The organism is Bacillus sp. LUNF1 (assembly GCF_011008975.1).
In the GTDB taxonomy this organism is placed as follows: Bacteria; Bacillota; Bacilli; order Bacillales; family Bacillaceae; genus Bacillus; species Bacillus velezensis.
In genome coordinates, this window is record NZ_CP048876.1 from 2,814,636 (window position 1) to 2,929,008 (window position 114,373).

A 114,373-nucleotide genomic window follows, 5' to 3' on the forward strand; every position below is an offset into this window, starting at 1 on the left:
ATTTCACTGATTGCGGTTACATAACCGATATGCTTATAGAGGAATATAACAAATTCTTATAAGCTTATTTAAGTTTAAGCCTATTCTTATTATAAACAATAATCTGATTAATTTGTAGACTTTTAACTAAAAATGTTTTAAAAGCCCTATATATCAAGGTTTTGCGTTGATAAATTTAATCGCTTGCTTTCAGGCGCTTTGTAAAACCATGTATTCTCATGTTTTCAATTGGGGGAGTTTTGGAGGTGACTTTAAAAGGACAGGCGCGACAACTTCACCGCAAATTCCCCCTCCTTCTTTACCGGAGAAGAGGGTTATTTTGTTTACTCGACTGAATCAATGTTCGGATCAGCTTCAGAAATCCCTGTCTTGGTTTTAGTTGGCTCAAATTTTCTATATATCTTTGTTGTTACTTCGTATTTCGCTTTTGTGTATATAACGATCCATTTGTATTTTTCTGCGGACTTCACATAACCTGTTACCATGCTTATAAATGCAGCAGCCGCAGCCCCGCCTAAAAAGAGAAAAAACGAAAATACATGACAAAAAAAGATGCAGCCCTAAAAAGGCCACATCTTTTAAGTCATGTTTGCAGTCGTGCAGCTAGTTGTATTACCTCATTATCAGTTTTGGCTGCATTATGATGAAGATGAGTCGTGTTTCCTACAAAAGCAATTACACCGAACGTAATAGCGAAAGCAGAGACAGAGAAACAAATTGCTTTTGCGGGTGCTAAACTTACGATTTTCGTCAAGTGAATTTATGCTATAAAGAGAAACTAGAAGTCTATTTTTCGCCTTAAAAAGAAGTACAGAAATTATCTTCTGTACTCCTTCAAAATCTAAATAAGAAATCAATCTTGAGATAAATAAATCCAATTTATATCGTCAAATTCTTTGATAACATAATCTGATCCTATACTACGTAAAATTCTATTAAAGAAAATGATGTCATCTTCATCATCGTAATTATATAAATCCTTTTGAACATATTCTTTAATAATAAAATTCGTTAAATTTGTATGATTAACAAATTCAGAAAAGTAAGATCTTATAAAAATTGAATTATCTTCATTTAATTTTTCATCATTAACAATTGAAATCTTAAAAACATTTAAAATCGCATTAATATCTTCTTCGTCCATATAACACAATGGTTCTAATTTTTTGTCTTCTTCTGTAAATGGCTTTCGAGTATCTTCAATTATTACGTAAGATAAAATGTTACCATCTTTCAGCACACGAAAAACTTCTAAATCACGTAATTTTAAAGCTCTATTAAGTGATAGCATTATTTCCCCCTAATCAAATATTAAAACCCAAATACTAACCTTAGATTCTTTAGTAATCTACCTCCTGTTACACCTATTTAAAGCTGCTATTGTTATCACATATGCAGAGTTCAATAATATATCAATCCAACTATATTTAGAAATTTTTTCGTTCTTTATCTAATTTTTCCTATTTCTTTAACGCTGATTTTCATCTTTGTCTTTGACCCATGAATGCCGTCAGCAGTAAGGCCGTACATGGACTGGAATCGTTTGACTGCATTTGCGCTGTTTTCGGGCCGTAAATATCATCATCAAACCGTTCATCAATTGAAACTGACTCATTTACTGATGTAAGTGAATTTAAATAAATTGCAGAAAAACCCTCCTCATCTCGAGAAGGGCTCGATTTCTACTTCTTTTTTCTAAAACAGTCCGAAGAAACAAACTGATGCCGCTCAACTTTAAATCGAAGGGCTTCATCGGGTTCTCCAACTATTTGCCCCTATGCTTTTCTTTTGCTTTTTGTTTTCTGATTAAATATTTTTGTTCCTTTATTTTTTCTCTTTGTTTTCTATTCAGTTGTTTTTTCTTTTCTTTTCTTGCTTCAAGCTCCTGTTTTATCGCTTTTTGTGCCTTAGTTGATATCCCGATATTTTTCATCTCTTTAGAAGCTTGCCGTTGCAATCTTTTTGGGTTTAATTTCTTAGATTTTGCTTTAACACAAACCCCTTCTTGTTCAGTGCGGGAGAGAGTCTGTAAAAGTTGATTATTAACAAAATGCATTATTTCTGAATCCTTTGGCTCTTGTCCAAACAAATGACGAATTGCTCTTAATTTCCCATCATTCACAACTTCAATGACTCCTACCCAAAACTGACCATCATAGTAAACCGTTAATTTCATAACGATTCCCTCCTCCTAAATTTACTGAAGAATGATGGACATCCCGAGGAGGGGAAGGTTACTGACATTTTAAATCATGCATCCGGACTACCAACCGAATTGTGTTTTTTCATTCTCATTATAAATTTAACAAACTTTCAAATTGAAGGAAAGGGTCTCCGCTTATTTTGACAACACTTCAAGTTTTGCTTTGGTATCAGCGCATAAATTCCATCAGCTTTTAATCCATTCATCAATTGGAATTAATGCAATCGCTGTTTTCGCTCCATGTGCGCCGTCAATCCCGAAGTTCTTTGTTACATGGTAAGCCACTTCATTCATCGGAATAATGCAAATGGCATTTGTCTGAACTACAAAATGCGCAAGTGCAAACTCTAATTTTCTCCACAAAAAAAAGCAGCTTTACGCCGCTTTTTTACTTTACGAAGTGAATATTTTAACGATTTGCATGGCCAAGTAGGCGATTCCGGCGCCGATTAACGGGCCGACGGCGACGCCTCCGAAAAGCGCGACGGCAAGTATCGTGCCGATGACCAGCGCCGTTGTAATATGAGGGTCGTTTTCCAATAAGGTGAGACCGTTTTTGGCGATTAAGGCAACCGCGATCCCGGCACCGAGAGCGATCCACGCATAATATGATTTCATCGCTTCTCCGAGCTGTTTAAAACCGATATCACCTGTGGCAATCGGCACTAAAACGGCGATTGTAATGACGGTGACCCCCCAGTTGATGCCTTTTGACTGAATAACCGGAAATAGTTTCTGATCAAGACCGACAGCTTTTATCACAATGAGAAAGCCGACGGCAAAAAGCAATGACTGATTTTTGGCTACCAATGCGATGGCCAGCAATAATAGTAAAAATAAATTCGCTTGTGTAAACATCCTGAAAGCACCTTCTTTCATCATATCTGTATTCATATCCTTTTTTTTGACGAATAAACTAATGTAATAGGACGTGCCGACCGAGAGGAGGATCGATGTGAACCCGCACTATGCAACTGTTTTTTTCCGCGCGCTGTTTGTACTCGCTGCGGCCGGCGGCGCTTTGGCGGCCGGTTACGCCTCATTTCCGTTAACTTATCCGTTTCTGATCGCCCTTATTCTGTCATCAGCGATCATTCCCGTAGTTGACTGGCTGGACAAACTGACGGGGATGCCCCGGTCAGTCAATACAGTCATTGTCCTGGTCTTCTTTTTGCTTATTCTTCTTGGCGCGGCGACATTTCTCGTTGCGGAAATCATTTCGGGAACCGCCTATCTGGCCAAAACGCTCCCTCCTCATATCAGCGCCTTTATGACGTATTGTGAAGAGCTGTTCACTTCCCGCATTCAGCCATTGTACCACGAGCTGACCGTCTTATTTAACGGACTGGAAACCAATCAGCAGGCATCCATCGTGACGCATATTCAGACCCTCGGTGATACAGCCGCTAAAAATGCGGGGCTGATGCTTTCACATCTTTTGGAGCTGGTGCCGAAATGGATTGCCTTCCTTCCCAATACAGCTGCCGTCTTCATTTTCGCAATGCTGGCGACTTTTTTTATGACAAAGGACTGGCATAAGCTGAAAGCGCTGCTTTATTCCATTCTTCCGGAACGGGTTTCGGCAAACGCCAAGGCCGTATCGGGAGAGCTGAAAAAAGCGATGGCAGGTTTCATTAAGGCGCAGGCCGTGCTCATACTTTTCACGATGATCATTGTCTTTATCGGACTTTTTCTTTTAGGGATTGAGCATGCGGCAACCATCGCCTTTTTTATCGGCTTGGTGGACCTTCTCCCGTATCTCGGCGCCGGGTCGGTCTTTGTTCCCTGGATTATGTATTTGGCCATTGCCGGTCAGCTTCCTCAAGCGATCGGTCTCGGTGTTTTATATATTGTGGTTCTCATTCAGCGCCAGCTGACGGAGCCGAAAATTTTAAGCAGGTCAATCGGACTTGATCCGCTTGCGACCTTAATCGCCCTGTTTGCCGGCTTTAAACTGTTCGGAATTTTAGGACTGGCTGCGGGGCCCGCGCTGCTTGTTTTCATTCAGGCCTTTATCACAACGGGCGCTTTAAAAGAAATATGGGCCTATATTACTGTTCAATCTAAATAAAAACAGCAGCCCTGTAAGAAGGCTGCCGTTTTTATTTGATAATGATCCGCTTGTTTTTTGACATTCCTCTCAGCCATTTGAACAAAAGCGGCTTCATGCGGTTCCGAGTGAACGGAATCAGAAGACAGGCCCCTGCAATATCGGACAGAAAACCCGGAAGCATCAAAAGCAGGCCTCCGAAAAAGACGCATATTCCATCAAGAAGCGCTTCCCCCGGCATTTTGCCGTGCTGCAGGTCGCGCATCACCCGATGATACACATCGGTTCCCTGTCTTTTTGCCACCAAGGCCCCTAACACGCCTGTCAAAATGATGAGAAGGAAGGTCGGAAAAATACCGAGCCATTTTCCCGCCAGCAGAAACAAGCCGATTTCAATTGCCGGACACACGATAAACAGTAAGAATAACACTCTCATTTTTCTGCCCTCCTGCCCTTCTAAAAGCGCGTCACCGCCCGCATGGGAATAGGAAAATCAGCCTAAAGACAAAAGAGAAGGGAAAACCCCCCCCTCTCTTTTTTAAAGCTGTTTAAAGAACGCTTGCGCGGCCTTCATACACAGCGCCGCGGGCAGCGTCAACTGTGATAACCTGTCCTTCTGTTAAAACTGAAGTTGCGTTCTCCAGACCGACGATAACCGGAATGCCCAAGCTTAAACCGACAACGGCTGCATGGCTTGTCAAACCGCCTTCTTCAGTGATGAGCGCTGATGCTTTTTCAAGTGAAGCGATCATGTCGCGGTCAGTGCTTGAAGCAACCAATACTGCGCCGTCTGTCATTTTTTGTTCAGCTTCTTTCGCATTTTTTGCAACAACGACCGGCCCGAATGCAGATTTGCGTCCGATGCCTTGTCCTTTTGCGATAATGCTGCCGACAGTGTGGACTTTCATCAGATTCGTCGTGCCTGATTCACCGACAGAACCTGCTGTAATGACAATCAGATCACCGCGTTTCACGATGCCGCTGTCAAGTGATTTTTGAACCGCGTCTTCAAGCATTTCATCGGTTGAAGTCGCGTTTTGGCCGCTTGCCGGGAATACACCGAATACAAGGCCGAGTTTGCGTGATACAGACTCATTGACCGTAACCGCTACAATCGGAGCCTGCGGACGGTATTTGGCGATCATACGCGCCGTATGCCCGCTTTCTGTAGGGGTAACGATAGCTGCCGCACTCAGATTGATCGCCGTGTGCGCAACTGATTGGCCGATCGCATCGGTAATCGTCATGCCGACCTGATCTCTGCGTTTAGACAGAATTTCTTTGTAGTTCAGAGATTCTTCCGTGCGTGTGGCGATGTTAAACATTGTTTGAACCGCTTCAACAGGATATTGTCCCGCAGCCGTCTCACCGGAAAGCATGATAGCGTCTGTGCCGTCGAAAATGGCGTTGGCAACGTCACTTGCTTCAGCGCGTGTCGGGCGAGGGTTGCGCTGCATGCTGTCAAGCATTTGTGTCGCAGTAATAACCGGTTTGCCGAGCGCGTTGCATTTTTTGATCATTTCTTTTTGCACGAGCGGCACTTCTTCGGCCGGAATCTCTACGCCGAGGTCTCCGCGCGCTACCATTAAGCCGTCAGATACTTCCAGGATCGCATCCAGGTTGTCCACGCCTTCCTGGTTCTCGATCTTAGGAATGATTTGAATGTCAGACGCGTTATGCTCTTCAAGCAGTTCGCGGATTTCCAGGACATCCGTAGAACGGCGTACAAATGACGCAGCGATAAAATCAACGCCTTGCTCGATACCGAATACGATGTCTTTGGCGTCTTTTTCAGTAATTCCGGGAAGGTTGACGCTGACGCCGGGAACGTTTACGCCTTTTTTATTTTTCAGCGTGCCGCTGTTTAAGATTTTTGTTTTGATTTCGTGTTTTTCCGGATTTGATTCCAGCACTTCCAATCCGATTAAACCGTCATCCAACAGGATGATAGACCCTGCTGACACGTCGTCTGCCAGGCCTTCATAAGAAACTGAGAATTTTTCAAGCGTTCCCAGCACCTGTTTCGTAGAAACGATAATTTCATTTCCCGCCTGAAGCTCAAGCGCGCCGTTTTCCATATCGTGCGTACGGATTTCCGGACCTTTCGTATCGAGGAGAATCCCCACGTTTTTGCCGAGCTTTTTGCTTGCTTCTCTGATGTTTTTGATTCTTGCGCCGTGCTCTTCGAAATCACCGTGTGAAAAATTCAGACGAGCAACGTTCATACCCGCTTCCATCAATTTTGTCAGCATTTCTACACTTTCACTGGCCGGACCGATTGTACAAACGATTTTTGTTTTTTTCAACTCGTTCACTTCCTTCTGAAATCTTCAGCTTCTTCCGCCTTAAATAGACAGTTCTTTTGAAAGCTGATACATGTTTGGTTCAACAGTATGTTTTGATTCTAAAATTTCTATAATATCATGGTCTACAAGCTTGTTGTTTTGTATACCTACGCAGCGTCCGCCTTTTCCTTTAAGCAGAAGCTCAACCGCGTAAGCGCCGAGGCGGCTTGCAAGAACCCGGTCAGAAGCGCTTGGAGATCCGCCGCGCTGGATGTGCCCTAAAACGGATACCCGTGTTTCAAGGTTCGTTTCTTCTTCGATGCGTTTTCCGAATTCAACTCCGCTGCCTACCCCTTCTGCAACGATGATGATACTGTGTTTTTTGCCGCGGTCGTGCCCTCTCTTCAAACGGCCGATAATTTCCTGCATATCGTAGTCCGCTTCAGGAATTAAAATTGATTCCGCTCCGCCTGCAAGACCTGCCCATAAAGCAATGTCGCCCGCATGGCGCCCCATCACTTCAATAACGTATGTACGCTCATGAGACGTAGCGGTGTCACGGATTTTATCAATCGCATCAATTACGGTGTTTAGCGCCGTATCAAATCCGATCGTAAAATCAGTTCCCGGGATGTCATTATCTATCGTACCCGGTACACCTACACACGGAAACCCGTGTTCCGTTAATTTTTTCGCACCCATGTATGAACCGTCTCCGCCGATGACGACAAGACCTTCAATGCCGAGTTTCTTTAAATTTTCGATTCCTTTTTCACGGCCTTCAACTGTTTTGAATTCAGGACATCTGGCCGTATACAGCTTTGTTCCGCCGCGGTGGATGATGTCACCGACCGAACCAAGCTCCAGTTTCTCTATTTTTCCGCTGATTAATCCTGAATAACCGTTATAAATTCCGTACACTTCGACGTCGTGGTAGATAGCTTTCCGCACAACCGCGCGCACCGCAGCGTTCATACCCGGGGAATCCCCGCCGCTCGTTAAAACTCCTATACGCTTCATTTCCTATTCACCTCAGCAACATATATATGTTAAACATATCATGATCATTGCCCTAAAACAATGAAAAGGGACGCCTGAGCTCCCATGAAACCTTACCTATTATACAATTAAATAAATTGTTTTTAAATAAAATTTAAGGAATATCACAAAAATCACAAAAAATAAACGTGAGCCATAGGCTTCACGTCTATTCAGTTTACCCCGATATATTGATCCTCAACCGAAACTTTCCCGATTGCTTTATATTTTTCATAGCGCTGTGAGATCAATTCTTCGGCGTTCAATTGAAGAAGAGATTTTAACGTTTCTTTAAGAATACCGTCAATATAGCCCGCCTGCTGCTTGATATCATGGTGAGCTCCGCCCTTCACTTCTTTAATCATATCATCAATAATTCCTAATTCTAATAAATCGGGCGCAGTAATCTTCATGGATTCGGCCGCTTTTTTCGCAAGGCTGGAGTCTTTCCACAAAATGGACGCGGCTCCTTCAGGAGAAATAACGGAATACGTCGAGTTCTCAAGCATCAGCATGCGGTTGCCCACACCTAATGCAAGCGCGCCTCCGCTGCCGCCTTCCCCGATGACGATACAAACGACAGGCACAGTCAGGCCGGCCATCTCGAACAGGTTCTTGGCGATGGCTTCACTTTGTCCCCGTTCCTCCGCTGCTTTACCCGGGTACGCTCCCTTCGTGTCGATGAAGCAGATAATCGGGCGGTTGAACTTATCCGCCTGCTTCATGAGACGAAGCGCTTTGCGGTAGCCCTCAGGGTGAGGCATCCCGAAATTGCGGACAAGGTTTTCTTTCGTGTCTTTTCCGCGCTGATGACCGATGACGGTGACCGGCATGCCGTGATATTTGGCGACTCCGCCGACAATCGCCGCATCGTCTCCGTATGTTCTGTCTCCGTGGCACTCAAAAAAGTCGGTAAACAGGTATTGAATGTAATCAAGCGTCGTCGGCCGGTCGGGAAGGCGTGCGATCTGCACTCTGTCCCACGGCTTCAGGTTTTTATAAATCTCATCCTGGAGCTTGCTGAGCCGGTCTTCAAGCCTTGCGATTTCAGCGCTTAAATCCATCTCCGAATCTTGGGTGAATTTTTTCAGTTCGGCGATTTTCGTCTGCAGTTCAATCACTGGTTTTTCAAATTCTAATCTTGCAGCCACTCATGCTCACCTCCTGTTTGGTGCATGTCCAGCAGAAATGCGAGTTTGTCTTTCATGTCGTTTCGGTGAATCACCGCATCAAGCTGGCCGTGCTTTAATAAAAATTCCGCCGTCTGGAAATCTTCCGGCAGTTTTTCCCCAATCGTCTGTTCAATAATACGTCTTCCGGCAAATCCGATCAAGGCGCCCGGTTCAGCGAAATTATAATCACCGAGAGACGCGAAACTGGCCGATACGCCGCCTGTCGTCGGATGGGTCATGACAGAAATAATCAGTCCCTGCTCCTCACTGAACAGTTTTAATGCAGAGCTTGTCTTGGCCATTTGCATAAGGCTTAAGACCCCCTCCTGCATACGTGCGCCGCCGGAAGCGGTAAAGATGATAAATGGGACTTTTTCCTCTTTTGCTTTTTCAATTGCAAGCGTGATTTTTTCGCCGACAACCGAACCCATGCTGCCCATTCGGAATGTTGAATCCATGATCGCGATCACGGCAGGGAATCCGCTGATGGTTCCTTTTCCGGTAACCACCGCTTCATTCAGCGATGTTTTCTCACGGTCTTTTTCGATTTTTTCTAAGTATTCCGGGAAACCGAGCGGGTTTTCAGATATCATTCCCTGGTTGAATTCTTCGAATGAATCTTCATCCAGGAGGCTTTCAATGCGCTGCTTTGCATTCATGGGGAAATGGTGCCCGCAGTTCATGCAGACGCGCAGGTTTTTATCTAACTCTTTTGTGAGCATGATTTTTTTACATTTGGAGCACTTTGTCATAATGCCTTCCGGAACATCATGTTTTGCCTGCTCAGACGGCACGGAAGCATATTTTTTCTTTTTTGTGAATATATCCTTTAACAAATGATTACCTCCCTTTTGTGAAGGGTTCTCTTCACTGCATGTCTTCCGATTAGATAGACTTAATAATAACTTTACCGAAACTATTGTACTTTTTTTGTCAAACGGTGTCATCCTCCATTCGACATTTTTTGCTGCAAAACAGACGGAAACGGACGGATTTCATACCGTAAAAAGCGTTGTTCAGCCTTATCTGTCAGCGTTTTCAAAAGAAATAAGGATTCTGCTGAATTTTTTTTAAGACCTGCCCTTAAAAAAATGCCAGCAGTCCGTATATTGAACAGCAGCGCGTTGTTTTTTTCCAACGCGCTGCCATTTCATTTTTGTGTTATTATTCGCCGATAACCGTGAGCTGTCTTGTTTTTTCAGCCACTTCCTCAGGATCGACCGTAATTCTGGCGACGCCCGTTTCCATCGCTGCTTTCGCAACAGCTTTCGCAACGGCAGGAGCCACACGTTTGTCAAATGGAGCCGGGATGACATAATCAGCGCTTAATTCTTCCTCTGAAACGAGGGAAGCAATCGCTTCAACCGCAGCAATTTTCATTTCTTCGTTGATGTGAGTCGCGCGAACGTCAAGCGCCCCGCGGAAAATTCCAGGGAATGCCAGCACGTTGTTAACCTGGTTCGGGAAATCAGAACGGCCTGTTCCGATTACGCTTGCGCCGGCTGCGCGCGCGTCTTCAGGCATGATTTCCGGATTCGGGTTGGCCATTGCGAAGATAATCGGATCTTTCGCCATGCTTTCCACCATTTCTTTCGTCAGCGCGCCTTCGACTGATACGCCGATAAAGACGTCTGCATCTTTAATGACATCCTGCAGCGAACCGTCGTTGCGGTCTTGGTTTGTAAACTTGGCCACTTCGTTTTTCACTGCGTTCATGCCGGCCGGACGCCCTTCGTAAATCGCCCCTTTAGAGTCGCACATCACGATGTCGCGTACGCCGAAATGGTAAAGAAGCTTGATGATCGCGATGCCTGCCGCTCCCGCTCCGTTTGCCACAACTTTAATGGATGACATGGATTTTCCTGATAATTTCAGCGCATTTACAAGTCCGGCAACGGTTACGATGGCAGTGCCGTGCTGATCATCGTGGAAAACCGGAATGTTTGTTTCTTTTTTCAGGCGCTCTTCGATAATGAAGCAGTTCGGCGCCGCAATATCTTCAAGGTTGACACCGCCGAATGTCGGTGCAAGCAGCTTCACAGTGTCAATGATTTTGTCCACATCGTTTGTGTCAAGCGCGATCGGGAATGCATCCACGCCCGCGAAACTTTTGAACAGCACCGCTTTCCCTTCCATGACCGGAAGTGAAGCTTCAGGCCCGATATTACCGAGACCGAGAACGGCTGATCCGTCTGTTACGACTGCTACCATGTTCCCCTTCATTGTATAATCATATACTTTGTTTTTATCGTCATAAATCTCTTTACAAGGCTCAGCTACTCCGGGAGAATAGGCAAGGCTTAAGTCGTCCGCGTTTCTGACTTCTACCTTTGCTTTTGATTCCAGCTTTCCTTGGTTTACTTTGTGTAAATGTAACGCTTCTTCTCTTAATGACATTCTAAACACTCCTTTTAAGTACTTTGTTACATATTCTGCCGCATAGACTGGTACAATCGCTGGAGGTGAAAAATTTCAGAATCTTTAAATAAGATAGCACAATTGTTTCAATTGTATAACAAAATGATTATTGTTACCACTATTTTAACACGACGTTTTCGCGGCCCAGCAGCTCTTTTAAGCGGTATAACGCCTGATGGTCCGCCTGAATATGAAAAGTATCCGGCAGCCTGATCGTCTGCTTGTCTTTTTCATAATAAAGATAAACGCCGGTTTCCCCTTTATGCTCCAGTAAAATACGCTTCATCTTTTCCAAAAACTCCTGATTGTGCCGGCTGCCTTCGATTTTGATGTAAACAGACGGCGCTCTGTCTGCCTCCGTCTGCTCAAGAAGAGAGGCGGATGACATGATGAATTGTGTCTTCTCCTGACGCTCTTCCATTTTTCCGGCGGCGAATAAAAGCGCGCCTTCTTTTAACAGCGGAGACAGCCTTCTATATTGGTCAGGAAACACGACGGCTTCCATTTCTCCCGTTTCATCGCTTAATGTGAGAAACGCCATATGCTGACCTGTCTTTGTCCGAATCGTTTTGATGCCCGCGAGCAAAGCGCCGATTGACAGCTGTCCCTTCGGCATCTGCCGCGCTGCTGTGATCGCTTGCGCCCCCCTTTTTTTCAGGAGATCCCTGAAAGCAGATAAAGGATGGCTTGAGAAATAAACACCGAGAGCTTCTTTTTCGAACCGAAGCTTGTCCACGAGCGGAAATTCCTCAGCCTCTACATATTTTGGCTTAATGGAGAACGATTCTTCCAAAAACAATCCCATTTGGTCATCGTCTGCACGAAAAAGTTCAGCGTGCTCTAAAGCCACATCAACGGAGGCCAGCAAGGCGGCGCGATTTTGATTGAATTCGTCCATGGCGCCAGAAAATATAAGGGCTTCGATGGTTTTCCGATTCACGCTTTTTGCGGGTACGCGAAAGCAGAAATCGAAAAGATCCTCGAACGGTTTATGTGTTCTTGCTTTATAAATATCTTTCACTGCCGAGACGCCTACGTTTTTAACGGCCCGCAAACTGTATCTGACGGCTCCGTTTTCCGGCGCAAACGGAAAACCGCTTTTGTTTATTGACGGCGGAAGGACTTGAATCCCGCTCCCCTTCGCTTCATGCAGATATTGCGATATTTTGTCCTCATTGCCGATGACGCTCGTCAACAGCCCGCACATAAAATATAACGGATAATGCGCTTTTAAATAGGCGAGCTGATAGCCGATCATGCTGTATGCGACAGCATGGCTTCTGTTGAATCCGTAGTTAGCGAATTTTACAATCAGATCGTAGACCTCGTTTGCAGTGACTACAGAATACTCCTTTTTTATGCACCCTTCAACAAAATGGCTTCGCTCTCTGTCCAGAATGTCCTTTTGCTTTTTGCTGACAGCCCGTCTGAGCAGATCCGCTTCACCTAATGAAAACCCTGCCATGCGCGAGGCGATCATCATTATCTGTTCTTGATAGACGATGACGCCGTAAGTGTCACTGAGAATATTTCTTACATCCTCGTGCGGCACTTCCACACGCGCCCGCCCGTGTTTCCGGTCGATAAATAACGGAATATTTTCCATCGGTCCCGGCCTGTAAAGCGCGTTAACCGCGACAATGTCTTCCAGTCTTGACGGCTTCAGGCGCTTCAATACGTTTCTCATTCCTGATGATTCCAGCTGGAAAATACCCGTCGTATCACCGTTTGACAATAGTGAGAACGTTTTTTCATCCTGATAAGAAATCTCGGAAAAATCAATTTTCGTATTCGTCTCTTTTTCAATCATCGTTTTAATGGATTCAATAAGCGTCAAGTTGCGCAAACCTAAAAAGTCCATTTTTAAAAGACCGAGATCTTCCAAGTGATCCATCGCATACTGCGTTAAATACACGCCGTCATGCCCTTCTTGAAGAGGGACAACTTCCGAAAGCGGCTCTTTACTGAGAACGACCCCGGCCGCGTGTGTTGACGTGTGCCGCGGAAGACCTTCAATTTTCCTTGCGATCTGAAACACTTTATGAAGAACGGCGGATTCGGACAGCCGCCTGTTCAGCTGAGCGGACTGCCGCCTCGCCTCCTCAAGCGTCATTCCCGGTTTTGACGGAATCAGGCGGGCAAGCTGGTCGGCTTCTTTCGGGCTGATTCCGAACACTCTCCCGGTATCCCTTAACGCCGCCTTTGCGGCCAATGTCCCGAAGGTGATAATCTGGGCGACGTGCATGGCCCCGTACTTATTTTGTACATACTGAATGACCTCATCCCTTCTCGTATCAGGGAAATCGATATCAATATCCGGCATGCTGATCCGCTCGGGATTAAGAAACCTCTCAAACAGCAGAGAATGTTTAAGCGGATCCACGTCGGTAATGAAAAGGGAGTAAGCGACAAGCGAGCCTGCCGCGGACCCCCTTCCCGGGCCTGTCACAATGCCCTTTTCATGCGCGTACTTCATAAAGTCCCATACGATGAGAAAATAATCACTGAATTTCATGCGCCTGATGATGTCCAGCTCATATTCAAGCCGGCGGACAGCGCGCTCATCAGGAGTGCCGAAACGGAGGCGCAGCCCCTCATGACAGATCTCCGCCAAATAGTCATCGGCTGATTTGCCGTCCGGTGCCGGAAAAGACGGAAGCTGTGTCTGTCCGAGGCTGACATCGACCCGGCATTGCCGGGCGATACGCGCGGCTGCTTCAATCGCTTCCGGATGCCGCGTGTAAAGCTCTGCCATTTCTTCAGGCGTCCTCAAGTATAAGTCCGGCAGATCCCCGCTCTGATCCTCCCACTTCTCTCCGGCTTTAATAGCGCACAGACAGCGGTACGCATCTTGATCTTCTTTCTTGATATAACGGACATCCCCCGCAGCGCAGACAGCGATTTCCGTTTCGGCTGACAGACGGAGAATCTCTTCTGATAACGTCTCATGTCCTTTAAACGGCTGGTATCCTAAATAAAAACGGCCGTCTCCGAACAGCTCCCGGAATCCTTCGGCAGCCCGGACCGCTTCTTCAAACTTCCCGGTTTGAAGCAGGCTTTCAATGTAGCCGTTTTCACCGGGCGTAATGGCGATCAGCCCCTCACGATAGCTCTTCATCCATTTTCGCTTCATGCCGCCCTTTGCCATGGATTGCAGCGCACTTGAGATTTTCACCAGGTTCTGATAGCCGGTGTTTGTCTCTGCTAAAAGAATGAGCGGGTGTGCTTCAAGCTCCGTATCGTCCGTGTATATAGAAGCCGTCAGACCGATAATCGGCTTAATTCCGTTTGATTTGCATGCTTTATAAAACTCAATGGCGCCGTACATCACATTTTCGTCCGTCAGCGCCAATGATGAATATCCGAGTTCCTTCGCTTGAGTAACAAGCTCTTTTACAGAAGCGGCGCTGTTTAACAGGCTGTAGCCGCTATGTACTTGCAGGTGAACAAAAGACAATGCCGCCACTCCTTTCCCATACGTTCATTTTGCCTTTCTACATTATAAGACGGGTTTTCTTAAGAAACAAATGTTCTTTTTTTGACTCATCATCATACTTGTCCGTTTCGCTCAATATGATAGAAAAGTGAGGTGGTGTATATATGGATCAGGAAGCCGGATTTATGGCGAATTTCATCAGCAGTTATTTTATCGCCCTCGGTGTGTTGCTCGGCGGCGCGCTGATCGGCGGACTCGGAGCTTATTTATCAGGTGAGCCTCCGCTGACAGCGATCACAAAATTGGCGAACAGGCTGAAGATCTGGGCGCTTGTCGCGGCCATCGGGGGAACATTTGACGCGGTATACAGTTTCGAGCGGGGGCTGTTTGAAGGCAACACGCGCGACATCTTCAAACAGCTTCTTTTAATTATTTCAGCAATGGGCGGCGCGCAGACCGGCTGGCTGATTATTTCATGGCTGACCCAGGAGAATATGTCATCATGAGAATTCCCGAGTATTATAAAAAACCGGGATGGCAGCGTTTTTTTGCGGGAATGATGTGCGGAGCCATCGTCAGCTGGCTGTTCTTTCTGTTTACATACGGAACGTTTCAGGAAGAACAGGTGACGTTAATTGAAAAGCAGCGTGAGCACGCGCGGGATTTAAAAAACCAAATCTCGATCTATCAGAAGGATCTTCATAAATTAAATGAGGATAATAAGCAAAGACTTCTCATCCAAAGTGTTGATGTGAAGCTGATCAATGGGGAAAAATACAGAATCGCTCAGCCTGACAAGATGAAATTTGAGGAACAAGTGAAAGATAATATTTCTGAAGTCATCACAAAGGATATTGAAAGTGTGTATAAAACAAAGGAACTTTTAAAACGGACGATCGAAAACAAGATATACACCATAAATGAGAAGGAATTTAAGGCTGAAGTAAAGGAACTGACGATTTATACGAGATTGTCTGTCGAAATTCATATTTCTTTTGCGACGTAATTATGTCATTTTTAAAAAATTTCCATAGACCTGTCGCTTTTTTCTCCGCTTTTTTATAAACTGTAGATGAGACATTTTCAAGATTCTGAAGGGAGGAAGGGAAAATGGAGGTTTTTAGTGAACGCCGCTTGGCAAAAGATCATGCAGCCCGAATCAGACAAGGCTATTCCGCATATGCAGAAACAGACACACTCGCTTCCCTCATAAAAAAAGAACTCCAAATCTGTAATCTCCGCGTCTACGAAGACCTGACTGATTTCGGCTGCTGGTTCATCCCCGTGACAGATGAACACTAAGAAAGAGGGTCTCCCCTCTACTTGTGTTCGTTACATACCTCTTCCAGATCAGCAAGAATCTGATCGGTTTCATCCCAGCTGAAGATGGATGCGCCGGCCGCAAGCGGATGTCCGCCGCCATTGTATTTCCGGGCAATTCCGTTGATGACCGGACCTTTTGAACGGAACCGGACTCTGATTTGATCGTCTTCTTCTACGAAAAACACCCAAGCGCGGATACCCGAAATATTTCCGAGTGTTCCGACAAGCTGCGACGCTTCAGAAGCGGTGGTTCCATATGTCTCCAAAATGTCTTTTTTAATGAAAACGGAAGCGACGCCGTTTTCAGACAGTGACACATTTTGATAAATAAAGCCGTTAAGCTTCACCACATTTAATTTTGTTTCATACAATTGATTGAACAGCTCTGACGATGAAAATGGGAACTCAATGAGCTCTCCCGCGTATTTTAATGTCTTTTTTGTGGTGTTCGGGAATAAGAAACGCCCCGTATCACCGACGATACCCGCGTAGATCAGCTCAGCTGCTTTCGTATTCAGTTTCCAGCCGTGCTGCTTTCCTTCCAGGTACAGTTCATAGATCATTTCGCTTACGGAGCTTGCATTCGTATCGACCCATAACAGATCGCCATACGGATCTTCATTTGGATGGTGGTCTATTTTCATGAGCTTTGCGCCGGAATGGTAGCGCTGATCGTCGACCCTGCCTTGGTTTGCGGTGTCGCACACGATGACAAGAGCATCTTTATAGGTTTCGTCATCCACCTCATCGAGGGAATATAAAAAAGACAAGGACGGCTCAGGCTGTCCGACGGCAAAAATATTTTTTTCGGGATACGTTTCCCGCAGGATTTCCGTAAGGCCGCACTGTGAACCGTAGGCATCCGGGTCAGGCCTCACATGTCTATGTAAGATAATGGTGTCATATAATGATATGGTTCTGATCAGTTCGGATTTCATCGTTTTCTCCTTTTTGTTTTTATTCATTTAATCATACTCTTTATCCATGGAAAAGGAAAATCTTTCAGCAACGGTATAAACGGTTTTGCAAACTCATATAATGGAGGATTTCATTTATGCTGGTTTTTGTTTTTCTCATCGGGCTTTCTGCCTGCTTTTACGTGTATTACAAAGTAAAAGGAATCCAGACGAAACGGGCGCTGGAGAAGGAATGTTTTTCGGCTAAATCAAGTATGGCATTAGGCGCGCTGGTGCTTTTGTACGGAGTAAACCAAATGATTCTGTTTCACTCTGTCCTGACCCTGGTCATCGGCGGCGTCTTCATTTTAATCGGAGCAGGCAGCGCATGGGCCGGGTATAAAGCCTATAAGCACTATGAGCCCATCCATGCAAAGGAAGCGGAGAGAGACCACGCATAATGAATGCCAAGGGACCCGGGTGCGTCCCTTAACTTCTCTCCATCAGCTGCACCATGAGCATCGCTTTTGAAACGATGCCGCTTTGGCTTGACACTTCCACTTCCATTTTCCCGAATTTCCGGCCCGCCTCTAAAATGCGCGGTTTCACTTCAATGACCGACTCCATCTGTACGGGCTTCAGGAAGAAAATCGTAATGCTTTCAATGACCAGCTCGCCGCGTTTGCGGGAGCGTAAAAATCGGCTGGCGGCCTGGGTTAAAATCGTCGTAAACACCCCGTAAGAAATCGTGCCGAGCTGATTGGTCATTTGCGGCGTGACTTCATATTGATAAACGGCCGGCGTTTTGTCATCTTCCTCTTCTTTAAATCCCCTTGAAACAATATCATCCAGCTTTTCCCCGACCTGAGGCTGCTTTTGAACCATTTGAAGCGCTTTTAAGACATCCTGGCGGCTGATCATTCCGATCATTTTGTGATGCCCGTCTGTCACCGGAAGCACTTCAATTCCTTCCCAAACCATCATTTGAGCCGCTGAGGCGACAGATGTTTTCCCGATCACCGTGACAGGGTTTTTGGTCATTACTTTTTCAATCGGAACTGACCGGTCATGCCCCGCGATATCTTTCGATGTGAGGATTCCGTGGATTTTCATCTGCTGATCGATAACCGGGAAGCGGCCGTGTCCGGTTTCATAGTTTTTTTCGTACCATTTCTCCAGCTTATCCTTAGGGGACAGCGTCACTGTCCGATCTGCGGGCGTCAAAATGTCTTCCACGAGCACAATCTCTTTTTTTATGAGCTGATCATAGATCGCCCGGTTGATCATCGCGGCTACCGTAAAGGTATCGTAGCTCGTGGAGAGAATCGGAAGCTCAAGCATATCGGCCAGCTCGATAATGCTGTCGTCGGTATTAAACCCTCCTGTTACCAAAACAGCCGCGCCCGCTTCAAGCGCCTGGCGGTGGGCGTTGATTCGGTTCCCGACGATTAACAGGTTCCCCGCCGCCGTATAACGCATCATCGCGTCAAGCTCCATCGCGCCGATCACAAACTTATTCAACGTTTTATGCAGACCGGCTTTTCCGCCGAGCACCTGGCCGTCTATCACATTGACGACCTCGGCGTATGTCAGCTTTTCAATATTTTCTTTTTTCTTCTGTTCAATCCGGATGGTCCCCACACGTTCAATAGTGGAAACGAATCCTTTGTTTTCGGCTTCCTTAATGGCTCTGTAAGCCGTTCCTTCACTGACTTTCATTTCTTTCGCAATTCTTCTGACCGAAATTTTTTCACCGACAGGAAGCGAATCTATGTATGATAGGATTTGTTCATGCTTTGTTGCCAAGCGTTTCACCTCTAAGGACAGTCTTCTGCTTTTATTATAAGGGTACGGGGGATTCATTCGCAATGAGACGCCCGAAAAAAGGCGGCATCACAAAAAGACCTTCTGAATGCTTGATTCAGAAGGTCTTTGACACATATGTCAGGCAAGCTCAATGGTCTCGCCGGCCGCCATGACTTTGCCGACGCCTCCGGGCAGACTTTCGGCGAAAGCGTCAGGGTCCTGTTCAATGACGGGAAATGTATTGTAATGAACGGGAACGACCTGTTTCGCTCTCAGCCACTCAGCCGCGAGTTTCGCATCTTCAGGGCCCATGGTGAAGTTATCACCGATCGGCAGAAACGCCAGGTCAATGTGGTTCAGTTCCCCGATCAGTTTCATATCTGAGAACAACGCCGTGTCCCCGGCGTGGAAAATCGTCTTGCCGTCAATCGTCAATAAAATCCCGGCCGGCATCCCCGTGTACGTAATAGTTTTGTTTTCTTCATCAGTGACCGCCGATCCGTGGAATGCCTGTGTCAGTTTCACTTTGCCGAAATCAAATTGGCGCGCCCCGCCGATATGCATCGGGTGGACCTTTAAACCTTTAAAGCCGAGATAAACGGCCAGCTCATTCGGCGCAATGACGAGCGCATCGTTTTGTTTGGCGATCTGCTCTGTATCTCCGACATGGTCATTGTGTCCGTGAGTAAGCAGGATGACATCCGCTTTCACTTCTTCCGGTTTCAAATTTGTCAGACTGTTTCCGGTCAGAAACGGATCAAAAATAATGTTATGGGTTTTCGTTTCCACTTGAATGACAGAATGTCCGTGATAAGTCACTTTCATTGTTTTCACCTCATAAAAAATTAATATTTATCAAGTTCCCTTTTTGACAAACGAAAAAACTTACAGGGATTGATGCCTGTTAATCACATTCAGCCCGCCTGTTGCTTCAATGACCGTTCCGGTTACAAGATCGGAATCTTCTTCACATAAAAAGGCGATGATTCTCGCAATATCCTCTCCGGTTCCGGACCTGCCGATCGGCGTCTTTTCTTTGCCGATTTTCCGTCTTGCTTCCTCTATAGACGCTTCTTTCATATCTCCTACAATATCACCCGGACAGACCATATTGGCCGTAATGCCTGATTCAGCTTCTTCAATCGCAATGGTTTTCGTTAACGAAGCCAATCCGACTTTAGCCGCTCCGAAAGCGGAACGGTGAAGCCAGCCGGGGGCATGGTCCGCTCCTTGAAAACCGTATGTAATAATCCGGCCGAACCGCTGCTGTCTCATGACCGGGATAACCGCTTTAAACAGATGGAAAACGGCGCTTAAATTCCCTTCAAGCATGTCATACCATTCGTCATCGGAATAATCGGCAAGCTTTTTGCGCTCAAATATGTACGGCCCGGCATTGTTAATCAGTATGTCAATCCTTCCAAACCGCTGAAGGGCTGCATCGGCGATCCGCATGAGATCTTCTTTCCGGGTTACATCGCCCTTAACGAATTGCAATCTGTCATGGCACCCGGGATAATCCGCCTTCAGACAGGCGACCGCTTCTTCGTCTTGTCTGTAATTCACTGTGACAGAAAAGCCTTTTTCCAGAAGCATTTCAGTCACTTTTCGGCCCAATCCCTTTGTACCGGCAGTGATTAGAGCATGTCGCACATTGAATACCCTCCCCAGGCAACGTAGCCGCTTCAATAAAATCAAGACGTTTCTCCCTCTACTTTACTATAAACAAACGGCAATATCACTTTTTTGCACTTCGTCCGCACGAAAAAAAAGCCGTCTTTACAGACAGCTTAATTTTCTGAAGGAGCAGAGGCTTCCTCCATGCCGACATAACCGCTTTCGTATGCCTCTGAAATGAGCCTGGCCGTTTCTTCACTTTCTTTTTCATCATAGATGTAACGGTCTTGTTCTTTGCGCATTCCTTCTACCTCCCATCTTTATAGATGTAGGGTGTCTGATATGACGGGAAAATATGAAGGGAATTTCAGCAAATTAAATGCCGGCGCAGGCTTTTGCTTTTACGAGCGCCTGTTCTACCTGCTGAAAACCCGTTCCGCCGGCGCTCATTCTTTTTTCAACCGCATGATGCGGATCGAGCACGGTATAGATGTCTTCTTCAAAGAGACTGCTGGCTTGAAGGAATTCTTCAAATGCCATATCACTTAAATAGATTCCTTTTTCAATGCAGCTGTACACAAGCTTGCCGACCACTTCATGCGCTTCTCTGAACGGCATGCCTTTTTTAGCTAAATAATCGGCAAGTTCCGTCGCGTTTGAAAAATCTTGTTTTGTCGCTTGTTTCATGATGTCTTTGTTTACTTTCATCGTTTCAATCATGCCCGTGAAAATCTGAAGGCTTCCTTCAACGGTTTTCACCGTATCAAACATGCCTTCTTTATCTTCCTGCAGGTCTTTGTTGTAAGCGAGCGGGAGCCCTTTCATAATCGTGAAAAGCCCCATCATATCACCGTATACGCGTCCGGTTTTACCGCGGATCAGCTCCGCCATGTCGGGGTTTTTCTTCTGCGGCATCATGCTGCTTCCCGTCGCATACGTATCATCCAGTTCAATGAATCTGAATTCCTGCGAGCACCATAGAATGATTTCTTCTGATAAACGCGAAAGGTGCATCATCAGCATGCTGCTGCCGCTTAAAAACTCGAGAATAAAATCTCTGTCACTGACTCCGTCAAGACTATTCTCATAAATGGAGTCAAAACCGAGCAGCTCCGCCGAATAGTTACGGTCTATCGGAAACGTGGTTCCGGCAAGCGCCCCGCATCCGAGCGGCGATATGTTAATCCGCTTCATAGCATCGCGAAAACGCTCTTTATCCCGTTCAAGCATCCAAAAATAAGCAAGCAGATGGTGGGCGAAAGAAATCGGCTGAGCCCGCTGTAAATGGGTGTACCCCGGCAGAATGGTCTCGACATTGGCCTCCGCTTTTTCGATCAGCGCTTTTTGGAACTGTTCAATCAGCACGATGATATGTGAGACATGATCTTTCAAATACAAATGCATGTCGGTCGCCACCTGGTCATTCCGGCTTCTGCCGGTATGAAGCTTGCCGCCCAGCGGTCCGATTTCTTCGATCAGCATTTTTTCAATATTCAAATGGATATCTTCATAATCAACAGAGAATTCAAGTGTTCCTTCCTCTGCTTTTTGCAGGAGGGTCTGCAGCCCCTGTCGGATGGCGCCTTCTTCTTCTTCCGTCAGAATGCCGCATTTTTTCAGCATTGCCGCATGAGCGAGAGACCCTGTAATATCCTCTTTGACTAAGTTTTGGTCGAATGTGATGGATGCGCCGAACTCATCGACCCACTTTTCCGGTGTTTTTTGAAAACGGCCTCCCCAAAGCTTCTTCATGCTTCAATCTGCTCCTTCTTTTTCACAATGCTGTTTACTTTTGTCGGCAGCCCCCAAAGCTCAATGAAACCGATTGCCGCGTGATGGTCAAAAGCATCGTCTTTTGTATATGTCGCAAGTTTTTCATCATAGAGTGAATATTCCGACTTACGTCCTTCTACAATGGCATGGCCTTTAAACAGCTTGACGCGCACGACGCCGGTGACGTGTTTTTGAGTTTCTTTCAGGAATGCAAGCAGCGCGTCTTTTAACGGCGAGAACCATAAACCGTTATAGATGATTTCAGACAGTTTTTGTTCAATTGCCGGTTTGAAATGGGCCACTTCTTTCACTAAAGTCAGATCCTCAAGCTCTTTGTGAGCCGTAATCAAAGTCATCGCGCCCGGGCACTCGTAAACTTCACGGGACTTAATGCCGACCAGGCGGTTCTCCACATGGTCAATCCGGCCGATGCCGTGTTTTCCGGCAGTCTCGTTCAGCTTGAGAATTAAATCAGCGAGCGGGTAGGTTACGCCGTCGATTGAAACCGGAACACCGGCTTCAAATGCGATTTCGATGATTTCCGGAACGTCCGGCGTGTTTTCAAGAGATGCTGTCAGGTCATATGCCCCTTCAGGCGGCGCCGCCCACGGGTCTTCTAATATACCGCATTCGTTGGCGCGTCCCCATAGGTTCTGGTCGATGGAATACGGGCTGTCAAGATTGATCGGAATCGGAATGCCGCGGCTTGCAGCATATTCAATTTCTTCTTCACGCGACCATTGCCACTCACGGACCGGAGCAATGACCTCCAGATCAGGATTTAATGATTTAATGGATACTTCAAAACGAACCTGATCGTTCCCTTTTCCCGTGCAGCCATGCGCTACGGCCACCGCTTTTTCCTTTTCCGCGACTTCAACGAGTTTTTTCGCGATTAATGGACGGGATAATGCAGATACGAGCGGATACTTGCCTTCATACATTGTATGGGCCTGCATAGAAATGAGCGCGTACTCCCGGGCGAATTCTTCTTTCGCATCAATCACATAGGAATTTACGGCACCTACTTCCAGCGCTTTTTGCTGAACGAATGCCAAATCCTTTCCTTCCCCTACGTCTAAGCAGCAGGCAACAACATCGTATCCCTGTTCTTGCAGCCATTTTATCGCTACAGAAGTATCAAGACCTCCTGAGTATGCCAATACAACCTTTTTTTGTTCTGCCATGTTAAAAGCTCCCTTTTGTATAAAAATTAGTTTTAATTAATAAAAATGCATTTTGTATGTATACACTGTAACAAGTAAATTCTGTTTTTTCAAGCCTTTTATAAAAAAAACCCCACCCAATTTTTTGAGCGGAGCAGAGCCTTTTTATACATTTATAAATCTTTTCGAATTTCCCGGAGCACATGAGGCAGTTCAGGTATAATCAGTTTACTCATCGCAAGCTTTACGGCGCCTGTGGAGCCGGGCGTGCAGAAGACTGCGGTATTTTGGATCACACCCGCTGCCGCTCTGGACAAAATGGCGGCGGAACCGATGTCCTCCGTATAGCTCAGCATGCGGAACAGCTCGCCGAATCCCGGGAGTTCTTTTGAAAACAGCGGCGTGACCGCTTCAATTGTGACATCCCTTTCGGCAATGCCCGTCCCTCCGTTTAACAGCACCGCATCTGTATATTCATCCATACAGCCGGATAAAACGGCTTTCTGCAATTCATCTTTTTCATCTTTAACAATGTCATAAGCGACCGTTTCAAATCCCGCTTCCCTGAGGAAGTCCATCATGACGCGCCCGCTTTTGTCGGTTTCTTTCGTTCTCGTGTCGCTGACTGTAATCACCTTGCAGCGCACGGCTGACGGGGCTTCTTGTTTATGTTCATGCACACTCATTGCTTCACCTCATCGTTTATGTATTAAACATATCGTAACGTTTGATTCTGGGGCATTCAATAAAAAAGCACACCCTAAAGGATGTGCTTTTTTCGATCATTACTGTGCAAGGCGGACAACGTCGCGTGCGATCATGACCTCTTCGTCAGTCGGAATGATCATGACTTTGACAGGAGAGTGAGGGTAGCTGATAAACGCTTCCTCGCCGCGCACGTTGTTCAGCGCAGGATCCCAATATACACCCATGAATTCTAAGCCGCGAAGCACGCGTTCTCTGACTTCAACGCTGTTTTCACCGATACCCGCAGTGAAAATAATCGCGTCAACGCCGCTCATTCTCGCAGCGTAAGAACCGATGTATTTATGGATTCTGCTTGCGAACACTTCAAGAGCCGTTTCCGCTCTTTCGTTTCCTTCTTTTGAAGCTTCCACGATATCGCGGAGGTCGCTGGAGAAACCGGATACGCCAAGCAGTCCGCTCTTTTTATTTAACGTATTTAATACTTCATCTGCCGTCTGATCCGTTTTTTCCATAATGTACGGAATCAATGCAGGGTCGATGTTTCCTGAACGTGTTCCCATCGCAACACCCGCAAGCGGTGTGAAGCCCATTGACGTATCAATGGATTTTCCGCCTTCTACGGCCGCGATACTTGCGCCGTTACCGAGGTGGCAGGAAATCAGACGCAAATCTTCAAGCGGGCGGCCGAGAAGCTCAGCTGCGCGCTGTGTCACGTATTTATGAGAAGTGCCGTGGAAACCGTATTTGCGGATGCCGTATTTCTCGTAGTATTCGTACGGTAGGCTGTACAGGTAAGATTGCTCAGGCATCGTTTGGTGGAACGCCGTATCAAACACTGCAACCGCAGGCACATTCGGAAGCACTTCTTTAAAGGCTTTAATGCCGACGATGTTAGCCGGGTTATGAAGCGGCGCAAGTTCTGAAATCTCTTCAATCTCACGGATTGTTTCATCCGTAAGCAAAACAGAATCGCTGAATTTTTCTCCGCCGTGAACCACACGGTGGCCGATTCCGTCAATTTCATTTAAATCCTTTATAATACCGAATTCAGTCAGCTTGTGAAGCAGCATCTTCACCGCAACCGCATGATCCGGAATATCTGTCACTTCTGTATTTTTTTCGCCGTTAACAGAGATTGTGAAAACGCTGTCGGCGATACCGATCCGTTCTACTAAACCTTTTGTTAGCACCTTTTCTGAAGGCATTTCGAATAACTGAAATTTTAAAGATGAGCTTCCTGCGTTAATTGCAATAATTTTAGACATAAATGACGCTCCTATCAAAATTCTTCTTCGTTTGTTCGTTCTTTTTTCCCAGACCATAACTGCAGTCCAAAAAATATCTGACTTTTCCATTTAAACATTGTCAACTCAGCATTTCAAGTCAACATCCATATTGGCACCGCTTACAATATGAAGTCGATATTTTCTGATAAATTTTATTTGTGCCAAATGGACGGCACGGCCTTACGGAATGTTATTTTCTTTCCTTAATTTGTGTTATCCTCCTGATTTCCATTCATTTTAAAAAGCAAAAGCAGCGCGGGATTTTGCATCTCGCACTGCTTTTTCGCCACTATTTTTCTGTTTGAATCCATTGATCCAATTTTGCCATCATCTCCCGCATCGCCTGCTGGTACGCAAAAGAAGGAAGATTCGCCAAAAGCGCTTGTTTCGGCGGCTTTGCGTCTTCGCCTTTTTTCTGCAAGATTAAAATGCTCTTTGCCTGCGCTTCGTCTTTAAACATAGTAGCCGGCAGCTGAAGAAGGGCGTTGATATACACTTTTTCCGCAAAAAACCGCTTCAGTTTATCGCTTTGCGCGCTGTCAAACAGATGGTTCGGAATCATAAAAAATAAGTATCCGCCCGGTTTTGTATGTTTGACGCTCTGCTCAATAAATAAGTGGTGGGCAAATGAGTGGCCTTCATCCGCTTTCAGCTCAAACGCTTCAGCGCCTTCGTCATTCGGATAGTAGCCGACCGGCAAATCGCAGATGACCGCATCGGCCGGTTCGATAAATAACGGCTGAAGACTGTCCTGGCAGAACAGCTCCATTTCTTTTTCCTGCAGATTCGCCTGAGCATAAGCGATCTTCAGAAGGACATCGTCGATTTCAATGCCGAAGCTTTTTCCCGCTTTGTCAGAAAGCTGGTTTGCCGCGGTCAGCAGAAGATTTCCGGTGCCGCAGGCGGGGTCCAGCAATGTCAGGCCTTTTCGGCCGCCCGTAAATTTATTCACGAGGTAACTGATGAAAAGGCCGATCGTATCAGGCGTCATCTGTCTGTTCGGATGGGACTTATCTTTGAGCCCTTTTAAAATGGCGAGCTGGAACGCCTTGCGGATCCATTCATGCTCCCATTTTCTGAAGTCTGCTTTCGCGAGCAGGCTGTTAAGCTCGCCGGTTTTCTTTTCCTGAAGCGGAAGCTGGTCGGCCTTTTCAAGAAAATACATCTCTCCCGCTTCCGCAAGCCCCTCAATATAAGAAATCTGAAGGCCTTCTGCTATCACTTGGGCGGCTTCATCTAAAAGTTCATAAATCTGACCGACATGGTCATGTTGCATGCTGTTTCCTCCTTGCCATGAAAAGAGCTCCGCGGCAGCACCCGGAGCTCTTTTTCTCTCTTTACTTGATTAACGCTTTTGCAGCTTCGATAGGCTTTTCATAATTCGGGTGGTTTGTCGCTTCGCTTACGTATTCCGCGTAAACGACTTTTCCGTCCTGATCAAGGACGAATACGGAACGCGCCAAAAGACGAAGTTCTTTGATGTGAACACCGAATGCTTCACCAAATGACATCTCTTTATGATCCGATAATGTTTCAACTTTATCAATTCCGTTCGCTCCGCACCAGCGCGCTTGTGCAAACGGAAGGTCGGCGCTGATAGTATAAACGTTCACATCACCGAGTTTTGCGGCTTCTTCGTTGAAGCGGCGTGTCTGCGCGTCACATACGCCTGTGTCAATGGAAGGAATAACGGATATGATCGTTACTTTCCCTTTCATATCTGCTAATGTCTTCTCTTCTAATCCGTTTGTCAAAACCGTGAAGTCAGGAGCTTGGTCACCCGGTTTCACTTCTTGTCCGATCAGCGTCACGGCTCCGCCTTTAAATGTAATTTCAGCCATTCTGATTCCTCCCTTTATCTATGTATAGCTCTATCATAGTCGAGTTTTATGCAAACTGCAAAGGTTATGCCGCATCGTAAAAAAAGCTAACTGCGGGCGGCAGTTAACTTTTCTGTTATAAATCGATATCCGTTCTTTTTTGGTTCCGGCCTTTTTCATTCTTTTTAAACATATGCTGGATGCGTTCAATCGTTTGAGGCGCGGAGTCTAACAGTTTATCAATCAGATGGGTGTTTTCGTCTAAATGAAGCATACGCACCCCGTTTGTTCCGACAATCAGAAACGCAATCGGCGTAATGGATACTCCGCCGCCGCTTCCGCCGCCGAACGGGAGCTTCTGCTCTTTTCTTTCATCATCATCGGTTCTTTTTTCAGCCGGCTTTCCTCCAAACTCGCTTCCGCCCGCCGCAAATCCGAATCCGACCTTTGAAACCGTTAAGATTACGCTGCCGTCAGGCGTTTCAACAGGATCGCCGATGATTGTATTCACGTCAATCATTTCTTTTAAATTTTCCATAGCGGTTTTCATTAAACCTTGAATGGGATGGTCTGCCATATGCGCTCCTCCTTAAACTGATGAATCATTCTTTGAAGCAACCGGAACCGGCTGTTTCTTTCGTATGATAGAAAGTCCGTTCCGCCCGTATTTGAGCAATTTGAAAGCTGCACCTATAAGATGTCCAAAACGAAAAAAGAATATACACTGCAAATGCGTCTTGGATGCAGGCACTTGAAAAGACGGAATGACTTCGCACACCGGTTTATGTATGAAACGCAGATGATCATACAGCATCGCCGTAAGGCCTCCCTTTACGGCCCACAACCCGCCGGCGGCGATTCCCGTAACGGCGGCGTCCTTTATTCCGATAACCGTCACCCATTCGAACTTCGTAACACGGACTCCCGCAAGAAATGAGGCGCCGATTTGACGCATCTGAAAGACTTGGTGCAGAATCATTTCTATTCTGTGAATGCTCTGTTTGACATCTTCATATGTGATTTTTTTCTTCTCTTTTTTCTGACCTTTCATTTCTGATTTTGTGTCCTGTTTGACATCAATTGACGCGTCTTCGCTGTTTACCTTAATGACGGGCAGCGTTTTTTTAATACGGATCAGCCCGTATAAGGCCGAGAGTTTAAACGTCAGTTTGTCGTTATCTTTATCATGAAGATATTCGAGCGTCAGATGAATTTTCATCCTCATGAGCAGCCAGGCCAAAATGAGAATGAGAATAACAGCTGCTGCGGCATATCCCATAAGCTTCACTTCCTTAGCAGCATTATCGCCAAAACCAAAAAAAATAAACCCGGACGTTTATTCCGGGTTTACTGCTTTTATTTGCGGTACAGCGCTTCGTGAATCACCGTTGTGTCGGCGATCAGATCATGAATGCCCTGCTTTTTGGGCGTAAACGCAATGACGATATAGAGAATCCAGATTTTATCGATATAACGCCCCACCGCTTCTCTGAAAATGACGGTGCTCCAAGTCAGCGGCTTTCCGGGCGTCAAAGAAGTGACCTTTAACCCGAAGACCATCTTGCCGAGTGTCTGATGAAACCATTTCGTCATGAACACAAAATAGGCGAGGTAGACGATCAGGGTTGTGACGGAATAAGCTGAGATTGTAAACATTCCGCTTGTTGCCGGGAGCTTCATCAGCGTGAAAATCGGTGAAACGATGAGATGGTTTAGCCCCCAGACCACCAGCCAATCAAGAAGAAACGCCCAAAACCTGATCCAAAAGCCCGCATATGCCTGCTCGGGCGCCCTCTGTTGTTCAGCTTCCTCTTCTTTGCCGTGAAAGCCTTCGTAAGTCGCGTCCATTCTTTCTTCCCCCCTACTTTGCATAGAGATACATCATCCGCGGCGAACCGGATTGCGAAATGAGTTCTTTCATATTCAGAAAATCAATTTCGCTTTTAAACATTTTCGCTGCGCTCATGGAAAAGAGCGAGCCTAATCCGAATCCTTCCTCGTATGTGATGACTGAAGCGTTTTTCATATTTTTATGGTCCTTTTTCATCGCACTGATCGTATCATCGTAAAAACCGAGCTCATCAACGAGGCCGATTTTTTTCGCTTGTCTGCCGTCGTAGACACGGCCGTCGGCAATTTTTTTCACATCCGCTTTTGACATGTGCCGGCCTTTTGAAATGACATTGACAAATCCTTCATAAGAATCGTTGACCATTGTCTGCATGATCTTTCTTTCTTCCTTCGTCATGTCGCGGGTCGGGGACATGATGTCTTTATGCGCGCCGCTTTTAATGGTTTCAAACTTGATGCCGAGTTCATCGGCGAGCTTGGAATAATTGACGCTTTCCATGATGACGCCCAGTGAACCCGTGAGCGTTTCCGGTGAAGCATAGATTTTATCGGCGGCCGTTGAAATATAGTAGCCTCCCGAAGCCGCCATGGAGCCCATGGATACATAAATCGGTTTCTTCGTTTCTTTCTTTAGTTCTTCCAGTTTTTTATGTATTTCCGCGCTTTCGTACACGCCTCCGCCAGGGGAATTGATTTTCAGTACAATTCCTTTGACGCTTTTATCTTCTTTCGCACGCTCAACCTGTTTTAAAAATGATCTGTGATCATACCCGCCTGAGCTGAGCAGGCCAGCGGACCCGCCGTTATCCTCAATCGTGCCGTCCACTTCAAGCACGGCGATTTTACTGCCGGGGCTGCCCTTATCCAGTGTCACTTCTTCTGTGTCATCTGTCAGTGATGCAAAGTCAGACCCTGTATCTCCGATATTCTTCAGCACCCCGACGGTCACACTTGCAATGACTGATACGCCGAAAATGCCGAGCGCGATGACGAGCGCAATCCATCTTTTTGCATTCATTTGTTCTCCTCCTTTTCTGTCAATATTCGTACGTTCCCCCGTAAAAAAAGATTCATTTTTTTCATGAAGCGCTTTCCCTTAACGGATAAACAGGAAACATGTTACACTATTGCCACAGGTATTTTAACACAATACCTGCTGGGAGAAAAACGTAAATATGACAGCAAAGGGGAATGGGGATATGACCGATCTTCGCCGCAATGTTTATTTTTTCCACAAACAAAACAACGAAACAAAAGAACAAGTCAGCTCTTTGAAGCAGCTTGCTGAATCGCACGGTTTTACAGTTGCGGCTCAACCGGAGGATGCCGGAATTATCGCCAGCATCGGCAGCGACGGCTCATTTCTGCAAGCCGTCAGAAAAACCGGATTCCGTGATGACTGCCTGTATGTCGGCATCGCTAAAAAAGGGAAAGCCCATTTGTACTGTGATTTTCACAGCGATGAGCCTGAAAAAATGGCGGCCAGCATGACCGCGGAACAGCTTGAGGTCAGAAAATACCCGCTCATTCACGTCACGGTGGACGGCAGCAATCATTTTCACTGTTTAAACGAGGTTTCCATCCGTTCAAGCATTATTAAAACGTTTGTGATGGATGTGTTAATTGATGATCTTCATTTTGAGACATTCAGAGGAGACGGGATGATCATTTCCACCCCGACGGGCAGCACCGCCTACAATAAATCTGTTTCAGGCGCCGTTGTTGATCCTTTGATTTCCTGCATGCAGGTATCCGAACTGGCGTCGTTGAACAACAACACATACCGTACACTCGGATCTTCGTTTATTTTAAGCTCAGACCGGAAGCTGACACTGCAGGTGGTGCAAGACGGCAATGAGCATCCGATTATCGGGCTTGATAATGAAGCGCTCAGCACGCGGAATGTCAAAAAGGTTGAGATTAGACTATCCGATAAAAAAATCAAAACGGTGAAACTGAAAGACAACTCTTTCTGGGAAAAAGTAAAACGATCATTTTTATCATAAAAAAAGAGGACGGGCATCACTGCCTGTCCTCTTTTTCATATACGATACGGCCGCCGACGACAGTTTTGACAGCTTCCAATTCATGAAGCTTTTTCGGGTCCGTCCTGAACGGATCACCGCTGAGTACGGTAAAGTCGGCATCATAGCCGGGGGCGATCCGTCCGCGGCTATGTTCTTTATGGATGATGGCCGCGCTTCCCTCCGTGTAAAGCTGAATGGCTTCGTACACGGTCAGGCACTCTTTTTCATAATAGGCCGGACCTTCCGGGTGCTGCTTGCTCGTACGGAGCACAGCCGATTGAATGCCCAGAAGCGGATCGGCCGGTTCTATCGGGGCATCTGAACCTCCGGCGCACAACAGCCCTTTTGACAGCAGTGTTTTCCAGGCGAAAGCCGTTTTCATCCGCTCTTCTCCGAGCCTGTCAATCACCCACGGAAAATCACTGGCCACAAAATGCGGCTGAAGATCAAGTCCGATCGGCAGCCGGGCGGCTCTTTCAATCAATCCGTCATCTAATACTTGCGCATGAATGAGCCTGTCTAGCTGTCCGGGCTTTGCCGGGTATCTTTCGATAACATCCAGCACCTTTTCAAATGCAAGGTCGCCAATCGCGTGCACGGCGATCTCCATCCCTTTCTCTCTCGCTTTATAAACAAGAGCGGCAAGGGTTTCGTCATCATGCACCTGAACGCCGGAAACTGACGGATCATCGTGATAAGGCTTTTTCAATAGAGCGGTTCTGCCGCCGAGCGCGCCGTCAGCAAAAATTTTCATCGCTCCGTATTCCAGATAAGGTCCGGTCGATTTATCCAGAGCGCTCCAGCTGTCGACGGCTTCGTGATGAACGAGCAGATGGGCGCGAAAAGGATAAAGGCCGCTGCCGGTTAATGACTCGTACGCGGCAACGGGAACGGACGCGTCGCCGTAGTATGCCAGATCTTCTGAATGCCCGCCGGTCAGGCCTTTTGACCAGCAGTCCGTAATCGCCGTTTGAAGCGCGCGTTTGACATAGTGAAGTGAGACGGGCGGCAGGGCCTGTGTCACAAGCTCTTGGGCTTTATCCAGCAGAAGGCCTGTCGGACCGGTGCCATCCCGGACGATAATCCCGCCGTTTGGATCAGGTGTTTCGTTTGTAATTCCCGCCGCGCGCAATGCGGCCGAATTAACCGCCGCGGCGTGCCGGCATACCCGCTTCAGCAGGACGGGGCGGTCGGGAAAGAGCGGGTCAAGGTCATGCTTCGTGACGTAAACCGGCCGTTCAAACAGATTTTCATCCCAGCCTTCGCCGATCAGCCATTCGCCATCTTCCAATTCACGCTCTGCTTCTTTTGCGGCCCGCAGTATCGCTTCTTTTAACGTCAGCTGCGACAAATCGAGGCGAAGCTGTTTTTCCCCGTGTCCGATTAAATGCATATGACTGTCCGTAAACCCCGGGAACATGACAGCTCCATGTAAATCGATTTCCTCCGTATCAGGCGAACCGTATGTTCCTTGGAGCTCCCGGAAGCTGCCCGTCTGCCTGACGACGCCTTCTTCGGTATAAACGGCTTCAGTGACATGATTCTTGTCCAGCATTGTATAGATGGTGCCGCCGTGCCAAATCGCTTTCATCCCCGCTCACCCTTTATCCTGTATTATGCTTTTTTATCAGCCTTCAGCCGTTCTTCACGCTGTCTCAGCTCCACACGTCTGATTTTTGCGGACGCCGTTTTCGGCAGGCTTTCGACAAACTCAATTTCTCTCGGATATTTGTAAGGCGCCGTAATCGTTTTTACGTGGTTTTGCAGTTCTTTGACAAGTTCGTCACTGCGCTTTTCATCGTCTTGTAAAACGACATAAGCTTTTACGATTGAACCTCTGATTTCATCCGGGCTCGCCACGACGGCACATTCTTTCACTTCCGGATGCTTCACGAGCGCGTCCTCTACTTCAAAAGGCCCGATTGTATATCCGGAGCTGACGATGATGTCATCATTGCGGCTCTCAAACCAAAAGTAGCCGTCCTCGTCTTTTTTCGCGCGGTCTCCTGTAAGAAAGTAATCTCCGCGAATCTGCTTTTTCGTTCTTTCAGGATCTTTATAATATTCCTTGAATAAAGCCGGTGTGCTCAAATGCACGGCGATATCGCCCGTTTCGCCAGTTTCGCATATTTCGCCTTTATCGTTTATAATCTCCACTTGATTTCCAGGGGTCGGTTTGCCCATGCTTCCCGGCTTAATATCCATGTCCTTCAGGACGCCGACTAACAGGGTGCTCTCCGTTTGGCCGTATCCGTCTCTCACTTTAATGCCGAAATGCTTCCGGAATACGTCAATGACTTCCCGGTTTAATGGCTCACCCGCAGAAACTGCGCTGTGAAGGGCAGAAAGATCATATTTGTCCAACTCCTCCACTTTTGCCATCAGGCGGTATTCTGTCGGAGTACAGCAGAAGACATTTACTTGATGGCGCTCCAGCAGCTCTAAATACGTCTTGGCGTTGAATCTGCCGTGATAAATGACTCCTGTCGCGCCGCTTCCCAGAATTGCGAGCAGCGGGCTCCACACCCATTTCTGCCAGCCGGGCGCCGCGGTGGCCCACACTGTATCGTCTTCAGAAATATCCAGCCATGCACCGGCTGATGTTTTTAAATGGGCAAAGGCCCAGCCGTGTGTATGTACAACGCCTTTAGGCTGGCCGGTCGTGCCTGAAGTATAGGACAAAAACGCCATGTCTTCTCTTGTTGTATCAGCTGTTTGAAAACTGTCCCCGTCCGCTTCAATCGTTAGGAGGTTTTTCCAGCCGACATTATTTTCACCGATTGACAATGTCACCAGCTGCTCGGTATTCACCTCGTCAAACGCGTTTATAAATGAAGGATAAACGATAGCGCCTTTCACTTCGGCGTGTTTGATCCGATATTCAAGGTCTTTGGCGCGCAGCATTTCCGAGCAAGGAATGACGACCATCCCCGCTTTTAAGATCGCTAAATAAACGGCATACGCTTCAAGCACTCTCGGAACCATGACAATCAGCTTATCGCCTTTTTCAAATCCGAGACCTTTCAGGCGGGCTCCGATTTTATTCGTTTCTTCCATCAATTTTTCATACGTCCAGACTTTCTTGCCGCCTGTTTGATCTTCCCATATAAGCGCGTTCTTCTCTTTAGAACGGCTGAACTTTTCGATTTCATTTACAAGGTTATAGTTCTTTGGGGCGATTAAATCTTCTCGTTTTAACACGAACAACTCCTCACTTTCTTTCCCCATTATACATAAACATAGGCCATTACAATAAAAATATGCATAAATTGCTTCCCGCCTTCTATCTATACTCATGAAAAAAGAGCGGGGAATTCCCCGCTCTCTTAGCCATTATGTGAAGTTGTGATTAAAACTGCTGCTGGCTGCTTCCGCCCATGCTTTGCTGAGCAAAAGAGACAAGACGTTTTGTGATTTCTCCACCGACAGAACCGTTAGCGCGAGAAGTTGTTTCCGGTCCAAGGTTTACACCGAATTCAGAAGCGATTTCATACTTCATTTGGTCGATAGCTTGAGCAGCGCCTGGCACTAAAAGCTGGTTGCTGTTTCCGCTGTTTGATTGTTGTGACATGTGTATCACCTCCTTGTGAGTATAGAATGTGATAAAACACATGTCTTCATTCAAAAAAACTTTGGTAATTGTATACAGTTTTAAAACAGGCCGGCAAACTTATCGTGAGCTTCCTGCTCTGAGTAAACAGTGATGGTTTCGATGCCGGCAGCGGCCTCTGCAATCAGCGGTTCAAAATCAACGAAGCTTTCGAAGTGCTCGATTTTTTCTTTTTTCGGGCGTGTTTTCGGACTTGGCGGCGTAAAGATGGTGCAGCAGTCCTCAAACGGCTGAATGCTTGTTTCATAAGTGCCGATTTCTTTTGATTTCTCGATGATTTCTGTTTTGTCCATTCCGATTAAAGGGCGCAAAACCGGCGTTGCCGTCACGGCATTGATCGCATACATGCTTTCAAGCGTCTGGCTCGCTACCTGCCCGAGGCTTTCTCCCGTAATGATCGCGAGCGCTTTTCGTTCTTCTCTGATTCTGTCCGCGATTTGCAGCATAAGACGCCGCGTCGCCGTCATCGTATAGTTTTCCGGGATTTGTTTTTGGATGAGTTCCTGCGTCTTTGTAAACGGCACGATATGGAGTGTCATACTGCCGCCGAACTTTGCGAGGCATCCCGCGAGATCCATGACTTTCTGCTTTGCCCGTTCACTCGTATACGGCGGACTGAAGAAATGTACGGCTTCAACAGATAATCCCCGTTTCATCGCGTAAAAACCGGCGACCGGACTGTCAAAACCGCCGGAAAGCATCAGCATCGCTTTACCCGCGGAACCGACAGGAAGGCCTCCGGCGCCTTTTTCGTTACGAATAGTCAGGAATGTCGCTTCCTCCCTGATTTCAATCCGAAGCGGAATATCGGGATGTTTCACATCGACGGTTAATCCATCCGTGTTTTTCAAAATATGGCCGCCGATTTCAGCGTTCATCGCATTCGTATCTAATTCAAACTGCTTGTAAGCCCGTTTGGTCTCGACCTTAAACGTATTCCCCGGTTTATATTCGCCTTCTATCGCGGCTAAAGCCGTTTTTTTAATGTCTTCCAGCTTGCTTTCGCATTTAATTGCGAGACTAAAGCTTTGAATGCCGAATATATTCTTTAATAAGGAACAAATTTCCTCCGGGTTTTCTCCATTAAGTGTAATTGACATCCGGTCCCGGTTTGAAAAGTATTTTACTTTTTTATAATCCTTTAATACCAGGCGGATATTCTGTTTTAATCTTTCAATAAAACTGCGTCTGTTTTTTCCTTTTGTGGATATTTCACCAAAACGGATTAAAATATGATCGTAATTCATATGCTACCTCATCATTTTTTTTAGTTTTTGAACAGCCGGCGCCAGCGCGGCCATAAACGGCTCCGTGATGTCAGCCGTATGGCTGAAGTTCAGGCTGACTCTGATGCTGCTTGATGCAATCTGTTCGCCTTTATTCATTTGCAGAAGAACACGGCTCGGTTTGTGCTCTCTTGCCGAACATGCCGCGGTTGTGGAGACATATATTCCTTTTTCCTCAAGCATGTGCAGCAGCACTTCCGCCTTCACGCCCGGAACGGAAAAATTAATGATATGCGGCGCGCTGTTTTCGGCGGGAGTGTTGATGACGACCCCGTCCGTCCCGCTCAGCCTTTCCATGAGCGCATTCTTGGCAGCCTCCATGGAAGAAAGCCGCTCGTTCATGTCACGCGCGGAAAGATTGATCGCTTTCGCAAGGGAAACGGCGCCTGCCGTGTGTTCTGTTCCGGCGCGGACGCCTTTTTGCTGCGAGCCGCCCGTTATAAGCGGAATGAGCCGCGTTCCTTTTTTGACGATAAGCGCTCCGGTCCCTTTTAAGCCGTGAAACTTATGCCCTGAAACGGTGCAAAGGTCAATGCCCGCTTCTTCTATAGACAGAGGAACTTTATGAATACCCTGCACATGATCAACATGAAACAGAATATTCCGGTGCTGCTTCAAAAACCCGCCGATTTCCTTTACGGGCTGAATGGAGCCGACTTCGTTATTGACATGCATGACGCTGACGATTATCGTATCCGGCCTGATAGCCGATTTGACGTCTTTCAAAGAAACGAAGCCGTTTTGATCGGCCGGAAGATATGTGACTTCAAAGCCGAACAGCTCTGTCAGCTGATCAAGCGTCTCCGTCACAGAAGGATGCTCAATCGCCGAAGCAATGATATGTCTTCCTTTACTCATGTTTGCCCAGGCTGCTCCCTTTAACGCCGCGTTATTCGCTTCAGTCGCGCCTGATGTAAATACAATATCATAATTTTTTAAACGCAAGGTTTTTTTTATTTGCTGAGCGGCCGCTTCAAGGAGCTGTTCCGTCTCAGTTCCTAACTGGTGCAGAGACGAAGGGTTGCCGAAATAACGGCTGCTCGTCTGTTTATACACTTCCAAAACCTCTTCATACGGCTCGGTCGTTGAGCTGTTGTCTAAATATATCATTTTTTTTACTCCTTTAATGAAAACGGTACATCGTATGATATTTATGCTACCATAACAAAAGTAAATATAAATTCGCAATAAATCGAGTATTGACTTCTCTGTACATTGCCATATAATAAGTAATGTTCGTTTTGTTATATTATCTGACAATTAATTGACAGAATATTTCAACATAGTATTTAGGAGGATTTTTATGAAACACTCACTACCTGTCAAAGATACCGTTATTATCGGTTTCATGCTTTTCGCACTTTTTTTCGGGGCAGGAAATATGATATATCCGCCGGAGCTCGGGCAAGCGGCGGGGCATAATGTCTGGAAAGCGATGGGCGGTTTCTTACTGACCGGCGTAGGTCTGCCGCTTTTGGGTATTATCGCCATCGCATTAACGGGCAAAGACGCGAAAGGGCTTGCCGATAAAGCTCATCCGGTATTCGGGACTATTTTCACCGTTGTGCTTTATTTATCAATCGGGCCGCTTTTCGCGATTCCGAGAACCGGAACCGTTTCATATGAAATCGGTGCAGTTCCGTTTTTAAGCGGCATTCCGGAAAGATTATCTTTATTTGTTTTCACGTTGATCTTTTTTGCTATTACGTATTATTTAGCTCTTAATCCTTCCAAAATCGTTGACAGAGTCGGAAAGATTTTGACTCCTATTAAATTCGGTATTATTCTAATCATCGTCGTAAAAGCCATTGTCACTCCGATGGGCGGACTGGGCGCCGTACATCAGGCATATTCCGGAACGCCGGTGTTCAAAGGATTTTTGGAAGGCTATAAAACAATGGACGCGCTCGCCTCAATCGTCTTCGGCGTCGTTGTCGTCAACGCTGTTAAAAGCAGGGGCGTCACCCAGCGTAAAGCGCTCGCGGCCGCTTGTATTAAAGCGGGTCTGATTGCAGCGGCAGGTTTGACATTCATTTATTTATCTTTGGCCTATTTGGGAGCGACAAGCACGGACGCTGTAGGTCCGATCGGCGAAGGCGCAAAGATTTTATCAGCTTCATCAGATTACCTGTTCGGTTCACTGGGAAACATCGTTCTCGGCTCTGCCATCACCGTTGCGTGTTTAACGACAAGCATCGGGCTTGTCACATCTTGCGGCGAATATTTTTCAAAATTGATTCCTGCTTTATCATACAAAATGGTGGTTACGATTGTCACGCTGTTCAGTCTGGCGATTTCAAATTTCGGACTTGCTGAGATTATTGCATTTTCAGTTCCTATTTTATCAGCGATTTACCCGCTGGCGATTGTCATTATCGTCCTTTCCTTTATTGATAAAATCTTTAAGGAAAGACGGGAAGTCTATATCGCCTGCCTGATCGGAACGGGGCTGTTCAGTATCTTGGACGGTTTGAAGGCAGCAGGCATTCCGCTCGGATCATTAGATTCATTCTTAAACGCAAATCTTCCGCTTTACAGCATGGGAATCGGCTGGGTGCTTCCGGGCATTGCCGGAGCGATCATCGGCTGCATCATCACGTTTTTTACCAGCCCGCCCATCGAATTAAATAAAGCAAAATCGTAACATTCAGCGCTTGCGGCTTGACGTTTATCAGCCGCAGGCGCTTTTTATATTCCGTGAGAAACTAAAAAACTGCACCTCTGATTTCCATCAGGGTGCAGTTTTTGCTTATGCGTCTATGAAGCAGATTGATCAGCTTTAATTTTTTTCACGGCGCCGGGAGCTGCTTTTTCAACAGCATCTGCCGCCATCTCATAAGCTTCATTATAGCTGAAAGCGTAAAACAGCCGTTCCGCTTCTTTCAGCTGTTCGGATAAAATATGATTCTGGCTTCGGAAGCGGTTGCCGTACTGGATGATCCGCTCAATCAGCTTCACCTGAATCACAAGATCTTCCGCCTCTTCGCTGACTTCCTCAACCGCCTTTTCGGCTTCGGTCAGATGTTTGGCGGCTTCCTCCATATTCAGCGGCAGCACTTCCAATTGGCTGACGGTTTCTTCTATATGATGATTTGCCGTTTCGAGCTTGTCCTTGACTTGTTCAGGAATACCCGGCACGTTGCTTTTTTGCAGCATTCGGGCCGTGTCAGAAATGGTTTTCCGAAGATGCATCAGCGTTTCCCGCGCCTGCAGTTCTTCTTTTCTGAGCGCCTGCAGATTTTCACGGTATTCGGCATGTTCTTTCTGAGCCTCTTCCATCTGCTTTTCGATGGCCTCGACTTCTTCAATCAATAGAGAGTAAGCGACATGCTCACCATCAAGCTTTTCTCTCGCCTGCTCAAGGAGCCGGCCGATCGTTTCCAGTTGTTTTTCGAAGGCATGCTGTCTGCCGATTTCACCCGCCGTCAGCTGATAGCTTTCCTTGACGAGCTCCGTTTCGGTTTTTGTTCGGTCTTTTTCTTCCTCAAGCTTCTCATACGCGATGATCAGCTCAGGCATTTTGCTTAATACGGACTGTCCGGCTTCCACTTCGCCTTCCAGCTGGTCATACATCGATTGAATGGTTTCATCAATCAGCTGAAGAATGGCGGACGCTTCGTCGACATCCAATTCTTCCAAAAGCGCGTTTTCGGCCCGTTTCAATTGATTTGTGAGTGTATCCAGCTCTTTTTCGATTTGAATATGCTCTAATTTGTAGCCTTTTTCCGTCATTTCCCGGTAGCCGTCTTTCAGCTTGGCAATTTGGTTCGGCACGGTCTGTTTACAGTCCGCAAGCAGTTTCGGAACGTCATCTATGTATGTCTGAAGCTGATCCAGTCTGCGGTCCTGTTCAAGCAGCACTTTTCTCGCTTTGATGTAATTGCCGCTTTCCGTCTCTTCTTCGAACTCTTTTATGCCGCTCCAGATTTCGTCGAGATCCGTCTCCAGGCTGTTATAAAGCTCTCCGTAGAGATGGCTGTACGCCAGAAGGTTTTTTCGCGCTTTTGAATACCGCTCACGCACCTGTTCAATCTCTCCGCGGCTTTTTTCCTCGCTCGTCACAAGGTCGCTGATCTCACGCAGTATGCCTTCTATATTTGATTCGGCTGCAGTGAGAAGGTCGTCAATGTGGACAAGCACCTGATTCGCTTTTTTAAACCGGTATTTGTCGGCGTTCTCTTCGGCATCATAAAGGAGCTCTTCTACTTTCGGCAGATGGGCTGTGACAATTTCATCCCACTCTTCGCGCCATCTTTCAAAGAACTCTTCCGTCTCTCCGGTCATTTTCAGATGTTTGATCTTGGACATTTCTTCCACTATCGAACGGTTTAAAATTTCAATCTTCCATGACTCCAGCCGGTCAATTTCCGTATAAATTTTTTTCCTGAAAAAGTAGCCCGCCGCAAAGAGCGCGAGCAGTATAACCAATAATCCGATGACTAACTCCATAATGAGCCCCCTTGTTGTTCTCTTAATCTGTCAGGGTGTTTTATGTATTCAGAAAGATTTCAATATATGTATTGAGAAAATCTGTCGTTTTCATTGTTATTATGATACCATGTAACCAACATTTTTTGACCAGAAATCAAAAACTTTTTGCATAATTTCGGCAGGATTCTGCAATTTTTTAATGGAGTGACACAAATGGAAAAACGAGACGCTCATATCCACACGCCTTTTTGCCCTCACGGCTCGAAGGATGCGCTGAAACAATATGTCGAAAAGGCCCTGGAAAGAGGCTTTGACTCGATCACATTTACAGAGCACGCCCCCCTTCCTCCGTCATTTCAAGATCCCGTACCGCTTCAGGACAGCGCGATGGATCTCAGACAGATGGAGGTTTATTTGGAGCGGCTGTCACACCTGAAAAAGGAATACGATGGACAAATCAGCATTCTGACCGGGCTGGAAACCGATTTTATCACAGGGTATGAAGAGGAAACCGCGGCGTTTCTGAACACGTACGGCCCCTCACTGGATGACGGCATTTTATCCGTTCATTTTTTGAAGACCGGTCCGTCTTATATATGCCTGGATTTTGACGAGCACGCCTTTCAGCAGCTTGTCGCGCAATTCGGAAGCGTTGAAGCCGTATATGAACAATACTATGAAACTGTGTATTCTTCCATTGTAACACCGCTCGGCCCCTTTAAGCCAAAACGGGTCGGCCATATCACGCTCGTCAAAAAATTCGCGCGCCTTTTCCCTTACAGCATGTCACCTCAAATAAGAGAGCTTGCGGCCCGCTGTCTTGACGCCGTGAAAGAACACGGAATGGAGCTGGATGTGAATACATCCGGGCTCAGAAAGAAGTTTGCCGGGGAAGTATACATGGAGGATTGGATGGCTGAGACGGCGAAGCAAAAAAAAATCCCGCTCATATTCGGGTCGGACGCCCATCAAGCGGAAGATGTCGGCAGTTCCTACGAAACGTACAAAAGCATCATTACTTCATAAGCGCCGCATCAGGCCGTCGGAACACGCTTTTGATCCAGATCTTCATCTCTTCAAAATACCTTTTATAAAAGTACGGTTCATGAGGCTGCATATAGAGCACCTCCGTAATGTATTGGGGCTGAAGATACGGCATCATCAAGAGGGACTTCAACTGCAGAATAAAATGCGGCACGGGCAGCGTCAGCCGTCTGTGGCGTGACTGCCCTTCTTCAATCACCAGCTGGAAAATATATTTTTCTTTCATTAAGTAAGTAGACATAATTTCCCTGATCAGCACGGAATCAATCGTCACTTCCCGGTACACAAACCGCGTTAATTGACGGTTATCGTGCTGATAGGATAAAATATCGAAAATCACCCGCAGGATGCGTTCCTGCGCGTCTTCACCGTTCATACTGACGGCGGCTTTTTCCAGCGCTTCAGTATAGCCTTCGTAAAACTCGGAAACTAAATGTTCCATTAATCCGCCTTTCCCTTTAAAATAGTAGGAGATGTGCGCAACATTTACATCAGCTGACTTTGCGATTTCACGGACGGACGTGCCGGAATAACCTTTTTGGTTAAACAGCTGGACAGCGGCGTTAATAATTTTGTCTTTGGTGCTTACTTTCATACGGCTCACCCCTTTATGTGTAACAATTCAAGCAGAAAGGCGCCGTTCCTGTAAGAACTTCTCGACAAATGCCGGCAGAACGGCCGGAACTTTGTTTGATATTATAGAAAAAGTGAGGGTTTTCCATGTTTCATGTCGAAAAACAATCCGGAGATAAAGAAAAAAGTTATCAGCTTCTGCTTAAACAGCTCGAAGCCATGACAGAAGATGAAACGGATGCGATCGCAAATTACGCGAATGCGTCAGCGCTTTTATACCATTCATTACATGAAGTCAACTGGGCGGGGTTTTACTTCGCTAAAGAGGGCGAGCTCGTGCTCGGACCGTTTCAAGGACTTCCTGCCTGTGTGCGCATTCCGTTCGGCAGAGGCGTATGCGGCACTGCCTACTCTAATGGCGACGTGCAGCGGATTGCCGATGTGAATGCGTTCCCGGGACATATCGCCTGTGACGCGGCTTCCCAGTCAGAAATCGTCCTCCCGATCCGTGTAAACGGTGAAGTGATCGGTGTGCTGGACATTGACAGCCCCGTGAAAAACCGTTTTGATGAAACGGACGAAACCTATTTAGCAAAGTTTGTTGAAACGCTTGAAAAACGATTAGGATAAAAAAAGGAGCCCGGCCGGCAGGCCGGCTCCTTTTTTATGTCGTCGTACTGTTTTGATGGATGATCAGCCGGTTTTTGCCGTTCCGTTTGGCGATATAAAGCGCCTCATCCGCTTGCTGAACGAGCAATTTCAACGGCATCGGGCCGGTCTTTGACCAGCAGGAAACGCCGCAGGAAATCGTCACGCGCGGCTCGGTGTTTTCCCGGATGGCGCGAACCAGCCTTTTAGCGATGCGTTCTCCGGATGACACGTTGATATTCGGCAGATAGACAGCCAGCTCCTCGCCCCCCCACCTCGCAGCGACATCATGCTCACGAATATGGTTCTTCATAACGGAGGCCACCTGAATCAGGATCGAATCTCCCGTTTGATGACCGTATGTATCATTAATATTTTTGAAATTATCGATATCAACGAGGATGAATACACCCCGTTTATGAATTTTCATGCTGTATTGAATTTTCTCATCCAGATAGGTTCTTGAATACAGCTCCGTCAGCTGGTCTGTCTGAACAAGATGCTCAAGCCTGTCGCGCAGCATGGAGTTCGTGACCGCCAATGTCGCATGGTGAATGAGCGCTTGAAAAAGCTTATACATTTCAAAAGTAAAAGCATACAAATCCTTTTTCAATAAAATCGCGAACCCGAAGACGGTGTCATTTTCGATCATCGGCACCGCCATCAGCGAGCCGAAACCGTTTTCGCCGAATACAGTCTTTCCGCTGCCGATAAATACGCCCTTTTCTCCCTCGAAGAGCTTTTCTTTCACAATGCTGATATAGGGGTTCGCACGTTCTGTCTTAAAAAAAGCGGTATGTCCCGGAAGCAGATTTTGCGTCTCAAAATGATCAATATGAAAAAAAGCCACTTCTTCCGCATGAAACGATTGGGTCATAATGGCGGCGAGCTCCCGCATCGTATCAGTAAGTCTGAGGCGCTGATTCAGCTGGCGCGATGTTTCATTAATGAGCTCCAGATTCGCAATGCTTTTTTTCGATTGCTCATAGAGCTGCGCATTTTCAAATGCTTTTCCCGCTGCGCCCGCAAGCAGCAGCATTTCACTGAGAGTACTGCACGAAAGAACGGCATCCTGCAGCCCCTCCGTCTTCAGAACCCCGTAAGTCCCCTGCTGGCCTTTGATCGGCAGATAAGCAGATGACCTGCCTTTTCTGAGCAGTCTCCCCGATAAATAAACCTTCTGGGCAGACGGATCGGCATCTTTTCCGTCCATATGTAATTCTTTTGCGGGAAGCTGTCTGTCCGTATCCTGATCCTGCGTGATAAACAGTGAAAAACGGAAAGACCGGAAAGCCGTACTCAAACTTGCCTGCAGTTTTTCCAAAACCTCATTTTGGTCCAAAAGCGAATGGAACATTTCTGTCATTCTGTGAATTTTCCGCTGATGCTTCGTTTTGTCAAACAGCCCGCTTTGTCTCACAGATTGATTAATAAACTGAGTAACGATCTCAGGCAATGATTCCGGGATCGGCAGCCCGCCTTCCGAGCGCAGATAAAAGGATCTGCCGGACGTCTGATTCCTGATCATAAAACGGCCGTCACTCTCTTTCAGCGGAGCATAATGCGGTTCATCTTCTGTTTTTATGGTGAAACGTGTTGATTCTGCCGGTGAAAGGGTCAATGAAAGAGATGTAAAGCAGGATTCTAGAGCTGAGGCCAGCCATAACAGCGAGTCGGATAATGAGACGGATTCAGATTTCGTTAAGAAAAAAGAAAGCATTTTCTGATGAAAGGCCGTCACTTCATCAATTGTTTGTTTTTTCATTTTTATCACCTAAACATGTACTACTCATTTTTGTACATTATATCATAAACCGGCACTCTTCATGGAGAAATGGTTGACGGCGGCGGGGAAAAATCATATAATGTTCTTTGTGTGAAATATTGCAGCCTTTTTGTTCAGCTTCTGTGTTTGCATTTTGTTCCTTAGCTGTAAGGTGTATCGTGTAACTCTCTGCTGCTGGAGCGAGGATACATGAAAACAAAATGTGCACGGTCGGATCGAACAGACGGTTTTTATTTTCCACAAAATAAAACCAAAGGAGGAGTCACATTATGGCTCGCTATACAGGTCCATCTTGGAAACTGTCTCGCCGTTTAGGAATCTCTCTTAGCGGTACAGGTAAAGAATTAGAAAAACGCCCTTACGCACCAGGCCCCCACGGTCCGGGACAGCGTAAAAAACTATCAGAATACGGTTTGCAATTGCAAGAAAAGCAAAAACTTCGTCACATGTACGGTGTAAACGAACGTCAATTCCGCACATTGTTTGACAAAGCTGCAAAAATGACTGGTAAACACGGCGAAAACTTCATGATTCTTTTAGATGCACGTCTTGATAACGTTGTGTACAAGCTCGGTCTTGCGCGCACTCGCCGTCAAGCTCGCCAATTAGTTAACCACGGTCACATCCTTGTTGACGGAAGCCGCGTTGACATTCCGTCTTACCAAGTAAAACCTGGTCAAACAATCGGTGTTCGCGAAAAATCAAGAAACCTTTCTATCATCAAAGAATCTGTAGAAGTAAACAACTTCGTTCCTGAGTACCTTACTTTCGACGCTGAAAAGCTTGAAGGTACATTCACTCGTCTTCCAGAGCGCTCTGAGCTTGCTCCGGAAATTAACGAAGCGCTTATCGTTGAGTTCTACTCCCGTTAAGTAAAACGCTCTTTAAAGAGCATTGGATTAAACCCCGGACATGTTGTGAGGACAATGTTTCCGGGGTTTTTCTTTTGGGCTGTCAGAATAATGGGCAGATGCTCCCTCTCTTTATTAAAAAAGCCCCTGTCCGGGGCTTTTTTTATGTGCCTACTGGCTTTTCAGCTATATGTACATTAGAAACCCCCATTTGACAAGCAGAAGAAACTTTCCACATAATAAATCACCATACCTTACAAAAAGGAGAGACGAAATGAACAGCATCCCCTCTATCGTCAGCAAGCACAAAGCCTATTTTGCGGCGGGGCATACGAGACAGCTAGAAATGAGACTGAACATGCTGCAAAAGCTGAAACAAGCCATCAAAACACAAGAAGCCGATATAACAGCCGCTCTCTATCAGGATCTCCACAAATCCGAACAGGAGTCGTACACGACAGAAATCGGAATTGTACTGGAGGAAATCAGTTTTGTGATGAAGCGGCTGGGAAAATGGATCAAACCGAAACGAGTCAAAACGCCTCTGACTCACCTAGGCTCGAAAAGCATCATTATCCCTGAGCCATATGGAACCGTTTTGGTGATTGCGCCTTGGAATTATCCCTTGCAGCTGGCGCTTTCACCCTTGATTGGAGCCATTGCGGCCGGAAACACAGTCGTTCTTAAACCGTCAGAATACACGCCGGCGGTTTCCGCTGTTCTTTCCAAACTCATCAGCAGCGTTTTTCCGAGTGACTATGTCGCTATGGCGGAGGGCGGGCCCGACGTCAGCACTGTGTTATTACAGCAGCCCTTTGACTATATTTTCTTCACTGGAAGCGTTGCCGTGGGAAAAATCGTCATGGAGGCCGCCGCCAAACAATTAATTCCCGTTACCTTGGAGCTCGGCGGCAAAAGTCCCTGCATTGTCCATAAGGATGCTGATATACAGCTTGCCGCCAAACGCATCGTCTTCGGGAAATTTACAAATGCAGGGCAAACCTGCATCGCACCGGATTATTTATTTGTCCACCAAGATATCAAGACGAATCTCACAGAAGAAATGAAGCGTGCGATCAGTGAATTTTACGGCCCTCAGCCTGAACAAAATCCGCAGTACGGCAAAATCGTCAGTGAACGCCACTATCAGCGGCTGCTCAGCTTTCTGAATGATGGCGTCCCGCTTACAGGCGGACAATCTGATCCCGCTCATCATAAAATTGCGCCGACCATTCTCGAACAAGTGAGGGATGACTCTCCAGTGATGCAGGAGGAGATTTTCGGGCCAATTCTTCCGCTCTTTACATACCGTGATATCGGGGAAGTCATTGAGAAAGTCCAATCGCGCCCAAAGCCGCTCGCCCTGTATCTCTTCACAACAAACAAAGGAATCGAGCGAACTGTTTTAGAGAATCTGTCGTTTGGCGGCGGCTGTGTCAATGATACGTTAATGCACGTCGCGACACCGTATTTGCCATTCGGCGGCGTCGGGGAAAGCGGCATCGGCAGCTATCACGGATTTGACAGCTTTAACACGTTTACGCACAAAAAAAGCGTCGTCAAACAAACGAACCGCTTCGACTTCGCTTTCCGTTATCCTTCTTCCAAAAACGGGCTGCGAATGATTAGGAAAATACTTAAATAAAAAAGCGCAGAGTATCTGCGCTTTTTATAAATCCTCTATACACCAATTAATCGGTTCGCCTTCCAAATTAAACCTATTTTTAAAAGTTCAAATCGAAGTCTAATAGTAAAAATGGACCAACCCAACTGTAGGAAAGGTTAATCCTCATCACCCTGGTGAGTCCTATAATAATTTTCAGCAGTATAGATATTCCACTCCCAAAAATTTGCTCCTTGAGACAAGATATACCTATCTAAGAATATCTCAAAATTAAGTTGCATTGGTTCATACTCAATAAATCCGCGGAACCATAAATAGTTTGGATCTGTGGATATTTTGGTTTTGTCAATTAACAAATAACATCCGTCTAACAGATGTGCGACGGGAATAAACTGAGGCTCTAAAAAACCATTTTGCATATACTTTTCAATCTCTTCTACATTAAGAATATGCAAACCCCCACCCACATTCTCACCGTAAATCAACAAATCAAATATTCTGGCTCCGTTATGCAATTTTAAAAAGGTTTTATAATCTTCAGGAAGTGATACTTTTATTTTCTTCTCAAAACTCTCAATCTCCAGATCTGTTGCACCTTTAAAGAAAGTACATTCTGTTTCTAAAAGCGCTCCTTCATTCCCTAAAATTTTTAAGCGGCCTTTTTCATCAATTAATTCTTTTAGACCTTGGAGCGTTTTTTCAACAAAAACTGCCATTGAGCCACCTCTTACTTATTAATATTTACCCCACCAAGAATTTAATAGATTTTGGTGTACCTCGATCAGTTCTGCTATCCCAGTTGCTCTTTTATCGACAGATACAACCGGGAAATTTGCTTTAGCCAGTAAAGGCATTGTTTTTTTGCTGTGAGTATTTATTATCTCTGGATACGGCTTTGCTATTTTATTCGCAAGAGCAGGAGCCAATGTTCCAGTTGAAGTATCAGGAAGTGAACCATTCCAGCCGGCTACCGAAGTATGTTGGGACATAAAAAACTTTGTCTTTTTAGGATAATACGACTTTGAATATGATTTACCTGCTTTAATATCCTTCCCTAAAAATTCTCTATTATGGAGAAAAACCCTTCCATATTTTCCGCTATAAGTGTTACTTACGTATAATCGTTTGTTCCTCCTTCCCCGCCGCTTCTTTCCGGGTACCTCCTGTTGTGGCACTTTAAACAGATCGTTTTATGATTATCAAGATTAAATGCCACGCTTGGATCATCTCTTGATGTGTTGGTATTTGCCTGCGGTATTAATCCACGACAACGTCCTCACAACACAAATAGCCGTCCCTTATCAGAACGACTTTCCTTACTCGCTTCCAGCGTGCTGTATTATATATTCGTCACGTTGCCTTGCCATGCTTATTCCTTTTCTGATTTATCTGAACAGACTACACACGACAAGCAGAAGAACGTGAGCGAAATAACCCATAACGTCTCAAATTGAGCATAAATTGTTTCCATGCTCTATCTCCTTTACTCAACATAATAAAAGCTTCCATGAAAAGCGGCTTGGGCGTTGGCATCTTTTCAGCCGCACACCTCAGATTCTTTCCTAATTCCTAAAAGGCTTGACTAATTGTTTTCATGTGATCCCTCCAATCATATTCTTTCTAAACTGCCCCCGTACTCAGACCGTTAACCGCCAGTAGTATTTCTGAGATTTACCGGAAGCAGTTTAAAGAGAATATAAAAAAGCACCATCCCGTAGAATGATGCAAACTGTTCAATGCTTATCTTTAACTTCTTTTAACTCTTCCATTACCTCGTCTAATAACAACTTAAAACCCCGCAGCTGTTGATAATATTTCTTACTTACAATTGTAATAAAAATCCACAACCCAACCATAAGAACAAGCGTAAAGATGCTGAAATATATTAGTGACGAAGCTATTTTCTCTCCACCTTCAACAATAGCATTAAGGATGTCTCCAGGATTTATCTTATTTTCTTTATCCTTTTGTAACATAGTGTTGGAAAAACTATTAGTAGTATTGAAATAGAAAGTGAACATAACGACAAAGATACTAATTATTCCGGCAGTAACTGATGTAAGTATTGTAAAAGGAATAGTTTTGAGAGAACTTAAATCATTTGAAACACTGAGATTCGAATCTAATCTATTAACCATCAGTTTCAATTGGTCTTTACTGTGATCTCTTTTCAATGCTTCTTTAAAAATCTGTTGAATGGTCAAGTTTTCTTTGTATGGTTTCCCGTATCTTTTTTCTAGGTATTTCACTATTGCTTTTGTTTCCATCAAAGAATTGTTTTGCATATTATCACCTCAATCCCTTTTATCGGCAAAAGAGAGTGACAATGCAACTACTTGCGAAATTTGTCGAACAAAAGTTCTTTTCATAAATTAGTCTCAACCGTAAGACAAAAAATGCTTTTTTCTAAAATAAGTATTGGCACGTGTAATTAATACGTGTTGTAATATATATGAAGGGAGGGAAACATGAAGTCTTCAAGAGATATCATAAAGATACTTACAAAAGATGGGTGGTATTTAAAGCGGGTTGTTGGTAATCATCATCACTTTAAACATCCAACCAAACCGGGCACGGTAACAGTCCCACATCCAAAAAAGACTTCAAACCCAGCACACTAAATTCTATACTTAAACAACCCCCTTGTAAGGAGGTTTTATATATATGGCAAAGTATTTATTTCCGGCGATTTTTGATGCAGGAGAAAACGGAAGCGACGGCTACACAATTACCTTTCCCGATTTACCCGGCTGCATTTCAGAAGGCGAGAACGTGGATGATGCTATGAGCATGGCAAAAGATGCGCTCGAAGGCTTTCTATATGGCATGGAAGAAGGCGGCGAAGACATCCCTTCCCCCTCCGCTCCAAAATATATCAAAGTGCCGGCAACCGGTTTTGTTGTTATGGTAAGCGCCTGGACAGATATTGTCCGTGATGAAATGGAAAACAAAGCAGTGAAAAAGACACTTACTGTACCTAAATGGCTGGCGGAAGCAGCAGAAAAAGAAGGTGTCAACTTTTCGCAGCTTCTTCAATTTGCATTACGTGAGCGGCTTGGCATTAATAAAAGATCATCATAAAAAAGACAGCCTGTTAAGCTAAACAAAAAGGCTGTCATTTGCTCTATTTTTCATTTTTAAGAGGGATCGTTCAATATTCTTTTGGACGGTTCCTTTTTTTATATTGAGTAAAGCAGCTATTTCTTCATAAACATATTTTGCACAGCGTGCATGATAAAAATATCTTTCTCGGGGTCTGTCAGTACAGATAAAGATCGCTATTCTTTCCCTGTTCCAATCGCTTGCCTCTCCATCAGGGTCCTGAACGATTGCATATTCTTCCGGCAGCGCATCAATTAAACGCGGATCAGAAAGGATCGTTCTTTTATACGCATCCCTGCGATCAGCACCACGGTGGGCGCCGGGTTGTCTTCCGTTCTGCAGCCATTCGATTGTATTCAATGTCGCTTATCATGCCGCCAATAATCTTTTTATCGCTGTTTTGTTCAGCGGTTAAGAGACTGTCAGCAACCGCCCATAACTGCCGGTACATCTTTTTAACATGTTTCAATGCGCTTTTATATTCAATGATTAAATCTTGCATATGTTTCCTTCTGTTATTTCTCCTTAAATATGCCGCTCCTAGCTCGTTTCATCCTTTGCCAATTCCCCGACTCCCCCACTTTTGGGGAAAAGCCCTCAGATTGAACCCTACGCAATATTCAGCACTTCTTTATCGATGCTTCCCAAAAACAAAAAACGGACACCAATCAGAGCACAGTAATTCTGTACAATGATCATAGTCCAAAGGCTTGCTGTCTTGGACTTATTTAATTAAATCTTCTCCCAGTTCAGATTAAGAACTGGTTACAATAAACTCAATAAATTTAGTGATTAAATATAGTTTTATTTGAAAGAATGAACTTTTCCGTACTGAATGATTGGTTATCTTGTTTCCATTTCACTTGAACCGTTATCTTAGATCCTTTTAGATCAGATTCTTCTAAGCGTTCTAAAAATGAAAATGATTTTTCTTTAGCTGATCCATCGCTAAACGTACCACCTGAATAATCCTTCATAGGGATATCGCTGTTAAAATCTGAAGAATCAAGAAGTGCTTTATTATCTTTCATTATTGTTATGGATTCTATATAAGTTTTATCAGTTTTATCTTTATCGCCAATCCAAAGAATCTCCCCGCTAAACTCTTTTGGAGTATCTTCATTCTTTTTAAAGACTACTTCCCAGTTGTGATCCTTACTTTTACCTTCCCAGTTAGGATATTCGAGATTGTAATAGTTATAGATTTTTAATGAGAAAAACACTAGGAAAATGATCACCAATGCAGAAACTGTAAATAAAATGGGCTTTTTATACTCGTTCGTCATAAACAACCTCCAAAAAACGCATTGACTTGTCCTTTTAAAGTAATTACAGGATAATAGTACCACAATTCCAAAAAAGGAGAAACAAATGAAAAAATCGCATTGAGTCTTTTAGTAACATCAGTTTTGAGTTTTACTTTTCTTAATAATGCCTAAGCGGCTGAAGCCAGAAATGAGAATTTAATAAGCAAGGGGAAACTGAAGTACAACAGTACTTAAAATCATTCTGATCCTAACAAAAATTGAACGAGTTGCTGATGCGTGACTGGTTCTTCTTTTTTGTCTAAAAAACAAATTAGAGATGGATTATTGAATACTATCTATTATGATGTAAAAAGAGGAGTATTCTGTGTGCAAATATTCTTTTTGGTGCTTTCTGTCCAGTCTGTTTGACGGAGATTTATCGGATAGTATGCTGCAATCCAATTTAATTATCGTTCCTATTGCTTGCTATTGCGAGATATTGTTTTTATATTAAGGAATCACAAAGAAATAGGGACTCATCCTGCTTTCCAGAATTGTTTAATTGGATACAAGTCCAAGACGGAAAGCCTGTTGGCGCTGAGGAGGAGATAGCGTGGAAATAGGGAGCGTCTTATTATCAGAAAAAAAGCCATGTGCAGTATGCATAGAAGAAATAGCCTTCGTCCCTTTTAACGCGGGTGACCTTGCCATGATTTGTAATTATCTTTGTTTCCCTGTATGTGGGGAGCGGAGCCATCCTTGCAGCTCCATTGGATAGAATAACCGCAAAGTAACCGTACTGTGTCGTGTCTATGACAAGTTTATCTCTTTATATGATCTAAACTGATTAATCTCATACTGTTTCCTCCTTTAAATCCGTTGTTCGTATACCAACAAATAAGCGTTCATCCCGTCTTTAAATTTCTCTTGTAAATAAAAATTCAGCACCTCTTCCGAATCCTGCAGCCGCACCGTTTTTTTCTCGCACACCAAAAATTCGATCAGCAGGATAAGTGAGTAATAACTGTGAGTAATAATTGTATCGAAGCGCTGCCTCATACCATTCTCTAATCGTCAAATTGCCGCTCCCGGTTGACAAAAAGCCCGTACTCTTTGATGCGCGAGCCATGTGTCTTTTATTTCATTAATTAAGCAAGCTTAACATAAAATGTTGAGCAGCAAACTTTCCTCGCAAGAGAATAAAAAAGCACCCAATTCGGGTGCTTAAAATCGGCCTTCCTTCTTCCGTCACACCATACTCAGCTGGGGTTCAAATAATTCATAGTGAATGGATTCCGGCGGTGTATTGAATTCAGATATCAGCTTTTTCATTTCTTTAATGAACGACGGTGATCCGCACAGGTAAAAATCAGCATCTTTATCTGTCATCACTTCTTCTAACAGCTGTTTGTCAATCCGGCCTTCCCGAAAACGAATGTTTTCTGAACGGTCTTGTTCGGACGGCTCGCTGTAAATAAAGAGGGTGTCAACGGATGAGTGTTCCGCGGCTTCTTCAGCTTCATGCCGCAACGCATGATACTCTCCGCTCCTTGCCGCATGGATAAAGAGAACGTTTCGCTGCGGCTGAGTTTTGGCAACCGTCTTTAACATGCTGATCATCGGAGTAATTCCGACACCGGCACTGATGAGAACAAGATTCTTTTTGGAATCAGGGTCTAATACGAAATCCCCGGCCGGAGCGCTGATCTCAATTGAATCCTTTTCGTGTAATTGGTCATGCAGATATGAGGAAACAACCCCTTCTTTTTTAACGGAAATCCGGTAATAATCCTTACCGGACACGTCGGATAAGCTGTACTGGCGGATATGCGTATAGCCCGTGTCCGGAATGTATACTTTTACACTGATATACTGCCCTGCTTTGAATTCGGGGAGAACTTGTCCGTCTTCCGGTTTTAAATAAAACGACGTTATCTCCTTGCTTTCTTTTACCTTTTTATCAATTGTAAACGCTTTATAGTCTTTCCAGCCGCCTTTTTGCGTTTCCGCTTGTTCATACATGTCCTTCTCAATTCCGATAAAAGCGTCTGCAATGACGCCGTATGCTTTTTCCCATGCCTGAATGACCTCAGGAGCGGCCCCGTCTTTTAGCACATCCTTTATCGCGATTAACAAGTACTTTCCAACGATTGGGTAATGCTCGGGCTTAACACCGATACTCCGGTGCTTATGGCTGATTTGTTTGACGACGGGGACTATGTTTTCCAGCCGGTCAATATTGGCTGCGGCCGCGATCACAGCATTCGACAAGGCCGTACGCTGTGTTTTTTTCTTTTGATTTGTCTGATTAAAGATATTCAGCAGCTCAGGGTGATGCTGAAACAGCAGGTCATAAAATCGGCCTGTGATTTCTTCACCATGCTCTTCTAAGACCGGCACTGTGCTTTTAATGATTTCAATCGTTTTTTCATCGAGCATTCTGAAATCCCCCTAAAGATGTATGCATCTCGATTGACCTGAGAAAAGAATCGTTTTTGAATTCTTTTTTATAGATTTCCCCGCTCAAAAAGGGTTAACCGTTCCAATTTGAGGCGGATTCAGGAAAAACCAGAAAAACGAAATTGCATATGAAAAATTGTGGACTTGCCACGGTGTACTTGTCCGATGCAAAATCCTCCTTGTCAGCATTTAATAAAGTACGGGAGGTGAGATGAATGGGTAAAAAATCGAAAGTGTATTACTGTGACCCTAAGTATATTGTGACTGACAAGTATACTGACAAAGAAGTGGTTTACGTCCATCCCATCAAACACATTAACAGAGAGCATATCCGTTATGTTCCCCGCCACGTTTATCAGGAAGAAACAATTCACGAAGTCATTGATCCGGGAGATCCGGGGAAATGCGGGTGTAAAAAGAATAAAAAAAGACACAAAAAGTAATTGGTTCGATTTCTTGCCTTATCTCAGGTTAAACACGTAAGTTTCAGCAGACCTCCGTACCTTTTGGCTCTTCTTTTTCAGAGGAGTCTTTTTTCATAAGCAAATACGTTGTGAGGCGGGAATCTGCCTGATATTCTTGTCATATACAAATTCACAGGAGGCATGATGTATGAGCAAAAAAATCGCAGTTCTGATGACAGATCAATTTGAGGATATTGAATATACAAGCCCGGCGGAAGCATTTAAAGAAGCGGGCCACAGTGTGGTGACAATAGATTTGGAAGCAGGGAAAGAAGTGACGGGCAAGCACGGTGAGAAAGTAAAGATCGATCAAGCGATCTCAGACGCAGACGCCAAGGAATTCGATGCGTTATTGATTCCCGGAGGCTTTTCACCGGATCTTCTGCGCGGAGATGACCGCCCGGGTGAATTCACTAAAGCATTCGTGGAAAATCAGAAACCCGTTTTCGCAATCTGCCACGGCCCGCAGCTGCTGATTGATACCGACCTTCTTAAAGGAAAAGATATCACGGGATTCCGCAGCATCCGCAAAGACTTAATCAATGCCGGCGCACATTATAAAGATGAAGAAGTCGTCGTGAGCCATAACATCGTAACGAGCAGAACACCTGACGATTTGGAAGCCTTTAATCGTGAATCATTGAACCTGCTGAAATAAGAGAAAAAAGCACAGACCCGTTCAGTCTGTGCTTTTTTATGGACTCTTAAAGAAACACCGTTCGTTTAGACCTATTCTCCGGCCCATCCATAATAAGTAAAATAAAGAGAGGATGTTTTAAAACCCGACGGGAGGTTCACTTATGTGGATGATCATTTTGCTGCTTATCATTTTAATCGGTTTTACCGGTAATATCGTCTCGCTTTTGAGAGCGCAAAAACACGCATCTCAAAGAATAATTGAGCTTTTAGAAAAGCAAAGCCGAAAATAATTTGTTAGCGCTGTGTTACCCATAATAGTAATAATAATTCCGGCAGATTTCCTGAAATATGATTTGATGCCCTTTCTCGTTCGGATGAAGACCTTCTGACATGCACATGCTGCGGAAAGCGGGATTATACGGGTCGATGAGATCGGTATCAAACAGATCGGCATACGGGACAGAGAGGAGTGTGCAGGCTTCTTTTTGGGCTTTCACATAGTCAGCCAGCTTCAGGCCCAGTTTATTTTTATCAGTATCACGGCGGACGATTTTTCCTTTTGATATTTTTGCTTGTCTCGTTGGGGTCACCACAATGATGCTCGCGCCTTTATTTCCGCTCCGCAGCTGCTGGATCACTTGGCAGAAGCCTCCGTAAAATGTGGTGATATCCTTTTCATCTGTGCCGATGGGAATGTGGTTGCACCAATCATCATCTGTTCCCTGGACAATGATGACATCATGTCCCTTTGTTTTAAGCGCCTGCTGATAAATGTTATCGCTTCCGTTGTTGCTCATATTAACGCCGCTGACAGACAGATTGGTTATTTTAGCGTTTGTCCGGTCTTTCAGAATGTCACCAAAGCCGTATTCCGCACGCAGCCCCCGAGCGACGCTGTCACCTAAGATCGCGATTTTTGAAGCCTTCCGCAGCCTGCTTATGCTGATGAAGTCAACGCTGATATGCCCGCTGTCCGTGATATGCAAAAGCTTGCTGCTTATGTTTGGCAAAGAGACTGTCTTTCCTGCAGAGTTATAAAAATCCTCATTCAGCTTCATTCGGCGTCATCCCTTCCTTTTTATCCTCCGGCATCTTTTTTGACATAAAAAACGGACACGAACAAACAGCGCCATGTTGTCAGTTCAGTGTCCGCAGATGATGAATACCGGATCTTTTATGCAGTTCTCTTGCCATTATAGCAGATCCCCGTTACTTGTAACAGAGTCTGCAGTCAGCATTTAAAACAGCGTTTGCGGGTACGTTTTTGATGGGACCGTCTGCTGCGGGAACGGTGTGTCCGGTGATGCGTCCGTCTTCTGCTGCGGGAACGGTGTGTCCGGTGATGCGTCCGTCTTCTGCTGCGGGAGCGGTGTGTCCGGTGATGCGTCCGTCTTCTGCTGCGGGAGCGGTGTGTCCGGTGATGGCTCCGTCTTCTGCTGCGAGAACGGTGTGTCCGTTTTCTGCTGCGGGAACGGCGCGAACATTTTTTAGAAACCGGTTCTTGGTATAAATACTCCCCTAAACCTTCTCTTTCCGCAACGGCAACTCCATGTTCAATTTCTTTAACAGAAATAGCGTTCAATTCTGTTCACCTCCCTTTTTCTTTACAACATAACGTATGAAATGAACCCCTCACGTGTATAAGCTTCTCTCTCATATGAGCGAGAAATGGTCATTTACACAACAAAAAGACCCGTGTAGACGGGCCTTTCTGTAAAGAAGACATTTTGCCGGGAACAAACGCAAACATAAGATCGATTTATTTCTTCCTCTCGCTCTCCGGCTCGGGGTGAATCATTACCTGTGCTTGTTTGAATTCATTCGTAATATCTCTTTCAATGCGGTCACACAGGTCGTGCACGTCTTTAATCGTCACGTGAGATGCTACGACCAGGTGAAAATCAATATACTCCTGCGGGCCGGAGCGTCTTGTACGAAAATCATGAATTTCAATAAATTCCTGTTGAAATGTTTCAATAATCTTTAAAATTGTTTTTTCTTCCTCTTCCGACAAACGGGTATCAATCAGCGGCGGGAATGCTTCTTTCATTAACTTAAACGCTTCATATATGATATACACCGCCAGCACCATACCTATAATGGGATCAAGTATGTACCACTCCGTTAAGGTAACGACCAAAAGGCTTGCCGCTACGCCTAATGATGTGTACACGTCAGTCAGTAAATGCAGGGCATTTGATTTCATTGCCACGGAATTAACCTTTTCGGCTTCTCTTTTTACGAACTTCGAAACGATCAAATTAATGAGAGCCCCCGCAAGCATCACAACAATTCCCAATACAGGCAGATGAACCGGCGCGGGGTTGACCAGTTTTTGAACGCATTCATATATCATCCAAATCCCTGCCGCAAAAATCAGAATCGTCTCGATAGTCCCCGACAGATTCTCGACTTTTCCATGACCGTACGGATGCCCTGTATCAGCCGGCTTTTTTGAAATCTTGACGGAGATAAAGGCGATGAAGGCGGCGATCAAATCTAAAAAAGAATGAATAGCTTCAGAAAGTATCGCGACAGATCCGGTTATTATCCCCACCACTATTTTGAGCATGACGACCAGGGAATTGCTTATAACCGATAAAAAAGCGATTTTAGAGGTGTTTTCCACCGTGATCCTCCTCTTTTTAACTTCTTGAATTTATCGTATCAAACGGCATTCGTGTGGGTCTACGGCAACGTTTTTCACAAAAGCCATACATGTAACTGGCCATAAACTAAGTTGGAAAGCGACAAAACAGGTGCAACTTTCTTTCAGCACTCAAGTCCCATTGACAAGATATAACCGCTTACATTATAGTAGTTTCATGAATAACCACTACGGAGGATGTTTATGGAGGATGTTCTGAAAGAATTACAGAAATTTGGATTTTCTCAATATGAATGTAAAGCATATATCGGCTTGTTGAAACACTCGCCTGTTACCGGATATGAAATCAGCAAAAGGTCAGGCGTCCCCCGCTCAATGATCTATGAAGTATTGGGGAAATTAGTTGATAAAGGCGCTGTCCATATTGTGCCGTCTGATCCGGTTACATATGCCCCGCTGGCCGGAAAGGAATTAATCGACCGGCTCCGGCACGATTTCGAGAGTTCATTCGGCTACCTTGAGGAAAAGTTATTGGCACTGGAAAGCGAGCAGGAGATGAATGTCATCCGCCGCATCAGCACGAATGATCATGTCATCAATGAGATGAAGGATATGATTGAAAAAGCCGAGGAAGAGTTGTGGCTGTCTGTCTGGGAACAGCAGATTCCCTTTATTCAAGAAGCCGCTAACAAACGCGCCGCCGAAAAATTGCCCGTCTTTTCGATTGTGTTCGGCCCTCCGGAAGTGAAGCTCGGAAATACGACACATCATAATATGTCTCCTGAAGTGGCGGAGAAACGGATGGGCGGAAGATTAACGATAGCTGCCCGAGATAATAAAGAAGTCTTAATCGCCAATTTTTCTCCGCAGACGAATGCCTGGGCCATTAAATCAGAAGATCCCGCTCTCGTTCTCGTGGCTATGGAATATATGAGGCACGATCTGATGTTCGCGGAGCTTGTGAAAGAAGTAGGGGCTGAGAAAGTTGAAGGCCTGATGAAACAAAACCATTCGTTATTTCATGTCGTCACCGGAAATCGGTTCATATAAATGTGAACCGTATTTTCTTTGATTTTTTCATTAGTCGTTATCATTATAATCTCTATGAAAGGAGTATAAAAAATGATTAACACAGAAGTGCAAAAAACCGCCGTTTCCCGGGAAATGAACGATACGTTTTTACAGGGGGTGCGGGATTGTGTGCCTACGCTGCTGGGCTATATGAGCATCGGTTTTGCTTTCGGCATCGTTGGCGTTGCCTCTCATCTAAGCATTCTTGAAATTTGTTTGTTATCCTTGTGTGTCTATGCCGGCGCCGCCCAATTTATTATTTGCTCACTCCTTGTTTCCGGGAGTCCGATTTCCGCCATTATTTTAACGACGTTTATCGTCAATCTGCGGCACCTTCTGCTGAGCCTGACCATCGCGCCTTATTTCACGAAATACTCTTTGCTGAAAAATATCGGCTTCGGGGCTTTGCTTACTGACGAATCTTTCGGGGTAGCGGTGAACAAAGCGGCTCAGAACGGCAGGTTATACGATAAGTGGATGAACGGCCTCAATATAACCGCTTACATGTGCTGGGTTATTTCCTGCGTGATGGGCGGGCTTCTCGGACAATGGATATCTGATCCTTACGCGCTCGGCCTGGACTTTGCTTTGCCCGCTATGTTTGCGGCGCTGCTTGTGCTGCAATTGCAGTCGTCCGCTTCGGAAAAGCTGAAGCACAGCCTCTCCTTAATTCTCTATATGATCATTTTTATGGTCTTGTTATCGTATTTCGTCCCGTCACACATCGCGGTCATCGCCTCAACCGTGATTGTGGCAACGATCGGGGTGGTGACGGACAAATGAGCATCAGCACACAAATGATCTGGATTATACTCGGCTGCATGATTGTTACGCTCGTGCCGCGCATTGTTCCGTTTATATTTGTCCGGAACATTCAGATGCCTGAATTGGCTTTAAAATGGCTCTCCTTTATTCCGCTTTGCATTTTGACGGCTCTGGTAACGGAAAGCATGATTGTGAAAACAAACAGCGCTTTGACCTTTGATTGGCAAGCCATGATCGTTCTCATCCCGACATTGCTTTGCGCAATGCGGACAAAAAGCTTATCCATCACGGTCATCACAGGAGTCGTGCTGATGGCCGCCGTCAGGCTGATATGGTGACAATCAAAAGCCTCCATTCCGCAGAATGGAGGCTTTCCCTTTATGATGTCGGATTTTCTTCTTCCGTCTCTGATTCCTCGGCTTTGGCTTCGGCGTTTATGCTTTGCTGCTGTTCCCAATGATCCCGCTGCAATCTTTCTTTTGCAATGGTAAACATGAAATTCACGGCGCAGCACCCCTTCCCTGTTTTGCTTATACTATGTACTGTACTCATTTCCCCGTGCAGTATTCACAAAACATAAAAAAGCAGCCTGCCGCATTGAGCGGCCGGACTGCTTTTTATTTTCAGTACGTGATCAGGAAGTATTTTTTCTTTCCGCGGCGCAGTACGGTAAATTGATCTTCAATGCGGTCTTCCGCAGTCAGAAGATGCCCGATGTCCGTCTGGCGCTCGCCGTTAATGTAAACAGCTCCGTTTTGAATGTCTTCGCGGGCCTGCCGTTTTGAAGGCGACAATTTAGATTCCACAAGCACGTCTACTAAAGACAGTTCTTCAGAGCGGTCTTTTTCAAACGAAGGTACATCTTTAAATCCTACCTTGACGTCTTGAGCAGAAAGCTCTTTAATATTGCCGCTGAACAGCGCCTGGGAGATATGAACGGCCTGCTCAAGCGCTTCGCGGCCGTGTACAAGAACAGTCACCTCTTCAGCGAGACGTTTCTGCGCTTCTCTTTTCTCAGGAGCCGTCTCCGTTTTTTCAGCATAAGCTTCAATTTCCTCTTTTGATAAGAAAGTGAAGTATTTTAAGTATTTGACGACGTCGCGGTCATCTGTATTGATCCAGAACTGGTAGAATTCGTACGGCGATGTTTTTTCTTTATCAAGCCAAATGGCTCCGCCTTCCGTTTTGCCGAACTTCGTGCCGTCAGCTTTTGTGACGAGCGGAATGGTAAGACCGAAAGCTTTCGCCCCTTCTTCTTCAGATTTTCTGATCAGTTCAAGACCGGCCGTGATGTTGCCCCACTGGTCACTGCCTCCGATTTGGAGTTTGCAGTTCTTTTCTCTGTACAGATTCAGAAAATCGTAGGATTGCAGGATCATGTAGCTGAATTCCGTGTAAGAAATTCCGGTTTCAATCCTTGAGCTTACAGTATCTTTCGCAAGCATGTAGTTAATTCCGAAGTTCTTTCCGACGTCGCGGAGAAATTCAATGATGCTCAGCTTTCCGATCCAGTCAAAGTTGTTCGCTATGACAGCGGGGTTTTCTCCGGCCTCGAAATCTAAAAATCGGGAAAGCTGATTTTTAATTTTTTGCGACCATTCGACAACGATATCCTGAGTATTTAACGTACGTTCCGCTTTTTTGCCGCTCGGATCGCCGATCAGTCCCGTCGCGCCGCCTACAAGCGCAATCGGATGGTGGCCTGCAAGCTGGAAACGGCGCAGTGTCAATATCGGCAGAAGGTGTCCGATGTGCAGGCTGTCAGCCGTCGGGTCAAACCCTGAGTATAAACGGATTTTTTCTTCGTTCAGCTGTTTATTCAGTCCTTCTTCATCCGTCATTTGCTGGATTAAGCCGCGGAATGATAAATCCTCTAATAAGTTAGTCATTTTGTCTGCTCCTTTGTTTATGAAAATAAAAAACGCCCCTTCGTTTAAAACGAAGGGACGATATAATCGCGGTACCACCCTACTAATAAAAGCATAAAAAAGCTTTTATCACTCTTTTTGATAACGGACCGTGTCCGTTCTTTCACTACTGAAAGCCTTGGAAGGGCTTTGTTCGCAAAAGCGGTTCATGAGTGTATTCGGCATATCTTATGTGCTGATTTTCACCGGCCATCAGCTCTCTTGAACAATCAGATACCCTACTTGTCTCAATCAAAACCTTTTCGTATGAAGCTTACTCATTTTTAACATAAATAAGATACGATGTCAACGCCGTCTTTAATCTTCCATTGTGGACAGGTCGCCTGCCGGCAGGTTCAGCTCCCACGCCTTCAGCACACGTCTCATAATCTTTCCGCTCCTTGTTTTCGGAAGTTTATCTTTGAATTCAATTTCCCGCGGTGCTGCATGCGCGGCAAGCCCCTGTTTTACAAAGAGGCGAATGTCCTCCTTCAGCTGATCGGATGGCTCATGCCCTTCTCTGAGCGCGATAAACGCTTTAATAATTTCTCCCCGGACAGGGTCCGGCTTTCCGATGACGCCGGCTTCGGCAATCGCCGGATGTTCAACAAGTTTGCTTTCGACTTCAAACGGGCCGACGCGCTCGCCGGATGTCATGATGACATCATCGACTCTGCCTTGGAACCAGAAATAACCGTCTTCATCCATATAAGCAGAATCTCCGGAAACATACCAGCCGCCCGGCATGAAATAAGAATCATATTTCTCTTTGTTGTTCCAAATGGAATCCATCATCGACGGCCAGCCCTTTTTAATGGCGAGATTTCCCATTCGGTACGGCGGAAGCTCATTTCCCTGATTGTCAACGATCGCCGCTTCCACTCCCGGAATCGGTTTTCCCATTGAACCCGGCTTGATCTCCATGCAAGGATAATTGCAGATGAGCTGTCCGCCCGTTTCTGTCATCCACCACGTGTCGTGGATGCGCTTGCCGAATACTTTATGTCCCCACTTGATGACCTCGGGGTTCAAAGGTTCTCCGACACTCAGGACGTGACGAAGTGAAGTAAGGTCAAATTTGGATGCCATTTCATCTCCGGCCCCCATAAGCATTCTGAAAGCCGTCGGAGCGCTGTACCAGACGCTGACACCGAGCTTCTCAATCGTGCCGTACCAGTTTTCCGGACTGAATCTGCCGCCGACGATCACATTCGCCGCTCCGTTCAGCCACGGCGCAAATATCCCGTACACCGTCCCGGTCACCCAGCCCGGGTCCGCAGTGCACCAGTAAATATCGTCTTCTTTAAGATCAAGCACCCACTTGCCGGTCTGGTATTGCTGAATCATGGCTTCATGAACGTGGAGCACACCTTTGGGCGTTCCGGTAGATCCTGATGTGTAGTGAAGCAGGTAGCCGTCTCTTCTGTCCATCCATTCAATATCAAGTCTCGTGCTTTCTCCCTCAGCCGCTTTATCATAATGGATGATTTTATCTCCCGCTTCTTTGCTGCCGCCGACAATGAAAATATGCTCGAGGTCGGGCAGGCTGTCCGCCGGAATCCGTCCGGCCAGTTCAGGTGTCGTCACGACAACCCTCGCCTGGCTGTTCAAGAGGCGGTCTTTGACGGCGCCTTCCATAAACGCTTCAAATAAAGGGCCGGCGATCGCACCGATTTTAATTGCGCCGAGCATGATAAAGTAAAGCTCCGGCGAACGCGGCATGAAAATAAAAACGCGGTCCCCTTTTTCCACGTTTCCATACCGTCTCAGTACATTTCCCGCCCGGTTCGATTCCTCCATCATTTCTTTAAATGTGTATTTTTCATCCCGGTTCGCGTCCTTGTAATACAGCGCTACTTTGTTTTTTCGAAATGATTCGGCATGACGGTCAATCGCTTCATACGCGGCATTCAGCTTTCCCGTCTGATGCCAGGAAAACTCCGCTTCGACCTCTTTCCAATCGAAGCTGCGGTACGTTTCCTCATAATTTCGCAGATGATAATTCCCCTTTTCCGCCGGCAACGCTTTCAAATTCATGCAACATCCCCCTTTGCTTATCTATAGACTAATTATAGTAGATGTTCACAGTTTTCTCAATTTTTAAAATATAAATTACAACACTATTGAAAACGCTTTATATTTTGTTATGCTTAAAAGAGATGTGTTTTTATTAAGAACCGACAGGCGGTGAATCAGTGAAACATCATAAAACGTACCATTCTTCATCAATTCAGACAGCAGCCGGCCCTCTTTTAGTAGAAGGGCCCGTACCTCCAGAGGACCTAGCACAGTATGAGTTTCATGAAGGCCTGACAGCCTTTCGCCTTCCTCATGAACAGCACAAAGCGTTAATCGAGATCGCCGGGCTTCCTGAAGGTCGGATCATTATCGCCAGGGACGGACAGACGATTATCGGCTATGTGACGTATTTATATCCTGATCCGCTTGAACGGTGGTCTGACGGAAATATGGAAGACCTCCTTGAACTCGGGGCGATCGAGGTCGCTCCCGGCTACAGGGGCTGTTCTGTCGGAAAAACGCTGCTGACAGTCAGCATGATGGATGAACAGATGGAACGGTACATCATCATGACGACGGAATATTACTGGCATTGGGATTTAAAAGGAATGAAAAAAGATGTGTGGGAATACAGAAAGATCATGGAAAAGATGATGAATGCCGGGGGTCTTGTCTGGTTCGCAACGGATGAACCGGAAATCAGCTCTCATCCGGCCAATTGTCTGATGGCCCGCATCGGCAGGCACGTCAGTCAGGAGTCAATTGAACAGTTCGACAGGCTTCGTTTTTATCAGCGATTTATGTATTGACTGACATACAAAGGGGATAAAAAGATGATTGCAGAACAAATCATGAAACGGGACGTCATCACCGTCTCAAAACACGACTCCATTGAAACAGCCGTCCGTAAAATGAAGGCATATCATATCCGCCATCTCCCTGTCATCGACGACGAGCTGCACGTCATCGGTATTGTCACAGACAGAGACATTAAACAGGCCGGCCCCGGCAGCTTTGAACAAAAGGAACGCGGCGTGTTTCTGACAAACAAAGTGGAGACCATTATGAAGCGGAATGTCATCTGCGCTCATCCGCTTGACTTTGTGGAAGAAATATCCGCTTCCTTTTATGAGCACGGCATCGGCTGTCTGCCGATTACGGTAAACCATAAGCTGACGGGCATTTTAACGAAAACTGACGTGCTCCGGACTTTCGTCAGCCTGACAGGCGCGGCCCAGCCGGGATCACAGGTGGAAATCCTGGTGACGGATATGACAAAAAGCCTTGCTGATCTCAGCTGCATGTGCCGTGATCTTCAGCTGCAAATCCTGAGTGTGCTCGTCTATCCCCATGATTCCGCCGGGTCGAACATTCTCGTCTTCCGGGTGAAGACGATGAATCCGCTCCCTTTTATCCGTGCCGTTCAAGAAGCCGGATACAATGTCTTATGGCCGAAACATTTGAGGGATCAGCCATGAGAGACAGCGTTTTTGTTTACTCGCCTTCTTATCAGACGTATCAATTTCATCAGGATCATCCGTTCAATCAGCAGCGCGTGCTTTTAACATACGATCTGCTTCAGGCGGCGGACGCGTTTGACGAGGGAGACATCGTCACTCCGCGCACGGCCGCTAAAGAAGAGCTGGCTCTCGTTCATACGGAGGATTATATACAGGCGGTGGAACTAGCGGGTGCGGGCCGGCTCCCTGCCGCAGAAGGAGAAAGCTACGGTCTCGGAACGGAAGACACCCCCGTTTTTGCCGGCATGCATGAAGCCGCGTCACTTCTGGTGGGCGGCACCTTAACAGCGGCTGATTATGTCATGACGGGACAAGCCAGGCACGCCTGCAATTTAGGAGGCGGCCTTCACCACGGCTTCCGCGGCAGAGCCTCAGGCTTTTGTATCTATAATGACAGCGCCGTGGCCATCCAATACATCCAGAAGAACTACGGGGCAAAAGTGTTATACATTGATACAGACGCCCATCACGGCGACGGCGTTCAATTTACGTTTTACGACAGGTCTGATGTCTGCACTGTTTCTTTTCACGAGACCGGGCGTTATTTATTTCCCGGGACGGGACAGGTACTGGAAAAAGGAAGCGGGCAAGGCTACGGCTATTCTTTTAACATTCCGCTGGATGCTTTCACAGAGGACGATTCCTTTCTTCACGCTTACAATACGGCCGCCTCAGAAATCGCGGCTTTTTTTAAGCCGGATGTGATTCTTACCCAAAACGGTGCAGACGCCCATTATTACGACCCATTGACACACCTGTCCAATACAATCTCCATTTATCAGGAGATCCCGCGGCTCGCTCATTCATTAGCCCATCAATATTGCAGCGGCAGATGGATCGCGGTCGGCGGCGGCGGATACGATATTTGGAGAGTCGTCCCGAGAGCATGGAGCCGCATTTGGCTTGAGATGAAAGGGATTGATCCCGGGGAGTGCATACCGCAGAAATGGATCGATAAATGGCAAAAGCACTCCCCATGCACGTTGCCCGCTTTTTGGAGTGATCCTGAACAATTATATCCTCCGATTCCCCGCAAAGAAGAAATTTCAGAAAAAAATGCCCAAACCGTGGAAAAAGCACTTTTTGCCATCCGGTCTGAGCAGCGGTATAAAACAAAATAAAAAACGACCTTATGAGGAGGTCGTTTTTTTGATCACAATTTCTACACGGCGGTTTTCTTTCATATGTCCGGGACTTTTGTTGTCCTTCATAGGTTTCGTATCCGCATACCCGGCAGAGATAAACCGTTTGGCGGAAAAGTCTTCATTCGCGGTAAAATACCGGATCACACTCGCCGCTCTTGCAGACGACAGCTCCCAATTTGACGGAAATTGATAGGTGGAAATCCGGCGGCTGTCCGTATGGCCTTCTACCTGTATGTCATTCGGAATTGTCTTTAAAAGCACCGCGATCTGATGCAGAACCGGCTCGGCGTTTTTCAGCACATCCGCTTTTCCTGTCTGAAACAGAACGGCCTCCTGCAGCACAAGAACCACTCCGCGCTCATCGCGCTTCGCCGTCAATTTCGAACTCAAATGATGCGCTTTTATGTATGTCTTCACGTTTTGTAACAGCAAATCCTGTTCTTTATTTTCGTTTGCTTTGTCTGATGACGCCGATTCACCCCCGCTGCCGTTTGTATGAATCGATGAAACGGCAGATTGAAATTTTTCCGCGTCTATTTGCGACATCGAAAAAAGCAATATAAAGAACACGAGAATGAGCGTGATCAAGTCAGCGAACGTCACCATCCATCTCGGTGAACCGCCGGAATGTTCCGATTTGTTTCTTCTTTCAAAACGCTCTTTTCTAAGCTTCATGGACAGCGCCCTTTTTCTTGTTCGCAGGCTGTCCTTTACGCCAGTCTTCTCTTGAGCTGAAGACAACGAGCTGACTTTCGAGATTGCGGGGATTTTTGCCCGATTGGATGCCGACAACCCCTTCGATCATGACCTGTTTGATGAAAATTTCACTTTCCGTTTTTTCTTCAAGCTTTGCCGCGATTGGGATAAACACCAAGTTGGCAAGCAGCGCTCCGTACAGCGTCGTCAATAGCGCAACGGCCATGTTCGGTCCGAGGGTATGCGGGTCATTTAAGTTTTTGAGCATGAGAACGAGCCCGACGAGCGTCCCGATCATTCCCCAGGCGGGTGCGAAATCACCGGCTTTTTCAAAAACGCGTCTTCCTTTTCTGTGTCTTTCTTCCATCGCGGCGATCTCAGAATCCATCACCAGCCGGATCGTTTCCTCGTCCCAGCCGTCAATTGCAAGCAAAAGCCCTTTTTTTAAAAACGGATCCTTGATCTCACGCGCCTGGTCATCCAGAGACAGAAGCCCCTGCCTGCGCGCCTGCTCCGAAAGGCTGACAAATACTCTGACAAGCTCTTTCACATTGTCATCCTGACGGGAGAATACCTGTTTCAGAACAGAAGGGGTTTTCTTTAAATCCCTCGGCGGAAAACTGATAAAGATCGCCGCAGCAAGGCCGCCTGTGACGATTAAAAAAGAAGTCAAATCTAAAAATGAACTGATTCCCGCCAGTCCCGTCCCTGACAGAATACCGATTGCGACAATAATACAGCCTAACATAAAGCCAACGGGCGTCAGATAATCAAAACGTTTCATATCTTCTCCTTACTCAAGTAAAAAAGCAAGATTCCACCCCTCAGAGTGAAGCTTGCTTTTCCGTTTTTTTATGACTTGGTTGATTGTCTTAATTCGATGCGGTGAGGCAATTCGACGATATGCTCTTCAACCGGCTCTTTGTTCATCAGTTTTGTCAAAAGTCTCATCGCCACGGCGCCGATATCGTACGTAGGCTGCACGACTGTTGAAAGCTGAGGGCGGACCATCAGGCTCAATCTCGTATTGTCAAAACCGATAATATCAAGATCATCAGGAATCGAAAGACCTTGATCTTGGGCCGCATGGATAATGCCGAGGGCCATTTCATCCGTCGCAGAAAGAATCGCCGTCGGTTTCCGGTCAAGGCCCATCAAGCTTTGAAGCGCCTCCATACCGGAATCATAGGTGTAATCGCCTTCCGCTACGAATTGCTCGTTAAACGGAATCGCCGCTTCTTCAAGCGCCAGTTTGTACCCTTGCAGTTTTTTCGAACGGTTGATCGGCTCTTGCATCGGTCCGGAGACGAATGCAATATCGCGATGCCCTTTATCAATGAAAAGCTTAACGGCATCATAAATCGCCTGTTCATAATCAATGGCGACAGAAGGCGTCTCGCCCTGTTCTTCCACTGATGCCGCCAAGACGATCGGCACAGGAGAGCGCTTAAATTCTTCGACATGCTCGTCCGTAATGTTGCCGCCCATAAATACGATACCGTCCACTTGTTTGCCAAGCATCGTATTTAACAGATGCAGTTCTTTCTCAAGATTTTGGTCCGAGTTGCTTAATATAATATTATATTTGTACATCGTCGCGATATCTTCAATTCCACGCGCAAGTTCAGAGTAGAAAATGCTTGAGATATCAGGGATGATGACGCCGACCGTTGTCGTTTTTTTGCTTGCAAGCCCTCTTGCCACCGCGTTCGGGCGGTAGCCGAGCCGGTCAATGGCTTCCAATACTTTTTTTCTGGTCGTCGGTTTTACATTCGGGTTGCCGTTCACGACGCGGGAAACAGTCGCCATACTGACATTTGCTTCTCTGGCCACATCGTATATCGTAATGTTGCTCACTGAAACCACTCCTTTTACTGGATACACTTATCCTTATCTATAGCATAAACACTTTATGTAAAGAAATGTCGTACGATTTCGCATTCTGTCGTTTATGATTGTAAGCGTAAGTCAGTAGTGTACATTATTTTTCATTATTCATCAAATTTAAATATCTCTCATGAAATTATACGCGTTTTTCCCAGTGATGAAAACGTTCACTTTCATTTTATAATTAAATAAAATGAAGATACGAAAAAAAAGCCGCGCGAGGCGGCCTTTAAAGAGCGGAACGTTGTATTATGCTTTTACTTTCAGCATTGGCTTTAATTCGTTCAGCCATTTCTCGAATTCAGGTATATCCATCTGCTGCGCAGAGTCTGAAAGGGCAACGGAAGGATCAGGGTGAACTTCGGCCATCACGCCGTCAGCGCCGATCGCAAGCGCCGCTTTTGCTGTCGGAAGCAGGAGATCGCGGCGGCCTGTTGAGTGTGTGACGTCAACAAACACCGGCAAGTGAGTTTCCTGTTTCAAAATCGGCACGGCAGAAATGTCGAGTGTGTTTCTCGTTGCCGTTTCGTACGTTCTGATTCCGCGCTCACAAAGAATGATTTGGTCGTTTCCTTGTGACATGATGTATTCAGCTGCATTGATGAACTCTGAAATTGTTGCGGCAAGACCGCGTTTTAACAATACCGGCTTTTTAACGGAGCCGGCCGCTTTCAGCAATTCAAAGTTTTGCATGTTCCGCGCGCCGATCTGAATGACGTCAATGTAATCAATCGCTTGCTCAATGTGTGCGGGCGTTACGATTTCACTGATCACCGCGAGGTCATATTCATCAGCGACGCGTTTAAGAATTTGCAGGCCTTCTACGCCGAGACCTTGGAAATCATACGGACTTGTGCGGGGTTTAAACGCGCCCCCGCGCAGGATTTTAATGCCTTGTTTTTTCGCTGCGGCCGCTACTTCGGCAACCTGCTCATAGCTTTCTACGGCACAAGGTCCGACGATGAATCTCTGATCGCCGTCACCGATTTTTTCACCTTTTATGTCAACGATCGTATCTTCTGCTTTTTTCTTCCGGGAGACGAGCAACGCTTTGCTGTGGTCCTCTTCTTGAAGTTCAAGTCCGGCTTTGAAAATTTCTTTGAAAATATGCTGGATCGTTGAGTTTTCAAATGGGCCGTCATTGCTTTCAATTATGCGGTTAAGCATTGTACGCTCTCTGACAGGGTCAAATCGGTTGACACCCTGTGCTTCCTTTGCTTTACCGATTTCTTTTACAACGGCTCCGCGTTCATTAATTAATTTAAGGATTTCTAAGTTTAGTGCGTCTGCCTGCTGTCTTAGGCTCTCTAATTCCTTGTTGCTCATCTTTTTCATCCCTTCTATGCTATGTTTTATTTTAATGGTTAACATGCATCTTACTACAGTTATGCGAAAATAGGAATATGAAATAATAAATTTTTTCACATTCGGCTTTATCACAAAAACGCTTTTAAGCTTTTATGCGTTGAAGCGGTATATATTGATATCCTACATGATCCGGCTGAAATGATCAATAGTTTTTTTCAAAAAAAAAACCGCCGGTATCAACCGGCGGCCAGCAATTATGAAAGGTGCTGCTCTATTGCGTTTTTTGTGATTTGTGAATGAGACGCGTGCCATTTCACTTCGCCGTTTGCAATGACGAATACTTGCGGACTTTCATGTTTCACGCCGTATGTCTCGGCGATATAGTTTGAAAGCGGCCGGCTGTCCTGCACCTGCAGGTAATAAGAAGGCACTTCCGAATGCGCCGATGCAAAGGCGTCAAACTCCTGAAACGCGGCTTGGCTGATCGGGCAGGTTGTGCTGTGTTTCAAAAACACGAGCGTGTTTTCTTTCTCAGCGGCATTTTTGAACTCTTCTTCAGACGATATCAGCTGTTTTGTCATGTCGGTTATCTCTCCTTATTGAAGATCAGCGATTTGCCTGACCGGCTTTTTCCCCGGCGTCTTCCGCTTCGGCCTTGATGCTTTGGGCCGTGTCCTGCATTTCGCTTCTCGTCTCTTCGGCTTTCTCGGTTAGTGTGCTCTTAGAACGGTCTTTTAAATCCTTCACTTTATTCATAATCTGGCCTGACTGATCAGCTACCAGCTGGGTGATATTAGATGTTTTGTCCTTGGCGATGCTGACATATTGAGAGCCTTTTTCTTTCGCGTCGGCCGTCATTCTGTCCGTCTTATCCTTTAACGCAGAAGCCTGACTGCCGAGATCGTCGCGCAGCTCCTTACCTGATTTAGGCGCCAGAAACAACGCCGTTGTCGCGCCGATAATTCCCCCGATCAGCGTTCCGATTAAAAAATCCTTACTATTGATTCCATCTTTGCTCATTATGATTCCTCCTTAGTGGATTTTTCTTATGATTAAAGCGATGTTTTTTTCTTTTGCTTCCACTTGTCCCATATTTCCATAGCGGCCTGGCTCCAGGTGACAACCTGACTGATCTTATCCTGATTCTCTCTTACAGAGGCCGTAACGGAACCTGCTGCCTGCTTTATGGATGTATTAAACTGCTGGACGGAAGTTCCCACTTCCTGGACAGCATGGACAACCGTATTTAATTTCTCTGATTTTTCCTGAATGTCTTCCGCGAGACGGTTTGTCTTATGTAACAGCTCGGTTGTCTCTGCGGTAATGCCTTTCATCTGCCCTTCAAGGCCGTCTAAAGTCGATGCTACGTTTGTTAAGGTCATCTGCACGGACTTTAATGTTTTGGACAGATAGATGACGAGGATGAGAAATGCAACGGCAATGAGTGCGACGCTTAAGTAAAGAATGATGATCATCTAATACCTCCTTAATGCAGGATATAGTGGTATATACCCAATTCTTAAAATGATAAACATATATGAAAGATCTGTATGTATACTATTTCTCCGTTTCTCGGTAAATCCCTTTGCAGCACGCACAAAAAAGCAGTGAGAGCCCCACTGCTTTTTCGTTACGCTATGACGTTTTCATAGGCTCTCATATATTTTTGAATGTCTCCGGCGCCCATGAAGATCAGCACTGCGCCTTCATGCGCTTTTAACACGGATGTGTCATTTTCTTCAATGAGTTCTGCATTATCGATTTTTTCCTGAAGATCCGTGATCGTGAGCTTGCCGACGTTCTCGCGGGCAGAACCGAAAATGTCACACAGATACACGCGATCGGCCGCGCTTAAGCTTTCTGCGAATTCATCCAAGAATGATTGCGTCCGTGTAAACGTATGCGGCTGAAATACCGCGATGATTTCACGTTCGGGATATTTTTGGCGCGCCGCCTCAATCGTGACTTTGATTTCAGTCGGATGGTGGGCGTAGTCGTCGATCAGCACCTGGCTGCCGATCACTTTTTCATTGAATCTGCGTTTGACGCCGCCGAATGATTCAAGTCCGAGCTTAATCATGTTCACGTCTATCTCTTCATAGTGGCAGAGCGCAATGACCGCTAAGGAATTGAGGACATTGTGATGGCCGTATGCCGGGATGTAGAACGTATCGTAAAACGTATTGCGGACAAAGACGTCAAATGTCGTGCCTTCCGTATTTTTTACGATGTTTCTCGCTTGAAAATCGTTTTCTTCTCCCGTGCCGTAATAAACGACAGGCACATTGGCGTGAATTTTCGGCAGGTACTCGTCATCACCGCAGGCAATGATGCCTTTGTTGACTTGAAGCGCCATGTTTTGGAAAGCATCAAACACATCGTCAATGTTGGCGAAATAATCAGGGTGGTCAAAATCAATATTCGTCATAATCGCATAATCAGGCTGATAGCTTAAGAAATGACGGCGGTACTCGCAAGCTTCAAATACAAAGTATTCGCTGCTTTCATTTCCTCTGCCCGTTCCGTCCCCGATAAGAAACGAAGTCGGCTTCGCCTGCTGCATCACGTGTGCCAAGAGGCCCGTTGTGGACGTCTTGCCGTGTGCGCCCGTTACCGCGACACTTGTATATTTTTTCATATATTCAGCTAAAAATTTATGATATCTGATGACAGGAATCCCTTCAGCGAGCGCCTTTGCGATTTCCGGATGAGAATCAGGGAATGCGTTTCCGGCGATTACCGTTAAGCCGGGTTTGATGTTATCGGCGCTGAACGGATAGATCGGGATATTTCTTTTTTCAAGGGCAGCCTGAGTGAAAATCTGCTTCTCGATATCCGATCCCTGCACCTGATACCCTGTATCATGCAGGATTTGAGCAAGCGGGCTCATACCTGTCCCTTTTATTCCAACAAAATGATAAACAGTCATAATCGTACCTCCAACAAACGTCTATCTGTTCCCCAGTATATGACGCTCATTTCATTTTGCGACCGCCGCGGGCAAAAAGCCCGCACAGCGGCGCTTCCATTTATTTTTACGTTATCGTCAGTATCTGTAACTTTCTTTTTGATTAAACCTGCCGCATGATATTTCAGCGCGTGACAGTGATGCAGTTTTGATGGTCCATCCACTATCATACCATGTTTGTGAGAAAAATGAACGATATTCTTATTCTTGAGCAATGTCAGCGGCCGTAATCAGCACTTCACGGGGCTTGCTGCCCTTCGCTTCTGAGATCATGCCCTCGGCTTCCATCATGTCAATCAGCCTTGCGGCGCGGTTATAACCGATTCGGAACCTTCTTTGAAGGCTTGAGGTGCTGGCACTGTTTTGCTCCACGACGAATTGGCACGCCTCAGGAAACAGTTCGTCTTCTTCCTTGAGGGCAGTTCCCTGCCTGATCAGTTCTTCCTGTTCAAACAAATAAGAAGGCGGCAGCTGCTTTCTGACATGAGAGACGACGCGGTCAATTTCTCTGTCGGATACAAAGTTGCCTTGCAGGCGCACCGGTTTTCCGGTACCGTTTTCCCAGTACAGCATGTCGCCTTTTCCGAGCAGCTTTTCCGCTCCCGCCATGTCGATGATCGTTCTGGAATCTACCTGGCTTGAGACGGAGAATGCAATCCTCGTCGGTATGTTTGCCTTAATCATTCCGGTAATGACATCGACAGACGGACGCTGTGTCGCGACAAGCAGATGAATGCCGCAGGCTCTCGCTTTCTGCGCGATTCTGGCAATGCTTTCTTCCACATCGTTCGGCGCGACCATCATTAAATCGGCAAGCTCATCAATAACCACTACGAGGTACGGGAGCTTTTCGCCTGTCTTATGATCGGCGGTTAATTCATTAAAGCGGCCGATATCTCTCACACCCGAATGGGCAAACAGTTCATATCGCCGTTCCATCTCTTCCACAACCCATTTTAACGCGGCGGTCGCGGCTTTGGCGTCCGTGATGACGGGGCTGACCAAATGCGGAATTTGGTTATAAGGCGCAAGCTCGACCATTTTCGGATCAATCAGAAGCATTTTGACATCACTCGGATCCGCCTTATAAAGCAGACTGACCAAAATGGTATTGATGCAGACGCTTTTTCCCGATCCTGTCGCACCCGCTATCAACCCGTGCGGCATCTTTTTCAAATCAATGACGACCGGGTTTCCGGAAATATCGACACCGAGCGCGGCTGTAAGCGGAGACGGATTCGTCCTGAAAGCGGCGCTTCTGATCATCTGCCTTAAATCGACGACTTTGCTTACACGGTTCGGAACTTCAATGCCGATCGTGTTTTTACCGGGGATCGGCGCCTCAATCCGAATATCCTTGGCAGACAGGCTCAGTTTAATATCATCTGCTAAGTTTGTAATTTTGTTCACTTTCACTCCGGGCTCAGGATGCACTTCAAAACGTGTGACGGACGGGCCTTGTGTGACATGAACGACTTGGGCGCGCACATTAAAGTTTTTCAGTGTAACGTTTAAAAGCTCGCGCTGTTCTTCAATCCACGATTGGTCGTCATGTCTTTGCGCCGGCGGTACGTCCAGAAGCGACAGATTCGGAAAGACATAGCTCGCTCCGCCCTCCGGCGTCTTCGTCTGCTTGTGTTTATCGCTTTTAAGCATCATGACGTTAAACGGAACATTGCGCTCTTTCGGCCGCTCCGCTTTTCTCACAGTCTGAGGCTGTCCGGGATACTCCGTTTTTTCTTCGGCAGGCCGGGACGGAGCATCGGCCGTCTCGATGCTTGCAGGTTCAGGCTCGGGCTCTGAATGCCGCGTGACTTCATTGTACTCAGGCTGAGAGTCTGCTTCCTGTTTCGCGTCGGTTTCAGCTGATTCGGGCTTGTCTTCAGACTGCGGCTGAACTTCCTCATCGTATCCGGGTTCTGTGTATGTATACACCGGTTCTTCTGCGGTTTCAAAAGGCGGTGCTTTTTCCGGCTCAGGCTCCTGATATTCCTCCTGCGGCGCCGCTTGTTCCTCTGTGTTGTCAGCCGTTCGGGATGCTTCATACTCAGGCTCTTCAATAGGCTGCGGGCGGGTTTGTTCATGCTCTTGTTCTTCTGTAAAGCCGGCAGATTCCGCGCTTTCCGTGTGCTCCCGCTCTTCAGCCTGCTGCGGTTCTGGTGCTGCAAACACTTGCTCTTTTGCATTCTCAGCCTCGGTGTGAAGCTCCTCTTTTTTAACGGCCTGGATTTCTTCCGTTTCTTGTTTCACAAACGGGTCTGGCCGGTCATTCGTCTGTTTTGTTATGCCGGATGTTGTGAAGACGGGCTCTTTTTCCGTTTCCTGACGGGCTTTTGTCGGAACAAATTGCTCCTCTGACAGCAGTGTTACGTTCTCTTCACGCCGCTTTTCGGATATAGGCGCTTTTTTTATGCTGTGCTGAGATTGAAAGCCGTAAACCGGTGAAGGAATGGATGACGGTTTAAAGGGCTTTTTCACCGTTTCAGGCTCTTTATGTGTATGCTGTTTCCGCTCGGTTTGCTCCTTCCCGGCGGCATAATCCCGGGACGGCTGGCGGCGTTCGTGCCTTTCCCGCTGTCTTTGGTTTTGCTCCGTTCGCTTATAGCCGTCCGGAACGACGGGGAAGCGGAAATTCCCTTTCGGATATTCGTAATATATTTTAGGATCTTCCATGCGCGTGAATTTGCCTTCTGGCTGATCCGGTATCTGCTGTTTCGGGATTTGGGCATGCGTGTTTGGTTCACGTTCATGCTCTTCTTCTTTTTCACCTAAAAATAAGTCAAAAAATTTATTCAGCCAACTCATGTTTAATCACTCTCTAACTCCCTTTTTAGTAGTCTGGGACGATATTAGTATACCATTGCCGGGCGGCTCAGAAAAGATTAAGCTCCCAACTGAAGAAAGCCGTTAAGCAGGCCTGCTTAACGGCTTTCTCTCACATCATTCGATTCTGTGCGCTTATTTATGGGAGTTAGAATTGAAATGCTTCGCCGGCCTCGCGGCTGTCTTCAAGAACAAGAATCCCTTTTTCCGCCGGCGCATCCGGCAAAGCGAGTTCTTTCGCGGAGCAGATCATGCCGCTTGACGGAACGCCTCTTAATTCAGCGTCTTTAATCACAAGTCCGCTCGGCATTACCGCGCCGACTTTAGCGACGACGACTTTTTGCCCTTTGTCCACGTTCGGCGCGCCGCAAACGATTTGAAGGGTTTCCTCTCCCACATTCACTTGGCAGATATTCAGTTTATCCGCATTCGGATGTTTTTCTTTCGATTCAACGTGACCGACAACAAATTTCGGAGAAAGGTCAACCGTCAGCGTTTCTGAGACGCCGTTTCTGTTCAGTATTTCATTCACATCCTGAACGAATGTCTCAGACAAAGCGACGGGGCCGTTGTCCTCAATCTGTAAGTAAGAAGACACGTTAAAAATGTTAAAGCCCGTCGTTTCTTTTGTTTCTTTGTTAAAGATTCTGACGACATCGCCTTCTCTTTCATAGCCGATTTCTTCGCGTGCTGCATCTTTAAGAGAGATCAGAAGCGTATCTCCCACACCTTCTTTATTGTAAAAAGCGTTCATAAGAAAAATCCTTTCTAATCCTTTTTCGGCCGGCTTTTCGCCATGATAAACACAGGTTCCAGTCTGCCTTCATTATACAGAAATGAAAGGGCCGTAATCGGCACCGTGCCGCTTGCAAAGAAGCTCATGGACATTTGCCCTAAAATATCATAACCCGATTCATTTCGAATGTCAGCAAGTATTAATACATCCTGGTGCGGGATTGAAATCGCCAATTCGCCTTCAGCGGCCTGCTTGTATTCATGAAGAATCGAATCATTGAGAATCCGGCTGGCGTCATAGCCGTCATTCGCCCTGAAAAAATAAAAATAATTGTCCGCAACCGTATCCTGTTTCACGACCGAAGGAAGAGAGCGGAGATTGAATGACGCCGTCTCCCTGATGCGTTCTTTTGTCCAGTTTTCTTTCTCGAGCATCCGGCTGTCAATTAAGCGGTACGTCTTACCGAGGTCAAGCGCGTAGTAGATTCTTGTTTCGGCCGTATGGTCATCATACACGAGCGGAATGCCGTCGCTCGTTTGATCGGGAAATGATGTGGAGCGGATGACCGGATAGATTCCGGCTTCCTTTCCGGACATCTCCTGTCCGCTGCCTTCCATCGCCTCCATTGCTTCTGACACATAGTAGACGATTTCGTCGATCGCTTCTTCTTTTTTCGTCTCCCACTTCGCAATGATCGGCGGGAGCTCCAATGTGATGCCTTTTTTGGTCGTTTGATCCTCAACACGGAGGGTGTCTTTTTCTCTGTCAAAAAAGAAGGATCGGTTCTCGTGCTGCAGGCGCTGTTTTAATAAATCCGCCAGCTTCCTTGAGGTCATTTTCAAAGCCCGTGGCCTCCTTTATGCTTTAGCAAGGGAATCGGTTAAAAATTGCTCAATTTCTTCTTTTGTTTTACGGTCTTTGCTGACGAAGCGGTTCACTTCTTTTCCTCCGTTAAACACAACAAAGCTCGGAATGCCGTAAATTTCCCATTCCGCGCATGTATCAATAAATTGATCGCGGTCTACGTAGTAATAAGTGAATTCAGGAAAGTCCGCTTCCAGCTCAGGGAGAAACGGCTCCACAAAGCGGCAGTCCGGGCACCAATCCGCTGAAAACATAAATACCGCCCAATCGTCTTGTACCGCTTTTTGCAATTCTTCCGTGCTTTCAATCTTTTTCATTGTCATTCCTCCATCTGGATTATGAGTTTTTTATATGCTGATGTTTGTCCAATTGGATCATACCAGACTGTGTACGGCAAGACCAACTATATGCAATATCATTATCATATTTCATTTGCATTATCAAGCAAGTTTCGTTTACCATTTTGCTTGTAGCCGTACGAAAATCTGAATATGTACATAAGGAGGGGCAAAAGATGCAGTTTGTCGTGTATTTAGCGGGTGAAATCCACAGTGAGTGGCGGGATGAGCTCAAACAAAAAGCAACAGCGCTGGACCTGCCGATTACGTTTGTCGGCCCGATGGAAAACCATGAACGCTCAGACAATATCGGAGAAGAGATTATGGGCGTGCAGCCCGATTCTGTTTTAAAAGACGCCAGAGCTTCTGATATCAACAATTTCCGTACAGAAGTGCTGATGGAAAAAGCCGATTTTGTAATCGCCCTGTTTGGCGAGAAATATAAACAGTGGAATACCGCGATGGATGCTTCTTATGCCATCGCAAAAGGAAAGCCGCTCATTCTCATCCGTCCGAAAGAGCTGCATCACCCGCTGAAAGAGCTTTCCGGAAAAGCGAATATCACGGTCGAAACCGTCAATCAAGCGATGAAAGCACTCTCTTATTTATTTGAAATAGAATAAGCAGGCCGCCTTTATGCGGTCCTGCTTATTTTTTTACACATTTTCTCTGATCGTTTCGACCGTCTGTTTGTCACTCGCCATGACCAGCTTAATGAGCATTTCTTTCGCCGCGGCATAATCATCGACATGGATGATAGCGGCATTTGTATGAATGTATCTTGAACAAATGCCGATGACGGCAGACGGAACCCCGCTGTTTGATATGTGGACCCGTCCGGCATCCGTTCCCCCGCCTGAAGCGAAATATTGATAAGGGATATTGTGCGTTTCCGCCATATCAAGGACGAACTCTCTCATCCCGCGGTGCATGACCGTCGTTCTGTCAAGAATGCGGAGCAGCACCCCCTCGCCGAGACGGCCGAACAGCTCCTTATCGCCGCTCATATCATTTGCCGGGCTGGCATCAAGCGCGAAGAAGAGATCGGGCTGAATCATATTGGCCGCTGTCTGCGCCCCTCTCAGGCCGACTTCCTCCTGAACGGTGGCCCCGGCGTACAGATTGTTCGGCAACTCTTTTCCGTGCAGCTCTTTTAATAGTTCAATGCTTAACCCGCAGCCGTAGCGGTTATCCCACGCTTTGGACAATATTTTCTTCTCGTTGGCCATCGGGGTGAACGGGCAGACCGGCACGACCTGCTGTCCCGGTCTGATCCCCATTCTGACCGCGTCCTCTCTGTCATCGGCACCGATATCAATCATCATATTTTTGATCTCCATCGGCTTTGCGCGCTGGGCATCCGTTAAAATGTGGGGCGGGATGCTTGAGATGACGCCGATAATCGGTCCGTTATCCGTCTGCACCTCGACGCGCTGGGCAAGCAGCACCTGACTCCACCAGCCGCCGAGCGTCTGAAATCTCAGCATGCCGTTATCCGTAATCTGCGTTACCATAAACCCGACTTCGTCCATATGGCCGGCTACCATAACGGTCGGCGCATCTTCAGCGCCGCGCCTTACTCCGAAAACACTTCCGAGTCTGTCCTGCACGATGTCATCCGCATATTTCGCAAGCTCCCGTTTCATAAAGGAGCGGACCTGATGTTCATTTCCCGGTGCGCCGGGAAGCTGCGTCAGCGTCCGGAAAAGCGTTTTCGTTTCCTCATTCATATTTTCCCCTCATTTCTATGTAATGCTTTTATTTTATTAGAAAAACAACCGTTTTCCAAGCGCTCAAATTGAATGGGCTGGAAAACCGCCGCTTTACTTAACACCGTCTGGCATCTTCTGTATAATAAAAACTACGACATAATTGGAGGTGCTTCATATTGAAATTACGTCATTTTCTCTTAGGTGCAGGAGTCGGATTATGCGCTGCCATCGCAGTGAAAAAGTATGCGATGAAACCTTATATCTCTTCAGAAAAAGCGCTCCGTATCGTGAAAGCGGCTTTTAAACAGCGCGGGCCGATAGACGGATCATGGATTTACACAGAGCCCGAGCCCTACCAGGTAAACGGAGAAACCATCCAGGTATACAAAACCGGCGTGACACGTTCGGCATTCGGCGAACTGGAGCAATATGAAGTTATGGTCAATGCAAAAACAGGCCAGATTGTCGATGTCATTGATTCTGTCGCCTCATAATTCGGACAAGCAAAAAATAAAGCCCAAAACCATCAGCGTTTTGGGCTTTATTCGGTTACATCGGCCGAATTCGTTTATATACGGGGTGCCACATCGCATCCTGCACCGTTTGAATCAGATCCTCGGGTTCCATTTCCGCTACACCGTCCTGAATGGCCGCTTTCGCTACGGCTACCGCCACAGTTGCCGATACCGTCCTGAGATCCTCCACTTTCGGAAGCATCGGCGCCCCCGGCTTGCCGACGTCCACCATACCGGCGATGGCATTCGCGCAGGCAACGAACATATTGTCCGTAATGAGCCTTGCTTTTGTCACAATCGTGCCGAGTCCGAGTCCCGGGAATACGAGCGCGTTGTTCGCCTGTCCGATATGGTAGGTAACGCCGTTATACGCGACAGGCGGGAATGGACTTCCCGTCGTGACAAGCGCGCGGCCTTCCGTCCATTTAATTAAATCTTCAGGTTTTGCTTCTGATAATGTGGTCGGGTTTGACATCGGCAAAATAGCGGGCCGTTTGACATGTGAGGCCATTTCTTTGACGATTTCTTCCGTAAATGCGCCTGATACAGTGGATGTGCCGATCAGAATCGTCGGCTTGGCCTGACGCACCGTCTCCGCCAGATCAATTGATCCGCCTTCACCGCTGCGGCCGTACTCTTTCACTTCATCAGCAGAGCGCGCGTACGGAACCTGAAAATCACGCAAGTCCTTCATATCATCCGTTAACAATCCGTTTCTGTCGATACACCAAAAATGGCTGTAGGATTCATCTTCGCTTAATCCGTCATGCACCATGGCTTCGCGCAGCTGCTCAGCAATTCCGATACCGGCCGTTCCCGCACCGAAGACGACGACTTTATGCTCTTTTAAAGGCACTTTTGATGCTTTCGCACACGCTAAAACAGCTGCAAGCGATACTGCGCCCGTTCCTTGAATGTCATCATTAAACGTACAGACTTTATCTTTATACCGTTTCAATATGCCGCGGGCGTTAGCCGTACCGAAATCTTCCCAATGAAGCAGCGCATTCGGGAATGTTTCCCGGGCAAGCGAGACATACTCATCAATAAAGCGGTCATATTTCTCGCCGCGCACTCTTGAATGCTGGTTTCCGACATACAGCGGGTCATTTAAGAGGCTTTCCTGATTTGTCCCCGCGTCCAACACGACCGCAAGCACTCGTGACGGATCAATTCCGGCCGCCGCCGTATACACCGCAAGTTTTCCGACAGAAATGGCGATGCCGCCGACGCCCCAGTCACCGATTCCCAGAATGCCCTCGGCATCTGTGGCAACGATTAAGTCAATGTTTTCATTTTTTCCGAACTGCTGAAATGCGGCGCGCATTCCTTCAGGGTCATCTATTGACAAATACAGACCGCGGGGTTTTCTGTACTCATGGCTGTAACGCTGGATCGCGGTGCCGACGGTCGGCGTATAGACGATCGGCAGCATTTCGCCTAAATGATCATTTAACAGCCTGTAAAATAACGTTTCATTCCGATCATGGAGAGCGGTCAAGTAGACATTTTTGCTCAGCTCATCAGGCTGCGAACTGAATTGTTCATAGGCCCGCCTCGCCTGCTCTTCGATTGTCAATACTTTCGGCGGCAGAAACCCCTCGAGTCCGAGTTCCTTTCTTTCCTCCTGTGTAAAGGCCACCCCTTTATTTAAAAAAGGCGTAGAAAGTACTTCTAATCCGCGCAGAGTTGTTTTGATTTCTCCATCTTTCGTCACTTGAAATTGATTCACCTGTCTCTTCCTTTCAAAGCAATTTGTCTTAGGTTTGCTTTTATTCCCGAAATTCATACAGGTAAATCATCGATCCGCCTATTTTTTCTCCCGTCTGACAGATGCAGCCACTTCGCCGTCTTCTCCCCATTTTACCGCTCTGTAAATCGCGTCGTGATAGAAAATCAGCCAGGCGTCTTTTTCTGCCGCGAACGTCTGCCATTTCTGCTTTTGCGGAATAGAGGTCATCGGATAATCATCATAGGCCAGCACCCATAACGGATTTTTATGCGCGTTCGTCGGCATCAGGTCGGCAAAATGCACAGCCGTTTCCCCTTCGTCTTCTAAGACGATGACGCTGTGGCCGTCGCTGTGGCCGCCGGTGTGGTGCATCGTAATGCCTTCTGTCAGCTGATACTCGTTCTCAAAGGTTTCGACCTGATCTTGTACCGCCTCCCAATTTTCTCTCCAATATGTATTTTTCGATCTGATATTAGGGTTTCTCATTTCGCGCCACTCTGTCGCAGAAGTGATAATGCGGGCATTCGGGAAAACAGAGACAAGCTCCTCTCCGCTGTATTCCGTCAGGCCGCATGCATGGTCAAAATGAAGATGGGTCATCGCGGCAATATGAATGTCCTCACAGGAAAGCCCGAGTTCACGAAGAGATTGTTTCAGATTGGATTCCTGTGTTACGCCGTAATTCCTTTTTTGTTTATCAGAGAATTTCCCTCGGCCGATACCCGCGTCAACCATTATATTCAGGCCGTTTTTTCTGATCAAAATCGGGTCTGTTCTTAATTCAATCTGGTTTTTGTCATTTACGGGGTATTTTCTCGACCATAAAGGCTTCGGGACAACGCCGAACATCGCTCCTCCGTCCATATGCGTTACACCGCCGTCCAGCCATGTTAATGAAATATTCCCAATATTCAATGTCTCCATCTTGATCCCTCCTGATGTAATGGTAGCAAATGGCGGCATAAAAAAACAGACTCCCGCATCAGAGTCTGTCTTTTGTTCTCCATTCAACTTCGGCCCGGTAAATCGGCTGGCCGAGCGCGGAGAATTTTTCTTCGTATTCTGTCATAATATTGCCCTTCGGATCGCTGTTGTGCAGATCAAGGCTGACTTCCGTCAGAAGCAGGCCGTATTCGGAAAAGCTTTTCAGAGAGTATTCGAATAAACCGCGGTTATCGGTTTTAAAATGAATCTCACCTGTTTCGCCCATCACTTCTTCGTATTTTTTCAAGAACGTTTTAAATGTTAAACGGCGCTTTTCGTGACGGTTTTTCGGCCACGGGTCAGAAAAGTTTAAATATACGCGCTTGATTTCTCCCCGTTCAAATACGTCATTCAGTGTTTCCGCGTCTATATTTAACAAACGGACATTGTGAGCCTCGCTGTCCTTTACTTTTTGAACGGCAGTGACGATGACGCTTTTAAACAGCTCAATTCCGATATAGTTGATATCCGGATTCTGCTTGGCCATTCCTGAAATGAACTGCCCTTTTCCCGTACCGACTTCAATATGGATCGGGTTGTCATTGCCAAAGACCGTGTTCCATCGCCCTTTATACTGGGCCGGATCACTGATGGCGATGTCAGCGTTTTCTGCCAGAAAATCATTCGCCCAAGGTTTATGGCGCATTCTCATATGATTGACACCTCTATCTATAATTTCGAGTAACAACATACCATGAAACATAAAGAGCCGCAAGCGCCTTTTAAAGGCGCCGGCTGCATAAAAAAAGAGGCTCCCCGGTCCGGAACACTCATGTGATGCATAAAACCGCACCGCTTTGCACAATGTATGACACAGAAAGGATGTGTATATGAATCATGGGCTTAACAAGCGAACATCAGGTCCGGTTATTAAAGGACATATTGGCCGACCATCAATTGGATTGCTGCGGCACGGTTGCCGAGTATGAACAGCTGGAGCGCGTCATCAAATCACTGATGGCCAACACCGGGCTTGATTCAAATATAAAAAACGTGCTCGAGGACATCTACCGCTACAGCCAGTCCGGCATCACGGCCGATTCCATCGACACGCATATTCAGGAGCACCAAAACCATTTGTCCCAATGGGTGGAGCAGATGGATTCGTACTCCTGACTACTTGACAATCCGCTTCATCAGGGCATGAAGCTCTTCCATGGCATCATGATACGCTTTGTCGTTTCCTTTTGATTTGTGCCAGGCGATGAAGGTGATGGTCTCCGATAACATGTACCACGCCATCCGCAGCCGAAGCCCTTCCGTGAGCTTCATGCCGTACATCCCAAGCCAGCTGTCCCACGCTGGCTCTTCGACGTAATGATACAATAAAGGGCCGAGATCCATGGCCGGATCGGCTATCATGGCGCCGTCCCAATCTATTAAATACAGCTGGTTGTCTTCAGACAGAAGCCAGTTATTATGATTCACATCACAATGGCAAACGACTTTTTCACCGAATTGCACCTGATCCACATGAGCTTCCAAATAAGCAAGGCCTTCCTGAATAAGCGGCGAAAATTGCCGCACGGCAAAGACGGCCTGCTTCAGCTGCGACAAAAGGGCGCCCGGATCAAGCGGTTCTTTTCCCAATCTTTTCAGCATGTCGAGCAAAGCTTTTGATGTGTGGATTTTGCGGAGCAGCTCAGCCACCGGGCGTCCGCTCATATCCTTTGCCTTCAGCTCCCTGCCCGCCATCCAATGCTGAGCCGTAATGACGTCTCCGTTTTCCATCCGTTTCGTCCAAACCAGCTTCGGAACAATGCCTTCGGCGGATAACACGGCTAAAAAGGGCGAGCTATTACGTTTTAAAAAAAGCTGTTGGCCGTTATGTTTCGCATAATATGCATCTCCTGTAGCTCCTCCGGCGGGGAAGATCTCCCAATCGCTACCTAGTAATTGTCCCAACCAGTTCATATCAATGTTCAACCCATCATTTCTTAAAATATTTTAGAATAGGCCTCCAGCCTTTCTCTATTGGCGGAGCGGCCTGTCATAAACAATTTCATGAGAATAAAAAAGACAGCTATTGAGAGTCTCATATGCTAATCAATAGCCGTCCTATAAATTTTAGCGCTACAGCACAAACTTCGTCAAGCAAAACTAGCAAGAACACCTGTGAATTCTGAAGATTTATGCCGGAACCGCTCTTTGCCGTGAAACATTTGACGGGTTTCATTTGTTTATTATGTTTTTATTTTCAACGGCGCACCGCCCGGCATAAGCCGAAACGGCGTCGTTCCGATCAGCTCGCCGTCAGTGTGAAACGGAATTTTCCCATCTGTTTCAAAAACGAATTCCTTCCCCTTTATCATCGTCACTCCGTCCATTTTGATATGCCGGCCGAAGCTCATCGCCCATAAAAAACGATACAGCGAGAAAAAGGACAGGTTTTCTGCAATGACAATATCAAAATGGTTTTGACGGGGATTTGCTGAAGGCGCCGCTTTCATGCCGCCTCCGTAATAAGGGTGATTAGCCGCAATGACAAACCAGACATTGCGGAATTCACGCCTCTGGCCGTCTGCCGTGCAAATAAATCTGAACGGCTGAAACCCCGAGGCTGTATGTAAATGCGCGAGCGGGTAAATCACAAAGCCGAGACGCAAAAACCGAAGAACGCGCGAAAACGGAAAATTCGCGGCTGCCTTCAAAACTGAGGCATCGAAGCCGACAGACAGGTGGTTAATAAAATAAAGTGATTGCGCTTTGTCATGAAAAAAGTTGATGTTTCCCGCAAAAAATTTCCGCGTGAGCGGGCGGTGCAGACTTTTGATTTCTTGGAGAAGCGCCGCCTTCTTAATACCAAGCCCTTTGGAAAAGTCATTGTACGAACCGGCAGGCACAAAGGTCAGCTCAATCTGATCCGTTCCTTTCAGTCCGTTAATGACTTCATGCATCGTCCCGTCACCGCCGATGACGAACAGCCGCTTAAGCTTATGATCCTGCATCATTGAAATCTGCCTCGCCAGCACCTCCGCATGTCCGGGATGCCCGGTCAAAAAAGAGCGGTGGCTGACCCCGCGCCTGGTCAGCTCTTTTTGAACTGATTTCCAGACACGCCGGCCCCGCCCGCCTCCTGAGACCGGGTTAATAATAAAAAACCATTGACTCATCGTTTGTTTTCACCTGCTTCATAGATGAAGAGACAGCCGGCAAACGTCGGTTTTAATCAAGCCATTCCTGTCTCCGGCTTGAATTGCTTAAGCCGTAAGACAAAAGAGCCTTCGCCGCTTTGAGCTGGTGGTGCTTGATCGGCGCCGTATTTTTCTGCTGCTTTTCCAGCCACTCTGCGGCAGTCCGTTTATCAGCTATTTCCAGCCCGTACGGCGGCTCCGGGTAATCAATATAAGACGTTCTGCTGAGCAAAAGCTTCCGCACGGGAATGTCGGCCTGCTTTTCTTTTACGATTTGCGAAACGACCGAGCCTGTCCGGTGCAGGCTGAGAGACGGATTCAATACTTGACGCGTGCTGCCGGAGCCCCTTTCTTCCCAAAAACGGTGTTTTGATCCGATATATACGCTGTCCTCTTCCGCTTCCATAAAAGCAGCGCAGAAGATCTCCAGCGGCGAGATGATGATCATGCTCAGTTCGACGGACGCCTGCTGAATTTGCAGAACCGGATGATACATCACAAAATAGGAATCGGGCAGCTTTTGAGCCAGCATTTTTAACATCCTGTCCCTTTTGACCGCCTGCGAAAGCTCAGACTTTTGAGAAAGCGTGGAGCTCGCCCATTTTAATTGAAAGTCATACAGCTGATCTTTGAAAAAAGGCGCGAGCTCAGACTTTCGAGACGGAAGATTCCCGAACAGCGCCTCTTCTCCCTCCGGCTCATCAAACCATTGGTGCCTCTTTTCATTTATATCGGCCGTATTTTCTTCTTTTCTCTTTTTCAAGGAAAATTTTTTCCTGGCCGGCGCTTGATCGGTTTCCCCGCCTGCAGCCGTTTCCGTTTCTTTTTCTTCCGTCTTCCGGTCAAACGCTTCAAGAAGCGCCTCCCAGCGTTCTTTCTTCAGCCGGATAAACTGGTTCATATAATGATATGGATCAAGTTCATATCTGGATATGCAGTCGTGAATTTTGATGATCTGTGCCATGTGATTTCTCCACTCCGAATATTTGTTTATGTCAATTGAAACTGTGCGATTTCTTCGTATTTAGGCGACCGATCAAGATGGGTCTGAAACAGGGAAAACCGGCTGACGGCACTTTGCACCCTGCCGCTTTCAAACGGCACATCGTCAGGAAACGGCCGGTCTCCCGCCCACTTCCGCGCCATCGTCATATGAGGGTGATAAGGCCGTTTTTCCACTTGAAAACCGGCTTTCAAAACAGCCTGTTTTGTTTTTTCCCGCAAATCAAAGAGCAGTTCATTCCGTTCGGGCTCAAGGTGAAGCACTCTCGGCTGTCTGCGGTCGCCGAAAATATCCAGATGCTGAAACTGTACGGTAAACGGCTGCGCTGCCGACGCAGTATCTGCGAGCAGCGACGATAATTTCGCAAGCCGTTCTTCATCCGCGGCTCCGAGAAAAATGAGTGTAATATGATAGTCATGCGGGTGCACCCATTTTTTGAATGATAACGCCGGCTCCTTTTTGGCTGCTTCCCAAATCGGTTCAGCAATGTCAGCCGGAATCGGAATGCCGATAAAATAATGCGGCAATGAAGCTCTCATACGAGGATCTCCCCCTCTTTGGTTATGGTGTTATTATAAAACGGATAAGCGGAGAGGAGAACCCTGTCCGCTCATTATGATAGGATATTATGTACCGAACGTTTTATACAGAAAGGAATGAGCCGGCCTTGAAAATCGTAAACAGCACGGCGGAGCTGATCGGCGGCACACCGATCGTAAAGCTCAATCGCCTTCAGCCAGAACATGCAGCACAGGTCTATTTAAAATTAGAATCGTTTAACCCGAGCGGCAGTGTCAAAGACAGAGCGGCTTACAATATGATCATTGAAGCGGAAAACAGCGGGCATTTAAAACCCGGCTCTGTCATCATCGAACCGACAAGCGGCAACACAGGCATCGGCCTGGCGATGAACGCGGCGGCGCGCGGCTACAAGGCAATCCTCGTCATGCCTGACACGATGACGAAGGAACGCATCAACCTCCTGAAAGCGTACGGCGCGGAGGTTGTGTTAACACCAGGGGCGGAAAGAATGCCCGGCAGCATCAAAAAAGCGAAAGAACTCGCCGAACAGATTCCGGGAAGTTTTATCCCGATGCAATTCGATAACGGCGCTAATCCAGATGCCCACCGAAAAACGACCGCCATTGAAATCTATCAGGCCGTTCAGCAGCTCAACAGACCGCTCGGTGCTTTTGTGGCAACGGCGGGAACGGGCGGAACCATTACCGGAACCGGAGAAACGCTGAAGGAGCTTTTCCCGGATATGATTGTTCATGTCGCCGAGCCGGCGGGTTCCCCCGTCCTGTCTGGCGGAAAACCCGGAGCCCATAAGCTTGTCGGGACAAGCCCCGGATTTATTCCCGGCATACTGAATCAGGACGTTTACGATGAAATCATGAGAATATCTGATGAAGATGCGTATACGACAACACGTCGTCTGGCCCGGGAAGAAGGTATACTCGTCGGCCCGTCTTCAGGCGCCGCCTGCTTCGCCGCCATTGAAACCGCAAAACGCCTCCCTTCCGAACAGATCGTCATCTGTATGACGGCCGATACGGGAGAACGTTATTTATCAACGGATTTATGGTCATTTGAATGATAAAAAAGGATGCCGCTTTCGGCGTCCCTTTTTATTATCACTTGGCAAGCTCATAAATGGCTTCGGCATATAAAGCCGTTGACCGGAGAAGGTCATCAATTTCAATGTACTCATCCTTTTGATGCGCGCTGTCAGGCCGGCCGGGGAACAGCGGTCCGAACGCGACGCCCGCCGAAAGGGATCTCGCATACGTTCCTCCGCCGATTGAAATCAGATCCGCTTTCTTTCCCGTCTGTCCCTCGTAAACCTTTTGAAGCGTCTTTACGAGCGGATGATCGGCAGAAACGTGGTGCGGTTTGCTGTCTTTAAATTCTTCAAGCCGGAGTTCTTCAGCAGACGTAAAAGCATCACGGATGAATTTGCTGTCTGAAGTGACGGGATAACGGATGTTGATGCCGAGTTCTCCTTCCTCACCCTTTCTGTATGTAAAGGTGCCGACATTCAATGTAAGCTCTCCGCTGATGTCATCCCTGCAATCGATTTTCAGTTTTTTGCCTCGTGTATCATTTAAAAAATAGTCACTGACGGTTTTGACAAAGTGCTTTCCGGCTTCATCCAGCTCCGTTCCGTTAAGGCATTCAGCAAGCTTTAAGCCGGCATTGACACCATTATCCGGTTCCATCGCGTGGCATGATTTTCCGTATACCCGAAGCGTCAGTTTTCCATTTTCCGAAACTGCTTCACCTTGTGTTTTTGACTGCTCAAGCCATTTGCTGAAATATGCGTGCACGGCATCAAGACCGTCCCCTTCAATAACCGCTTCAGCCGCATCCGGCACCATGTTCAAGCGCAGTCCTGAACGGAATGACAGAAGCCCGTTTTTTGCGTCTTTGTCAGAAGCGCTTTTTGCAATGCGCAGTGACGCATCTATAATTCCTTTTTCCGCGTTAATGATCGGAAAATCCGCGTCTGGAGCAAAGCCGATGTCAGGCATTTTTTCGTGTTTGAAGTAGTAATCCACGCATCTCCAATCACTTTCTTCATCCGTTCCGATGATGATTCTCACGCGTTTGGATAAAGGAAGCTGCATGTCTTTGACGATTTTCAGCGCATAAAACGCTGCCATTGTCGGCCCTTTATCATCTATGGCGCCTCTGGCATATATCCGGCCGTCCCTGATATCGGCTGAAAACGGATCGCTCGTCCAGCCGTCTCCGGGCGGAACGACATCGACGTGGCACAAAACGCCGACGATTTCGTCACCTGTTCCCCATTCAATATGGCCCGCATAGCCGTCAAGATTCTTTACGGTGAAGCCTTCTTTTTCACCGAATTCCAGCAGTGACGTCAGGCTGGCATTGACGCCTTCTCCAAACGGCCGGCCGGGACCGGCTGTTGATTCGTCCATTACGCTGTTGATCTGCAAAAACTTCTGCGTGTCACGGATCAGATCTTCTTTGTTTCTGATGACTTCAACTTCCCAGTTCATCACAAATCCCCTTTCTTGATAAAGACTTGCAAAATGTCGATAAAACGAATAATATAGATGATGTTTTGAAAAAATGTTCGTCATTGGAGGTACTTATGTTTCATCTCGACAAGCATCAAACGACAATAAAAAGAGAAATTACCGCGGGATTGACCACCTTTTTCACAATGGTGTATATCATTGTCGTCAATCCGGTGATCCTTTCCAATGCGGGAATTCCGTTTGACCAGGTGTTCACCGCGACGATTATCGCTTCCATTGTCGGAACTTTATGGATGGCTCTCGCTGCGAATTTTCCGATCGCCATTGCCCCCGGCATGGGCTTAAACGCGTATCTCGCCTTTCACGTTGTCGGCACAGGCAGCGGCATTACGTATCAGACGGCTTTCAGCGCCGTTTTTATCGCGGGAGTCATCTTTATTATTTTATCGTTAACGCCTTTAAGAAAACAACTTATAGAAGCGATTCCGGACAATTTAAAATACGGAATTACGACCGGCATCGGCTTATTTATCGCTTTTATCGGCTTACGCCAATCCGGAATCATCACGGCTGATAAATCTAATCTTGTCGCACTCGGCGATCTTCATTCGCCCGCCGTCATTTTAACGCTTATCGGACTTATCATCAGTATTGTACTGATGGTGCTGAATGTAAACGGGGCTCTGTTCATCGGAATGGCGCTGACCGCCGTCATTGCCTTTTTGACCGGGCAGATCCATTTCGCGAAAGGATTCATGTCCTTCCCGCACCTGCCGGAGGGGCTTTTGATCACAAATCCGTTCGGTGCCCTCGGGGATGTCGTGCATCACGGTCTGTACGCCGTTGTGTTTTCTTTTCTTCTTGTTACGATTTTTGACACAACCGGCACCATGATCGGTGTCGCCGAACAAGCGGGATTGATCAAAAACAATCAGCTGCCGAATGCCAGAAGAGCGCTTTTGGCTGATTCGACCGCTACGACGGTGGGAAGTATCTTCGGCACCAGCCCGACGACCGCGTTCGTTGAATCTTCAGCAGGTGTGGCGGCCGGCGGAAGAACGGGTCTGACGGCGCTGACGATAGCCGTTATGTTTGCCGTTTCCATGTTTTTCAGCCCGCTTGTCAGCGTCTTATCGGAAGTGTCCGCGATTACGTCACCGGCTCTGATTATTGTCGGCAGCCTGATGATGGGCGCGGTATCGAATATCCGCTGGAATGAGCTTGATGAAGCGTTCCCGGCCTTTCTCGTCATTTTGGCGATGCCTTTAACGTCCAGTATTTCAACCGGAATCGCACTCGGCTTCATTTCATATCCGCTTGTTAAAGCAGCTAAGAAAAAATGGCGCGAAATCCATCCTTTAGTCATCATCTTCGCCGTACTGTTTTTTATTCAGCTTTTTATTTTGAACGGACATTAAGAAAAATCCCTTTCCTTTTCGGAAAGGGATTTTCACATATAAAGAACGGAAAGAATCGCGGCAATGAGACACCAGGCGGAACAGATGACTTGGATGACGGTTAATGCGCTGTTTCGCGCCCGGAAATAATCATCACTGTCTCTCTTGATACCGCTTAAAACCGGTTTATCCGTGATCCGGTCAAATAAAAGCGACGCGGCATAGCGGCTGACGATCGCAAATAAAATGAGGACTGCCGGCTTCACTAAGAGCGGAAGAACGAGAATAAGAGCCGTAAAAGCCGCAGTTAAAAGGTAAAGCTGCCGGAGATACCCGCCGTTTCGGATCAGCACTTTAAAGAACAATTCTCTCCACGCCGTATACGCCGACCGTTTTGTAAAGATGTGCTTGGAGCCGGGATATAAAAACGGCTTGCTCCGCCCTTTATTTTTACCATTCGGGAGCTGCACATCATGGCTGAGCATCAAAACAAAGGCCGCGAAAGAAAGCTTGCGCCTGTTCTCCTCAAGCACTTCTTCCTCAAAGGCTGATAATGTCTCCGTCCCTTTCCAAGTCAAAAGGGCGGAACAGATGAACAATATACATCCCGCCGGCCAAAGCCAATACCATTCGGCGGCAAAGACGATCATAAAAAACGCACCCGCCATCAGAACCATCACTTTCAGCCAGCCCGCCGCCTGATTCCCGAATGTCCGCCTGCTGTTTTTTCTGTGCCGATGTACGGCTAATATCGCGGTATGGAAGCCGAACAGACAGCAAAACATACCTGAATATGCCGGTAAGGTACAGTCACCGTACTGGCGCCATAAGGGAAATAACAATACGGCAAGCGCACCCCATTTGATAAGGGAAAGGAACATCGAATACAAAAGCGCGTACCTTTTCAGCTTTTGCATCAGATGTTTTGCATGCACCAAAAATACGTGATCCGCTTCCAGCAAAAAGGTATGAATAAAACCCGTGCACAACAGCAGGGCACTGAATACATACAGCCAGCCCCATCCTAATACTCCTGCCGCTCCATTAAGAAGCCCCCTGCCGTTCAGCCAATCAGCATATTGATAAACGGCAAATGCGGCAGCGGGAAGAACGATATACAGCGCGACCGTCCAATCAATGACCGTCTGAAACACCTTCCATTGATACCGCCAATAATGAAACAGTCTTTGAAAAAACAAAGCCCGCCCGGTCATCGCTGACTGCTCCGAACCGCTGAATAAAAGCAATCCAGCAGTGAACGGCTCCCCGTTTTTTCCTGAAGCTCCTCTAACGTGCCTTGAAGAAGCAGAGCGCCCTGATCCAGCAAATAAAACCGGTCGCAGATTTTTTCCGCCGTATCCAGAACATGAGTGCACATCAAAATCCCCGCGCCCCTTTCTTTCTCAGCAATCAGCATGTCGGTAAACAGCTTTGTTGAGATCGGATCAAGTCCGATAAAAGGCTCATCAATGATGTAAATATCCGGCTTCGCCAAAAATGCCTGTATGAGCATCAATTTTTGCTGCATCCCTTTTGAAAAACCGGAAGGCAAATCATGTTTTACCGATGTCAGTGAAAACTCTTCAAGCAGCCGCTCGGCCCGCTCACGGCATTCTTCCCCTTCTATACCCCGCAATGACCCGGTCAGCTCGAGGTGCTCCCAAAGCGTCAGTTCATCGTAAAAACTCGGACGCTCCGGTATGTAAGCATAAGATGAATCATTCCACTCAATACCGCCTTCTATAGCCCGGGACAGCCCGAGAACCGCCTTTATCACTGTGCTTTTTCCCGCGCCGTTCGCTCCGATTAAACCGGTAATTTCACCAGCGTTGACTGACAGAGATACATCAGAAATCACCTTCGGCCTGTCAGCATAACCGGCGCAGACAATGTTTGCATTCAATAATTCTCCCAAACTTCTCACTCCCCCGTTTTCATACGGACATGTATAAAAAAAGTTTCAGTTTCCATAATAATAAAAGCGGACCGGACATAGTAATGCACCAAGGCGGCACCCATTTGGAAAAAATTATCTGCGCTTATTCCTAGATTCATGTCGTCCATATCGTGTATAATGGAGGCAGTTAAAAGAGAAAAAACAGATGTCATCCTTTGTTGCTTATTCGTACGAAGTTTTAGAGTCGAAAGTTGTGGTATATCAAGTCCATCCGATCTTATGATAGGGAGTGGTTTTTTGAAACCTTCAACAAATCGTATGCTGACTCGGATTAAATCAGTTTACATGTTCATCCAGGAAAAAGGCCTTGTGACAACACAGGAACTGGTTGATGAATTCGGCATTACACCTAGAACCATTCAGCGAGACTTAAATGTGTTAGCATACAATGATCTTGTTCATAGTCCTAGCCGAGGCAAGTGGGAGACAACACGAAAAAAAGTGAAAATTACATCTTAAGCGAACAATTACATAAGGCCCTTTTCGGCCTGACATGCTGCAAGGCAAAGCAGCGTCTTTGCCTTGTTTTTTGTTCCTCTATATAAAAAGCCCAAAACAAATCTGTTTTGGGCTTTTCTGATATCGATTACACTTCAGCGCCTCTCAGCGTTTCGAGCTCCTCTTCAGTCAGCTCGCGGAATTCTCCCGGTTTAAGATCCGGGTCAAGAGAAACAGCCCCCATCGAAAGCCGCTTCAAATAAGCCACTTCATTTCCGACAGCCTTTGCCATCAGCTTCACCTGATGATATTTGCCTTCTGTAATGGTCAAGTGAATCACCGTTTCATCCGGGCTTTCTGTAATGATTTCAACGGCTGCCGGCTTCGTCTTATAGCCTCCTTCAATGACGACGCCTCTTTCCAGATGAACGATGTCTTCCGGTGACAGAGGTGAAATTAACCGGACCTCATATGTTTTGGGCACATGCTTTTTCGGAGAAAGCAGGCGATGAGCGAGCTGCCCGTCATTGGTCAGAAGCAAAAAGCCTTCCGTATCCTTATCAAGACGTCCCGCCGGAAACGGTTCAAAACGCTGTTCTTCAGGCGTCAGCAGATCAACCACCGTTTGCTGGCGGCTGTCTTCGGTAGCGGACAGCACTCCTTGCGGCTTATTCATCATGACATAAATAAATTCACGATAGTCTGCCGGCTCTCCGTATACCGTGATGTCCTGTTTTTCCGGATCGACATGGGTTTTCACATCTTTCGCCGGCTCTCCGTCAATCATGACAGCCCCAGCCTTGACGATTTTTTTCACATCTTTTCTTGAGCCGAATCCGCTGTTGGCAAGCAGCTTATCAAGTCTCATCCTGATCCTCTCCTTTAAAAAGAAAAGCCCGCGATAAGCGGACTATTCATTATTCTTAATGGGCGGAATGCCTGCCTCTCCTCAAAACGCGGGGCAGACGGTTTCCAAACATTTTTTGTAAAAATCCGATTCGGTACGCGGCAAACATGTACACCGCACCGCCGACAGCGGCGCAGACAAAGACGACAATCGCCGCATGCACCTGGCCGCTTTGGTATGTTACAAAGAAACTGAGCAGCCATTGAGTCAGCTTGACCGCGACTCCCATCACGACGGACAGGACTGCGATTAAAATAACCCGTTTTATAAGTACCGTATACGAATAGCCTGCATGGCGCTTAATCATAATAAAACCGTACAGAAGAGAAGCGATATAACCGAGCGCCGTTGCCAAGATGGCACCGTCTCCCTGAAACAGCTTGATCAGCGGCACGTTCAGCACCACTTTTATAATGACGCCGATAAAAAGGCTCACGACAGCAAATTTCTGCTTATTAATCCCTTGCAGGATCGCGGCGTTTACGGTAAACAGAGAAAACAGAATCGCGACAGGCGCGTACCAGAACAATATATCCTGTCCGATATCCGGGCGAAGACTTTCAGAGCCGTAGAAGAACGTATAGGCCGGACCCGATAACACGGACATCCCGACAACAGCGGGAATAACCAAAAACAGAATGATTTGCATCGTCTGGTTAATCTGCTGGTTCAAAAGCTTATAATTCCTGCTCGTAAACGATTCAGTAATCGTCGGAATCAGCGTCAGACCGAAAGCGGTCGCCAGAGAAACCGGGATCATCACAAGCTTCGGCACATAAAGGGTGACAATCGCAAGCATGTCCTGGCTGATATCCTTATGGCCCGCTGCAATCATCGCTTTATTAAACGTATTCGTATCGATATATGAATACAAAGGAATCGCCAGTCCGACAAATACGTAAGGAGCGGCATAACTGAAAAGCTCAATGAACATTTTTTTATAACTTAAGTTCGCAGACGGGACGAGATTCGGCTTCATCGCCAGAAGATCGCCCTTCCGCTTATTCCAGTAAATATAAAGGACGACAAGCCCTCCGAATGATCCGATCAGCGCCGCGAAAGTCGCGTATCCGACTGCGATGACAAGGCCGCCGTTGATCACTCTTAAAATCAAATACGTGGCGCCCAATAAAAAGATGATCCGGGCAAGCTGCTCCACAACCTGTGAAACGGCTGTCGGCCCCATCATCTGATGACCTTGGAAAAAACCTCGCACAAGACTCATAATCGGCACGACCAAAAGTGCCAGACTGACCATCCGGATGACATAAACGACGTGGTCAATCGTAAGTCCGTTGTTACTCGTGCCGCCGAGAGATGTTTCCGCAAAAAACGGCGCTGAAATATAAAGAATTGAAAAAGCGATCATCCCGGTTACGAGCATAACCGACATTCCCGCTCTCAGCATCCGCCTGCTCGTCTCATAGTCTCCTTTGGAGTTATATTTCGAGACAAATTTTGAAACCGCGGCGGGAAATCCCATCGTGGCAATGTTTAAAAACAGTGTATATTGATTATATCCGTATTGAAACAAAGCTCCGCCCGTCGCTCCGACCATCGCTCCGAACGGGATCAGATAAATCATCCCTAAAATCCGCGATATATAGGTGCCGAGCGTCAGCACGAACGTGCCCCTTAACAATTTGCTTGACATGTTTCCTCATCACCATTTTCTACGAAGATTCAACTTTTCTATTTTAACACAACTGGGCAATTAGACGGTAATAATTACAGCGGGAAACTTTTTGGGAAAACTCTTTAAAAAACAAAATACGTTTAAGGATTCCCTTTCTTTCGCTATAATAGCAGAAAGCGGACATTTCCGCCTATTATAGCGAAAGAAAGTTGTTGATGAAATATGAAACACTATGACGTGATTGTGATCGGCGGCGGCCCGTCCGGTTTAATGGCTGCGATTGCCGCAGGCGAAGAAGGGGCGGACGTATTATTAATCGATAAAGGAAACAAGCTGGGACGGAAGCTGGCGATTTCCGGCGGCGGGCGCTGCAACGTGACCAACCGCCTCCCCGTTGAAGAAATCATCAAACACATCCCCGGCAACGGCCGCTTTTTATACAGCGCGTTTTCCGAATTTAATAATGAAGATATTATCGCCTTTTTTGAAAAACTCGGCATTCAGCTGAAAGAAGAAGACCACGGGCGCATGTTCCCGGTGACGGACAAAGCGCAAAGCGTTGTCGATGCGCTTTTGAACCGATTAAAACAACTGAATGTCACCATCCGCACAAATGAAAAAATCAAAGAGGTGCGGTACGAGAACGGCAGGACAGCGGGCATTACGACAAACAATGACGAACACATTAACGCAGACGCCGTCATTATCGCGGTCGGCGGAAAATCAGTCCCGCATACCGGCAGCACCGGAGACGGCTATGCATGGGCGGAAGCGGCCGGTCATACCGTGACCGAACTCTTTCCGACGGAAGTGCCGGTTACGTCGTCAGAACCGTTTATTAAACAAAAAACACTTCAGGGGCTGTCCCTTAGAAACGCGGCCGTCAGCGTCCTGAATAAAAAAGGCAAACCAATCGTCACACACGTGATGGACATGCTGTTTACCCATTTCGGCTTGTCAGGCCCCGCCATTCTCCGCTGCAGCCAGTTCGTCGTCAAAGAACTGAAAAAGCAGCCAGAGGTCAAACTCCGCATCGATCTGTTTCCCGGCATCAACGAGGAAGAGTTATTTCAAAAGATGCACAAGGAACTGAAAGACGCACCGAAAAAAGCGCTCAAAAACGCGCTGAAGCCGTGGATGCAGGAACGGTACCTGCTTTTTCTTCTGGAACGGAATGGTCTTGATCCGCAGACAAGCTTTACGGAACTGCCGAAGGATCAATTCAGGGCTTTTGTCAAAGACTGCAAACAATTTACGGTTGCCGCTGACGGAACGCTTTCTTTGGACAAAGCGTTTGTCACAGGCGGAGGTGTTTCCGTAAAAGAGATTGAGCCGAAACAAATGGCGTCAAAAAAAATGGAAGGCTTATATTTTTGCGGAGAAATACTCGATATTCACGGCTATACCGGGGGCTACAATATCACTTCAGCCTTTGTCACGGGGCGTCTCGCCGGTTTGAATGCAGGACGTTTCTCACGCTCGCTCTAAATGGTTTAAAGCGCACTTACCTGAGCGTCCCCGTTGATAATTGACCAAAAACATGATAGAGTTTTCTGCGTTTTGTTTCACCTGATTGAGGGAATAGGAAGAAAGGATTGATCTGCAATCGTACGACCATACTAAAACAAAATGGCGTATTGAAAAAAATAGTCAGAGGGTGAGAACGTTTGAAGAAGAACATCTCCAGTGTTTTTTGGATTGTGATTGTCATCACAGCCGCTGCGGTTTTATGGGGGGCCATTTCTCCTGACAGCCTGCAGCAAGTCACTGATACGGCACAAAAATTTATTACGGATTCTTTCGGCTGGTATTATCTGCTGGTCGTTTCTATATTTGTCGGTTTCTGTCTCTTTCTCATTGTGAGTCCGATCGGCACAATAAAACTCGGAAAACCCGGGGAAAAACCGGAATTTGGCTTATTATCATGGTTTGCCATGCTTTTCAGCGCAGGCATGGGAATCGGTTTGGTATTTTACGGGGCTGCGGAACCGATCAGCCATTACGCCATCAGCTCTCCCTCAGGTGAAACAGAAACGCCCCAAGCATTTCGTGATGCGCTCCGGTACACATTTTTCCACTGGGGGCTGCACGCTTGGGCCATCTATGCGGTCGTCGCTTTATGTATCGCATATTTTCAATTCAGAAAAGACGCGCCCGGTTTGATCAGCAGCACACTGACACCGCTTTTGGGCGATAAAGTAAACGGGCCGATCGGCAAAGCGATTGACTGTATCGCGGTGTTTGCGACCGTTGTCGGTGTGGCGACAAGCTTAGGGCTCGGAGCGACTCAGATCAACGGCGGTCTGCATTATTTATTCGGCATTCCGAAAACATTTTCCATTCAGCTGATCCTGATCGCTGTCGTGACCGTGTTATTTTTGATTTCTGCGTGGAGCGGAATCGGCAAAGGGATTAAATACTTAAGCAATACCAACATGGCGCTCGCGGCTATTTTAATGATCTTTATGCTCATTGCAGGCCCGACGGTGCTGATTATGAACTCATTTACCGATTCTATCGGCCAATACATCCAAAATATCGTGCAGATGAGCTTTCGCTTGTCTCCGAATGATCCCCAAAAACGCGAATGGATTAACAGCTGGACCATTTTCTATTGGGCCTGGTGGATATCCTGGTCGCCGTTTGTCGGCATTTTTATCGCCCGTGTATCAAGGGGCCGGACGATCCGGGAATTTTTAATCGGGGTGTTGGTGACACCTTGTATATTGGCTTTCTTATGGTTTGCGATCTTCGGTGTATCCGCGATGGATCTTCAGCAGAAAGGCGTATTCAATGTCGCAGGAATGTCAACGGATACGATGCTGTTCGGCGCACTCAGCCACTATCCGCTGACAATGGTAACATCCGTATTAACGCTTGTTCTGATCGCTGTATTCTTTATTACATCAGCGGATTCAGCGACATTTGTGCTTGGAATGCAAACGTCTTACGGCTCATTAGACCCGTCAAACCGGGTGAAAATCATCTGGGGCATCATCCAGTCCGCCGTGGCAGCGGTATTATTATATTCCGGCGGTCTGGCCGCACTGCAAAACACGGCCATTCTCGCCGCGGTTCCGTTTTCAGTCGTGATCCTTCTGATGATCGTGTCTCTGTACAAGTCATTAGCGAGCGAGAGAAAAGGAATCAAACAAGCGGAGAAATACCAAAAACCAAGAAGTCCCCGAGTCAAAAAAGCATAATGCACAAAGAAGCCCGGCATTTCATCCGGGCTTCTTTATTTTCGGTATAAAATGAGAGCGGAAAAACAATAAAGCTGCTCACCTTCAGGATCACAGGCCGCCGCTACCGTATATTTAATATCAACGAGCTGTTCATCAGAAATCCCCTTTAAAAATGTATTGACTTCAGTCTGCAGATCCTTTTCATGCTCCTCATCAAAAACAGCTATCTTCAGCACATCACCCTCTCCTTTCTCTATCAATTTATTCCGGTTCAATTGAAATATGATAGAGAAAAACAGATTTTCTTTTTTACTGATTTTTTACTAAAAGTGACCAAAAATAGTTGTTGAAAACGCTTACTAACGTATGATAATATCACTTTAACAATAACCAGGTCATTTCTATTTAGTAAATATTTAGTAAAAAGGAGATGCGAAATGGTCCGTCTCAAAGATATTGCCTTACAGGCATCTGTATCCAGCGCGACAGTATCGAGAATTTTGAATAAGGATGACTCTTTAGCCGTGACTGATGAAACAAGAGAAAAAGTTCTGAGGATCGCCGATGAGCTGGGCTATCAGCCGTCGGCAAAAAAACGGAAGAACCGCAGCCGCAGCGATTCAGCGCCCCTGATCGGCGTTGTCAGCTGCCTGTCACCCGAAGAAGAACGGCAGGATCCTTATTTTTCAGCGATCCGAAAAGGCATTGAGGAAGAATGCTTTCGGCAAAAAGTTTTTATCACATCTTCTATCCATCTCGGTTCTTTTCAAGAGCATATGTTTCACGAACTGGACGGCGTTATCATAATCGGCAGCCTGCAAGACGAGGCGCTTACGAACATCAGCGCCGCTTTCAGGCACGCGGTATTTGTTAACGGCACCCCCGATCCCGCCCGCTACGATTCCGTCAGCGTGGATTTTTATGCCGCAGCGCAAAAGGCGATAGAACATCTTCTGTCGCTCGGTTACCAGCGGCTCGGTTATATCGGCGGCCGGGAGCGGGAGCATACCGTCATAGACGGTGTAAACAGCAATAAAACGATTGAGGATAAGCGTCTGACTGCTTTCTTACAAATGGCCGGCGCCGAGCCGGAGCATGTGCTGATCGGCGAATACAGTATGCACGAAGGGTTCCGGCTGATGAATGAAGCCATCAAAGGCGGAAGTCTCCCCGATGCCTTTTTTATCGCAAGTGATTCGATGGCTGTCGGCGCTTTAAAAGCCTTGCAGGAAGCCGGTCTTCAAGTCCCGCGCGATACGGCGGTTGTCAGCTTCAACGGAATTGATGAGGCAGAATACGCCAGCACGCCGTTATCAACGGTAAAAGTATACACGGAAGAGATGGGCCGGACGGGTGTCAAATTGCTTCTCGACCGTTTAAACGGCAGAACCGTCCCGCTGGCCGTGACGCTCCCCACTTCATTGATTGTCAGACAAAGCTGCGGCTCACAAGAAAGGAGGTGACGTGTCCCGCAGCGTTTATATCATATTTAAAGGAGGAAAAGATGAAACGCTTACTGGCTTTGTTTCTTTCTTTTACTTGCATGATACTTCCCGGCTGCTCGGCAGAACAGAGCGGCGCCGGAGAAAAGCAGAAAACATTGACAGTCTATTCCACCATATCCTCAGACAGCGAACGCGCCGTATTCAGAAAGTTGGCTGATTCATTCCAAAAAGAACATCCGGACATTCAAGTAAACGTTCATTTCCCAGGCAATGACTACGAAAATATGATGAGAGTCAGAATGGCAGCCGGTGACATGCCCGACCTTTTCGACACACACGGCTGGGCCAAAATCCGCTACGGAGAATATACCGCCGACCTCAGCGGCATGTCTTGGACGAAGCGGCTCGATCCGAATTTAAACAGCATGCTCAAAGACGCCAAAGGCAGAATATACGCCTTCCCTCTGAATCAGGCAAAGGACGGACTGGCATACAACCGCACGCTGTTGGAAAAATACGGAATCAAACCGCCGGAAACAATGGATGATTTTATGAAGGCATTGAGACAGATTAAAGAAAAAAGCGGCGGAACAGTCACCCCCTTCTGGTTTGCCGGCTATGAGAAAAGCTCATTTGCCCAATATTACGATCAATTCGCCGCACCGCTTCTTATCACAGATCCCGCACACCGTTACAAAAAACAACTGTTAAACGGAACCTTCCGCTGGACACACTTCACCTATTTATCTGACAAACTGAAAGAGATGCAAAAGGAAAACCTGCTCAATATAGATGCCGTGACGGCAAAACGGTCCCAGCTCATTGAACTGATGGCGCAAAACAAAATCGCCTTTACGCTGCAGGGCGGCACCCTCGGCCAAGACGTCGCTCAAATCAATCCGAAGGTAAAAGTCGGCATCATACCGACCCCGGCCGTCCACAAGGGAGACGCACCGGTTTGGATCGGAGGCGAACGTTACACGCTGGCGGCATTCAAGGATTCCGCGCGGCTTAAAGAAGCGAAACAGTTTATCGCATTTATGGCCCGCCCCGAGCATGCAAAATCAATTGCCGAAGCGACATCGCTTCCGGCCGGATTAGTGAATGTGCAAACGGACATTTTCTACGCAAATGACTATAAGCGCTATCAGCATATTAAGGTGCAGCCTTATTTTGACCGCCTTTATTTGCCGAACGGAATGTGGGATGTGATGGGAACAGCCGGGCAGGAGCTGATGGCCGATATCTTAACCCCCGCTGAAATTTCAGCGAAACTCGGCAGGGAATATAAGCGGCTCCGGCTTCAATCTGATTCACAGGGAGCTGAAAAAGAATGAGTGATCTTGCAAGAGAAACTCAAGGATCTCAACATCAAAAGCCGGTAAAATCCGCGTCACTATGGTGGATGTACGTTCCCGCTCTTGCCATAGTTTTTATTTTCATGATTTTTCCGTTTGTCAAAGGCGCTTTTATCACATTTACAAACTGGAACGGCTTCTCACAGACGTATCAATGGGTGGGGGTCACTCAATATAAAAGGCTTTTTACAGATCCGGACACGTGGCTTATTGTGAAAAACACTTTGCTTTACGGCATCGGAAGCACTTTTTTTCAGAATATGCTCGGACTTTTATATGCGCTGCTTTTGAATCAGAGCTCAAAAATGAAGGCGCTCACAAGAACGATCGTCTACCTGCCCGTCATTATCAGTCCGCTGATAATGGGATACATTTGGTATTTTATTTTCTCATATGACGGGGGTGCGCTGAATGATGTACTTGGCGCACTGGGAATCGGTCCTGTCAACGCCTTGGCAAGCCCTGCGGCAAACCCGTGGATTATCGTGATGATTAACACGTATCAATACGCAGGCATTGCGATGATTGTATATTTGGCGGGGCTGCAAAGCATTCCGAAAGATTATTACGAGGCCGCAAAAATAGATGGCGCGGGAGGTCTTCAGCCGTTTTTCACCATCACCCTGCCTTTATTGATGCCGGCTGTCACCATCAACATGGTCATCAATATCATCGGCGGGCTGAAGCTGTTTGATGTCATTTTCGCACTGACCGCAGGCGGGCCGGGCAATTCCTCTCAATCGATGTCGACGTTTATGTATGATTTATATTTTAAACGGCAGGATGCGGGATATGCCGCCGCCCAAGGCGTATTTATGTCCGTTATTATTCTTGTCATCAGCTTTTCGGCTCTCGTGTATTTCAAGCGAAAGGAGACAGAAATGTCATGAAAACAGCCCGAATGCGGATTTTTACGCTGTTGGCAGCCGTTATCTCGTGCGTTCATATTGTCCCCTTTTATATTTTGCTGACCACGTCATTAAAAGCAAAAGGAGACTACAGTTCAAAATGGTCGCTGCCATCCGCCTTTTCATTTCAGAATTTTCGTGAAGCATGGGAACGTGCCTCTCTCGGGCAATCCTTTCTGAACACGATCATCATTACAGCCGTTTCCGCCGCTTTGTTAATTTTCATGGGTTCGCTTGCCGCATACCCTCTCGCAAGAAGAAATACAAAGCTGAACAAAATCGTCTTCGGCCTTTTGATTTCAATCATGATCATCCCGCCTTTGACTTCCATGGTTCCTTTATACAAGATGGTCGCTGATGCGGGGCTGATCAATACGCATGCCGCAGCCATTCTCATTAATACGGCTGCATATATGCCGCTGACCGTTTTCTTATATTCAGGGTTTATCCGCTCTTCCATTCCGAAAGAGCTTGAGGAAGCCGCCAGGATGGACGGCGCGGGATTGATCAGGACTTTTTATACAATCGTGTTTCCTTTGTTGAAACCGATTACCGCAACGGTCTGCATTATTTCCTGCGTGTTTATCTGGAACGATTACCAATTTGCGATTTTCTTTTTACAAGATCAAAAGGTGCAGACATTGACCGTGGCCATGGCGGGATTCTTCGGCGAAAACGCGAACAATCTTCACTTAGTCGCCGCAGCCGCAATTATGGCGATGCTGCCGATGGTCGTATTGTTTTTGGCGCTTCAAAAATATTTTATCTCAGGGCTGTCCTCCGGGGCGGTCAAAGGCTGAGAAGAAAAGGGAGGAATTTCTATTGAAGAAAATTACGTTTATCGGAGCGGGGAGCACGATTTTCGCAAAAAATGTACTGGGGGACTGCTTACTGACTGAAGCATTAAACGGGTTTGAATTCGCGCTTTATGATATTGACGCTGTACGGCTGAAAGAATCCCAGCTCATGCTGGAAAACATGAGAGACCGCTACAATACGAGTATATCCATCATCTCCTACGATGACCGAAAACAGGCGCTGAAACACGCCGGCTATGTGATCAACGCCATTCAAGTCGGCGGCTATAAACCCGCGACGGTTATTGACTTTGACATCCCGAAGCGGTACGGTCTCCGCCAGACGATTGCCGATACCGTCGGAATAGGCGGCATTTTCCGTTCCCTTCGCACCATCCCCGTTTTATTTGACATCGCAAAAGACATGGAAGAGGTCTGCCCGGATGCGTGGCTGTTAAACTATACAAATCCGATGGCCTCTCTGACCGGAGCGATGCTCAGACATACAAATGTCAAAACGGTCGGCCTGTGCCACAGCGTCCAGGTATGTACCAAAGATCTGTTTGACTCACTCGGCATGGATCACGAAGGGACAGAAGAACGCATTGCCGGCATCAACCATATGGCTTGGCTTTTGGAGATTAAAAAAGACGGAATTGATTTATATCCTGAAATTAAAAGACGGGCACGCGAAAAACAAAAGACGAAACATAAGGACATGGTGCGGTTTGAGCTGATGGATAAATTCGGCTGCTACGTAACGGAATCATCTGAGCATAATGCTGAATATCACCCGTATTTTATAAAAAGCCGGTATCCTGAGCTGATAGATGAACTCCAAATTCCGCTTGATGAATATCCGAGGAGATGCGCGGAACAAATCAACAATTGGGAAACGATGAGAGACGGCATCATCAACAACCAAAACCTGACGCACGAACGCTCAAAAGAATACGGTTCGAGAATTATAGAAGCGATGGAGACGGGCAAACCGTTCACATTCGGCGGCAATGTGCTGAATACCGGGCTGATACCGAATCTGCCGGCGAAAGCGGTCGTTGAAGTGCCTTGCACAGCCGTCAAAAACCACATTATGTCGTGCTATTCCGGCGAACTTCCGGAGCAGCTCGCGGCGCTCAACAGAACAAACATTAACACACAGCTTTTAACCATCGAAGCGGCCGTTACATTAAAAAAGGAAGCCGTATATCAGGCGGCCATGCTTGACCCGCATACAAGCGCCGAGCTTTCCATGAATGACATCATCTCTTTGTGCGACGACTTATTTGAAGCGCACAAAGACCTGCTTCCGGCTTATCACTGATCATTCGCGATCCGGTCCTGGAAAGGCTGGATCGCTTTATATGTTCAGCACCAGTTTGACCGTCTGTAAAGTGTGTCCTTTAAAGTCTTCTTCAAATTCACATACCCATTGAAACCCTTTCGCTTGATAAAAGGATAAGGCGATGCGGTTCTCTTTTTCTGCATGGACATAAAGCTTTTTTACCCCGCCGGACTGCCTGATGCATTCTTTAAGGAGTGTCGTTCCTATCCCGCTTCCCTGGCAATCCGGGTCAATATAGATGGCGGTCAGCTCCGCATTTCCGTCTTTTTGAACCGGGGTGACATTTGCAAAACCGAGCACTCGCCCCTCTTCTTCTGCCACAAAGAACAGAGAATGCAAGAGCCGGCGTTCCATCATCTCATCCTGATAGGCGGATTCGAGAAACTGATCCTGAATGTGTCCGGGAATAATCCCTTCATACGTATGATGCCAGCTGCGTTCTGCGACTTGCCGGACCTGTTTGATATCGTTTGTTTTCATCGCGCGGATCATCGGTTTCACCTGATTCGCCTCCCGTTTTTTTATAAAAAAAGAAGAAAAAGACGCACGTCCTTTTTCTTCTTTCACTTCAAAGCGTTATTTCTTCGGCTTTGTTTCGCCTTCCCACTCCAGCATGCCGCCTTCAACATTAACCGTACGGAAGCCCTGCTCATGTAAATACATACAAACGTTCATACTTCTTTTTCCGGAACGGCAGATAAATACATATTCCTTGTCCTTGTCTAACGCATCCATCTTCTCAGGGATGTCTCCCATGCGGATGTGAACGGCCTGCGGAATCATTCCTTCGGCAACTTCTTCGTCTTCTCTGACATCAACCAGATACAGCTCTTCTCCCGTTTTTAATTTTTCTTCCAGTGCGGCTGTGCTGATTTCATTTATTTTCAATGTGTGACACTCCCATTCATCTTTATGGTGTTAAGTATACCAAAGCCCGCGGTGCAATTTCTATGATAGAGGCCTGATAAAAAAGCCCCTCTCTGTAGGAGAGGGGCTTCGTCCGGTCAGTTTGCCACGATATTGACAAGCTTGCCCGGTACGGCAATGATTTTTCGGATCGTTTTTCCTTCAAGCTGCTCTTTTACTTTTTCGTCAGCTTGTGCGAGCTGTTCTAACGCTGCTTTATCAGCATCAGCCGGAACCATTAATTTCGCTTTTACTTTTCCGTTCAGCTGGACGACGATTTCCACTTCATCGTCCACCAGTTTTGATTCGTCATAAGCAGGCCAAGCCTCGTATGCAATCGAACCTTCGTGGCCGAGTTTTTCCCACAGTTCTTCAGCCAAATGCGGCGCAATAGGAGAAAGCAGCTTCACAAAACCTTCGATATAGTCTTTCGGCAGTTCATTCGCTTTGTAAGCTTCATTAATGAAGACCATCAGCTGAGAAATGCCCGTGTTAAAACGAAGGGCTTCGAAGTTTTCTGTCACTTTCATGACCGTTTCATGATAGACGCGCTCAAGAGTTTCGCCTGCGCCTTCTGTCACTTTGCCCGTCAGTTCGCCGTTTTCCTCGATAAACAAACGCCATACGCGGTCAAGGAAGCGGCGCGCTCCGTCAAGACCTGATTCAGACCAGGCGATAGATGCATCAAGCGGCCCCATAAACATTTCGTACAGGCGGAGCGTATCTGCTCCGTGAGACGCCACAATTTCATCCGGATTGACGACGTTTCCGCGGGATTTACTCATTTTTTCATTATTTTCCCCGAGAATCATTCCTTGGTTATACAGCTTTTGGAACGGTTCTTTCGTCGGCACGACACCGATGTCGTAGAGGAATTTATGCCAGAAACGCGCGTACAGAAGGTGAAGCACGGCATGCTCCGCTCCTCCGATGTAAATATCAACAGGCAGCCATTTATCCAGTTTCTCAGGTGACGCGAGCTGATCCGGATTTTTCGGATCGATAAAGCGGAGGAAATACCAGCAGCTTCCCGCCCATTGCGGCATCGTGTTTGTTTCTCTTCTGCCTTTTTTGCCCGTTTCAGGATCAGTGACTTCCACCCACTCTTTAATGTTGGCAAGCGGTGATTCACCTGTTCCGCTCGGTTTGATTTCATCTGTTTTCGGCAGAATCAGCGGCAGCTCTTCCGCCGGAACGGCTGTTGACGTGCCGTCTTCCCAATGAATAACCGGAATCGGCTCGCCCCAATAGCGCTGGCGGCTGAACAGCCAATCACGCAGACGGTATGTCACTTTTTTCTCACCGTTTTTCGTTTCTTCAAGCCAGGCGATCATTTTTTCAATCGCTTCCGCTTTATTCAGTCCGTTCAGAAAGCCGGAATTGACATGCTCTCCGTCTCCCGTGTACGCTTCTTCTTCCGTGTTTCCGCCTTTTACGACTTCTTTGACAGGCAGGCTGAACACTTTGGCGAATTCAAAATCACGTTCGTCATGCGCCGGCACGGCCATTACAGCGCCCGTTCCGTAAGAGGCGAGGACATAATCCGCTATCCAGATCGGCAGCTTTTCTCCGTTTGCAGGGTTTACGGCATATGCGCCTGTGAAGACGCCCGTTTTTGTTTTCGCAAGATCCGTCCGTTCCAGATCACTTTTCGCCTGAACTTCTTTAACATAAGCGTCTACCGCTTCTTTTTGTTCAGGCGTCGTGATGGCCTCCACAAGCTCATGCTCAGGAGCCAGTACGGCATAAGCCGCGCCGAACAGCGTGTCCGGTCTTGTCGTAAACACCGTAAACGTGTCATCAGTGCCGTCGATCGCGAAATGCACGTTTGCGCCTTCTGAGCGTCCGATCCAGTTGCGCTGCATGTCTTTAATGCTTTCCGGCCAGTCAAGTTCTTCTAAATCTTCAAGAAGCCTGTCCGCATAAGCGGTGATTTTCAGCATCCATTGTCTCATCGGACGGCGTTCAACCGGATGGCCGCCCCGCTCGCTTTTGCCGTCAATGACTTCTTCGTTCGCAAGCACCGTTCCGAGCGCCGGGCACCAGTTGACCGGCACTTCGTCTACGTAAGCGAGCCCTTTTTCGTACAGCTTGGTGAAGATCCACTGCGTCCACTTGTAATAGTCCGGATCAGTCGTATTGATTTCACGATCCCAATCGTAAGAAAATCCGAGTGATTGGATCTGGCGGCGGAAATTATCTATATTTTGTTTTGTGAACTCAGCCGGATCATTCCCCGTGTCAAGCGCGTATTGCTCGGCAGGAAGCCCGAACGCGTCCCATCCCATCGGATGAAGCACATTGTATCCTTGCATGCGTCTCATGCGCGAAAGGATATCGGTTGCCGTATAGCCTTCCGGATGTCCGACATGAAGGCCGGCTCCTGAAGGATACGGGAACATGTCAAGCGCGTAAAACTTCGGCTTGTCATTCTCTTCACTGACGGCGAACGTTTTATGATCCAACCAGTAATTCTGCCATTTCTTTTCTATTTTTTCGTGCTGAAAACTCAACGTAAAAACCTCCTTCTGATTGAATACGGCGTATGTAGTCCAAGTATTGACGGGATGAGAAAGATTATATTCAGATTATTCTAAAACTAAAAAAAACTCCCTCATCCCAAAAAGGGACGAGAGATTTTTATTTCCCGCGGTACCACCCTCGTTAGCGCGGTTTTAAGCCGCACTCACTTGATACTTTTAACGCAGTTATGCGTCAGCGGTTTTGCCGCTGCAACTCTGAGGCGAGTTCGGAAACAGACTTGATTGACTTGCACCGGCCGTCAACTCTCTGATTGCAAAATCTGCTTCTTACTGCTCCTCTTCACTGTTCTTATCGCTACCGTAATCTTACCTGTATTTTATAGAATTCTGTTCATAAGTGCAAGCAGGTTTGTATACAATGGGAATGTACCCAGAACGGGTCATGAGCGGGGATATTATTTTGATGGAGGATTTTTTTGCTGGTGTGGTTTTGCTTCGGCCGAATCACTGTTTTGTTCTCTGACAAAATCAAAGCTCCTGAGAACAGCTTCTCCGCCGTAGCCTGCGATTATGGATAAGATGACGAGTTGAATTCCTGAATCGGGGTCAGCGGATAAGACAAGTAAGATGGAAGCAGCCATTCCGATAAAACCATCTTCCAAAAAACCGAGATAGATAAACCGCTTTGTCATTCTGGGTTTCTCCAGCCTGCCTCTCTTTTTCACATGACCGAGAACCCCCATGATGCCTCCAATTACACAAGCAATTATTACCTGATGCAGCATCTTCATCACCTTCCTAAAGCCCTTATTTAGTAAAGCGACTTCAGGCCATCCAGCCCCCTTACGAATACGATGATATTCGATATCTACATACCGGCGATTGAGCAGGAAAGTAAAAAGCTTGTTTCTTCCATTATATGTGAACACATGATCGGTAAGCTTGATGCATTAGATTCATTTTTCACCCAGTGACAATGACCTAGTCACTTACTTAGCAATGTGTGCCTTCCCCTTATATATTCAGTGTATATGAGGACAAGCCCGAATGACAAATTGCAAACTTCGGCTGCTTGAATCAGAACATATGTTATGCTACGGTTACTGTAGATTCATTTAAAAAGGGGAGAAACAACGGCTGAAAAAGCGCACAGCTTTACGGCCAAAAGGGGGTTTTACATGGCTGACTCAAATGTATTCGGAAAACTGGAGCAGCTGGAGCTTATCAAAAAGGCGCTTGATCACGCACGCATCGGCGTGGTGATTACAGACCCCTCTCTTGAGGACAATCCCATCATATATACAAATCAGGGATTTATGGATATGACAGGCTACTCTTCCGAAGAGATATTAGGTAAGAACTGCAGATTTCTGCAAAGCAAAGAAACCGACCGTCAACAAGTCGCGAAAATAAGAAAGAGCTTAAACCAGAAAGAAAAGATCACGGTGCGGCTGAAAAATGTCAAAAAAGACGGCACCCCATTTTGGAATGAACTCAACATTGATCCTCTGTATGTTGAAGACAAGCTCTATTTTGTCGGTTTTCAAAAAGACATTACAGAGCAGAAAGAATACGAAAAGCTCCTTGAGGATTCCCTCGCAGAAATCACGACGCTGTCAACGCCGATTGTTCCGATCCGAAACGGCATCTCCGCTTTGCCGTTAGTGGGAAACTTAACGGAAGAACGATTTGATTCAATCGTGACAACTTTGACGGACATATTAACCGCATCTAAAGATGATTACTTAATTATAGACTTATCAGGTCTGGCCGAGGTAAACGAACAGACCGCAGACCGGATTTTCAAATTGCACCATCTGCTTAAATTAATCGGCACGGAATTGATTATTACCGGGATCAAGCCTTCCCTCGCCATGAGAATAAATCAGCTTGATGCCAGCTTTTCTTCATTAAAGACATATTTAAACGTTAAGGACGCGGTCAACGTGCTTCCGGTCGTATAAACAAAAAAATCCCGCCGAAACAGCGGGATTTTTTTATGTCGTCATCGCACTTGGACGTTTTGTTTATTAACGGTTTTCAGGCGTTTGTCGTACAGCACCGTCGCTGCGATGCTGACAACAAGAAGCACCATCAGGATCAGCAGCAGCACGCTCATGCCGTACTGATCAACCAGCACGCCGCCAAGGAGCGGCCCGATCATTCTGCCGCCCGTCGCCGCACTGTTGACGAACCCTTGGTAAAACCCCTCTTTCCCCTTAGGCGCAAGCTGATTGGCAATGGTAGGCACGGCAGGCCAGACAAGCATTTCTCCGACAGTTAAAATCACCATTGCGGTGAGGTACATCGGAAATTGCTTGGCGCTGAGAAGCACGCCGAACGAGACGATAAAAATACAAAAGCCGATGACCATCTGCGTTTTTAACGCACCGGACCATTTTCTCAGAACAGCTCCTATGAGAGGCTGTCCGGCGACAATTAATATTCCGTTTACGGTCCAAAGCACACTGTATAATGAAAGCGGCATACCGATGCTTTGAGTATGTGACGCAACGGTTGTGGACCACTGCGAATAGGCAATCCACCCGAGAACATACCCGCCGCTCAATATGAGAAGCGCCGTAAATTTCGTTCTGCTGCTGACAGGCTCGTAGTCCAGGACAGAAACCTGGCTCGCATTTCCGGTTTTGATATTTCGAAACCCGAAAAATACGATAAGGAAAAACAGCACATACAGCATAGCATTGGCTAAAAACACGTACGTAAACGAGTACGCCGCAACCATCCCGCCGAGTGCCGAGCCCACGGCGACACCTGCGTTCTGAGCTACATAAATCGCATTAAAAGCTCTCCGCCCGCCTTCTTTCCATACCGCTCCCGCCATGGCATAACTGGCCGGAAACACGATACCGGAACCGAAGCCGACAATGATGAGCAGCCAAATATAAACGGGCCATTGGTGAAACAGAACGAGTCCGAGAAGACTTGCCAATGTGATCATAATGCCGAGCATAATGGATTTGAATCCGCCGATTTTATCAAACAAAAATCCGCCGCATAAATTCCCCGCCACACTGGCACCGGAATTCAGCATCAGAACAATCCCCGCAACAGTCAGCGATTTCCCTAAATGATTATGAATATAGATCGTATTCAGCGGCCACAAAAAAGATGCGCCCGTCACATTGATAAACATTCCGATGATTAATATCTTCAAAGCGCGCGGCATACCGATCCCCCTCTCTCTATAAAAAACCCCATGAAAAAACGGAAACCGCAAGCCGCGGCTCCGTATCGAACACGTTATCATAGCACATTCATTCTATCGCCGCGGACGTCTTTTTTCAACATCAGAATCCGAAAAAAATAATGCCGGAATGTTGAAAAAATTACAAATGATTGGATTCACAAAAACAGGCCGGCCTCATGCTCTTTTCCTCAGCAGCCAAAACGGAATATACAGAATGAAAAAGCTCAATATCACCGCCGCTTCCATTGATAGAAGATACCACGGCCAAGGTCCGAAAACATTCAGAAGCGAAGCGGTCTTCGGTTTTTTCATTAAATATAGGTAATTTGCATTCAGCACACGATCAATAAAAAAGACACACGCCCCGTACAGATTTACGATCAGCACCGATACCCACAGCCCGCGCGCCGACGGCCTGTACCTTTCTGAAGCAGCCATGAATAGACAGGTAAGAAAAACACAGCCGTGGGAGACGAAAAACACGATGTACCGAAAATGAGGGAAAGAATACGCCCCTAAATCAGGTGTTGCCATCGCCTGTATAGCGCTGCCCAAACCGGCAAAATAGAGGAAGGCGAACAGTTTTTTGCTTTTTGTCATGACCATCAGCATCGCCAAATAGACGGAAAGGTCGCTCAGCTGCAGCGGCAGAGCTGTTTTCAGCGACCAGGCATGATGACATAGCAGCCATATATGATAGCTGATCTGCGACACGGCAAGGAGAATGAACAGTACATAGCGGATCATGCGATTCGACCGGCCGTGGTTGAGCTTTTTCCGGAACATGATCACGCCCGCCCCCAGCAATCCGATGATCAACAGCGTGAAAATGTGTTCCTTGGAAAAAAGATGAAAGGTCCCTGTTTCAGATTTCAATTGAAAATACTTCTGCATAAGGCTCCCCCGCGCGAAAAAATGACGTATGTCTATTCTTTTAAAAATCGCTTTCTTCTATTCATACAAAAAAAGCCTCCGCTTATGCGGAGGCTCCTCAACTTGTTTTACAATGCGGATTGAATGACCTTTTTATAGTATAGCACCGACAGCATGCCGAAGATGGAGTACAGCAGCGTATACAGCGCCATGACGATGATCATCGGCGTCCACACTTCCGTTCCGAATAAAAACCATCCTGACTGAACGGCAAAATAGCTGTGGAACAGCCCTAGAACGAGCGGAATCCCGAAATGATACGCCTGCTTCCGGCGGATGCCTTTCAGCAGATCTCCCGTTGTGAAGCCGAGCTTCCGCAATATCGTGTAATCAGCCTTCTCATCCTCACACTCGCCCATTTGTTTAAAATAAAGGATACAGCCTGAGGTGATCAGAAAGGTCAATCCCAAAAAGCCGACAATAAACATGATCAGCCCCATATTTTTCTTTTGAGTGTCAGCCGTTTCAAATTGCGAAAGCGCGCCGTCTGAATAGTGCTGCGCCTGAAACAGACCATCAGCTTTTTGGATGTCCTCTTCACGTTTGAGTGTAATGCCGAAAAACCGATTTGATTTTCCCTGAATGGACGGGTCGATATCTTTCTCGATCCGGTCGAATACCTGCTGCGTGACGATAACGGTCGGCAGCCCTCCGCTTGTAAATGTATATGACAGGAGGAAGTCGTTCTTCAAGCCCTTATACGCCAGCGGTATTTTATCCGTTTTGCCGTTTATATCAATGGAACCCGACGTTTTCAGGTCGAGAAATCTTTTCATCATATCATTATATCCGGTAAACACGGCTTCTCCGTCAGAAAGCTCCGTCCCTTCTGCGTCTTTCTCGCTTATAATCGGCAGCGCCAAGCTGGACGGGTCTTGTTGAAAGTTTTTCATATCGCCGTTTATGATGTTCTTCATATTGACACCGGCTTGAATGGTCTTGATTGTTTTCACTTTGTGTTCAATTCCGTCTTTCTTCAATAAAGCGGTAAATGAGTCAGTCTCCTTTTGGTTATCAAACGCAAAGTCCGCGGCTGTATTTTGCTCAGCCGATTTTTCCGCGGAGTAGTACGAGATATAGCTTAAAGACAGCAAACCGATTGCCAGCGCCGAAAGAGTCGTAATAATCGTCAGCAATACGGCGTTTGACTTCATCCGGAACATGATGGATGACAAAGACAGCACTTCACTGACATTCAGATACCCGCCTTTTGATTTCCGGATGAGATTTGCCAGAAAGCTGACCGAACCTTTATAAAACAGATAGGTTCCGATAATGACCGAGCCGAGAATAAACACCATTGCCGAAAACAGTTCATTCATGCTCGTAAAACTGCCTCCGAATAAATGCGCGGACACGGCATAGCCGGCGATAATGGCCGCAATACCGACAACGCCGATCGACATCTGCACCCAAGAAAGCCGTCTTATGCCGCTTTCTGACGATGACGCGGTTTTAAATAAAGACAAAATGCTTTGCCGTTTAATAAATAAGTAATTCATCACCATAATCAGCAGGTAAATTGCCCCGAACACAATTAACGTCTGAACGAGCGCCTTGCTTGAAAAAAACAGTGAGACAGAGGCTTTCACACCGACTGTATGAAACAGCATCATCATACATAATTTCGAAAGAGAAAAGCCGGCAAAAATACCGATCCAAATCGATCCGAAATACAAAATGAAATTTTCTGTGCTGAGTATGCGGAAAATGTGCATTTTCGTCATGCCGATTAATCGGAATAAGCCGATTTCCCGGCCGCGCCGTTTAATAAAAATGGTGTTGGCGTATAAAAGAAATACCGACACGATCGCCACAAGCAGTACAGAGGCGGCCCGGATTGCCGCCGCTCCTTTTATGGAGCTTTTCATTTCATCAAGCGCCGGATCGTATTGCATCGTGACAAACGCGAAATAAAGGGCGGCGCTGAACACCAGCGCAAAAACGTAAAGGTAATAGTTTTTCATATTCTTTTTCAGGTTCTGGAAGATCAAATGATGAATACTCATGCCTGAACCCCGCCCAATACACTTTGCGTTTTCATAATATCCTGAAAAAAGTCCGGTCTGTCCTGACCGCCT

The 114,373-nt window shown here is 46.7% G+C and carries 119 protein-coding genes, 2 pseudogenes and 2 other annotated features (1 of these 123 running past the window's edge); of the genes and pseudogenes, 37 read left to right on the forward strand and 84 right to left on the reverse strand.

The genetic code is table 11. The features are described from left to right. Window positions 1–853 precede the first annotated feature (853 nt). The 5 genes and pseudogenes from G4O42_RS13765 to G4O42_RS13785 form a co-directional block, all read right to left on the reverse strand. Entirely contained in the window at window positions 854–1,291 is a 438-nt protein-coding gene (locus tag G4O42_RS13765; protein ID WP_014418618.1) for a hypothetical protein, read from the reverse strand. Between the two features lie 155 nt (window positions 1,292–1,446). Then, window positions 1,447–1,583 (reverse strand): annotated as a pseudogene (locus tag G4O42_RS20265) (peptidoglycan-binding domain-containing protein); the annotation flags it as partial. A 182-nt stretch (window positions 1,584–1,765) separates the two neighbouring features. Further along, on the reverse strand, window positions 1,766–2,176 hold the full coding sequence (locus G4O42_RS13775; RefSeq protein WP_032873696.1) for a YjdF family protein: 411 nt from the start codon (window positions 2,174–2,176) through the stop codon (window positions 1,766–1,768). A 213-nt stretch (window positions 2,177–2,389) separates the two neighbouring features. Further along, window positions 2,390–2,566, reverse strand: a complete 177-nt coding sequence (locus G4O42_RS13780) for a hypothetical protein (protein WP_162859396.1) — start codon at window positions 2,564–2,566, stop codon at window positions 2,390–2,392. A gap of 30 nt (window positions 2,567–2,596) precedes the next feature. Beyond that, window positions 2,597–3,061: a DUF441 domain-containing protein gene (locus G4O42_RS13785; RefSeq protein WP_003152447.1), complete on the reverse strand. Its 465-nt coding sequence runs from the start codon at window positions 3,059–3,061 to the stop codon at window positions 2,597–2,599. A 97-nt stretch (window positions 3,062–3,158) separates the two neighbouring features. On the opposite strand from G4O42_RS13785, the gene ytvI reads away from it, so the two are divergent. Beyond that, a complete protein-coding gene (ytvI, locus tag G4O42_RS13790; protein WP_032873694.1) occupies window positions 3,159–4,274 on the forward strand; it encodes a sporulation integral membrane protein YtvI in 1,116 nt (371 codons plus the stop codon). A 31-nt stretch (window positions 4,275–4,305) separates the two neighbouring features. Here ytvI and G4O42_RS13795 read toward each other — a convergent pair whose 3' ends face one another. The 7 genes from G4O42_RS13795 to dnaE form a co-directional block, all read right to left on the reverse strand. Beyond that, window positions 4,306–4,689 carry an FxsA family protein gene (locus G4O42_RS13795; protein ID WP_012118168.1) on the reverse strand — a complete coding sequence of 128 codons (384 nt, stop codon included), beginning with the start codon at window positions 4,687–4,689 and terminating at the stop codon, window positions 4,306–4,308. Between the two features lie 112 nt (window positions 4,690–4,801). After that, on the reverse strand, window positions 4,802–6,559 hold the full coding sequence (gene pyk, locus G4O42_RS13800; protein ID WP_007613076.1) for a pyruvate kinase: 1,758 nt from the start codon (window positions 6,557–6,559) through the stop codon (window positions 4,802–4,804). Between the two features lie 39 nt (window positions 6,560–6,598). Further along, entirely contained in the window at window positions 6,599–7,558 is a 960-nt protein-coding gene (gene pfkA, locus G4O42_RS13805) for a 6-phosphofructokinase (protein WP_007408068.1), read from the reverse strand. A 191-nt stretch (window positions 7,559–7,749) separates the two neighbouring features. Next, the gene (gene accA / locus G4O42_RS13810; protein ID WP_025285100.1) at window positions 7,750–8,727 is read right to left on the reverse strand and encodes an acetyl-CoA carboxylase carboxyl transferase subunit alpha; all 978 of its coding nucleotides are present in this window, start codon (window positions 8,725–8,727) and stop codon (window positions 7,750–7,752) included. Then, a complete protein-coding gene (accD, locus tag G4O42_RS13815) occupies window positions 8,712–9,584 on the reverse strand; it encodes an acetyl-CoA carboxylase, carboxyltransferase subunit beta (protein WP_007613077.1) in 873 nt (290 codons plus the stop codon). The genes accA and accD overlap by 16 nt, the downstream gene beginning before the upstream one ends. Before the next feature lie 328 nt (window positions 9,585–9,912). Beyond that, entirely contained in the window at window positions 9,913–11,145 is a 1,233-nt protein-coding gene (gene ystJ / locus G4O42_RS13820; RefSeq protein WP_007613079.1) for an NADP-dependent malic enzyme, read from the reverse strand. Window positions 11,146–11,284: 139 nt separating this feature from the next. Next, window positions 11,285–14,623, reverse strand: a complete 3,339-nt coding sequence (gene dnaE / locus G4O42_RS13825) for a DNA polymerase III subunit alpha (RefSeq protein ID WP_032873689.1) — start codon at window positions 14,621–14,623, stop codon at window positions 11,285–11,287. A gap of 143 nt (window positions 14,624–14,766) precedes the next feature. Here dnaE and ytrH point away from each other — a divergent pair, with 143 nt between their 5' ends. The 3 genes from ytrH to G4O42_RS13840 all read left to right on the forward strand — a co-directional run bounded on the left by ytrH (window position 14,767) and on the right by G4O42_RS13840 (window position 15,904). Continuing rightward, window positions 14,767–15,108: a sporulation membrane protein YtrH gene (gene ytrH / locus G4O42_RS13830; protein WP_003152438.1), complete on the forward strand. Its 342-nt coding sequence runs from the start codon at window positions 14,767–14,769 to the stop codon at window positions 15,106–15,108. Next, a complete protein-coding gene (gene ytrI, locus G4O42_RS13835) occupies window positions 15,105–15,608 on the forward strand; it encodes a sporulation membrane protein YtrI (protein WP_007408062.1) in 504 nt (167 codons plus the stop codon). The genes ytrH and ytrI overlap by 4 nt, the downstream gene beginning before the upstream one ends. Window positions 15,609–15,712: 104 nt before the next feature. After that, entirely contained in the window at window positions 15,713–15,904 is a 192-nt protein-coding gene (locus G4O42_RS13840; RefSeq protein ID WP_007408061.1) for a YtzJ family protein, read from the forward strand. Between the two features lie 17 nt (window positions 15,905–15,921). On the opposite strand, the gene G4O42_RS13845 is transcribed toward G4O42_RS13840, so the two are convergent. Then, the gene (locus G4O42_RS13845; protein WP_003152435.1) at window positions 15,922–16,863 is read right to left on the reverse strand and encodes a DHH family phosphoesterase; all 942 of its coding nucleotides are present in this window, start codon (window positions 16,861–16,863) and stop codon (window positions 15,922–15,924) included. A gap of 116 nt (window positions 16,864–16,979) precedes the next feature. Between G4O42_RS13845 and G4O42_RS13850 the strand changes: the two genes are divergently transcribed. After that, window positions 16,980–17,282, forward strand: a complete 303-nt coding sequence (locus G4O42_RS13850; RefSeq protein WP_003152434.1) for a YtpI family protein — start codon at window positions 16,980–16,982, stop codon at window positions 17,280–17,282. Window positions 17,283–17,310: 28 nt separating this feature from the next. On the opposite strand, the gene G4O42_RS13855 is transcribed toward G4O42_RS13850, so the two are convergent. The 14 genes from G4O42_RS13855 to sppA form a co-directional block, all read right to left on the reverse strand. After that, entirely contained in the window at window positions 17,311–18,627 is a 1,317-nt protein-coding gene (locus G4O42_RS13855) for a CBS domain-containing protein (protein WP_032873686.1), read from the reverse strand. Window positions 18,628–18,765: 138 nt separating this feature from the next. Beyond that, window positions 18,766–19,452: a metal-dependent hydrolase gene (locus G4O42_RS13860; RefSeq protein ID WP_007613083.1), complete on the reverse strand. Its 687-nt coding sequence runs from the start codon at window positions 19,450–19,452 to the stop codon at window positions 18,766–18,768. A gap of 60 nt (window positions 19,453–19,512) precedes the next feature. Next, complete coding sequence (locus G4O42_RS13865; RefSeq protein ID WP_017418355.1) at window positions 19,513–20,280, reverse strand: SDR family oxidoreductase; 768 nt, start codon at window positions 20,278–20,280, stop codon at window positions 19,513–19,515. 137 nt (window positions 20,281–20,417) lie between these two features. Continuing rightward, complete coding sequence (locus G4O42_RS20110) at window positions 20,418–20,546, reverse strand: hypothetical protein (RefSeq protein WP_007408056.1); 129 nt, start codon at window positions 20,544–20,546, stop codon at window positions 20,418–20,420. A gap of 73 nt (window positions 20,547–20,619) precedes the next feature. Continuing rightward, on the reverse strand, window positions 20,620–21,996 hold the full coding sequence (argH, locus tag G4O42_RS13870; protein ID WP_003152429.1) for an argininosuccinate lyase: 1,377 nt from the start codon (window positions 21,994–21,996) through the stop codon (window positions 20,620–20,622). Further along, a complete protein-coding gene (locus tag G4O42_RS13875) occupies window positions 21,993–23,204 on the reverse strand; it encodes an argininosuccinate synthase (protein WP_032873684.1) in 1,212 nt (403 codons plus the stop codon). The genes argH and G4O42_RS13875 overlap by 4 nt, the downstream gene beginning before the upstream one ends. A 152-nt stretch (window positions 23,205–23,356) precedes the next feature. After that, a complete protein-coding gene (locus G4O42_RS13880) occupies window positions 23,357–23,869 on the reverse strand; it encodes a MogA/MoaB family molybdenum cofactor biosynthesis protein (protein WP_032873682.1) in 513 nt (170 codons plus the stop codon). A 99-nt stretch (window positions 23,870–23,968) separates the two neighbouring features. Beyond that, window positions 23,969–25,156, reverse strand: a complete 1,188-nt coding sequence (locus G4O42_RS13885) for an acetate kinase (RefSeq protein ID WP_007408053.1) — start codon at window positions 25,154–25,156, stop codon at window positions 23,969–23,971. Window positions 25,157–25,466: 310 nt separating this feature from the next. Further along, window positions 25,467–26,453, reverse strand: a complete 987-nt coding sequence (locus G4O42_RS13890; RefSeq protein WP_032873680.1) for a class I SAM-dependent methyltransferase — start codon at window positions 26,451–26,453, stop codon at window positions 25,467–25,469. Window positions 26,454–26,514: 61 nt separating this feature from the next. Further along, window positions 26,515–27,018, reverse strand: a complete 504-nt coding sequence (gene tpx, locus G4O42_RS13895) for a thiol peroxidase (RefSeq protein WP_007613091.1) — start codon at window positions 27,016–27,018, stop codon at window positions 26,515–26,517. A gap of 115 nt (window positions 27,019–27,133) precedes the next feature. Further along, complete coding sequence (ytfJ, locus tag G4O42_RS13900; RefSeq protein WP_003152423.1) at window positions 27,134–27,574, reverse strand: GerW family sporulation protein; 441 nt, start codon at window positions 27,572–27,574, stop codon at window positions 27,134–27,136. Between the two features lie 12 nt (window positions 27,575–27,586). Beyond that, window positions 27,587–28,276, reverse strand: a complete 690-nt coding sequence (locus G4O42_RS13905) for a DUF2953 domain-containing protein (RefSeq protein ID WP_007613093.1) — start codon at window positions 28,274–28,276, stop codon at window positions 27,587–27,589. Window positions 28,277–28,353: 77 nt separating this feature from the next. Beyond that, window positions 28,354–28,845, reverse strand: coding sequence for an RDD family protein (locus G4O42_RS13910; protein ID WP_007408048.1), 492 nt, complete (start codon window positions 28,843–28,845; stop codon window positions 28,354–28,356). 13 nt (window positions 28,846–28,858) lie between these two features. Next, on the reverse strand, window positions 28,859–29,866 hold the full coding sequence (gene sppA / locus G4O42_RS13915) for a signal peptide peptidase SppA (protein WP_003152419.1): 1,008 nt from the start codon (window positions 29,864–29,866) through the stop codon (window positions 28,859–28,861). A 181-nt stretch (window positions 29,867–30,047) separates the two neighbouring features. Between sppA and G4O42_RS13920 the strand changes: the two genes are divergently transcribed. Continuing rightward, complete coding sequence (locus G4O42_RS13920) at window positions 30,048–30,854, forward strand: NAD kinase (RefSeq protein WP_025285105.1); 807 nt, start codon at window positions 30,048–30,050, stop codon at window positions 30,852–30,854. Window positions 30,855–30,870: 16 nt separating this feature from the next. Here the strand turns inward: G4O42_RS13920 and G4O42_RS13925 are convergent, their stop codons facing one another. The 5 genes from G4O42_RS13925 to G4O42_RS13945 form a co-directional block, all read right to left on the reverse strand. Next, a complete protein-coding gene (locus tag G4O42_RS13925; RefSeq protein ID WP_032873678.1) occupies window positions 30,871–32,466 on the reverse strand; it encodes an amidohydrolase in 1,596 nt (531 codons plus the stop codon). A 23-nt stretch (window positions 32,467–32,489) separates the two neighbouring features. Then, window positions 32,490–34,076, reverse strand: coding sequence for an acyl-CoA synthetase MbcS (gene mbcS, locus G4O42_RS13930; protein ID WP_012118182.1), 1,587 nt, complete (start codon window positions 34,074–34,076; stop codon window positions 32,490–32,492). Window positions 34,077–34,224: 148 nt separating this feature from the next. Continuing rightward, the gene (locus G4O42_RS13935; protein WP_007408043.1) at window positions 34,225–34,446 is read right to left on the reverse strand and encodes an alpha/beta-type small acid-soluble spore protein; all 222 of its coding nucleotides are present in this window, start codon (window positions 34,444–34,446) and stop codon (window positions 34,225–34,227) included. 80 nt (window positions 34,447–34,526) lie between these two features. Then, window positions 34,527–35,732: a tRNA uracil 4-sulfurtransferase ThiI gene (gene thiI / locus G4O42_RS13940; protein WP_015418002.1), complete on the reverse strand. Its 1,206-nt coding sequence runs from the start codon at window positions 35,730–35,732 to the stop codon at window positions 34,527–34,529. Between the two features lie 3 nt (window positions 35,733–35,735). Then, entirely contained in the window at window positions 35,736–36,881 is a 1,146-nt protein-coding gene (locus G4O42_RS13945; protein WP_032873676.1) for a cysteine desulfurase family protein, read from the reverse strand. 193 nt (window positions 36,882–37,074) lie between these two features. Here G4O42_RS13945 and brnQ point away from each other — a divergent pair, with 193 nt between their 5' ends. Next, a complete protein-coding gene (gene brnQ / locus G4O42_RS13950) occupies window positions 37,075–38,415 on the forward strand; it encodes a branched-chain amino acid transport system II carrier protein (protein ID WP_032873674.1) in 1,341 nt (446 codons plus the stop codon). Between the two features lie 113 nt (window positions 38,416–38,528). On the opposite strand, the gene ezrA is transcribed toward brnQ, so the two are convergent. After that, window positions 38,529–40,220 (reverse strand): septation ring formation regulator EzrA, encoded by a 1,692-nt coding sequence (ezrA, locus tag G4O42_RS13955; RefSeq protein ID WP_032873672.1) that lies wholly within the window; start codon window positions 40,218–40,220, stop codon window positions 38,529–38,531. A 195-nt stretch (window positions 40,221–40,415) separates the two neighbouring features. Between ezrA and hisJ the strand changes: the two genes are divergently transcribed. Beyond that, window positions 40,416–41,228, forward strand: coding sequence for a histidinol-phosphatase HisJ (hisJ, locus tag G4O42_RS13960; RefSeq protein WP_032873670.1), 813 nt, complete (start codon window positions 40,416–40,418; stop codon window positions 41,226–41,228). Here the strand turns inward: hisJ and refZ are convergent. Next, complete coding sequence (gene refZ, locus G4O42_RS13965; protein ID WP_032873668.1) at window positions 41,218–41,841, reverse strand: forespore capture DNA-binding protein RefZ; 624 nt, start codon at window positions 41,839–41,841, stop codon at window positions 41,218–41,220. The two genes, hisJ and refZ, sit on opposite strands and share 11 nt — an antisense overlap. 125 nt (window positions 41,842–41,966) lie before the next feature. Between refZ and G4O42_RS13970 the strand changes: the two genes are divergently transcribed. Continuing rightward, the gene (locus G4O42_RS13970) at window positions 41,967–42,449 is read left to right on the forward strand and encodes a GAF domain-containing protein (RefSeq protein ID WP_007408037.1); all 483 of its coding nucleotides are present in this window, start codon (window positions 41,967–41,969) and stop codon (window positions 42,447–42,449) included. A 34-nt stretch (window positions 42,450–42,483) separates the two neighbouring features. Here G4O42_RS13970 and G4O42_RS13975 read toward each other — a convergent pair whose 3' ends face one another. Beyond that, window positions 42,484–44,232: a sensor domain-containing diguanylate cyclase gene (locus G4O42_RS13975; protein WP_032873666.1), complete on the reverse strand. Its 1,749-nt coding sequence runs from the start codon at window positions 44,230–44,232 to the stop codon at window positions 42,484–42,486. A 290-nt stretch (window positions 44,233–44,522) separates the two neighbouring features. Here G4O42_RS13975 and rpsD point away from each other — a divergent pair, with 290 nt between their 5' ends. Together rpsD and G4O42_RS13990 are read left to right on the forward strand one after the other, a co-directional pair. Then, window positions 44,523–45,125 (forward strand): 30S ribosomal protein S4, encoded by a 603-nt coding sequence (gene rpsD, locus G4O42_RS13985; protein ID WP_003152406.1) that lies wholly within the window; start codon window positions 44,523–44,525, stop codon window positions 45,123–45,125. Between the two features lie 253 nt (window positions 45,126–45,378). Continuing rightward, window positions 45,379–46,749 (forward strand): aldehyde dehydrogenase, encoded by a 1,371-nt coding sequence (locus G4O42_RS13990; protein WP_032873664.1) that lies wholly within the window; start codon window positions 45,379–45,381, stop codon window positions 46,747–46,749. Window positions 46,750–46,886: 137 nt separating this feature from the next. On the opposite strand, the gene G4O42_RS13995 is transcribed toward G4O42_RS13990, so the two are convergent. The 3 genes from G4O42_RS13995 to G4O42_RS14005 all read right to left on the reverse strand — a co-directional run bounded on the left by G4O42_RS13995 (window position 46,887) and on the right by G4O42_RS14005 (window position 49,013). Continuing rightward, on the reverse strand, window positions 46,887–47,444 hold the full coding sequence (locus G4O42_RS13995; protein WP_032873662.1) for an SMI1/KNR4 family protein: 558 nt from the start codon (window positions 47,442–47,444) through the stop codon (window positions 46,887–46,889). 18 nt (window positions 47,445–47,462) lie between these two features. After that, window positions 47,463–47,903, reverse strand: coding sequence for a hypothetical protein (locus G4O42_RS14000; RefSeq protein ID WP_223204421.1), 441 nt, complete (start codon window positions 47,901–47,903; stop codon window positions 47,463–47,465). Between the two features lie 558 nt (window positions 47,904–48,461). Further along, window positions 48,462–49,013, reverse strand: coding sequence for a hypothetical protein (locus G4O42_RS14005; protein WP_032873660.1), 552 nt, complete (start codon window positions 49,011–49,013; stop codon window positions 48,462–48,464). Between the two features lie 183 nt (window positions 49,014–49,196). Here G4O42_RS14005 and G4O42_RS14010 point away from each other — a divergent pair, with 183 nt between their 5' ends. Together G4O42_RS14010 and G4O42_RS14015 are read left to right on the forward strand one after the other, a co-directional pair. Continuing rightward, complete coding sequence (locus G4O42_RS14010) at window positions 49,197–49,349, forward strand: type II toxin-antitoxin system HicA family toxin (protein WP_171006738.1); 153 nt, start codon at window positions 49,197–49,199, stop codon at window positions 49,347–49,349. A 43-nt stretch (window positions 49,350–49,392) separates the two neighbouring features. Beyond that, window positions 49,393–49,809, forward strand: coding sequence for a type II toxin-antitoxin system HicB family antitoxin (locus G4O42_RS14015; protein ID WP_032873658.1), 417 nt, complete (start codon window positions 49,393–49,395; stop codon window positions 49,807–49,809). A gap of 18 nt (window positions 49,810–49,827) precedes the next feature. On the opposite strand, the gene G4O42_RS14020 is transcribed toward G4O42_RS14015, so the two are convergent. The 5 genes from G4O42_RS14020 to hmpA all read right to left on the reverse strand — a co-directional run bounded on the left by G4O42_RS14020 (window position 49,828) and on the right by hmpA (window position 53,516). Then, window positions 49,828–50,190: a positive control sigma factor gene (locus G4O42_RS14020; RefSeq protein ID WP_032873657.1), complete on the reverse strand. Its 363-nt coding sequence runs from the start codon at window positions 50,188–50,190 to the stop codon at window positions 49,828–49,830. 425 nt (window positions 50,191–50,615) lie between these two features. Continuing rightward, the gene (locus G4O42_RS14025) at window positions 50,616–51,116 is read right to left on the reverse strand and encodes a DUF4944 domain-containing protein (RefSeq protein ID WP_032873655.1); all 501 of its coding nucleotides are present in this window, start codon (window positions 51,114–51,116) and stop codon (window positions 50,616–50,618) included. Between the two features lie 598 nt (window positions 51,117–51,714). Next, window positions 51,715–51,834, reverse strand: coding sequence for an XtrA/YqaO family protein (locus tag G4O42_RS20270; RefSeq protein WP_229023902.1), 120 nt, complete (start codon window positions 51,832–51,834; stop codon window positions 51,715–51,717). 159 nt (window positions 51,835–51,993) lie between these two features. Further along, window positions 51,994–52,155 (reverse strand): hypothetical protein, encoded by a 162-nt coding sequence (locus G4O42_RS14035; protein WP_223204422.1) that lies wholly within the window; start codon window positions 52,153–52,155, stop codon window positions 51,994–51,996. Between the two features lie 170 nt (window positions 52,156–52,325). Then, window positions 52,326–53,516 (reverse strand): NO-inducible flavohemoprotein, encoded by a 1,191-nt coding sequence (hmpA, locus tag G4O42_RS14040; protein ID WP_032873653.1) that lies wholly within the window; start codon window positions 53,514–53,516, stop codon window positions 52,326–52,328. A gap of 159 nt (window positions 53,517–53,675) precedes the next feature. On the opposite strand from hmpA, the gene G4O42_RS20275 reads away from it, so the two are divergent. The 4 genes from G4O42_RS20275 (at window position 53,676) to G4O42_RS20115 (ending at window position 54,930) form a co-directional block, all read left to right on the forward strand. Further along, a complete protein-coding gene (locus G4O42_RS20275) occupies window positions 53,676–53,747 on the forward strand; it encodes an SWIM zinc finger family protein (protein ID WP_223204447.1) in 72 nt (23 codons plus the stop codon). 5 nt (window positions 53,748–53,752) lie between these two features. Continuing rightward, window positions 53,753–53,980, forward strand: coding sequence for a hypothetical protein (locus tag G4O42_RS14050; protein ID WP_007613133.1), 228 nt, complete (start codon window positions 53,753–53,755; stop codon window positions 53,978–53,980). Between the two features lie 169 nt (window positions 53,981–54,149). Then, the gene (locus G4O42_RS14055; protein ID WP_007408760.1) at window positions 54,150–54,659 is read left to right on the forward strand and encodes a type 1 glutamine amidotransferase domain-containing protein; all 510 of its coding nucleotides are present in this window, start codon (window positions 54,150–54,152) and stop codon (window positions 54,657–54,659) included. A gap of 142 nt (window positions 54,660–54,801) precedes the next feature. Continuing rightward, on the forward strand, window positions 54,802–54,930 hold the full coding sequence (locus tag G4O42_RS20115; RefSeq protein ID WP_007408761.1) for a hypothetical protein: 129 nt from the start codon (window positions 54,802–54,804) through the stop codon (window positions 54,928–54,930). A 15-nt stretch (window positions 54,931–54,945) separates the two neighbouring features. Here the strand turns inward: G4O42_RS20115 and G4O42_RS14060 are convergent, their stop codons facing one another. The 4 genes and pseudogenes from G4O42_RS14060 to G4O42_RS14070 all read right to left on the reverse strand — a co-directional run bounded on the left by G4O42_RS14060 (window position 54,946) and on the right by G4O42_RS14070 (window position 57,269). After that, on the reverse strand, window positions 54,946–55,698 hold the full coding sequence (locus G4O42_RS14060) for an SGNH/GDSL hydrolase family protein (RefSeq protein WP_032873649.1): 753 nt from the start codon (window positions 55,696–55,698) through the stop codon (window positions 54,946–54,948). A gap of 180 nt (window positions 55,699–55,878) precedes the next feature. Continuing rightward, window positions 55,879–56,124 (reverse strand): hypothetical protein, encoded by a 246-nt coding sequence (locus G4O42_RS14065; protein ID WP_032873647.1) that lies wholly within the window; start codon window positions 56,122–56,124, stop codon window positions 55,879–55,881. Between the two features lie 47 nt (window positions 56,125–56,171). After that, window positions 56,172–56,222: pseudogene (locus G4O42_RS20280) on the reverse strand (hypothetical protein); the annotation flags it as partial. A gap of 177 nt (window positions 56,223–56,399) precedes the next feature. Then, window positions 56,400–57,269, reverse strand: coding sequence for a cation diffusion facilitator family transporter (locus tag G4O42_RS14070; protein ID WP_032873645.1), 870 nt, complete (start codon window positions 57,267–57,269; stop codon window positions 56,400–56,402). Between the two features lie 222 nt (window positions 57,270–57,491). Here G4O42_RS14070 and G4O42_RS14075 point away from each other — a divergent pair, with 222 nt between their 5' ends. The 3 genes from G4O42_RS14075 to G4O42_RS14085 all read left to right on the forward strand — a co-directional run bounded on the left by G4O42_RS14075 (window position 57,492) and on the right by G4O42_RS14085 (window position 59,422). After that, window positions 57,492–58,298 carry a TrmB family transcriptional regulator gene (locus tag G4O42_RS14075; RefSeq protein WP_032873642.1) on the forward strand — a complete coding sequence of 269 codons (807 nt, stop codon included), beginning with the start codon at window positions 57,492–57,494 and terminating at the stop codon, window positions 58,296–58,298. A 72-nt stretch (window positions 58,299–58,370) separates the two neighbouring features. Next, on the forward strand, window positions 58,371–59,102 hold the full coding sequence (locus tag G4O42_RS14080) for an AzlC family ABC transporter permease (protein ID WP_007613144.1): 732 nt from the start codon (window positions 58,371–58,373) through the stop codon (window positions 59,100–59,102). Then, entirely contained in the window at window positions 59,099–59,422 is a 324-nt protein-coding gene (locus G4O42_RS14085; RefSeq protein WP_032873640.1) for an AzlD domain-containing protein, read from the forward strand. The genes G4O42_RS14080 and G4O42_RS14085 overlap by 4 nt, the downstream gene beginning before the upstream one ends. A 40-nt stretch (window positions 59,423–59,462) precedes the next feature. Here G4O42_RS14085 and sr7p read toward each other — a convergent pair whose 3' ends face one another. From sr7p to acsA, 3 genes are all read right to left on the reverse strand, one after another. Then, window positions 59,463–59,588, reverse strand: coding sequence for a small protein SR7P (sr7p, locus tag G4O42_RS20120; protein WP_007408768.1), 126 nt, complete (start codon window positions 59,586–59,588; stop codon window positions 59,463–59,465). A 119-nt stretch (window positions 59,589–59,707) separates the two neighbouring features. After that, window positions 59,708–60,973, reverse strand: coding sequence for a tyrosine--tRNA ligase (gene tyrS / locus G4O42_RS14090; protein WP_007613147.1), 1,266 nt, complete (start codon window positions 60,971–60,973; stop codon window positions 59,708–59,710). Between the two features lie 50 nt (window positions 60,974–61,023). Next, window positions 61,024–61,256, reverse strand: a binding site (T-box leader). A 53-nt stretch (window positions 61,257–61,309) separates the two neighbouring features. Beyond that, a complete protein-coding gene (gene acsA, locus G4O42_RS14095) occupies window positions 61,310–63,028 on the reverse strand; it encodes an acetate--CoA ligase (RefSeq protein WP_032873638.1) in 1,719 nt (572 codons plus the stop codon). Window positions 63,029–63,186: 158 nt separating this feature from the next. On the opposite strand from acsA, the gene G4O42_RS14100 reads away from it, so the two are divergent. Genes G4O42_RS14100 through G4O42_RS14110 form a run of 3 tightly spaced genes read left to right on the forward strand, consistent with a single transcriptional unit; the run spans window position 63,187 to window position 65,651 of the window. Then, complete coding sequence (locus tag G4O42_RS14100; RefSeq protein ID WP_015240397.1) at window positions 63,187–63,819, forward strand: GNAT family N-acetyltransferase; 633 nt, start codon at window positions 63,187–63,189, stop codon at window positions 63,817–63,819. Window positions 63,820–63,843: 24 nt separating this feature from the next. Next, window positions 63,844–64,488, forward strand: a complete 645-nt coding sequence (locus G4O42_RS14105; RefSeq protein ID WP_032873636.1) for an acetoin utilization AcuB family protein — start codon at window positions 63,844–63,846, stop codon at window positions 64,486–64,488. After that, window positions 64,485–65,651: an acetoin utilization protein AcuC gene (locus G4O42_RS14110; protein ID WP_032873634.1), complete on the forward strand. Its 1,167-nt coding sequence runs from the start codon at window positions 64,485–64,487 to the stop codon at window positions 65,649–65,651. Before G4O42_RS14105 ends, G4O42_RS14110 begins: the two co-directional genes overlap by 4 nt. 9 nt (window positions 65,652–65,660) lie before the next feature. On the opposite strand, the gene motS is transcribed toward G4O42_RS14110, so the two are convergent. From motS to G4O42_RS14170, 12 genes are all read right to left on the reverse strand, one after another. Continuing rightward, window positions 65,661–66,350, reverse strand: a complete 690-nt coding sequence (gene motS / locus G4O42_RS14115; protein WP_032873631.1) for a flagellar motor protein MotS — start codon at window positions 66,348–66,350, stop codon at window positions 65,661–65,663. Further along, on the reverse strand, window positions 66,340–67,155 hold the full coding sequence (motP, locus tag G4O42_RS14120; protein WP_007408775.1) for a flagellar motor protein MotP: 816 nt from the start codon (window positions 67,153–67,155) through the stop codon (window positions 66,340–66,342). The genes motS and motP overlap by 11 nt, the downstream gene beginning before the upstream one ends. A 68-nt stretch (window positions 67,156–67,223) precedes the next feature. Continuing rightward, on the reverse strand, window positions 67,224–68,228 hold the full coding sequence (ccpA, locus tag G4O42_RS14125; protein ID WP_032873629.1) for a catabolite control protein A: 1,005 nt from the start codon (window positions 68,226–68,228) through the stop codon (window positions 67,224–67,226). A gap of 279 nt (window positions 68,229–68,507) precedes the next feature. Continuing rightward, complete coding sequence (locus G4O42_RS14130; protein ID WP_003152383.1) at window positions 68,508–69,584, reverse strand: bifunctional 3-deoxy-7-phosphoheptulonate synthase/chorismate mutase; 1,077 nt, start codon at window positions 69,582–69,584, stop codon at window positions 68,508–68,510. A gap of 236 nt (window positions 69,585–69,820) precedes the next feature. Next, the gene (gene ytxJ, locus G4O42_RS14135; RefSeq protein WP_007408776.1) at window positions 69,821–70,147 is read right to left on the reverse strand and encodes a bacillithiol system redox-active protein YtxJ; all 327 of its coding nucleotides are present in this window, start codon (window positions 70,145–70,147) and stop codon (window positions 69,821–69,823) included. Between the two features lie 25 nt (window positions 70,148–70,172). Beyond that, window positions 70,173–70,586, reverse strand: a complete 414-nt coding sequence (locus G4O42_RS14140; protein ID WP_003152380.1) for a YtxH domain-containing protein — start codon at window positions 70,584–70,586, stop codon at window positions 70,173–70,175. Between the two features lie 32 nt (window positions 70,587–70,618). Continuing rightward, complete coding sequence (locus G4O42_RS14145; RefSeq protein WP_007408777.1) at window positions 70,619–71,041, reverse strand: DUF948 domain-containing protein; 423 nt, start codon at window positions 71,039–71,041, stop codon at window positions 70,619–70,621. Between the two features lie 155 nt (window positions 71,042–71,196). Continuing rightward, window positions 71,197–72,495, reverse strand: coding sequence for a UDP-N-acetylmuramate--L-alanine ligase (murC, locus tag G4O42_RS14150; protein WP_032873626.1), 1,299 nt, complete (start codon window positions 72,493–72,495; stop codon window positions 71,197–71,199). Between the two features lie 240 nt (window positions 72,496–72,735). Further along, entirely contained in the window at window positions 72,736–75,339 is a 2,604-nt protein-coding gene (locus G4O42_RS14155; protein WP_032873624.1) for a DNA translocase FtsK, read from the reverse strand. A gap of 166 nt (window positions 75,340–75,505) precedes the next feature. Continuing rightward, entirely contained in the window at window positions 75,506–76,111 is a 606-nt protein-coding gene (ytpR, locus tag G4O42_RS14160; RefSeq protein WP_003152375.1) for a YtpR family tRNA-binding protein, read from the reverse strand. Between the two features lie 14 nt (window positions 76,112–76,125). Then, window positions 76,126–76,935 (reverse strand): DUF1444 domain-containing protein, encoded by an 810-nt coding sequence (locus G4O42_RS14165; protein ID WP_079891120.1) that lies wholly within the window; start codon window positions 76,933–76,935, stop codon window positions 76,126–76,128. 15 nt (window positions 76,936–76,950) lie between these two features. Beyond that, on the reverse strand, window positions 76,951–77,274 hold the full coding sequence (locus G4O42_RS14170) for a thioredoxin family protein (protein ID WP_003152373.1): 324 nt from the start codon (window positions 77,272–77,274) through the stop codon (window positions 76,951–76,953). A gap of 197 nt (window positions 77,275–77,471) precedes the next feature. Here G4O42_RS14170 and G4O42_RS14175 point away from each other — a divergent pair, with 197 nt between their 5' ends. Then, on the forward strand, window positions 77,472–77,918 hold the full coding sequence (locus G4O42_RS14175; protein WP_032873622.1) for a YtoQ family protein: 447 nt from the start codon (window positions 77,472–77,474) through the stop codon (window positions 77,916–77,918). 33 nt (window positions 77,919–77,951) lie between these two features. Here the strand turns inward: G4O42_RS14175 and G4O42_RS14180 are convergent, their stop codons facing one another. Beyond that, on the reverse strand, window positions 77,952–79,025 hold the full coding sequence (locus G4O42_RS14180) for a M42 family metallopeptidase (RefSeq protein WP_032873620.1): 1,074 nt from the start codon (window positions 79,023–79,025) through the stop codon (window positions 77,952–77,954). 158 nt (window positions 79,026–79,183) lie between these two features. On the opposite strand from G4O42_RS14180, the gene G4O42_RS14185 reads away from it, so the two are divergent. After that, a complete protein-coding gene (locus tag G4O42_RS14185; RefSeq protein ID WP_003152366.1) occupies window positions 79,184–79,501 on the forward strand; it encodes a PepSY domain-containing protein in 318 nt (105 codons plus the stop codon). A 55-nt stretch (window positions 79,502–79,556) separates the two neighbouring features. Here the strand turns inward: G4O42_RS14185 and G4O42_RS14190 are convergent, their stop codons facing one another. The 3 genes from G4O42_RS14190 to trmB all read right to left on the reverse strand — a co-directional run bounded on the left by G4O42_RS14190 (window position 79,557) and on the right by trmB (window position 82,890). Next, window positions 79,557–81,254, reverse strand: a complete 1,698-nt coding sequence (locus G4O42_RS14190; protein ID WP_032873618.1) for an NAD-dependent malic enzyme — start codon at window positions 81,252–81,254, stop codon at window positions 79,557–79,559. A 78-nt stretch (window positions 81,255–81,332) separates the two neighbouring features. After that, window positions 81,333–82,178, reverse strand: coding sequence for a YtnP family quorum-quenching lactonase (locus G4O42_RS14195; RefSeq protein WP_032873616.1), 846 nt, complete (start codon window positions 82,176–82,178; stop codon window positions 81,333–81,335). Window positions 82,179–82,236: 58 nt separating this feature from the next. Then, window positions 82,237–82,890: a tRNA (guanosine(46)-N7)-methyltransferase TrmB gene (gene trmB / locus G4O42_RS14200; protein ID WP_032873614.1), complete on the reverse strand. Its 654-nt coding sequence runs from the start codon at window positions 82,888–82,890 to the stop codon at window positions 82,237–82,239. A gap of 185 nt (window positions 82,891–83,075) precedes the next feature. Between trmB and G4O42_RS14205 the strand changes: the two genes are divergently transcribed. Continuing rightward, the gene (locus G4O42_RS14205; RefSeq protein ID WP_032873610.1) at window positions 83,076–83,354 is read left to right on the forward strand and encodes a YtzH-like family protein; all 279 of its coding nucleotides are present in this window, start codon (window positions 83,076–83,078) and stop codon (window positions 83,352–83,354) included. Here the strand turns inward: G4O42_RS14205 and G4O42_RS14210 are convergent, their stop codons facing one another. The 4 genes from G4O42_RS14210 to thpR form a co-directional block, all read right to left on the reverse strand. Continuing rightward, the gene (locus tag G4O42_RS14210; RefSeq protein WP_003152355.1) at window positions 83,355–84,152 is read right to left on the reverse strand and encodes a phosphotransferase family protein; all 798 of its coding nucleotides are present in this window, start codon (window positions 84,150–84,152) and stop codon (window positions 83,355–83,357) included. A gap of 269 nt (window positions 84,153–84,421) precedes the next feature. Further along, window positions 84,422–85,351 (reverse strand): YegS/Rv2252/BmrU family lipid kinase, encoded by a 930-nt coding sequence (locus tag G4O42_RS14215; RefSeq protein WP_032873608.1) that lies wholly within the window; start codon window positions 85,349–85,351, stop codon window positions 84,422–84,424. A gap of 52 nt (window positions 85,352–85,403) precedes the next feature. Beyond that, complete coding sequence (locus G4O42_RS14220; protein WP_032873605.1) at window positions 85,404–86,336, reverse strand: hypothetical protein; 933 nt, start codon at window positions 86,334–86,336, stop codon at window positions 85,404–85,406. A gap of 26 nt (window positions 86,337–86,362) precedes the next feature. After that, window positions 86,363–86,914, reverse strand: a complete 552-nt coding sequence (gene thpR, locus G4O42_RS14225) for an RNA 2',3'-cyclic phosphodiesterase (RefSeq protein WP_032873603.1) — start codon at window positions 86,912–86,914, stop codon at window positions 86,363–86,365. 89 nt (window positions 86,915–87,003) lie between these two features. On the opposite strand from thpR, the gene cysK reads away from it, so the two are divergent. Further along, window positions 87,004–87,975, forward strand: coding sequence for a cysteine synthase A (gene cysK, locus G4O42_RS14230; protein WP_087920777.1), 972 nt, complete (start codon window positions 87,004–87,006; stop codon window positions 87,973–87,975). Between the two features lie 37 nt (window positions 87,976–88,012). On the opposite strand, the gene pepV is transcribed toward cysK, so the two are convergent. Continuing rightward, window positions 88,013–89,404, reverse strand: coding sequence for a dipeptidase PepV (gene pepV / locus G4O42_RS14235; protein ID WP_032873601.1), 1,392 nt, complete (start codon window positions 89,402–89,404; stop codon window positions 88,013–88,015). Window positions 89,405–89,499: 95 nt separating this feature from the next. Between pepV and G4O42_RS14240 the strand changes: the two genes are divergently transcribed. Further along, window positions 89,500–90,804: an NCS2 family permease gene (locus G4O42_RS14240; RefSeq protein ID WP_012118223.1), complete on the forward strand. Its 1,305-nt coding sequence runs from the start codon at window positions 89,500–89,502 to the stop codon at window positions 90,802–90,804. 32 nt (window positions 90,805–90,836) lie between these two features. Here the strand turns inward: G4O42_RS14240 and G4O42_RS14245 are convergent, their stop codons facing one another. Together G4O42_RS14245 and G4O42_RS14250 are read right to left on the reverse strand one after the other, a co-directional pair. Continuing rightward, a complete protein-coding gene (locus G4O42_RS14245; protein ID WP_032873599.1) occupies window positions 90,837–91,997 on the reverse strand; it encodes an ABC transporter permease in 1,161 nt (386 codons plus the stop codon). Next, window positions 91,994–92,698, reverse strand: a complete 705-nt coding sequence (locus tag G4O42_RS14250; RefSeq protein WP_032873596.1) for an ABC transporter ATP-binding protein — start codon at window positions 92,696–92,698, stop codon at window positions 91,994–91,996. The genes G4O42_RS14245 and G4O42_RS14250 overlap by 4 nt, the downstream gene beginning before the upstream one ends. A gap of 279 nt (window positions 92,699–92,977) precedes the next feature. Here G4O42_RS14250 and G4O42_RS14255 point away from each other — a divergent pair, with 279 nt between their 5' ends. Further along, entirely contained in the window at window positions 92,978–93,199 is a 222-nt protein-coding gene (locus G4O42_RS14255; protein ID WP_003152337.1) for a DeoR family transcriptional regulator, read from the forward strand. Between the two features lie 127 nt (window positions 93,200–93,326). On the opposite strand, the gene G4O42_RS14260 is transcribed toward G4O42_RS14255, so the two are convergent. Together G4O42_RS14260 and G4O42_RS14265 are read right to left on the reverse strand one after the other, a co-directional pair. Beyond that, a complete protein-coding gene (locus G4O42_RS14260; protein WP_007613195.1) occupies window positions 93,327–94,046 on the reverse strand; it encodes a pseudouridine synthase in 720 nt (239 codons plus the stop codon). A 55-nt stretch (window positions 94,047–94,101) separates the two neighbouring features. Continuing rightward, window positions 94,102–95,739 carry a putative polysaccharide biosynthesis protein gene (locus tag G4O42_RS14265; RefSeq protein ID WP_003152313.1) on the reverse strand — a complete coding sequence of 546 codons (1,638 nt, stop codon included), beginning with the start codon at window positions 95,737–95,739 and terminating at the stop codon, window positions 94,102–94,104. 204 nt (window positions 95,740–95,943) lie between these two features. Here G4O42_RS14265 and G4O42_RS14270 point away from each other — a divergent pair, with 204 nt between their 5' ends. Both G4O42_RS14270 and opuD read left to right on the forward strand, forming a co-directional pair. After that, window positions 95,944–97,209, forward strand: coding sequence for a BaiN/RdsA family NAD(P)/FAD-dependent oxidoreductase (locus G4O42_RS14270; protein WP_007408798.1), 1,266 nt, complete (start codon window positions 95,944–95,946; stop codon window positions 97,207–97,209). Between the two features lie 179 nt (window positions 97,210–97,388). Next, complete coding sequence (gene opuD / locus G4O42_RS14275; RefSeq protein WP_007613202.1) at window positions 97,389–98,924, forward strand: glycine betaine transporter OpuD; 1,536 nt, start codon at window positions 97,389–97,391, stop codon at window positions 98,922–98,924. Window positions 98,925–98,959: 35 nt separating this feature from the next. Here the strand turns inward: opuD and G4O42_RS14280 are convergent, their stop codons facing one another. Beyond that, entirely contained in the window at window positions 98,960–99,142 is a 183-nt protein-coding gene (locus tag G4O42_RS14280; protein WP_003152309.1) for a sporulation protein Cse60, read from the reverse strand. 201 nt (window positions 99,143–99,343) lie between these two features. Here G4O42_RS14280 and G4O42_RS14285 point away from each other — a divergent pair, with 201 nt between their 5' ends. The 5 genes from G4O42_RS14285 to melA are packed head-to-tail and all read left to right on the forward strand — an operon-like array spanning window position 99,344 to window position 104,738. Further along, window positions 99,344–100,369, forward strand: coding sequence for a LacI family DNA-binding transcriptional regulator (locus G4O42_RS14285; protein WP_032873594.1), 1,026 nt, complete (start codon window positions 99,344–99,346; stop codon window positions 100,367–100,369). A gap of 41 nt (window positions 100,370–100,410) precedes the next feature. Beyond that, window positions 100,411–101,688 (forward strand): ABC transporter substrate-binding protein, encoded by a 1,278-nt coding sequence (locus tag G4O42_RS14290; protein ID WP_032873592.1) that lies wholly within the window; start codon window positions 100,411–100,413, stop codon window positions 101,686–101,688. Next, entirely contained in the window at window positions 101,685–102,599 is a 915-nt protein-coding gene (locus G4O42_RS14295) for a carbohydrate ABC transporter permease (RefSeq protein WP_032873590.1), read from the forward strand. The genes G4O42_RS14290 and G4O42_RS14295 overlap by 4 nt, the downstream gene beginning before the upstream one ends. Beyond that, entirely contained in the window at window positions 102,596–103,417 is an 822-nt protein-coding gene (locus G4O42_RS14300) for a carbohydrate ABC transporter permease (protein ID WP_007408803.1), read from the forward strand. Before G4O42_RS14295 ends, G4O42_RS14300 begins: the two co-directional genes overlap by 4 nt. 22 nt (window positions 103,418–103,439) lie before the next feature. Beyond that, a complete protein-coding gene (melA, locus tag G4O42_RS14305) occupies window positions 103,440–104,738 on the forward strand; it encodes an alpha-galactosidase MelA (RefSeq protein ID WP_032873588.1) in 1,299 nt (432 codons plus the stop codon). 36 nt (window positions 104,739–104,774) lie between these two features. On the opposite strand, the gene G4O42_RS14310 is transcribed toward melA, so the two are convergent. From G4O42_RS14310 to G4O42_RS14325, 4 genes are all read right to left on the reverse strand, one after another. Next, on the reverse strand, window positions 104,775–105,326 hold the full coding sequence (locus G4O42_RS14310; protein WP_079891119.1) for a GNAT family N-acetyltransferase: 552 nt from the start codon (window positions 105,324–105,326) through the stop codon (window positions 104,775–104,777). Window positions 105,327–105,335: 9 nt separating this feature from the next. After that, a complete protein-coding gene (locus tag G4O42_RS14315; RefSeq protein WP_032873586.1) occupies window positions 105,336–105,647 on the reverse strand; it encodes a rhodanese-like domain-containing protein in 312 nt (103 codons plus the stop codon). A gap of 116 nt (window positions 105,648–105,763) precedes the next feature. Further along, on the reverse strand, window positions 105,764–108,178 hold the full coding sequence (gene leuS, locus G4O42_RS14320) for a leucine--tRNA ligase (protein ID WP_007613214.1): 2,415 nt from the start codon (window positions 108,176–108,178) through the stop codon (window positions 105,764–105,766). A 109-nt stretch (window positions 108,179–108,287) separates the two neighbouring features. After that, window positions 108,288–108,501, reverse strand: a binding site (T-box leader). A 102-nt stretch (window positions 108,502–108,603) separates the two neighbouring features. Then, window positions 108,604–108,939: a DUF4257 domain-containing protein gene (locus G4O42_RS14325; RefSeq protein ID WP_015418038.1), complete on the reverse strand. Its 336-nt coding sequence runs from the start codon at window positions 108,937–108,939 to the stop codon at window positions 108,604–108,606. A 387-nt stretch (window positions 108,940–109,326) separates the two neighbouring features. On the opposite strand from G4O42_RS14325, the gene ytvA reads away from it, so the two are divergent. Further along, window positions 109,327–110,112, forward strand: coding sequence for a YtvA family blue-light photoreceptor (gene ytvA, locus G4O42_RS14330; protein ID WP_032873584.1), 786 nt, complete (start codon window positions 109,327–109,329; stop codon window positions 110,110–110,112). Between the two features lie 41 nt (window positions 110,113–110,153). Here the strand turns inward: ytvA and G4O42_RS14335 are convergent, their stop codons facing one another. From G4O42_RS14335 to G4O42_RS14350, 4 genes are all read right to left on the reverse strand, one after another. After that, window positions 110,154–111,338 (reverse strand): MDR family MFS transporter, encoded by a 1,185-nt coding sequence (locus G4O42_RS14335; RefSeq protein WP_032873582.1) that lies wholly within the window; start codon window positions 111,336–111,338, stop codon window positions 110,154–110,156. 195 nt (window positions 111,339–111,533) lie between these two features. After that, window positions 111,534–112,253 carry a YwaF family protein gene (locus G4O42_RS14340; protein WP_032873580.1) on the reverse strand — a complete coding sequence of 240 codons (720 nt, stop codon included), beginning with the start codon at window positions 112,251–112,253 and terminating at the stop codon, window positions 111,534–111,536. A 107-nt stretch (window positions 112,254–112,360) separates the two neighbouring features. After that, complete coding sequence (locus tag G4O42_RS14345; RefSeq protein ID WP_032873578.1) at window positions 112,361–114,301, reverse strand: FtsX-like permease family protein; 1,941 nt, start codon at window positions 114,299–114,301, stop codon at window positions 112,361–112,363. Further along, window positions 114,298–114,373, reverse strand: the 3' portion of a protein-coding gene (locus G4O42_RS14350) for an ABC transporter ATP-binding protein (protein WP_007613227.1). 677 nt of this gene lie beyond the right edge of the window; the window shows 76 of its 753 coding nt (coding positions 678–753); its start codon lies beyond the right edge, outside the window — the gene reads right to left on this strand; the stop codon is at window positions 114,298–114,300. Before G4O42_RS14350 ends, G4O42_RS14345 begins: the two co-directional genes overlap by 4 nt.

What these genes read in the sequence shown, in the direction of transcription:
- G4O42_RS14130 (WP_003152383.1), bottom strand. Translation starts at nt 69,584, where the DNA reads ATGAGCAACAAGGAATTAGAGAGCCTAAGACAGCAGGCAGACGCACTA.
- G4O42_RS14240 (WP_012118223.1), top strand. Translation starts at nt 89,500, where the DNA reads ATGTTTCATCTCGACAAGCATCAAACGACAATAAAAAGAGAAATTACC.
- G4O42_RS13765 (WP_014418618.1), bottom strand. Translation starts at nt 1,291, where the DNA reads ATGCTATCACTTAATAGAGCTTTAAAATTACGTGATTTAGAAGTTTTT.
- G4O42_RS14290 (WP_032873592.1), top strand. Translation starts at nt 100,411, where the DNA reads ATGAAACGCTTACTGGCTTTGTTTCTTTCTTTTACTTGCATGATACTT.
- G4O42_RS13975 (WP_032873666.1), bottom strand. Translation starts at nt 44,232, where the DNA reads ATGAAAAAACAAACAATTGATGAAGTGACGGCCTTTCATCAGAAAATG.
- G4O42_RS14055 (WP_007408760.1), top strand. Translation starts at nt 54,150, where the DNA reads ATGAGCAAAAAAATCGCAGTTCTGATGACAGATCAATTTGAGGATATT.
- ystJ (WP_007613079.1), bottom strand. Translation starts at nt 11,145, where the DNA reads ATGTCATTAAGAGAAGAAGCGTTACATTTACACAAAGTAAACCAAGGA.
- G4O42_RS14015 (WP_032873658.1), top strand. Translation starts at nt 49,393, where the DNA reads ATGGCAAAGTATTTATTTCCGGCGATTTTTGATGCAGGAGAAAACGGA.
- G4O42_RS14110 (WP_032873634.1), top strand. Translation starts at nt 64,485, where the DNA reads ATGAGAGACAGCGTTTTTGTTTACTCGCCTTCTTATCAGACGTATCAA.
- G4O42_RS13945 (WP_032873676.1), bottom strand. Translation starts at nt 36,881, where the DNA reads ATGATATATTTAGACAACAGCTCAACGACCGAGCCGTATGAAGAGGTT.
- murC (WP_032873626.1), bottom strand. Translation starts at nt 72,495, where the DNA reads ATGACTGTTTATCATTTTGTTGGAATAAAAGGGACAGGTATGAGCCCG.
- G4O42_RS14285 (WP_032873594.1), top strand. Translation starts at nt 99,344, where the DNA reads ATGGTCCGTCTCAAAGATATTGCCTTACAGGCATCTGTATCCAGCGCG.
- G4O42_RS13845 (WP_003152435.1), bottom strand. Translation starts at nt 16,863, where the DNA reads ATGAAATCCGAACTGATCAGAACCATATCATTATATGACACCATTATC.
- pepV (WP_032873601.1), bottom strand. Translation starts at nt 89,404, where the DNA reads ATGAACTGGGAAGTTGAAGTCATCAGAAACAAAGAAGATCTGATCCGT.
- G4O42_RS14105 (WP_032873636.1), top strand. Translation starts at nt 63,844, where the DNA reads ATGATTGCAGAACAAATCATGAAACGGGACGTCATCACCGTCTCAAAA.
- ezrA (WP_032873672.1), bottom strand. Translation starts at nt 40,220, where the DNA reads ATGGAGTTAGTCATCGGATTATTGGTTATACTGCTCGCGCTCTTTGCG.
- G4O42_RS13860 (WP_007613083.1), bottom strand. Translation starts at nt 19,452, where the DNA reads ATGAAAGTGACTTATCACGGACATTCTGTCATTCAAGTGGAAACGAAA.
- ytpR (WP_003152375.1), bottom strand. Translation starts at nt 76,111, where the DNA reads ATGAACGCTTTTTACAATAAAGAAGGTGTGGGAGATACGCTTCTGATC.
- G4O42_RS14140 (WP_003152380.1), bottom strand. Translation starts at nt 70,586, where the DNA reads ATGAGCAAAGATGGAATCAATAGTAAGGATTTTTTAATCGGAACGCTG.
- rpsD (WP_003152406.1), top strand. Translation starts at nt 44,523, where the DNA reads ATGGCTCGCTATACAGGTCCATCTTGGAAACTGTCTCGCCGTTTAGGA.
- G4O42_RS13970 (WP_007408037.1), top strand. Translation starts at nt 41,967, where the DNA reads ATGTTTCATGTCGAAAAACAATCCGGAGATAAAGAAAAAAGTTATCAG.
- tpx (WP_007613091.1), bottom strand. Translation starts at nt 27,018, where the DNA reads ATGGCTGAAATTACATTTAAAGGCGGAGCCGTGACGCTGATCGGACAA.
- G4O42_RS14065 (WP_032873647.1), bottom strand. Translation starts at nt 56,124, where the DNA reads ATGTTCGCGCCGTTCCCGCAGCAGAAAACGGACACACCGTTCTCGCAG.
- G4O42_RS14080 (WP_007613144.1), top strand. Translation starts at nt 58,371, where the DNA reads ATGATTAACACAGAAGTGCAAAAAACCGCCGTTTCCCGGGAAATGAAC.
- cysK (WP_087920777.1), top strand. Translation starts at nt 87,004, where the DNA reads ATGTACCGAACGTTTTATACAGAAAGGAATGAGCCGGCCTTGAAAATC.
- argH (WP_003152429.1), bottom strand. Translation starts at nt 21,996, where the DNA reads ATGAAGAAGCTTTGGGGAGGCCGTTTTCAAAAAACACCGGAAAAGTGG.
- G4O42_RS14050 (WP_007613133.1), top strand. Translation starts at nt 53,753, where the DNA reads ATGGGTAAAAAATCGAAAGTGTATTACTGTGACCCTAAGTATATTGTG.
- refZ (WP_032873668.1), bottom strand. Translation starts at nt 41,841, where the DNA reads ATGAAAGTAAGCACCAAAGACAAAATTATTAACGCCGCTGTCCAGCTG.
- G4O42_RS13885 (WP_007408053.1), bottom strand. Translation starts at nt 25,156, where the DNA reads ATGTCTAAAATTATTGCAATTAACGCAGGAAGCTCATCTTTAAAATTT.
- G4O42_RS13785 (WP_003152447.1), bottom strand. Translation starts at nt 3,061, where the DNA reads ATGTTTACACAAGCGAATTTATTTTTACTATTATTGCTGGCCATCGCA.
- G4O42_RS14260 (WP_007613195.1), bottom strand. Translation starts at nt 94,046, where the DNA reads ATGAGACTTGATAAGCTGCTTGCCAACAGCGGATTCGGCTCAAGAAAA.
- G4O42_RS13905 (WP_007613093.1), bottom strand. Translation starts at nt 28,276, where the DNA reads ATGGGATATGCCGCAGCAGCTGTTATTCTCATTCTCATTTTGGCCTGG.
- G4O42_RS13995 (WP_032873662.1), bottom strand. Translation starts at nt 47,444, where the DNA reads ATGGCAGTTTTTGTTGAAAAAACGCTCCAAGGTCTAAAAGAATTAATT.
- G4O42_RS14340 (WP_032873580.1), bottom strand. Translation starts at nt 112,253, where the DNA reads ATGCAGAAGTATTTTCAATTGAAATCTGAAACAGGGACCTTTCATCTT.
- pfkA (WP_007408068.1), bottom strand. Translation starts at nt 7,558, where the DNA reads ATGAAGCGTATAGGAGTTTTAACGAGCGGCGGGGATTCCCCGGGTATG.
- hisJ (WP_032873670.1), top strand. Translation starts at nt 40,416, where the DNA reads ATGGAAAAACGAGACGCTCATATCCACACGCCTTTTTGCCCTCACGGC.
- ytfJ (WP_003152423.1), bottom strand. Translation starts at nt 27,574, where the DNA reads ATGGCAGACCATCCCATTCAAGGTTTAATGAAAACCGCTATGGAAAAT.
- G4O42_RS14180 (WP_032873620.1), bottom strand. Translation starts at nt 79,025, where the DNA reads ATGAATGAGGAAACGAAAACGCTTTTCCGGACGCTGACGCAGCTTCCC.
- G4O42_RS14060 (WP_032873649.1), bottom strand. Translation starts at nt 55,698, where the DNA reads ATGAAGCTGAATGAGGATTTTTATAACTCTGCAGGAAAGACAGTCTCT.
- G4O42_RS14300 (WP_007408803.1), top strand. Translation starts at nt 102,596, where the DNA reads ATGAAAACAGCCCGAATGCGGATTTTTACGCTGTTGGCAGCCGTTATC.
- G4O42_RS13910 (WP_007408048.1), bottom strand. Translation starts at nt 28,845, where the DNA reads ATGGACGCGACTTACGAAGGCTTTCACGGCAAAGAAGAGGAAGCTGAA.
- motP (WP_007408775.1), bottom strand. Translation starts at nt 67,155, where the DNA reads ATGAAACGTTTTGATTATCTGACGCCCGTTGGCTTTATGTTAGGCTGT.
- G4O42_RS13990 (WP_032873664.1), top strand. Translation starts at nt 45,379, where the DNA reads ATGAACAGCATCCCCTCTATCGTCAGCAAGCACAAAGCCTATTTTGCG.
- ytrI (WP_007408062.1), top strand. Translation starts at nt 15,105, where the DNA reads ATGAGAATTCCCGAGTATTATAAAAAACCGGGATGGCAGCGTTTTTTT.
- G4O42_RS14335 (WP_032873582.1), bottom strand. Translation starts at nt 111,338, where the DNA reads ATGCCGCGCGCTTTGAAGATATTAATCATCGGAATGTTTATCAATGTG.
- G4O42_RS14075 (WP_032873642.1), top strand. Translation starts at nt 57,492, where the DNA reads ATGGAGGATGTTCTGAAAGAATTACAGAAATTTGGATTTTCTCAATAT.
- G4O42_RS20270 (WP_229023902.1), bottom strand. Translation starts at nt 51,834, where the DNA reads ATGGCTCCGCTCCCCACATACAGGGAAACAAAGATAATTACAAATCAT.
- acsA (WP_032873638.1), bottom strand. Translation starts at nt 63,028, where the DNA reads ATGAATTTGAAAGCGTTGCCGGCGGAAAAGGGGAATTATCATCTGCGA.
- G4O42_RS13890 (WP_032873680.1), bottom strand. Translation starts at nt 26,453, where the DNA reads ATGCAACATGACCATGTCGGTCAGATTTATGAACTTTTAGATGAAGCC.
- G4O42_RS14085 (WP_032873640.1), top strand. Translation starts at nt 59,099, where the DNA reads ATGAGCATCAGCACACAAATGATCTGGATTATACTCGGCTGCATGATT.
- G4O42_RS14195 (WP_032873616.1), bottom strand. Translation starts at nt 82,178, where the DNA reads ATGGAGACATTGAATATTGGGAATATTTCATTAACATGGCTGGACGGC.
- G4O42_RS14205 (WP_032873610.1), top strand. Translation starts at nt 83,076, where the DNA reads ATGGGCTTAACAAGCGAACATCAGGTCCGGTTATTAAAGGACATATTG.
- G4O42_RS14265 (WP_003152313.1), bottom strand. Translation starts at nt 95,739, where the DNA reads ATGTCAAGCAAATTGTTAAGGGGCACGTTCGTGCTGACGCTCGGCACC.
- G4O42_RS14220 (WP_032873605.1), bottom strand. Translation starts at nt 86,336, where the DNA reads ATGGCACAGATCATCAAAATTCACGACTGCATATCCAGATATGAACTT.
- G4O42_RS13875 (WP_032873684.1), bottom strand. Translation starts at nt 23,204, where the DNA reads ATGGCAGAACAAAAAAAGGTTGTATTGGCATACTCAGGAGGTCTTGAT.
- G4O42_RS14175 (WP_032873622.1), top strand. Translation starts at nt 77,472, where the DNA reads ATGCAGTTTGTCGTGTATTTAGCGGGTGAAATCCACAGTGAGTGGCGG.
- G4O42_RS14005 (WP_032873660.1), bottom strand. Translation starts at nt 49,013, where the DNA reads ATGCAAAACAATTCTTTGATGGAAACAAAAGCAATAGTGAAATACCTA.
- G4O42_RS14325 (WP_015418038.1), bottom strand. Translation starts at nt 108,939, where the DNA reads ATGAAGATGCTGCATCAGGTAATAATTGCTTGTGTAATTGGAGGCATC.
- thpR (WP_032873603.1), bottom strand. Translation starts at nt 86,914, where the DNA reads ATGAGAGCTTCATTGCCGCATTATTTTATCGGCATTCCGATTCCGGCT.
- sppA (WP_003152419.1), bottom strand. Translation starts at nt 29,866, where the DNA reads ATGAATGCAAAAAGATGGATTGCGCTCGTCATCGCGCTCGGCATTTTC.
- ytvA (WP_032873584.1), top strand. Translation starts at nt 109,327, where the DNA reads ATGGCTGACTCAAATGTATTCGGAAAACTGGAGCAGCTGGAGCTTATC.
- G4O42_RS13925 (WP_032873678.1), bottom strand. Translation starts at nt 32,466, where the DNA reads ATGAAAGCGATTTGGCACGGCGGCACCATCTATACAATGCTGGACAAG.
- motS (WP_032873631.1), bottom strand. Translation starts at nt 66,350, where the DNA reads ATGAAGCTTAGAAAAGAGCGTTTTGAAAGAAGAAACAAATCGGAACAT.
- tyrS (WP_007613147.1), bottom strand. Translation starts at nt 60,973, where the DNA reads ATGACTAACTTATTAGAGGATTTATCATTCCGCGGCTTAATCCAGCAA.
- thiI (WP_015418002.1), bottom strand. Translation starts at nt 35,732, where the DNA reads ATGAATTACGATCATATTTTAATCCGTTTTGGTGAAATATCCACAAAA.
- G4O42_RS14270 (WP_007408798.1), top strand. Translation starts at nt 95,944, where the DNA reads ATGAAACACTATGACGTGATTGTGATCGGCGGCGGCCCGTCCGGTTTA.
- G4O42_RS20115 (WP_007408761.1), top strand. Translation starts at nt 54,802, where the DNA reads ATGTGGATGATCATTTTGCTGCTTATCATTTTAATCGGTTTTACCGGT.
- ytrH (WP_003152438.1), top strand. Translation starts at nt 14,767, where the DNA reads ATGGATCAGGAAGCCGGATTTATGGCGAATTTCATCAGCAGTTATTTT.
- trmB (WP_032873614.1), bottom strand. Translation starts at nt 82,890, where the DNA reads ATGAGAATGCGCCATAAACCTTGGGCGAATGATTTTCTGGCAGAAAAC.
- G4O42_RS13775 (WP_032873696.1), bottom strand. Translation starts at nt 2,176, where the DNA reads ATGAAATTAACGGTTTACTATGATGGTCAGTTTTGGGTAGGAGTCATT.
- G4O42_RS14025 (WP_032873655.1), bottom strand. Translation starts at nt 51,116, where the DNA reads ATGACGAACGAGTATAAAAAGCCCATTTTATTTACAGTTTCTGCATTG.
- G4O42_RS14145 (WP_007408777.1), bottom strand. Translation starts at nt 71,041, where the DNA reads ATGATCATCATTCTTTACTTAAGCGTCGCACTCATTGCCGTTGCATTT.
- G4O42_RS13935 (WP_007408043.1), bottom strand. Translation starts at nt 34,446, where the DNA reads ATGTCACAACAATCAAACAGCGGAAACAGCAACCAGCTTTTAGTGCCA.
- G4O42_RS13795 (WP_012118168.1), bottom strand. Translation starts at nt 4,689, where the DNA reads ATGAGAGTGTTATTCTTACTGTTTATCGTGTGTCCGGCAATTGAAATC.
- G4O42_RS14245 (WP_032873599.1), bottom strand. Translation starts at nt 91,997, where the DNA reads ATGACCGGGCGGGCTTTGTTTTTTCAAAGACTGTTTCATTATTGGCGG.
- G4O42_RS14010 (WP_171006738.1), top strand. Translation starts at nt 49,197, where the DNA reads ATGAAGTCTTCAAGAGATATCATAAAGATACTTACAAAAGATGGGTGG.
- hmpA (WP_032873653.1), bottom strand. Translation starts at nt 53,516, where the DNA reads ATGCTCGATGAAAAAACGATTGAAATCATTAAAAGCACAGTGCCGGTC.
- G4O42_RS13920 (WP_025285105.1), top strand. Translation starts at nt 30,048, where the DNA reads ATGACCGATCTTCGCCGCAATGTTTATTTTTTCCACAAACAAAACAAC.
- G4O42_RS13850 (WP_003152434.1), top strand. Translation starts at nt 16,980, where the DNA reads ATGCTGGTTTTTGTTTTTCTCATCGGGCTTTCTGCCTGCTTTTACGTG.
- G4O42_RS13880 (WP_032873682.1), bottom strand. Translation starts at nt 23,869, where the DNA reads ATGAGTGTGCATGAACATAAACAAGAAGCCCCGTCAGCCGTGCGCTGC.
- G4O42_RS20110 (WP_007408056.1), bottom strand. Translation starts at nt 20,546, where the DNA reads ATGCGCAAAGAACAAGACCGTTACATCTATGATGAAAAAGAAAGTGAA.
- G4O42_RS13840 (WP_007408061.1), top strand. Translation starts at nt 15,713, where the DNA reads ATGGAGGTTTTTAGTGAACGCCGCTTGGCAAAAGATCATGCAGCCCGA.
- G4O42_RS14210 (WP_003152355.1), bottom strand. Translation starts at nt 84,152, where the DNA reads ATGAACTGGTTGGGACAATTACTAGGTAGCGATTGGGAGATCTTCCCC.
- G4O42_RS14215 (WP_032873608.1), bottom strand. Translation starts at nt 85,351, where the DNA reads ATGAGTCAATGGTTTTTTATTATTAACCCGGTCTCAGGAGGCGGGCGG.
- G4O42_RS14155 (WP_032873624.1), bottom strand. Translation starts at nt 75,339, where the DNA reads ATGAGTTGGCTGAATAAATTTTTTGACTTATTTTTAGGTGAAAAAGAA.
- ytxJ (WP_007408776.1), bottom strand. Translation starts at nt 70,147, where the DNA reads ATGACAAAACAGCTGATATCGTCTGAAGAAGAGTTCAAAAATGCCGCT.
- G4O42_RS14295 (WP_032873590.1), top strand. Translation starts at nt 101,685, where the DNA reads ATGAGTGATCTTGCAAGAGAAACTCAAGGATCTCAACATCAAAAGCCG.
- G4O42_RS14345 (WP_032873578.1), bottom strand. Translation starts at nt 114,301, where the DNA reads ATGAGTATTCATCATTTGATCTTCCAGAACCTGAAAAAGAATATGAAA.
- G4O42_RS14170 (WP_003152373.1), bottom strand. Translation starts at nt 77,274, where the DNA reads ATGAAAAAGATTGAAAGCACGGAAGAATTGCAAAAAGCGGTACAAGAC.
- brnQ (WP_032873674.1), top strand. Translation starts at nt 37,075, where the DNA reads ATGAAACACTCACTACCTGTCAAAGATACCGTTATTATCGGTTTCATG.